Here is a 112,750-nt window from a genome sequence, read left to right as displayed (position 1 = left end):
CACCGCTTCTGCCGCCGTGGAACGCAAAGAGGTGGGTTACGCCTTCGGCTAACCCACCCTACGGCTTCATCCGCAAGGACGGCGAACGCCAGCCCTATTTCTTCGCGTAGATATCCTTGTACGCATCCCGCAAGATGTTCTTCTGCACCTTGCCCATGGTGTTGCGCGGCAGCTCGTCGACGACGAAGACGCGCTTGGGCATCTTGAACTTTGCGATCCGTCCGTCGAGCGCGTTCAGCACGGTGGCTTCGGTGACATCGGCACCCTTGTTGCAGACCAGAACCGCCGTGACGCCCTCGCCGAAATCGGCATGCGGCACGCCGATCACGGCGGATTCGATCACGCCGGGCATGGCGTCGATCTCGCTCTCGATCTCTTTGGGATAGACGTTGAAGCCGCCGGAGATCACGAGATCCTTGCCGCGGCCGAGGATGTGAACGTAGCCCTTGCCGTCGATCTTGCCGAGGTCGCCGGTGATGAAGAAGCCGTCGGGCCGGAATTCCGACTTGGTCTTTTCCGGCATGCGCCAATAGCCCTTGAACACGTTCGGTCCCTTGACCTCGATCATGCCGATTTCTTCGCGCGGCAGCTCTTTGCCCGTCTCGGGCTCGGTCACGCGCACGGAGACGCCGGGCAAGGGAAAGCCGACTGCGCCGGGCACGCGCTCGCCGTCATAGGGGTTCGACGTGTTCATGTTGGTCTCGGTCATGCCGTAGCGCTCGAGCACCGCGTGCCCCGTGCGCGCCGACCATTCGCGATGGGTCTCCGCCAGCAGCGGCGCCGAGCCCGAGATGAACAGCCGCATATGCTTGGTCGTCTCCTTCGACAGCGCAGGGTTCTGGAGCAAGCGCGTGTAGAAGGTCGGCACGCCCATCAGCACCGTGGCGCGCGCCATCAGCTTGATCATCAAATCCGGATCGAGCTTCGGCAGGAAGATCATCGAGGCACGTGCGAACAGCGTCACGTTGGTCGCCACGAACAAGCCGTGGGTGTGATAGATCGGCAGCGCGTGGATCAGCACGTCCTTGTCGGTGAAGCGCCAGTAGCCGACGAGCGAGAGCGAGTTCGATGCCAGATTATCATGCGTCAGCATCGCGCCCTTGGAGCGGCCTGTGGTGCCCGAGGTGTAGAGGATGGCCGCGAGATCGTCGTTCGCCCGCGCGACAGTCGTGAATTCTGGGCTGGCCTTGTCGGCGGCTTCCGTCAGCGAGCCCTTGCCGTCAGCTCCGAGCGTCTCGACCTTGGCTTTCACCTTGGCGCCGATCGGGGCGAGGCCTTCGGCCTTGGAGGGATCGCAGACCACCAGCGACGGCTCGGCATCGCCGATGAAGTAGTCGAGTTCGTTGAGCGTATAGGCGGTGTTGAGCGGCAGATAGACCGCGCCGGCCCTGACAGTGCCGAGATACAGCACGATATTGGCGACGGATTTCTCGACCTGCACCGCGACGCGGTCGCCCGGCTTCACGCCTCGCGCGACCAGCACATTCGCCATCTGTCCGGCCCGCGCGATCAGCTCGCCATAGCTGATATGGCCACCGTCATGCGTCTCGATCGCGAGGCGCTTCGGATCGTCCAGGCCGTCGAACAGGCGGGAGAACAGGTTGGCGTTGGCAGCTGGGTTCATGCAACATTCCTCGCCGGTGAAGGCCGGTCAAACCGAGGGCTGGATTAGCAAAAACCGCCCCGATGAAGCAACGGAGACAGTTTGCATGACAAAAGCTGGGAAACGCGTGGCCTGGGTCACGGGCGGCGGCAGCGGGATCGGAGAGGCCGGCGCCGAGGCGCTGGCGGCCGACGGCTGGACGGTGGTGGTCTCGGGCCGACGCAAGGACGCCCTGGATACCGTGGTTGCCAAGATCACCAAGGCGGGCGGGGCGGCCGAGGCCATCGCGCTGGACGTCTCCAGCGCTGCGGAAGCCCAGAAAGCCGCCGATCAGATCGTCGCCAGGCACGGCCGCATCGACCTCCTGGTCAACAATGCCGGCATCAATGTTCCCAAGCGCAGCTGGAAGGACATGGAACTGGAGGGCTGGGACACACTGGTCCAGGTCAATCTCAACGGCGTGCTCTATTGCATGCGCGCGGTGCTGCCGACGATGCGCAAGCAGCAGGACGGCGCGATCATCAACGTCTCGTCCTGGGCTGGCCGCCACGTCTCGAAGATGCCGGGCCCGGCCTACACCACGACCAAGCATGCGGTGCTGGCGCTGACCCATTCCTTCAATATGGACGAATGCGTCAACGGCCTGCGCGCCTGCTGCCTGATGCCGGGCGAGGTGGCGACGCCGATCTTGAAATTGCGCCCGGTGGTGCCGAGCGAGGACGAGCAGGCCAGGATGCTGCAATCGGAAGATCTCGGCCGCACCATCGCCTTCATCGCGAGCATGCCGGCCAGGGTCTGCATCAACGAGGTGCTGATCAGCCCGACGCATAATCGCGGATTCATCCAGACGCCGAACAACAGGGATTGAGGTGGATAGCGCGCGCCGCACACTCGGTGTCGTCCCCGCGAACGCGGGGATCCATAACCACAGACAGAAATTGTGGGGCGCGACAGGTCACTCCGAGTCTTCGTCAAACCACTCCCTGTGGCTATGGGTCCCGGATCTGCGCTTCGCTTGTCCGGGACGACGGCGGGGTGTGCCGTGTGCGCGCCCACCACACGAACATCCCGCCGCATAGTTTCACGCATCACAAAGAATTTTTCTCCGAAACCGCAACCCGAATCCTCCCGTAGTTCGGTCCAACGACGGCGCTGCTGCTTCACGCCAACAGGTCGCAGCCGCCGTTGTTGCCCCAACTCAAGACCGGCCATCGCCGGTTACAATTCAATCGGGAGACTTTCCATGTCGAAGCGCATTGCCTATCTCGCCGCCGCCGCCTTCAGCGCCCTGGCCATCACCGCGACTGTGGTCGCGCCTGTCCGCGCCGAGGAGAAGACTGTCATGGTCGGCGGCGCCGCGATGTTCCCGTCCAAGAACATCGTCCAGAATGCCGTCAACTCGAAGGACCACACCACGCTGGTCGCGGCGGTGAAGGCGGCCGGCCTGGTGCCGACGCTGGAAGGCAAGGGCCCATTCACGGTGTTCGCGCCGACCAACGCCGCCTTCGGCAAGCTGCCGGCCGGCACCGTCGACAATCTGGTCAAGCCCGAGAACAAGGCGACGCTGACCAAGATTCTCACCTACCATGTCGTGCCCGGCAAGCTCGAGGCCTCCGACCTCACCGAGGGCAAGAAGCTGAAGACCGCCGAAGGCGAGGAACTGACGGTCAAGAAGATGGACGGCAAGACCTGGATCGTCGATGCCAAGGGCGGCACCTCGATGGTCACGATCTCCAACGTCAACCAGTCCAACGGCGTGATCCATGTGGTCGACACCGTGCTGATGCCGGCGACGTAACACCGCGCGATCCTGTTTCATCCCCGAACAGGATGCGACGAAACGGCGAGCCGAGGGCACCCGGCTCGCTTTATTGTGACCGCCATAGCGCGACGCTATCGATTCGATGGCGGACAGGGCGTAACGAAAGCGGGCACATCGGCGTATAATCGGTGTCACACGACATTCAGGACGGAACCACCATGTCGAGCCTCACAGTCACCGACGAGCAGGTCAGCGCCGCCCCGGCCAAAGTGATCCAGCCCGCCTGGGTCCGCGTCATGCACTGGGTCAATGCGCTGGCCATGATCCTGATGATCCTGTCCGGCTGGCAGATCTACAACGCCTCGCCGCTGTTCGGCTTCAGTTTTCCGCGCGAGTACACGCTCGGCGGATGGCTCGGCGGCGGCCTGCTCTGGCACTTTGCTGCGATGTGGCTGTTGATGATCAACGGCCTCGCCTATCTCGTCACGGGCTTCGCCACTGGCCGTTTCCGCAAGAAACTGTTTCCAATCACCCCGTCAGGCGTGCTCCACGACGTCAGGGCAGCGCTGACCTTCAAGCTCGGGCATGACGACCTCACCGTCTACAATTACGTGCAGCGCCTGCTCTATGCCGGCATCATCGTGGTCGGCGTGCTGATCGTGCTCACGGGCTTAGGGATGTGGAAGCCCGTGCAACTCTATTATCTCGTCGCGCTGTTCGGCGACTACCCGACCGCGCGCTACATCCATTTCTTCTGCATGGCCGCGATCTGCGCGTTCCTCGTCGTTCACGTCCTGCTCGCGCTGCTCGTGCCGAAGAGCCTGCGCGCCATGATCATCGGCCGCTGAGGAGGAGAGCATGGCGAAACGTTCATTCTTGATCCCCGGCGTCGACAAGCGGCTCTTGATCAAGGACTCCATCAAGACCATGCCCGACGTCACCCGCCGCCGCTTCATCGCGGGCGGCGCGAGCCTGGGCGCGCTGACGCTGCTCACCGGCTGCGATGTGATCGACTCGTCCTCGGCCGAGGAGATGCTGAAGCAGGTGTCGAAATTCAACGACGCGGTGCAGGCCTTCATCTTCAATCCCGACGCGCTGGCGCCGACCTTCCCCGAAAGCGCGATCACAAAGCCGTTCCCGTTCAATGCCTATTACGATCTCGACGACGCGCCCGACGTCGCTGGCGCCGACTGGAAGCTCGAGGTCCGCGGCCTCGTCGACAACAAGAAGTCGTGGACGCTGGACGAGCTCTACAAACTGCCGCAGGTGACGCAAATCACCCGCCATATCTGCGTCGAGGGTTGGAGCGCGATCGGCAGCTGGACCGGCACGCCCTTGCGCGATTTCCTCAAGCTGATCGGCGCCGACACGCGCGCGAAATACGTCTGGTTCCAGTGCGCCGACAAGGACGGCTACAATTCGCCGCTCGACATGCGCAGCGCGCTGCATCCACAGACCCAGATGACGTTCAAATACGCGAATGAAATCTTGCCGCGCGCCTATGGTTTTCCCATGAAGATCCGCGTGCCGACAAAGCTCGGCTTCAAGAACCCGAAATACGTGGTCTCGATGGAAGTCACCAACGACTACAAGGGCGGCTATTGGGAAGACCAGGGGTATAATTCGTTTAGCGGGAGCTGAGAGGGCGAATAGCGAATGGGGAATAGCGAATGGGAAGCGATGAAGCCTATCCGGTCTCAATTCGCTATTCGCTATTCACCATTCGCCCTTCTGGCCACCTTCCGCTGGCACAGCGCCGCCACCGCCCCCAGCGCCAGCAGCGCTGCCGACACATTCAGCGCGTAGCTCAAGCTCCCCAGCGCGTCCGTGATCGCGCCGACCACGATCGGCCCCAGCGTCTGGCCGACGCCGAACGAGATCGTCATCGCGGCGATCGCGGTCGGCCACATCGCCGGCGGATAATTGAAGCGCACGAAGGCGGTGGTCGAGCCGACCACGGCGAAGAAGGCGACGCCGAACACCACGGCCGAGACCGCGAGCCACGCCGGCGAATGCCCGAGCATCGGCAGGGCCGCGCCGAGCGCGTTGGTGCCGAGGATGATGGCGGTGGCCAATCCGCCGCGATCGAGCGCCAACACGCCGCGCCAGGCCCAGGGTGTGACGAAGGCGGACAGGCCGATCAGGCCCCAGAACGCGGCCTGCGCTGCGGCCCCGCCGCCGCCGTCGCGCACATAGGCGATCATGAAGGTCATGTAGGCGATGTAGCCCGCGCCGAACAGGAAGTAGCCGGCGAGGTAGATCAGCACAGGACGAATCGCGAAGGCGGCGTGGCTGCCTTCCGAGAAACGCGCGCCGCTTTCGATGCGGATCAGGAACAGCGGCACGGTCATCGCGGCCGAGAGCAGTGTCAGCGCCCACCACACCATCCACCACGAGCCCGGCCCGAAATATTGCAGCGTGAACGGAGCGATCAGCCCCGAGGACAGAATGCCGATGCCGGGCCCGGCATAGAACAGGCTGAGCAGGAAATTGGCCCGCTCCGGGCGCGACTGGGCGATGGTCGCAGCCAGCGCGCCGCCGGCGACGAAGCCGGCCGCGGCCCCGAGACCGAGTACGAGGCGCGCCAGGCTCAGCGCGACGAAATTCCCCGTCAGCGCGCAAGTGGCGAGCGCAGCGACGCAGGCCAGGGTTCCGCCGCGGATCGCGGCCGCCCAGCCGACGCGCTGGATCAGGCGCGACGCCACCAGCGCGCCCACGAGATAGCCGACGGCATTGATGGTGTTCATGAATCCGGCGGCCGAATAGGACCAGCCGAGGTCCTCCCGCATGTCGGGCAGCACCAGCGCATAGGCAAAGCGGCCGATGCCGAGCCCGACGGTGGCCGCCAGCGACAGGGTCAGGATCAGCCGCGCGGGGTGCGCGTCGGGCGGGGGGCGGCGGTCTTTAGTAAAGCAGTCTTGGGCGTGCAAGGGGTACTCCGGCCGCCGCACTGTGGCAGGCCCCGCCCGCCTTGCACAGCCGCGCCGCGGCAATGGTGTCTTGCCAAGCGCGCAACGCCGCTCTAGCACTCCGGCCGAATTCGATCTCAGAGGAAACGACCATGGCGACCCACAAACTGCTGCTGCTTCCCGGCGACGGTATCGGCCCCGAGGTGATGGGCGAGGTGAAGCGGCTGATCGACTGGCTCAATTCGGCCGGGATCGCCAAGTTCGAGACGGACACCGGCCTCGTCGGCGGCTCCGCCTATGACGCGCACAAGGTGTCGATCTCCGAAGGCGACATGGCCAAGGCGCTTGCGGCCGACGCCATCATCTTCGGCGCGGTCGGCGGTCCCAAATGGGATGCCGTTCCTTACGAGGTGCGCCCTGAAGCCGGCTTGCTGCGCCTGCGCAAGGATCTGGCTCTGTTCGCCAACCTGCGTCCCGCCGTGTGCTACCCGGCGCTGGCCGATGCCTCCAGCCTGAAGCGCGAGGCCGTCGAAGGCCTCGACATCATGATCGTGCGCGAGCTCACCGGCGGCGTCTATTTCGGCGAGCCCAAGACCATCACCGACCTCGGCAACGGCCAGAAGCGCGCCGTCGATACCCAGGTCTACGACACCTATGAGATCGAGCGCATCGGCCGCGTCGCCTTCGAGCTTGCCAGGAAGCGCAAGAACAAGGTGACGTCGATGGAGAAGCGCAACGTCATGAAGTCGGGCGTGCTCTGGAACGAGGTCATGACGGCGGTCCACAAGCGCGAATATCCTGATGTCACGCTCGAGCATCAGCTCGCCGATTCCGGTGGCATGATGCTGGTGAAGGCGCCGAAGCAGTTCGACGTCATCGTCACCGACAATCTGTTCGGCGACATGCTGTCCGACATAGCGGCGATGCTGACGGGCTCGCTCGGCATGCTGCCCTCGGCCTCGCTCGGCGAGGTCGACGTCAAGAGCAAGAAGCGCAAGGCGCTGTACGAGCCGGTGCACGGCTCGGCGCCTGATATCGCAGGCCAGGGCCTCGCCAATCCGATCGCGATGATCTCGTCGTTCGGCATGGCGCTGCGCTACTCCTTCGACATGGGCGCGCTCGCCGACAAGGTCGACGCCGCGATCGCCGCCGTGCTCGCCAGCGGCCTGCGCACCGCCGACATCAAGTCGGAGGGCACCACGGCCGCCTCGACCACGCAGATGGGCGAAGCGATCCTGAAGGAATTGCAGAAGCTGCACGCGTAAGCGGCAAGCACCGCCATCGTAATGGAATCGTAGGGTAGCCATGTGGACTGCGCGGAAGCGCAGACCGCTTGGCGTAACCCACCTCTTCTGTCTCCGCGGAAACCAAAGTGGTGGGTTACGCCGTGCTAACTGCGCTTCGCGCAGTCGCAGGGCTAACCCACCCTACGGCCCGCTCTCGGAGCACCTCATGGACACCTCGCCCCGCCCCAAGATCGCGGAAACCATCATCCATGACACGGTGCGCCAGCGCGAGGCGCAGATCGGGCGGCGCTGCGAGGTCCTTTCCAACACCCGCATCGAATATGCCTCGCTCGGCGACTACTCCTATCTCGGCGAGAATTGCGAGGTCGCCGACGCCGCCATCGGAAAGTTCACGGCCATCGCCAACTCGGTGCGGATCGGTGCGCCCAATCATCCGATGGGCCGGCCGTCGCAGCATCGCTTCACCTATTGCCCGGAATATTACGAGGCGGGCGTGACGCGCGACCGCGACTTTTTCGCGGACCGCCGCGGCGACCGGGTCATTGTCGGCAATGATGTCTGGATCGGGCACGCCGCCATCCTGCTGCCCGGCGTGAACGTCGGCGACGGCGCGGTGATTGCGGCAGGCGCGGTGGTCAGCCGCGATGTCGAGCCCTACACGATCGTCGGAGGCGTTCCAGCGCGCCCGATCCGCAAGCGCTTTCCTGATTCCGTCGCGGACAGCCTGCGCCGCATCGCCTGGTGGGATTGGCCGGACGAGCTCATCTTCGAGCGCCTCGCCGATTTCCGCTCCGAAGCGATCGAGGAGTTTTGCAGGCGCTATGATCCGGTGTTTGCGGAATCGTAGGGTGGGCAAAGCGAAGCGTGCCCACGCATCTTTTGCTATTGAGAGACAGCGTGGGCACGGCGCTTTCAGGGCCTTTGCCCACCCTACGGCACCTCGCAAAAACAAAAATGGCCGGGCGCGAGCCCGGCCATTTTGATTCGGTCGATAACTCCGCTCAGTACAGCGGGAAATTCTGCGGGTAGCCGCCGACGTCCTGCGGCGGCGACAGCGGCTGGCGGTCGATCGGGCGGTTGAGATTCTCGCGGGCGAAGGACGGATAGCCAACCGCCGGCGGGAAGGCGTAGTCGGAGAACTTGCGGTCGCCCGGATTGACCTCGGTGCCGCCGTCGAGCCAGGAGCGCTTGCTCACGTAGATGCGGGTGCGGCCCTGCTGGTAGACGGCGTTGGGGCCGCTCGGGCCGTAATAGTGCCGGCCACGCTCGTCATAGCGCTTGGTCTTGGTGTCGGCCGAGGCCGGCGTCGCCACAATGGCAGAGGACATGGCAATCACGGCGCCCGCTGCAAGCAAGGTCGCCAATTTGGCAGAGAATTTCGAGCTCATCACGTCCCCTTCAGGCGGCAGGCCGCCAGTCGATTTCACCCCATACTAGCCCGGCCGGGGGGAGTGCAACTAGGTCTATTGGGTCACACCGGCTCGGAATAATCGTGCCCGCTGGCAAAAGTTGCATCAATACCAGCCACTTGGGCTTGATGCCGGTCAAAGCGCCCCGCGCAATTGCGCGTTGGCGGCGCCCAGCAGCCAGTCCGGCGAGCCCACGAGGTCGCAAGCACGGCGCTTCAGCTCGGCACGGGCGAACAATTCCGCCAGCTTCGGCTCGTTGCCGGAAGTCAGCAGCGTCAGCCGGTTCAGCGTGCAGGCGATCGCCGCACGCCGGGCGGGCAGGGTATCACCCTGGCAGGAGAAGCCGGAGATCTGCAAGGCCGGCTCCTCATTGCGCTTGAGGTAGCCCAGACAAGCCGTCGCTCCCCTGTCCGTGCCGATCGGCCGGAACAGCGCGACGGGGCCGAATTTCGTCTCGATCAGGCCGGCTTGCTCGAGCGGGGTGGCCGCCCCGAGACCCATCTGGATGGCGAGGTCCATCGCTACAGGACGGGCCACGTCGAATTCGCCGCCTTCCCGATAGATTTCGAGCTCTGCCAGCGGCTGGTCCGCCGCGCCTGCCCACCGCATCACGTCTTTGCGGCCCCCTTCGGGATGCCGAAGGATGGTGTAAGAGGCTGTTTTTTCTGATGAATCGATCCGGCTCAGGGCGAAGGCCGGGTGCGATCGGTCAGCCGTGCTCCAGCCCGGCTTGTCTGCGGGATCATCGCCGCGCAGCTCGGGCAGCTGGCCCAGCGCAGCGAGGGCGAGGATGGCAAACAGCGCGAGCGCCCCCACATAGGCGACCAGATGCGCCAGCGTGCCGACGACCTCGTCGGCGATAGCCAAGAGCGTCAGCTGGATCTGGGTAGGGCTAACGGCCGTGCTGGCCTCAGGCGACTGCATCCACGGCCTTCAGGCATGGTCCAACGTTGTCTTGAGGCCGGTTCTCGCATAGAAGCGCTGCTCTTCCTGTTTAAGCGTCAGCTTCGGGAACGGGCTTTTTCATCGGAGAGTGAACGATGGGTTACAAAGTCGCAGTCGTCGGCGCGACCGGCAATGTCGGACGGGAAATGCTCAACATTCTCGACGAGCGCAAATTTCCCGCGGACGAGGTCGTGGCGCTGGCGTCACGCCGCAGCGTCGGCGTCGAGGTCTCCTATGGCGACCGCACCCTGAAGTGCAAGGCGCTCGAGCATTACGACTTCTCCGACGTCGACATCTGCCTGATGTCGGCCGGCGGTGAGGTGTCGAAGGAATGGTCGCCGAAGATCGGCGCCGCCGGCGCGGTCGTGATCGACAACTCGTCGGCCTGGCGCATGGACCCGGACGTGCCGCTGATCGTGCCGGAGGTGAACGCAGGCGCGACGGAAGGCTTCAAGAAGAAGAACATCATCGCCAACCCGAACTGCTCGACGGCGCAGCTCGTGGTCGCGCTCAAGCCCTTGCACGAGAAGGCGACCATCAAGCGCGTCGTGGTCTCGACCTATCAATCGGTGTCGGGCGCCGGCAAGGACGGGATGGACGAGCTGTTCTCGCAGACCAAGGCCGTCTACACCAATGACGAGCTGGTCGCGAAGAAATTCCCCAAGCGCATCGCCTTCAACGTCATCCCCCACATCGACGTCTTCATGGAGGACGGCTACACCAAGGAAGAGTGGAAGATGATGGCGGAGACCAAGAAGATTCTTGATCCCAAGATCAAGCTCTCCGCCACCTGCGTGCGCGTGCCCGTGTTCGTCGGCCACTCCGAGGCCGTCAACATCGAGTTCGAGAATCCGATCAGTGCGGATGAAGCGCGCGACATCCTGCGCAAGGCGCCCGGCTGCCTCGTCATCGACAAGCAGGAGCCCGGCGGATACGCGACGCCCTACGAAGCGGCCGGCGAGGACGCGACTTACATCAGCCGCATCCGCGAGGACGCGACGGTGGAGAACGGCCTCGTGCTGTGGTGCGTGTCCGACAATCTGCGCAAGGGCGCCGCGCTCAACGCGATCCAGATCGCGGAAGTGCTGATCAACCGCAAGCTGATCAGCGCGAAGAAGAAGGCGGCCTGAAAGCAGGCGAGTGGTGAGTAGCGAATGGCGAATAGAGATTTCTATGCGCAACTCGCCATTCGCTACTCACCATTCGCCCTCTTGAATTCCTTCGCAACCTTGTCGAGCACGAACAGCGATCCCTCCGCGACGCCGAAATAGGCACCGTGGGTCTGCATCTGGCCGCTGTCGACCGCCTTCTGCACGAACGGGAACGTCATCAGGTTTTCCAGGCTGCGGAACACCGCGGCCTTCTCGATGCGCTCGACGAATTGCGCCATGCTCTCATGGTCGCGTTGCTCGACCACTTCCCCCGGCTTGATGAACATCTGCATCCATTTGCCGATGAAGTCGCCGGGCGTGAGCGGCTCGATCTTGTCGACGAAGGCGCGGATGCCGCCGCATTGGGCGTGGCCGAGCACCACGATGTGCTTCACCTTCAGCACCGTCACCGCATATTCCAGCGCCGCCGAGACGCCATGTGCGTTGCCGTCGGGCTGATACACTGGCACCAGATTGGCGATGTTGCGGACCACGAACAATTCGCCCGGGCCGACGTCGAAGATCACCTCGGGCGAGACGCGGCTGTCGCAGCAGCCGATCACCATCACTTCCGGCGACTGCCCCTTCACCGACAGGTCGCGGTAGCGGGTCTGCTCGGTCGGCAGCCGCTGGGTGGCGAAGGCCCTGTAGCCTTCCAGCAAATGCTCTGGGAATGCGGTCATGGCCTATGCCTAAACATATACCGCCGGGGCGAACAAGCCTTTCGATTAGGCAGGCCAGATGTTATCGCCTGTGGCTGTTTGCTCGAGCATGATGCTGGCCGGAGGCCGCCGCACAGTTTTCCGGATCATGCTCTACCACCGCCTGAGGAAACCGAAGGGAACGCTTGCATGACCCGCCCGCGCCGCAGCCATCTGTTCATGCCCGGCTCCAACCCTCGCGCGCTGGAAAAGGCGCGCAATCTCGCCGCCGACGGCCTGATCCTCGATCTGGAAGATTCCGTCGCTCCCGACGCCAAGGCGGTGGCGCGCGATGGAATCGCGGCGGCCATCGCGGCAAAGGGGTTCGGCAAGCGCGAGATCCTGATCCGGACCAACGGTCTCGACACGCCCTGGTGGGCCGATGATCTCGCCATGGCCGCCAAGGCCTCGCCCGACGGCATCCTGGTTCCAAAAGTTTCAAGTGTCGAAGATCTCGATACGATCGGCCTCCGACTTACCGAGCTTGGCGCGGCGCCGACGGTGAAGGTCTGGGCCATGATCGAGACCGCGCGCGCCGTGCTGCACGCGGAGGAGCTGGCCGAGGCCGGGCGCGATCAATCGCGGCGTCTCTCCGGTTTCGTGTTCGGCCCGAACGACATCTCACGCGAAACGCGCATCAAGATGCTGCCTGGCCGCGCCGCGATGATCCCGATGATCACACACTGCATCCTGGCGACGCGCGCCCACGGCCTCGAGATCCTCGACGGCCCCTACAGCGACATCGCCAATTCCGACGGCTTTGCCACCGAATGCGCGCAGGGCCGCGATCTCGGCTTCGACGGCAAGACGCTGATCCACCCCTCGCAGATCGACGCCTGCAACGCGATCTTCACGCCGCCCGAGGAGGAGGTCGCGCGCGCGCGAAAAATCATCGCGGCGTTCGAGCTGCCGGAGAACGTCTCGCGCGGCGCGATCCGCCTCGACGGCGCAATGGTTGAGCGGCTGCACGCCGACATGGCCCGGCGCACGATCGCAATCGCGGATGCTATTGCCGCGATGAGCAAGGGCTGAAGCGTCAACTCGAAAAAGCGATATCCGCTTATCCGCGACAAACGGCCATCTTCTGTTCGCCAAGAGCAGAGGACGGTGCGGCCAATTCCTCGCAATACATCCGATCGATGTTGCGCTGCATGAGCGCATAACAGTCGCATGCGACCTTCTCGAGCCGCGCCCGATCGATCTCTACAAACCCGCGTCCGTCGGACGGGACCGCGCCGGCCTCGCGTAGCTTGCTCATCGTCAGAGTTACTGTTGTCCGTCGCACCCCAAGCAGTTGCGCAAGCGCCTCCTGCGTCACCGGAAGCCGGTCATCGGGCACGCGGTCGTGAAGCTGCAGGAGCCACCGCGCCATGCGGCCATCCACCCGGTGCAACGCGTTGCAAGCGGCTACGTGCTGGAGCTGCAATAACACCGCGCGGGCGTGGACCTGCACGACGTTCCTGATGGCTGCGCTTTGCGCAAAGGCGGCGCGAAATTTGGCGGCGGAAATCAGCGATGCTGTGCCGGCTATGCGAGTAACCGCGGTCACGGATGAAAGCGACGGGCCGAGCACGGAGAACGAAGCCAAAGCGCCTTCGCGCCCCATCAAGGTGGTTGCGACCGTTTGCCCGTCCGGCATATCGAGCATGAAGGCGATTGCGCCGCTATGGGGAAAATAAACCGGGTCGAGCTCATCGCCCGACCGCACAAGGACGGCATCGGGTTCGAACGAGACCTTCTGGAAGTAGGGCGTGAGCAAGCCGAGATCCGCCGGCGGCAACGCCGCCAGTAGCCGATTCCCGATGCCCGCGCGGTGGACGGTCGACGTGTCCTTGTGTGGACGAGCCCCCAATGGACGACGAGGTCCGTCTATTTCATTTGCCATGATTGTCCGAAATCCGAACTGGTCAATGGCAATGATCCAAACAGAGCCGATAGGCGAGATCAAGCACGGATAATTGCGGTGGCCTTTCCGGCATCCTCGCCGTGCAAACAAGATGTTGCATACATCATACTATTAACGCCCCATTGCCACTCGGCGAGTCGCCCACGAGGTGGGAGCTCTGCTGATCGTCACCATCAACGGTCCGGCAGATAGTCGAGGCTTTTCCCGTTGCGGTGGTGAACAGGGGTGCTACCCTCAAAGCTGTTATTAGATCATTAGGTCTGGGCAATCCATTGATGCGGTTTTTTGGGGCAGCCGTCCTTCTCGTCACGTCGCTTTTGTTCACTCAGCCGGCCCTTGCGCAGTCTCGGGTTGCTCTTGTCATCGGCAATGGGGTCTATGAGAAGGTGCCGGAGTTGCCGAACCCGACTCGCGATGCGGCCGACATCGGCCGCGCGTTGGAGCGACTGGATTTCAAAGTCACGCTGGTCAAGAACGCGACCGCGCAAGAGATGAGGAAGGCCGTCATCGACTTCGGCCGCTCTGCCGAAGCATCCGATATCGCCGTCGTATTCTACGCCGGGCACGGCATGGAGGTTGGCGGCGAGAATTGGCTGATTCCCATCAGCGCGGAACTGCGGAGCGACGCCGATATCGAGAGCGAGGCTGTGAGCCTGCGCTCGGTGAGCCTTCAGGTTTCGAGGGCACGGAAGCTGGGGCTCGTGATCCTGGACGCATGCCGCAACAATCCCTTTGCAGCGAAGATGAAACGCTCGATCAGCACTCGGGCCGTGCCGCGCGGGCTCGCGCCGACCGAACCTTCCGACAATGTCCTGATCGCGTATGCCGCCCGCGATGGCACCACGGCGAGCGATGGCGAGGGCCGCAACAGCCCCTTTACGGCGTCGCTTCTTCGCCACATCGAAACGCCGGGCCTGGAGATATCGTTTCTGTTTCGCCGCGTTCGCGATGACGTGATGGCGGCGACCAAGCGCGAACAGCAGCCTTTCGTGTATGGCTCCTTGTCGAAGGAAGAGATTTACCTGAGGGCTCCTGCCGCAAGCGCTCCGGCGCCAGTCGTGTCCGCCCCGGCGCCGGCCGCGTCGGCTCCGGCGCCCGCAAGTCCCGCAGAAGACGAGAAGTTTTGGCTGGCGATCGAGACGTCGACAGTGGCTGGTCTCTATGAGGATTTTCTGGCCAGATATCCCCGCAGCAGCCATGTCAACGAAGCGCGCCGCCGGATCAAGAATTTCAAGGCCAACGAAGTTGCGGCGCTCGCATCTCCGGCCGTCCCTCCAAAACCGGACGCCACCGGGCGCCAAGGGTCTGATGGAAAACAAGGGTCTGATGGAAAAGGGTCTGACGTAAAGACCGTCGTCCGAAATCTATTTGCGCCGGAGGATAGCCAGAAAGTCGCTGCCATCGCGGCAGCTCAGAAACTCGAATTGCCGAGCTTCACCATCTCGCCAGATCAGAACGATCCGCTGAACGCCAACTCCAGGTTTGTCGGTGTGTGGTCCAACAAGCGTGGGTGGACCAATGGCAAGGGACGCTATGCCATGCTGATCATCACGGGGGTCTCCGCGACGGGCTTGGCCAAGGGATACTACCTCTGGGGCCCGCCCACGAAACAATCCTGGGCGAAGGATGTGGCGGGATACAAATCGTTCGCCGAGTTTATCGAGAACGATAAATTCGCCATCAATGGAACGCCGGTCACGGTCAAGCTGGACAAGAACGTCTTGGCGCTGTCTTCCTTCAAAAAAGAGAATCCGTCAGAGACCGCGACTATCGAGCTTCGCCCGGTCTGGCAGCTTGTACCGGCGCCAGAGCAGGTCGAGCCTTCAACCAAACGCGAGAAAGTCTCGCAGCCTCGTGCCGCCAAAAAGGAAAGCGCGGCCGAACCGAGTCCGCCGAGCAATGTCACTGGGACGAGCATGGAAGAGCGCTATCGCGCGTGCAGAAAGCTCGTGCAGGGGTTTGCCCAGCGCGATGCTTGCGCGCGAAATGGCGCGATCTAGAACGCTTTCGGCCGAAGCGGGTACCGGTTCGCGTGAAGATAACGCGTCAAAAACAAGAATCTAGAGCTGGATGACTTCCTGCGGCTTACGCCGTCTCAATGCGGTGCGATCGAGCGATTCTAGTGTCGAGGCGTTGCGCAATAGCCGTGATAATTCTCCGCGGCGCCCTCAGTAAGATCGCGGTCGCATTGTCCCTTGTGATTGCACAGCGCTCCATGTCGGGAGCAATTGCGGCTGTGCGCGCTGACACCTCGTCGTGCGACGAGTCCTTCTTGCGTTCAACAACGTCATCTCGCGTCTCGACTCCTTCGTCCGACGGACTGTGACAATCACCCGCATCCGTCGCGCCGTGACCTCTGGATGCAAGCTTTGAGTTGATGTTGCGCGGAAGCGCCTCGTGCGAATGCGCGCGTGATTTTGATGTTTCGCGGCTCCCAGCGTTGGACGCCGTGAAATCAAAACATCAGCCGACAACGTCTCGTCTGCGTCTCGCGCCGAGATCTCGCTCAATACATTAGATGCCTTCTATTTGGCGATGCTCGTTTGGCTGTTTATTGCACTCTGGGTCTCGTCGGCGCGATGAGACGGGGCATCAATAAGAAAAGACTCCGGGGTACTATGATTCACGATTGGAATGGCGCGCGCGTATTTTGGCTCGTGTCGGTATCGATGCTGCTGACCACGACATCGTCATTCGCACAGCAATCCAACGTTCAACCGTCGGCGGGATCCGGACAGTCGCTTCCTCCGGTTGCGGTATCTGCGCCGGAGCGCCGCGCTGCGCCCGCCCGGAGGCTGCCTTCATCGAATGCAGTGCGCGCGAGGCGTCAGGCCGATCGGCCCGCGAACGCGCCGGCAGCAAGCGCACCTGCGACGATCGGCGCGCAGCGCGCCGCATTGCCGGTACCGTATGTCGGCGGACAAGTCGCGCGAGGCGGCCAGCTCGGCCTGCTCGGCAACAAAGACTACATGGATACGCCATACAGCCTCGCCAGCTATACGGAGAAGACCATCCGTGACCAGCAGGCCACCAGCGTCGCCGAAGTTCTGACCAATTCCGATCCGTCGGTCCGCGCGGCAATCGGCAGCAGCAACCGCTATGACGCACTGACCATTCGCGGCTTCCGTGTCGAGAACAGCGAGATCGCGCTGAACGGGCTGTACGGGCTGGTGCCGGCCTATCGTATCAACCCGGCGCCGATCGAGCGTATCGAATTGCTCAAGGGCCCGGGCGCGTTCCTCAACGGCATGGCCCCTCAGGGGAGCATCGGCGGTAGCGTCAATGTCGTGACCAAACGTGCTTACGAAGATCTGACGCGCCTGACCGTCGGCTACATGTCGAACGCCCGCTTTGGCACGGAGGTCGACGTGGCGCGCCGCTACGGGGATCAGAAGGAATGGGGCGTCCGGTTCAATGGCGGGTTCAATGGTGGAGACACCACGATCGACCGCCAATCGGTGCGTGACGGTGTCGGTTCGCTCGGTGTCGACTACCGCGGCGAGCGCTTCCGGTGGTCGGCCGATGTCATCTATCAGGACGACTGGATGAAAGCTGCGGCGCGCGGCTATACACCGGTCAAGGGCATTGCCGTGCCCAATGCGCCGGATCCTCGTATCAATCTCGCCCAGCCCTTCGACTATGCCCGCGCAAAGAGCCTCACGGGCCTGACGCGCGCTGAATACGACCTGTCCAACAACGTCACCATGTTTGGCGCCATCGGCGCCAATCAATTCGGTTATGACAAGCGCGAGGCGCCGGGAGCGACGATCCTCACGACTTCGGGCGACGCACTTTCAACGTCGCGCTTCCAGACCGGCAAGTCCGAGGCCGTGTCTGGCGAAGCCGGTGTTCGGGCGCGATTCGATACGGGGCCGGTCGGCCATGAAGTCGTGGTCAGCGGCAGTGTCCTGAACCGAACCGACTGGCTCGGTCAGACCAATTACGGGAATTATCTCACCAACATCTACACACCCACGCTGCTGGCGGGCCCCGGCACCCCGATGTCGTCCTTCGCCGAGGGCAAGTCCGACTTTCTCGGCCTGCGAAGCGTCGGCGTTGCCGATACGCTTTCGATGATGAACGGGATGCTTCAGGTGACCGTCGGCGCCAGACAGCAGCAGGTCATTGCGAACGGCTTTGATCCCGCGAGCGGTCTGGAGATCGCGCACTATGACCAGAGCGCGACGTCGCCCTCCGTGGCCCTGCTGGTGCGACCGATCAAAGAAGTGTCCTTTTACGCCAGCTACATCGAAGGTCTTTCGCCCGGACCCACGCCGCCGGCCAGCGCAGCCAACACCAACGCGGTGTTCGCTCCCTTCAAGACAAAGCAATACGAGGTCGGCACCAAGCTCGATCTCGGTCGCTTCGGCGCGAGCCTGGCGGTGTTCCAGATCAGCCTGCCGAGCGGCGTCGTCGATCCCGTCACCAAGATCTACAGCCTCGACGGCGAACAGAGAAACCGCGGCGTCGAGCTCAACACCTTCGGCAAAGTGGCGCCCGGGGTCCGGGTTCTGGGCGGTGTGACTTATCTCGATGCACGGCTCACCAAGACCGAAGGGCACCTCTATGACGGAAATCATGCGGTCGGTGCTCCGGGCTGGCAGAGCAATCTTGGTATCGAGTGGGATGCGCCCTTCCTGCCTGGGCTGACGGCGACGGCTCGCACGATCTACACCAGCCGGGCCTATGTCAGCACCGACAACATCCAGAGCGTCCCCGCGTGGATGACCTTCGACCTCGGGGCACGCTATGCCACTAGTCTCGCTGGACGGCCGACCACGTTCCGCGCGTCGCTCACCAATCTGTTCGACAATCGCTACTGGATCGGAAATCCGACCGGCTATGTGATCAGCGGCATGCCGCGGACGCTGTGGCTATCGATGTCGGTTGACTTCTGACGCGGAATGAGCCGGCGTTGCGCCGCTCACCGCGGCGCGACATCGGCGCGATCGAGCGATTCCAGCGTCGCGGCGTTGCCGCAGTAGCCGTGATAGTTCTCCGCGGCAGTGCCGTCGGCCAGATCGCGGTCGCATTGTCCCTTGTTGTTGCAGAGCGAGCAGACCCGCTCCATGTCGCGGAGCAGCAGCGGCTGCGCGCGGCCTAGCCCTTCGGCGCTGATGCCAAGCTGCTGCAGCATCATTGGCAGCTCGTCGGCAGAATGCTTGCCGTGGCGGACCAGTTCCTCGAGATCGTCAGGCGCGATCCTCAAGTCGCTCGCGATCCGGTCGAAATCGGCGCGATCGAGCTGCCGCATCTCGTTCAGCTCGCGGCGGTGCTTCAGCCAGCTCGCAAAGGAGTCGATGAGGTCCTGGACGATGGGATAAGGCCTGCTTGCGGTGCTCATGGAAAGCTCCCTTCGGACAGCGGAATTGGAGCGAATTAAGCACAATGATGCAGAGGCGCGTTGCGCTGGATCAAACTGGAGGGGCGAGGAAAATTGCTCTCGTGCCCCGGACGCGGCGCAGCACACAGTGGTGCGCCGCTGAGCCGGGGCCCACAGGTAGCTGGGTCCCGGCTCTGCGGAGCAGCGTTGCACGCTGCACCGCGTCCGGGACACGGAGAGGCGCTTACGGAAACCGCTCCGCCGCCCAGGCGTACAGGCTGCCCGGAATCGGCTTTTCGCCACCGCGGCCCTTGGGGGAGATGTGCAGGCCGATGATCTCGGGGTTGGTGACGAGGCCGAGATAGCTCGAGGGATCGAAGAACAATTTTGGCTCGGCATGCACCGCATAGAACGACTGCTTGGGCAACGCGTTCTGCAACTCGCCGGTGCGGCGCGCGAGCGCGGTGAGTGCAGCGGGCCCGAAGATCGCGACGCGGATATCCGAAAGACGGCTCGAGCCGCCGCGCAGGCGGCGCATCATGAAGGTGATGCGATGGCGGACCGACAGCCAGTTTGGCGACAGCTCCTCCTGCTCCATCAGTTCCTCGAAGGCGGCGACGATGCCGTGCCCGGGCGGCAGATAGATCACGGAATTGCCGAGCTGGCGCGGCCGCTCCCAGGCGAAGTAAGGCTTTGCCGGATTGATCTCGACCGGCTTCAACAGCAGCACATCGGCATCGAGCCAGAGGCCGAGATTCTTCGCCATCAGCTTCATGCGGAAGAAATCGCTGAACTGCAGCGTGGTCCAGTCGCGCCAGCTTCCATCCGGTTGCGGTGGCCGCAAGCGTTCCGAGAACGCGTGCGGCAGGATCGCTTCGGCATCTGCGTTTGCGACGCCTGAGGGCAGGCCGGGAATGGCGTCGAAGCTGTAGACCGTGACCTTATGGCCGGCCGCCAGCTGCGAGCGCAGACAGGTCTGGCGCAGGGCGTCCATCGGGCCATGCCAGAAGGTGACGATCTCAGGCAACATCAGCGAGCTATAGGGACAAGCAGGGCAAAGAAAAAGCCCCGGCGCTTGCGGCACCGGGGCTCGAACGAAAAACAGGTATCAGGCCCAGGCGCGTTCGCGCTTGAGCTTGTCCTCATAGGTGTCGATCGAGGACTTCTTCTCCATCGTCAGGCCGATGTCGTCGAGGCCGTTGATCAGGCAGTGCTTGCGGAACGGGTCGATCTCGAACTTGACCTTGCCGCCGTCGGGGCCGCGGATCTCCTGGTTCGGCAGGTCGATCGTCAGCGTCGCGTTGGCGCCGCGCTCGGCGTCGTCGAACAGCTTGTCGAGGTCTTCCTGCGAGACGCGGATCGGCAGAATGCCGTTCTTGAAGCAGTTGTTGTAGAAGATGTCGCCGAACGAGGTCGAGATCACGCAGCGGATGCCGAAATCGAGCAGCGCCCAGGGCGCGTGCTCGCGGCTCGAGCCGCAGCCGAAATTGTCGCCGGCGACCAGCACCTTGGCATTGCGATAGGCGGACTGATTGAGCACGAAGTCCGGATTCTCGCTGCCGTCGTCCTTGTAGCGCTGCTCGGAGAAGAGCCCCTTGCCAAGGCCGGTACGCTTGATGGTCTTGAGGTACTGCTTCGGAATGATCATGTCGGTGTCGACATTGATGATCTTCAGCGGCGCCGCGACGCCTTCCAGCGTGGTGAACTTGTCCATTGTTGCGCTTTCTGGTTCAGGGAAACCGGTATTTATCGCGATCGGGAGCCGAATCCTAGGCCGAATTCGGCAGGTCTACTCCGCCTTAGCCTCAATCGCCGCCATATCGTCGTCCGACAGGCCAAAATGGTGGCCGATCTCGTGGATCAGGACGTGGCGGACGATATGGCCGAGGCTCTCGTCGTGCTCGGCCCAGTAATCCAGGATCGGCCGGCGGTAGAGCCAGACCATGTTGGGCAGCCGCGCCACGTCGCCAAGGCTCTGCTGCGGCAGGCCGACGCCCTGGAACAGGCCGAGCAGGTCGAACTCGCTCTCGCATTCCATCTCGTCCAGGACCTCCTCGGTCGGGAAGTCGTCGACGCGGAGGATCACGCCCTCGCACAGCCTACGAAATTCCGCCGGCAGGCGCTCGAAGATGTCGTGTGCCGTCGCTTCCATCTCGGCCAGCGAAGGGGCTTTCAATTCCGTCCACATGGGGTTGTTCTAAAGCGTTTTCGAGCGAAGTGGATACCGGTTCGCGTGAAGAAAACGCGTCAAAGCAAGAATCTGGAGCCGGTTTCAATTCCATTGTAACGGGCTCCAGCGCGGGTTTCCCGCTGATGCATCCCGCTTTATAAAGCGCAGCGAGGTTGACGGGCGCCGCCAAAACGGGGAGCGTGGGCCTCGAACAGGACGTTTCAGGTGGGCGGAAAAATGCGAGCGAAAACAGCGCTGACGCTACTGTGCATGGGGTTGTTTTCGCCATTTTGCGTTGACGCCGAGGCCCAGACCGCCGGCCCCGAGATTCGCCTCGCCCAGGCCGGCCCGCCGGATGCCCCGCCACCGCGCAAGCGACCGCCGCGCTTGCGCGTCACGCCCTATTACAGCCCTGACGGCGTCTATCCGCGCTACAATCCGGGTCCCAATGCGGTCCGCGAATGCAACGCGACCTATGTGCAGGAATTCCGGCCCAGCGGCACGGTGATCGTGCCGCGGATGAGCTGCTACTGGCGCCCCGGCTAATGCCCCAAGGGATCGTCATGGCGAGATGGATTGCATGGGCCGTTGCCGTCGCGCTTGCCGCCGGCCTGCCCTGCGCGTCCGCGGCGCCGAGGGTGACGATTCCGGAGGCCTCGGCCGGGATCGCGGTTTTCGATGTGCGGCGACCCGCGCGGACCCAACATATTGCGCGGCCTGTCGTGCGCCATGATCCCCGCTACTATGCGCGGCCGGTCCACTATCGTCCCTATCCCTACGGCGTGCCCGCGCCCTTCGTGTTCGGCTACGGGCCGTTCTGGTGACGTCCTAGCCGGCGGGCGCAAATCCCTTGACCAGTAGCACGGTCGCCTGCGCGCCCGCCTTGCGGTCGCGCGAAATCTCCTCGTAGTCGGGTGAGTTCGAGAAGGCGAGGAAGGCGGCCTCGTCCGGAAACGACATCATGACCAGCTTGTCGTGCGGCCACGCCCCTTCGAGCACGCGCGGTCGCTCATCGGCAGCGAGCAGCCGCCCATGGTACTTCCTGAACACATCGAAGAACCGCGCCTGAAAGCGATCGTAGGCCGCGCGGTCGGTCATCTTCAATTGTGCAATCGCGTAGACGGTCATCTCAAGACTTCCTTCCCGTAGCGGCACAGCGCCGCGGCGCCCGCCTCGTTCATTCATGGCGCGTTCACATCGCTGTCCGCAATTTAACCCCGGGAGCGACTGCAATTGAACAGGGATGACGCGGGCCGGGAACGAGCATCGCCACTCCGCTGTTCAAAATCAGGGAGAAGTCCATGCTGAGGAGTTTGGGTCTCCGGGCAGGCCCGGTGCGCCTGCTAGGGATTGCGGCTGCGGCGACGCTGATGCTGTCGGCCGGGAGCGCGCATCGCGCTGAAGCGCTGAGCTTGATCAATCCGGCGACGTCACCTGCGACGAAAGCTGCGGCCGACGACCTCGTCACGCAGGTCCGGCACGGCGGCGGTGGGCATGGTGGTGGCGGACATTTTCACGGCGGCGGTGGCTTCCGCGGTGGCGGCGGACATTTCGGCGGCTTCCGCGGCGGCGGCTTTCATGGCGGCGGCTTCCGCGCCGGGCCGGCCTTCCACGGCGGCGGCATTCGCTACGGCGGATTCCGTCATTATGGCGGCTATCACCGCCACTGGGGCTATCGTCCCCATTTCGGCCATCGCCACTTCCACCGGCGCTATTATGTCGGCGGCTATTATCCCTACTACCATCATCCGCGCCGCTGCCGGGTCATCTGGACCTATTACGGCCCGCGCCGCATCTGCCGCTGGCATCGCTGGCACCATCCGTATCGGTATTGGTAAGCACGACCAAAGTGAAAAGGGCGCCTCAGCGGCGCCCTTTGCTCGTCCGGCGGCTAAAGCCAATCCTTCAGCTTCCACGACGCGGACTTCCATCGCATCAGGGTCTCGACCTTCCACTGCTTGAACATCGCCGGCGGCCAGCGGCTGAGCTTCGAGGTCTCCTCGACCTCGGGCTTGGCGACGATGTGCAAGCGTGGCGCGCGCCGGCGGTGCTGGCGCGTGGCTTCGCTGATCAGGTCGACATATTCCGGCTTGTTGGCCATGGCGCGCGTCCTCGCGAAAACCTCGCGAGGACGAGAGTGTCAGGCGATCGTTTAACGGCGGTTTGCCGCGATCGCTACAATTGCAGGCAGTGGCTTAGCGCCAGTCCCTGACGTCGACGAAGTGACCCGCGATCGCCGCCGCTGCCGCCATCGCCGGCGACACCAGATGGGTGCGGCCCTTGAAGCCCTGGCGTCCTTCGAAGTTGCGGTTCGAGGTCGAGGCGCAGCGCTCTTCCGGCGCCAGCTTGTCCGGGTTCATCGCAAGGCACATCGAGCAGCCCGGCTCGCGCCATTCGAAGCCGGCCTTGATGAAGATCTTGTCCAGACCCTCGGCTTCCGCCTGCTCCTTCACGATGCCGGAGCCCGGCACGACCATGGCGTTGACATGCGCCGAAACGGTCTTTCCTTCGGCGATCTTCGCAGCAGCGCGCAGATCTTCGATGCGGCCGTTGGTGCAGGAGCCGATGAAGATGCGATCGACCTTGATGTCGGTGATCTTCGTACCCGCGGTGAGGCCCATATACTTCAGCGCGCGATGCTTGGAGAGACGCTTGGCCTCGTCCGCGATCTTATCCGGGTCGGGCACGATGCCGGTCACCGAGATGACGTCCTCAGGGCTGGTGCCCCAGGTCACGATCGGCGGCAGCTTAGCGGCATCGAGGCGCAGCTCGTTGTCGAAATGCGCGCCCTCGTCGGAGCGCAGTTTTTCCCAGTAGCGCATCGCCGCATCCCAGTCCGCGCCCTTCGGCGCCTTGGGGCGGCCGCGCAGGAAGTCGAACGCTTTCTGGTCGGGCGCAACGAGGCCGGCGCGCGCGCCGCCTTCGATCGACATGTTGCAGACCGTCATGCGGCCTTCCATGCTGAGCGCGCTGATGGCGTCGCCGGCGTATTCCAGCACGTAGCCGGTGCCGCCCGCGGTGCCGATCTCGCCGATGATGGCCAGGATGATGTCCTTGCCCGTCACGCCATCGGGCAGTTTGCCATCGACGGTGACGCGCATGTTCTTGGCCTTCTTCTGGATCAGCGTCTGCGTCGCCAGAACATGCTCGACTTCCGACGTGCCGATGCCGTGCGCGAGCGCGCCGAACGCGCCATGCGTCGAGGTGTGGCTGTCACCGCAGACGATGGTGGTGCCGGGCAGGGTGAAGCCTTGCTCGGGACCGATGACGTGGACGACGCCCTGGCGCTTGTCGAACTCGTTGTAATATTCGATGCCGAATTCCTTGGCGTTCTCGGCCAGCGCCTTGATCTGCTCGATGCTTTCAGGATCGGGATTCGGCTTGGTGCGATCGGTCGTCGGCACGTTGTGGTCGACGACGGCGAGCGTCTTTTCCGGCGCGTGCACCTTGCGCCCCGTCGCGCGCAGGCCTTCGAACGCCTGCGGCGAGGTCACCTCGTGCACCAGATGGCGGTCGATGTAGAGCAGGCAGGTGCCGTCCTCGGCTTCGTGCACCAGATGGTCGTTCCAGATCTTGTCGTACAATGTGGTCGGCTTGGACATGAGCTTGAGCTCCGAAAGAATGTTGTGTCAGCGGATAGGCGCGCGGGGCGCACGGGCAACAAAATCGTCAGCGCAGCTTTTGGGCTGCGCGGCTAAGCTCTGACGTTGCCGAGGTCGCGAAGCGTCCGAAGAACCGGCCAGGCAGCCGCGAGCGATCGTCGATGACGATGCGCTTGACGGGGGCAAGGCTGGTCGGATCTGGAAACATTCTAGAAGCTATATAGCATGCAGCGGTAAAAGCGCGAGGGCTTCAAGTTCGTCATTGAGAGCCACCGGGTCCGCGCGTAGCGCGGCCCGATGACAGGCTCCGCGAGGCAATCCAGGAATGCGCCCGCGCAGACAGTCTGGATTGCTTCGTCGCCAGAGCTCCTCGCAATGACGGTGGGCAAAACAAAAAAGCGCGGAGCCGAGCCCCGCGCTTTCGAAAACGTGCCTGATGGCGAAGCCTACTCGTTGACGGCCTTGGCGTGCTCAGTCTTCTCGACGATGCGGGCCGACTTGCCGCGAAGGCTGCGGAGGTAATAGAGCTTGGCGCGACGCACCTTGCCGCGGCGCACCACCTTGATCGAATCGATCATCGGCGACATCACCGGGAACACGCGCTCCACGCCCTCGCCGTAGGAGATCTTGCGAACGGTGAAGCTCTCGTTGAGGCCACCGCCGGAACGACCGATGCAGACGCCTTCATAGGCCTGCACGCGGGTGCGGTCGCCTTCGACGACCTTCACGTTGACGATCACGGTGTCGCCGGGACCGAATTCCGGAATCTCCTTGGTGGCGGAGAGCTTGTCGAACTGCTCTTTTTCGAGCTGTTGGATCAGGTTCATGGGGTAATCTCCATCGGCGCGCCCAGCCGTGAGAAACGGGGGCTGCGCGAAATTCGTCGATCCAGCTATTGCGGATGTGGCCGCTCCTATAAGGCAAGCCGGAGGGTTTGTCACCCGTCTGTCTTGTTTTTTGGCGTTTTTTGGCGACGGGCCCGATTCGGGGGCTTGGGTGGGATTTGGGCCCATAAATCGGGTCGCCGCGCCGCCGTCAGGGCCTCGGATTGTGCCCGCCGCCAGGCCGCGACCTTGGCGTGATCCCCGGAGGTCAGGATATCCGGGATTGGAGCCCCCTCGAACAGCTGCGGGCGGGTGTATTGGGGGTACTCCAGCAGGCCGTCGGAGAAGCTCTCCTCGGTTCCCGAGGCCTCCTTGCCCATCACGCCCGGCAGCAGCCGCACGCAGGCGTCGATCAGGGCCAAAGCGGCGATTTCGCCCCCGGACAGCACGTAATCGCCGATCGAGACCTCTTCCAGGCCCCGTCCATCGATCACCCGCTGGTCGATCCCCTCGAAGCGCCCGCAGACGATCAGGGGGCCGGGGCCCTGGGCGAGTTCTGTGACGCGAGCCTGGGTCAATGGCCGCCCCCGCGGGCTCATCAGCAGCCGCGGCCGCTCGGGGGCGATCTCGGCGGCATCGATGGCCGCCGCCAGAACATCCGCCCGAAGCACCATTCCCGGCCCTCCGCCGGCCGGGGTGTCGTCAACGCTGCGGTGGCGGTCGGTGGCGGACGCCCTTATGTCCCGCGCCTCGATCTCCCAGAGCCCGGATGCCAGCGCCCGGCCGGCCAGGCTCACGCCCAGCGGTCCCGGAAACATCTCCGGAAACAGCGTCAGCACCGTCGCGCGCCAGGGTGAGGGGTTTGCCATCGCAATCAGCTTAGCCAAAAACCACGGCCCGTGGTTATGGGTCCCCGCGTTCGCGGGGACCCGCCGAGGGAGCGTCGTCGCCCTCGATCTCCTGCGGCAGCGCGATCACGACGCGGCCGCCTTCGAGATCGACCTCCGGCACCACTGCGTTCGTGAACGGCAGCAGCATCGTCGTGCCTTTCGGCGGAGCGATCTCGATGATGTCGCCTGCGCCGAAATTGTGGATCGCGAGCACGCGGCCGAGCGCATCGCCGTCCGTGGTGACGGCGGCGAGCCCGATCAGATCGGTGTGGTAATATTCGTCCGCGTCGGTCGCAGGCAGCTTGTCGCGCGCGACGTAGAGCTCGGTGCCGTTGAGGCGCTCGGCCTCATCGCGGGTCGTGACGCCCTTGAACGTCGCGACCAGATGATCTTTGGCCTCGCGCGCCGTTGCGACCTCGAACTGGCGCTTGCCGTCCTTGGACAGCAGCGGACCATAGCGCCTGACGGCAAAGGGATCCTCGGTGAAGGTCCACAGTTTGACCGCACCGCGCACACCATGCGCGGCGCCGATCCGCGCGACGCAGACCAGCGCCGACATGTTCTAGCCTTAGCCCTTCGCGGCGGCTTCGGCCTGCGCCTTGCGCTCCTTGCGCGGCACGGCCTTCTCGGGATTGTTGCGCGCTTCGCGCTTCTTGACGCCGGCAGCGTCGAGGAAACGCGCCACGCGGTCGGACGGCTGCGCGCCCTTGGCGAGCCAGGCCTTCACCTTGTCCATGTCGAGCTTCAGGCGAGTCTCGTTGTCCTTCGGCAGCAGCGGGTTGAAATAGCCGAGACGCTCGATGAAGCGGCCATCGCGCGGAAAGCGCGAGTCGGCGACGACGACGTGATAGACGGGACGCTTCTTGGTGCCTGCGCGGGCGAGGCGGATAACGACGGACATTTAGTTCTCCTTCAAAGTACAGGTTGTTCGTTGATTGGTATTCCGCGTTGCGCGGGACGCTTATCGGTCCCGTGCGACGAATTCCTCATTTCTTCTTGCCGGGAAAACCGCCGAGGCCCGGCAGCATCGGCTTGCCGCTGAGGCCCGTGAGCCCCGGCACATTCGGCAGGCCCTGACGCAAGCCGGCCGGCAAATCCTTCGGCAAATTGGGCAGACCCTGCCCGCCGCCGCTCTGCATCTTCTCCTGCAGGGCCTTCATCTCTTCCGGCGAGGGCGGCTTCATGCCGCCGCCAAAGCCCATGGCCTGCGCGATGCCGGCGAGCGGGCCGCGCTTGCCCGAGCCCATCGCCTTCATCACGTCGGCCATGTTCCGGTGCATCTTGAGCAGCTTGTTGACCTGCTCGACGCTCTGGCCGGACCCTGCAGCGATACGCTTCTTGCGACTGGCCTTGAGCAAATCGGGATGACGGCGCTCGTCGCGCGTCATGGAATCGATCACCGCGACCTGGCGCTTCAAAATCTTGTCGTCGATCCCCGCGGCCGCGATCTGGTTCTTCATCTTGGCGATGCCGGGCATCATGCCCATCAGCCCGCTGATGCCGCCCATATTGGCCATCTGCAGCAGCTGCTCGCGCATGTCGTTGAGGTCGAACTGACCCTTGCGCATGCGCTCGGCGGTGCGTGCGGCCTTTTCGGCGTCGATATTGGCGGCGGCACGTTCGACCAGCGACACCACGTCGCCCATGCCGAGGATGCGGCCGGCAATACGATCGGGGTGGAAGTCTTCCAGCGCATCGGTCTTTTCACCGGTGCCGATCAGCTTGATCGGCTTGCCGGTGACCGCGCGCATCGACAGCGCCGCACCGCCGCGGCCGTCGCCGTCAACGCGTGTCAGCACGATGCCGGTGAGGCCGACGCGCTGATCGAACGCGCGCGCGAGATTCACGGCGTCCTGACCGGTGAGGCTGTCGGCGACCAGCAGCACTTCGTGCGGATTGGCCGCGGCTTTGATCGCGGCGGCTTCCGCCATCATGTCTTCGTCGAGCGTGGTGCGGCCGGCGGTGTCCAGCAGCACGATGTCGTAGCCGCCGAGCTTGCCGGCTTCCAGCGCGCGCTTGGCAATCTGCGGCGGCTGCTGTCCCGCCACGATCGGCAGGGTCGGAATGTCGAGGTCGCGGCCGAGCACGGCCAGCTGCTCCATGGCCGCCGGGCGATAGACGTCGAGCGAGGCCATCAGCACCTTGCGCTTGTCGCGCTGGACCAGGCGGCGGGCGAGCTTTGCGGTGGTGGTCGTCTTGCCCGAGCCCTGCAGACCGACCATCATGATCGGCACCGGCGGCACGGAATTAACGTCGATGGTCTGGCTTTCGGCCCCGAGCGTGTTGATCAGCTCGTCATGGACGATCTTGACGACCATCTGGCCGGGCGTGACCGACTTGACAACGGTGGCGCCGATCGCCTGCTCGCGCACGCGCTCGGTGAAGCTGCGCACCACTTCAAGCGCGACGTCGGCCTCCAGCAGCGCGCGGCGCACCTCGCGCATCGCGGCATCGACGTCCTTTTCGGTCAGCGCACCGCGCCCCGTCAGACGATCGAGAATTCCGCCAAGCCGTTCCGACAGATTGTCGAACAATGCCGTTGTCCTGTTTTACCACTCCCCGCAAGCGCGGGGCGGGGGAGAAGAAAGTCCAAACACCTTTGCGCCCGAGGGCGCACAGCGCTGTCGGGCGTTGACCTCTGGCCTCGAGGACCAGTCGGCGGGTCGAAAAGAAAGCCTTTCCGAGAAAGTGGCGGCGTTAAACGACGCTCACGCCCAAAAGTCAAGGAAAGTTAGGGCGCCGGAATGTCTCTGCCAAGGTAACGTCCTGAAAATACGTCGCTTTCGACTGCCGGTTCCTTTTTTTCGGCGCCGCCCATATAGAAGGTGATGACTTACCTCCGCCACCAGTCCTGAAGCCCGCCGTGCCGATCACCCGCCGCCGCCTGTTCGGACTGCTTGCCGGGGCCGGCGCCCTGGTCGGTGTCCCGTCCCTTTGGATGTCCCGCATGAAAACCTACGACGGTCCCGCCTCCGACCATTTCGACGGTCTGAACTTCTTCGATCCGGACGGCGCGCCGCCGAAATCGCTGCGGGAGGTGCTGCGTTGGCAGCTCGGCGGCAAGCGGCAGCGCGCCACCTGGCCCGACTGGGCCCCCAGCCCCCATGCCGACACGCCGCCGGCGCGGGTCGATGGCGACAAGGTGCGGCTCTCCTTCGTCGGGCATGCCAGCTGGCTGATCCAGACCGGGGGCCTCAACATCCTGGTCGACCCCGTCTGGTCGACGCGGGTCTCGCCGGTCGCCTGGGCCGGGCCGAAGCGGCACAACGATCCCGGCATCGCCTTCGAGAAGCTGCCGAAGATCGATGTCGTGCTGGTCTCGCACGGCCATTACGATCATCTCGACATCGCAACGCTGTCGCGGCTCACCAAGAATTTTGCTCCGCGCGTGGTCACCCCGCTCGGCAACGACGTGACGATGCGCAGCTGGGATTCCACGATCAAGGTGGAGGCCTTCGACTGGCACGATCGCGTCGAACTCGGCGGCGGCATCGCGGTGCACCTGGTGCCGACCCGGCATTGGACGGCGCGCGGCATGTTCGATCGCAACAAGGCGCTGTGGGCGAGTTTTGTATTGGAGACGCCGGCTGGGAAAATCTACGTCGTCTGCGATTCCGGCTATGGCGATGGCCGGCATTTTCGCCGCGTCGCCGAGAAGCATGGGAAGCTGCGGCTGGCGATTCTCCCCATCGGCGCCTACGAGCCGCGCTGGTTCATGCGCGATCAGCACATGAATCCGGAGGACGCGGTGAAGGCGCTACGCGATTGCGGCGCCGAGGCCGCGCTCGGGCATCACCACGGCACGTTCCAGCTCACGGATGAGGCGATCGACGCGCCGGCCAAGGCGCTGCTCGAGGCGCTGGATGCTTCGAAGATTCCGCAGGAGCGCTTCGTGGCGATGCAGCCGGGGCAGGTGGTGGAGATTTAGCCCTTTCCACGCATACAGCTCGTGCCCCGGACGCAGCGCAGCGCTACTTCAGCGGTGCGCTGCAGAGCCGGGGCCCATGCCGCCGCGATGTGCCGAGTAGCTTGCTGGGTCCCGGCTCTGCGCAGCAGCGTTTCACGCTGCAGCGCGTCCGGGACACAAGACCTATTGCTCTTTCGCCTTGATCGCCCAGCTCACATTCACCGTCACCGACAGCGTTTCCTCGCCGGGCGCAACCGCGGCTTGCGGCGCTGCCATCGGCGCTGTTGCCATCCGCCCCTTGAATAGCGGCACCGGGCCGCCGCCCTCGGTGACGCTGAGCGGAGCGCCCAACGTCACGCCGGTGGCCTTGGCGTAGATCTCCGCCTTGCGGCGGGCGTCCACGACCGCCTGCTCGCGCGCGTCGTCGAGCAGTTTTGACGCCTGCGTCACCTCGAAGGAGATGTTGCCGACGTCGTTGGCGCCGGCACTGACCAGCGTGTCGATAATGCCGGCGACCTTGGTCACGTCGCGAATTTTCACGGTGACACGGTTGCTGGCGCGAAAGCCGACCACCGGGGATGCGCCGGTGGATTTGTTCTGGCCGTATTGCGGTTGCAGCGACAGCCGCGAGGTCTGGTAATCCTTCTCGGCAATGCCGGCGCCCTTCAACGCCAGCAGCACCTTGCCCATCGCGGCGTTGTTGGCATCGGACGCTTCCTTCGCCGTCTTGGCGTCGTTGGCGACGCCGGCGTCGATCTGCGCGAGATCGGGCGCCGCGGAAATGTTGGCTTCGCCGCTCACCGTGATGGCGGATGGAAAATCATCGGCAAGCGCGGGCGTTGTCAGCAGCGTGGCGGCGAAAACGGCGGCAAGGGACGTAGCAAGTACGGCAGTCTTTTTCATTGGTCTCACTTCAGCGGCACGAAAACGTTGATCACGAGCTTGTCCTCTGCCGTCTTCAGGGGATCGGTGAGGTATTCCTCGATGAAGGTGTCCTTGGCTTCCAGTCTCTTGTCGTCGAGGTGATTGGTGATCGCCTCGTAGGTGTTGTCCATGTTGTCGTAGGAACCGCGATGGACGAATTTCAGCACCTTGCCCTCCGGCGACTTGCCGATGCTCATGTCCTTAACCAGATTCTTGGGATCCTGCTCGACCGGGATCTCGGCAAGGAAGGTGAAGCCGGTGTCGTCGGTCGAGGTGTAGACGATCATCGCATTGCCTGATGGCTTGATGCCCTGCTTGTCCAGGAGCGTGTTCAGCGCCTTGAAGGCGTCGATCAGCGTGTCGAAGGCCGAGTCCCAATTGGCAGTGCCCTTGACCATCACGACCTTCTTGGCCTCGAGCGTGGTTTCCAGGCCGAACGGATCGGCGGTCTGCACCGGAGCGGGTGTCGCGGCGGCCGCCGGTGGTGGGGCCGTTGGGCTGGGTGAGGCACTGGCTGCGGGCGAGGGACTTGCCGAGGCCGGCGACGCGCTGGCGGCAGGCGACGGCGCGGGCGAGGCCGTCGCCGCTGGGGCAGGTGAGGCGCTCGCGGCCGGGGCGGGAGAAGCCGATGGGGCCGGCGAGGGACTTGCCGAGGCCGCCGGTGCCGGGCTGGGGGTTTGCGCCAGAACCTCAGGCAGGCCAAGCGACAAGGCCGCTGCCGGGATCAGCGCGGCCAGAGCAAGACGACGAAACCTGATCATTTTTATTCTCCCCAAGGCCTTAACCAGGGCCCTTCATCAGCAAGACCTTGCCCACCAAGGCCTAATCCGGCTTGAGCCCGGCCACGCATCCCGGTTCGCGGCGAGCTTTCGCCGTTCTAACACGCGGGTATCAAATTCGTCCCATGACAGATGCGTCATGGCAGTTCTCCTGGCAGTTCTCCTGGCAGTCCTCCCGGCGCCCGGCGGCAAATCACTGGCCAAGCCGCCAAGGATCGCCATATAAGACAGGCGAAATTCGGGAATTTTCATGAGCGCGCTGGCCAACCACGCATTTGCCAAGATGAACGGCATCGGCAACGAGATCGTCGTTGTCGACATGCGCGATTCCGCAGCAAAGGTGACGCCGGACGACGCCCGCGCGGTGGCGTCCGCCAACGGTGGCGTGGCCTACGACCAGCTCATGGTGCTGCAGAAGCCGCAGCTCGAGGGCACCGAAGCCTTCATCCGCATCTACAACAATGACGGCTCGGAGGCCGGCGCCTGCGGCAACGGCATGCGCTGTGTGGTGCGGCGCATCTTCGAGAAGAACGGGCAGACCACCGCGACGTTCGAGACGGCGGCCGGCTTGCTCAATGCCTGGCAGGGCCCGGCGTCCGATCTCTACACCGTCGATATGGGCGCGCCGAGGTTCGGCTGGCAGGACATTCCGCTGGCGGAAGAGTTCCGCGATACCCGCTACATCGAATTGCAGATCGGGCCGATCGACAATCCCATCCTGCATTCGCCTTCCGTCGTGAGCATGGGCAATCCGCACGCGATCTTCTGGGTCGACGACGTCAACGCCTATGATCTCGAACGTTTCGGTCCGCTGCTCGAAAACCATCCGATCTTCCCGGAGCGCGCCAACATCACGCTTGCTCATATCGTCGATGACAAGCACATCACCATCCGCACCTGGGAACGCGGTGCCGGCCTGACCAGGGCCTGCGGCTCGGCGGCCTGCGCCACGGCAGTGGCCGCAGCCCGCCTGAAGCGTGTCGAGCGCAATGTCGAGATCACGCTGCCCGGCGGCAAGCTCGGCATCGAATGGCGCGAACGTGACGATCACGTGCTGATGACGGGCACGGCGACCTTCGAATATGAGGGCAAATTCGATCCGGCGCTGTTTGCGCCGACCGCCTGATGGCCGTCGACGTCGTCACCTTCGGCTGCCGCCTCAATGCCTTCGAGGCCGAAGTGATCCGCCGCGAGGCCGAGGGCGCTGGCCTTTCAGACGCCATCGTCATCAACAGTTGCGCGGTCACCAATGAGGCGGTGGCGCAGGCGCGGCAATCAATCCGCAAACTGAAGCGCGAACGGCCCGAGGCGCGCATCGTCGTCACCGGTTGCGCAGCGCAGACGCAAGCTGCGATGTTCGCCGACATGACCGAGGTCGATCGCGTCGTCGGCAACGACGACAAGATGCGGTCATCCGCCTGGCGCGAAGCGCGCGATGCCTTCGATCTCGGCACCGGCGAGAAGATCGCCGTCAGCGACATCATGGCCGTGAGGGAGATGGCGCCACATCTCATCGACGGCTACACGCGCGGCCTGCCGCGCGTGTTCGTGCAGGTGCAGAACGGCTGCGACCATCGCTGCACCTTCTGCATCATCCCCTATGGCCGCGGCAATTCGCGCTCGGTGCCGATGGGCGCGGTGGTCGAGCAGGTGCGGACGCTGGCCGAACGCGGCCATGCCGAGATCGTGCTGACCGGTGTCGATCTCACCAGCTACGGCACTGACCTTCCGGGCACGCCGAAGCTCGGCATGCTGACGAAGCAGATCTTGCGGCACGTGCCGGAATTGAAGCGCCTGCGCATTTCCTCGATCGATTCGATCGAGGCGGATGACGATCTGCTCGATGCCATCGCGGATGATGCGCGGTTTATGCCGCATCTGCATCTGTCGTTGCAGTCCGGCGACGACATGATCCTGAAGCGGATGAAGCGGCGCCATTCGCGGCAGAATGCGATCGCATTCTGCGACCAGGTGCGCCGCCTGCGCCCCGATGTCCTGTTCGGTGCCGACATCATCGCGGGTTTCCCGACCGAGACGGAGGAGATGTTCTCGCGCTCGCTCGATCTGGTCGAGGAATGCGGCCTGACATTCCTTCACGTCTTCCCCTATTCGCCCCGCCCCGGCACGCCGGCCGCGCGGATGCCGCAGGTGGCGGGCGGCGTGATCAAGGAGCGCGCGAAGCGGCTGCGTGCGGCGGGCGAGATGGCATTGCGGCGGAGGCTGCAGGCCGAGATCGGTGCCACGCGCGACGTGCTGATCGAGAGTGAGGGCCAGGGGCGTACGGAGCATTATCTGCCGGTGGCGATTGCGGGCGAGCGCGTGGGAAGCGTGATGTCGCTGCGGATCGTTGGCAGCGATGGTGAGCGGCTCACCACGTAACAGGCTGGGATAAGTGCGCGGCGCTCTATCCTCCGCGTCGTCCCTGCGCACGCAGGGACCCATACCGCGTGATATATCGACTGCGGATGGTGCTCGTCCCAACGAAGCAGAGCAACTGACAGCCGTTGCCAAACGTCTCCCTGTGGTTATGGGTCCCTGCTTTCGCAGGGACGACACCGAGGGTGCCGATACGCCTTGCCCTAGAACGCGCCCCCTACGACGCCCTGACCTGCCAGAACCGCAGCGTCCGCTTTGCATTCTCCGGCGTCATCCGCGCGTAGTGCCCTTGCGCTCTTGCAAGATCGGCCGGCTTCATTGCGCCTGTGGCAAAACGGCTTTCGAGCACGGCGGTGGTGGTCTCCCAGCTGAGCTGCGCCGCCTTGCACGGCACCAGCAAGCCGTCGTCGCGCAGGCTCTGCATCAGCGGGCGGATCACCTCGACGGTCGATCCGGACAGGGCCGCCAGCGCCGCGGCGGTCTCTTCATAGCGCCGCTGCGTGGCGAAACCGAGCAGCGTTGCTTCGCTGAGCTGGCCGGTTGCCTTGAGCATTGCAATCGCCCGCTTGGCACCTTCGAAATCACGGACGCCCGACATCTCGCGATCGACGCCGACGGTGACGGCGGCGATCGCGCTCTGGATTTCCTCGAACAGATGCGGCGGCGCGCGCGACAGCAGGCGGGCGCGCACGGCATCGCTCGCCGAGCGCAGCAATCGGCGACGCAGCTCCGACGGCAGGTCGAGGCGGACGCCGACGCTGACGGCAAGTTCGGGATCGGCCTCGGCCTGCCCGATCATGACGGCGAATCCATTTCCGGAGACGCGCGCGCCGGGATTGGCGGCGAGCCGCCGGCTGACGCTGGGATAGCGGCGCGCCAGCAAGGTGTCGGTGACGATCTCTTTCAGCCACCAGCGTCCGGCGATCGCGAGCAGATGCGGCTCGCCCTTGGATGATGCGATCTTCACCAGCTCGCCGTCGTCGAGGCGGGCGGATTCCTGCAGCACGGGACCGGCGATGCGGATCTCGTTATTGCTGGCGAGGCGGCGGATCACGGAGGGCGGCGCCTGCGCGATCGGCGCCAGCTGCGCGCTGATCTCGGCGAGCGCGATGCGTGCGCCCATGTCCGCAAGCGCGCGAAGCTCGATGGTGCCGATCAGGCGCTCGAGCACCTCGTCGAACAGCGCGATCTGCTCGTCGTCGAAACTGCCGGCAGAGGAGAGGAACAGGTCGGTGACGCGCCGGGCCGTTTCCAGGCCCTTTTCCGCCGAGCCTGCGCGAATCGCGGATTCGACCTCTTCGATGATCGATAGCTCGGCCTTGGACATCACGCCCTGCTCATCCTGAGCGGTTACAGAAGCTTGTTCTAAGCAACCGTCATCATTAGCGGCGAGCGCTGAACGTTTCGTAAACCATGGGCCGGTAGCCGGGCACTGCTAAGCTCCTCACTATGAGGATCTGAAAGGCTATTCCCCGTTCCAGCCGCAGGCGCGGAGCTTTTCGTGCATGTGGGGTGGGGCCGGCGCCACGACGCGGACGGGCTCCTTGTTCCGGGAGATCGGCACCACGATCTCGCGGGAATGCAGGTGCAGCTTCGGCTCGCCGAAACGCGGGCCGTTGCCGTAAATGTTATCGCCGAAGATCGGCCAGCCGGTCGCGGCCGAATGCACCCGCAATTGATGGGTCCGCCCGGTCACCGGTTCCATGGACAGCCACGTGAAGCCGTCGCCCCGGCCCATCACTTTCCAGTTGGTGATCGCCTTCTGTCCTTCCGGATCAGGCTTCTGCCACCAGCCCCGCTCGGCGTTGAGCCGGCCGAGCGGCATGTCGATGGTACCCGCGTCCCCGGCGGGGCTGCCCTCGACCACGGTCCAATAGGTCTTGCTGATCTTGCCGTGCTTGAAGAGGAGGCCGAGCGAGGCGGTTGCCTTGCGGTGGCGGCCGAGCACGAGGCAGCCGGAGGTGTCCTTGTCCAGCCGGTGGGCCAGCACCGGCGGTCGCGGCAGGCCGAAGCACAGCGCGTGGAAGGAATCCTCCAGATTGGCGCCGCCCTTGGGACCGCGATGCACGGGAAGGCCGGCCGGCTTGTCGATGACCAGCATCAGCCCGTCGCGATGGAGCACGCGGGCCAGAATTTCATCGGCCGTCAATTGGGGAACATCGAGCAATTGCAAGACTTTCGGTCAAGACTTTCGTTTGGGAGCCGGAACGGCTAACACACCCCCGCCATGAACGATACCACGTCAGATCCCCCCAAGCTGAGCTGGTGGCGCCGCCTGTCCAACGGGCTGAAGCGCACCTCGTCCTCGCTCGGGACCGCGGTCGCCGACCTCGTCACCAAGCGCAAGCTCGACCGCGCCATGCTCGACGACATCGAGGACGTGCTGCTGCGCGCCGACCTCGGCACGTCAGTCGCGGTGCGGATCGCGGACGCCGTCGGCACCGGGCGCTACGACAAGGCGATCTCGGCGGACGAGGTCAAGGACGTCGTCGCCACCGAGGTCGAGAAGGTGCTGGCGCCGGTGGCAAAGCCGCTCGAGATCGATACGGCGAAGAAGCCGTTCGTGATCCTCGTGGTCGGGGTCAACGGCTCCGGCAAGACCACTACCATCGGAAAACTCTCGCAGAAATTCGCCTCCGAAGGCCGCAAGGTGATGCTGGCCGCCGGCGACACGTTTCGCGCAGCAGCCATCGAGCAGCTCAAAGTCTGGGGCGAGCGGACGAAGACGCCCGTGATCGCGGGCGCGCAAGGCTCGGATTCGGCGAGCCTTGCCTTCAACGCGCTGACGGCGGCGAAGGAGCAGAATATCGACGTGCTCCTGATCGACACCGCCGGCCGGCTGCAAAACAAGGCCGAGCTGATGAACGAGCTCGAAAAGGTCGTGCGCGTGATCCGCAAGGTGGATGACACTGCGCCGCATGCCGTGCTGCTTGTGCTCGACGCGACCGTCGGCCAGAACGCGCTGTCGCAGGTCGAGGCCTTCCATCGCACCGCCGGGGTCACCGGCCTCGTGATGACCAAGCTCGACGGCACCGCGCGCGGCGGCATTCTGGTGGCGCTCGCGGAAAAGTTCAAACTGCCGGTGCATTTCATCGGCGTCGGCGAAGGCGTCGACGATCTCGCGCCGTTCACCGCGCGCGATTTCGCCCGCGCCATCGCCGGAATCGAAAGCTGAAGAATGGACAAGACCCAGCCGCATCCGCTGTTCAAGCTGGCGACCGAGCTCGGGCCGCTGCTGGTGTTCTTCTTCGTGAATGCGAAGTTCAATCTGTTCGCGGCGACCGGCGCTTTCATGGTCGCGATCGTCGCGGCGATGGTCGCGTCCTACGTGGTGACGCGCCACATTCCGATCATGGCGATCGTCACGGGCGTGATCGTGCTGGTGTTCGGCACGCTGACGCTGGTGCTGCACGACGAGACCTTCATCAAGGTCAAGCCGACCATCATCTACGGCCTGTTCGCCGCGATCCTCGGCGGCGGGCTGCTGTTCGGCCGCTCCTTCATCGCCGTCATGTTCGACCAGATGTTCAATCTGACGCCGCAGGGCTGGCGCATCCTCACCCTGCGCTGGGCGCTGTTCTTTGCCGGCATGGCGGTGCTGAACGAGATCGTCTGGCGCACCCAGAGCACGGACTTCTGGGTGAACTTCAAGGTGTTCGGCGTCACCCCGATCACGATGATCTTCGCCATCGCCCAGATGCCGCTGACCAAGCGCTACGGTGTTGAGCCGGCGTCGCTGGAGACCAGCGAGGCGGACGCGGGGGACGTGAGGAAGGGCTGACGGTCTCGTGTCCCGGACGCGCGAAGCGCGAGCCGGGACCCAGTCTCTCTCTTCAGAACTGACGTCGTGGTGACATGGGCCCCGGCTCTGCAGCGCATCGATGAAGGATCGCTGCGCTGCGTCCGGGGCACGGAAGCGCCAGGCTAAGATCCCGCTGCCTTCAGCGCCTTCTCCATCTGCGGCAACAGCACCGTCCGCAGATTGTCCGGCGTGATCGGGCCGACCAGCTTGTAGACGATGGTGCCCTCGCGTCCCACGACGAAGGTTTCGGGTACGCCGTAGACGCCCCATTCGATCGAGGCGCGGCCGTTGGCATCCACGCCGACACGGCCGAACGGGTTGCCGTAGCGCCCGAGGAAACGCCGCGCGTTGTCGGACGCGTCCTTGTAATTGATGCCGACGAGCTGGAAGCGCTTGTCCTTGGCGAACTCGGTCAAAAGCGGCGCCTCGTCATGGCACGGCACGCACCAGGACGCCCAGACATTGACCAGGCTGACCTTGCCCTTGAACGCGGCGGGGTCGAGGCCGGGCACCTGCGCGTTGTCGATCTGCAATCCCTCGAGCGGCGGCAGTGTCGTCTGCGGCGCGGGACGACCGATCAGCGCGGAGGGAATCCGCGAGGGATCGCCGCTGCCGAGCCGGAACCAGAACAGCAGTGCCAGTGCGATGAACGCAATCAGCGGCAGCACCATCAGGAAAGTGCGGCGCTGCGGCCCTGCGGAGGTCGACTGACCGCTCATGACGCGTCCATGGCGCTACGGCCGGAGCGGCGGGTGATGCCGCGCTCCTCCAGCTCGCGCAGGCGCTGCGTCTGGTTGCGATAGTCGAGCACGATCCAGCCGATCAGGATCACGACCACGAGGGCCGCTGCGGCATAGGACGTCACGATGAAGGATGCATAAGGACCGAGCGACATCATCCTGCGGCCCCAATTTCTTTCGACGCGCTTTGTCCGCGCGAACCGGTGCCCATTTCGTTCGAGAACGCGACACGGCTCGCCTGCATCATTTGCAGGGAGCGGACCCGGCGGCGCAGGATCTCGTTGCGCATCGCAGCCAGATGCAGCGTGACGAACAGCAGCGTGAAGGCGATCGCCATCACCAGCAGCGGAATCAAGAACGATTTGTCGAGGGCCGAGCCGCCCATGCGCATCACCGAGGCCGGCTGGTGCAGCGTGTTCCACCAGTCGACCGAGAACTTGATGATGGGCAGGTTGAGCGCGCCGACAAGGGTCAGCACCGCGGCGGCGCGTGCGGCACGCGAGGGATCGTCGACCGCGCGCCACAGCGCCATCAGGCCGAGATACATCAGGAACAGGATCAGCACCGAGGTCAGCCGCGCATCCCATTCCCAATAGGTGCCCCACATCGGACGGCCCCACAGCGAGCCCGTCAGCAGCGCGAGGAAGGTGAAGGCGGCGCCGATCGGAGCTGCGGCCTTGGCGGCGACGTCGGCGAGCGGATGCCGCCACACCAGCGTGCCCAGCGAGGCGATGCTCATCACGCCCCAGACGAACATCGACAGCCAGGCGTTGGGCACGTGGATGAACATGATCTTCACGGTCGCGCCCTGCTGATAGTCATCGGGCGCAAGCGCGGCTTGATAGAGACCGATTGCAAGCAGCAGAACGGTCGCGGCCGCGAGCCACGGCAGGACCCGCGCTGTCAGCGCAAGGAACCGCGTGGGGTTGGCGAGGTCGATCAGCGTCATGGTACCCTGATAATCATCGGTGGCCGCTCAGGCAATCAGCACGAAAGCGAGGGATGAAAGTTGATCGGGGTCAAGGTCAATCGCGCGCATCTCAATCGAGCCCGTGCCGCAGGCTCGCTGCGGCTGCGAAGGGGCCGATCACGAGGCTGACCAGGGATAGCGCGCACAGGATCGAGAACGGCGCGCCGAACGTCATCGGGCCGACGATCACGGCCTGCGAGGCCGCTACCCCGAAAATCAGCACGGGAATCGACAGCGGCAGCACCAGCACCGCCATCAGCAGCCCGCCGCGATGCAGCGTCACCGCCAGCGCCGCGCCGATCATGCCGGTGAAGGTCAGGGCCGGGGTGCCCGCCAGCAGCGTCAGCGCCACCGCGCCGGTCGCGACCATGTCGAGGTTGAGCAAGAGACCGAGCACGGGGGTTGCGACAATCAGCGGCAGGCCGGCGGCCAGCCAATGCGCCAGCGCCTTGGCGGCGCAGGCGAGTTCCAGCGGCGTCCGGCTCATCGTGATCAGGTCGAGCGAGCCGTCCTCGTGGTCGGCCATGAACAGCCGGTCGAGGGTGAGCAGGCTCGCCAGCAGCGCGCCGAGCCAGAGGATGGCCGGCCCCAGCCGCGACAGCAGCGCCAGGTCCGGCCCCACCGCGAACGGCATCAGCACCACCACGGTCAGGAAGAACAGCACGCCAATCAGCGCCCCGCCGCCAACACGGAGCGCGATCCTGATGTCCCGGCGGACGAGGGCGGAGAGGGCGGTCATGGGGTGCCTCCCGCGGCGGAGTCGCTTGGTTTGATGGCATCGAGCCGCAGGCGCAGTGCGCTCCCTCCCCCCTTGTGGGGGAGGGCGGGGGAGAGGGGTAGCCCCGGGAGAGATGCTCGTTGGAAAGGGATCGCCAGCAACAGAGCGCCCGCCTTTTGAAGGCTAGAACCGAGACGTCTTGCCGTGTGGCACCCCCCTCCCTGCCCTCGAGAGCGAGCATCGCTCGCCTCGGACCCCACAAGGGGGGAGGGAACGGAGAGAGCGGGGCCCCGCCGCTCGGAAAGCTGAGGGTCGTGTCGCCTCACGCCACACCCCCGATCCGCAGCTCCCGCGAATCGATCCCCAGCGGCGCATGGGTCGCCGCGATGATCAGGCCGCCGCGCGACAGGTGCTCGCGCATCAGGCCGCCGAACATGTCCTGTCCGGTCACGTCCAGCGCGTTGGTCGGCTCATCTAGCAGCCAGACCGGGCGGCGTACGGTCAAAAGCCGCGCCAGCGATAGCCGGCGGCGCTGGCCGGCGGACAGGAAGCCGGCGGGCAGGTGGGTGGCATGCTCGAGCCCCACCGTGGCGAGGCTCTCGGCGAAGTCAAAACGCTCCCCTCCAAGGAAATCGGCCCAGAAAGTCAGGTTTTCCGCCACGCTGAGCGCCGGCTTCAGGGCATCGCGGTGGCCGAGATAGTGGCACTGCTCCGGCAGCGTCATTTCAGCGTCGCCCCCGTCCAGTACGATCGTCCCGCCCGCCGGTACGAGCAGGCCCGCGATCAGCCGCAGCAGCGAGGTCTTGCCCGACCCGTTGCGGCCGACGACCGCCACCGCTTCGCCGGCGACGGCCTCGAAATCGAGCCCGGCAAACACCTCGCGGCCGCCGCGCACGCAAACCACCCCGCGCCCGGACAGCTGCATCTTGCCTCGTGCCACCCCGCTCAAAGCCGGGCCTCAGGAAAACTTGGGGTAGCGCATGGGAATTTTTGGCTCGCGAATGCTGCGGTACGATTGTGGCTGTGGCGGCGCGGTTAGAAAGCTTCTATAAGCCCGGAACTACTTGATGCAGCAACTCAACCTGCCCCTGCAAGCGGCCCAGCCTGATACGCTAACGGTGTTAAAATACCCTGCCGGGTATAACTAACAATTGGGATTCCTACATGACCTCGCTCGACAGCTTCAAATGCAAAAAGACCCTCAAGGTCGGCGCCAAGACCTATGTCTATTACAGCCTGCCCACGGCCGAGAAGAATGGTCTGAAGGGAATCTCGAAACTTCCCTATTCGATGAAGGTCCTGCTCGAGAACCTCCTGCGCAACGAGGACGGCCGCTCGGTCAAGAAAGAGGACATCGTCGCGGTCTCGAAATGGCTGCGCAAGAAGTCGCTGGAGCATGAGATCGCCTTCCGCCCGGCGCGCGTGCTGATGCAGGACTTCACCGGCGTGCCCGCGGTGGTCGACCTCGCCGCGATGCGCAACGCGATGCAGAAGCTCGGCGGCGATGCCGAGAAGATCAATCCGCTGGTGCCGGTCGATCTCGTCATCGACCATTCCGTGATCGTGAACTTCTTCGGCGACAACAAGGCCTTCGGCAAGAACGTCACCGAAGAGTACAAGCAGAACCAGGAGCGCTACGAGTTCCTGAAGTGGGGCCAGAAGGCGTTCTCGAACTTCTCCGTCGTGCCGCCCGGCACTGGCATCTGCCACCAGGTCAATCTCGAATATCTCTCCCAGACGGTCTGGACCAAGAAGGAGAAGATGACGGTCGGCAAGAAGACCGGCACCTTCGAGGTCGCCTATCCCGACTCGCTGGTCGGCACCGACTCCCACACCACCATGGTCAATGGTCTGGCCGTGCTCGGCTGGGGCGTCGGCGGCATCGAGGCGGAAGCCTGCATGCTCGGCCAGCCGCTGTCGATGCTGCTGCCCAACGTCGTCGGCTTCAAGCTGAAGGGCGCGATGAAAGAAGGCGTCACCGCGACCGACCTCGTGCTCACCGTGACGCAGATGCTGCGCAAGCTCGGCGTGGTCGGCAAGTTCGTCGAGTTCTTCGGCCCCGGCCTCGACAATCTCTCGGTCGCCGACAAGGCGACCATCGCCAACATGGCGCCCGAATACGGCGCGACCTGCGGCTTCTTCCCGGTCGACGCCGCCGCGATCGACTATCTCAAGACCTCCGGCCGTGCGGCGCCGCGCGTCGCGCTGGTGCAGGCCTATGCCAAGGCGCAAGGGCTGTTCCGCACCGCCAAGTCGGCCGATCCGGTGTTCACGGAAACGCTGACGCTCGATCTCGCCGACGTCGTGCCGTCGATGGCCGGTCCGAAGCGTCCCGAAGGCCGCATCGCGCTGCCGTCGGTCGCCGAAGGCTTCTCGCTTGCGCTCGGCACCGAGTACAAGAAGGCCGAGGAGCCCAGCAAGCGCTTCGCCGTCGAAGGCAAGGATTTCGAGATCGGCCACGGCGACGTCGTGATCGCCGCCATCACCTCCTGCACCAACACCTCGAACCCGAGCGTGCTGATCGGCGCCGGCCTGCTGGCCCGTAACGCCGCCGCGAAGGGCCTGAAAGCAAAACCGTGGGTGAAGACCTCGCTCGCCCCGGGCAGCCAGGTCGTCGCCGGCTATCTCGCCGATTCCGGTCTGCAAAAGGATCTCGACAAGGTCGGCTTCAACCTGGTCGGCTTCGGCTGCACCACCTGCATCGGCAATTCAGGTCCGCTGCCTGAGGAGATCTCGAAGTCGATCAACGACAACGGCATCGTCGCCGCCGCCGTGCTCTCGGGCAACCGCAACTTCGAAGGCCGCGTCTCGCCTGACGTGCAGGCGAACTACCTGGCCTCGCCGCCGCTGGTGGTCGCGCACGCGCTCGCGGGCAGCGTCACCAAGAACCTCGCGGTCGAGCCGCTCGGCGAGGGCAAGGACGGCAAGCCGGTGTACCTCAAGGACATCTGGCCGACGACCAAGGAGATCAACGCCTTCATGAAGAAGTTCGTGACCGCGTCGATCTTCAAGAAGAAGTACGCCGACGTGTTCAAGGGCGACACAAATTGGCGCAAGATCAAGACGGTCGAGAGCGAGACCTATCGCTGGAACATGTCGTCGACCTACGTGCAGAACCCGCCTTATTTCGACGGCATGAAGAAGGAGCCGGAGCCGGTCACCGACATCATCGAGGCGCGCATCCTCGCCATGTTCGGCGACAAGATCACCACCGACCACATCTCGCCGGCCGGTTCGATCAAGCTCACCTCGCCCGCTGGCAAGTATCTCAGCGAGCACCAGGTGCGCCCCGCCGACTTCAACCAGTACGGCACGCGCCGCGGCAACCATGAGGTGATGATGCGCGGCACCTTCGCCAACATCCGCATCAAGAACTTCATGCTGAAGGGCGCGGATGGAAATATTCCGGAAGGCGGCCTGACAAAGCACTGGCCCGACGGCGAGCAGATGTCGATCTACGACGCCGCGATGAAGTACCAGCAGGAGCAGGTGCCGCTGGTGGTGTTCGCCGGTGCCGAATACGGCAACGGCTCATCGCGCGACTGGGCCGCCAAGGGCACCCGCCTGCTCGGCGTGCGCGCCGTGATCTGCCAGAGCTTCGAGCGCATCCATCGCTCCAACCTGGTCGGCATGGGCGTGCTGCCGCTGACCTTCGAGGAGGGCACCTCCTGGTCGTCGCTCGGCCTCAAGGGCGACGAGAAGGTCACGCTGCGTGGCCTGGTCGGCGATCTCAAGCCGCGCCAGAAGCTGACCGCGGAGATCGTCTCGGGCGACGGTTCGTTGCAGCGCGTTTCGCTGCTCTGCCGCATCGATACGCTGGACGAGCTCGACTACTACCGGAACGGCGGTATCCTGCACTACGTGCTGCGCAAGCTCGCGGCCTAAGCGCGAATTTGTGAACGGTGGCTCACCGCGACGTGAGTAGAAGGTTAAACGAAGGCGGCCTATCACAAGGCCGCCTTCGTGCGTTTGCGGCATGCTCCAGATGGGCCCGTCCGGCGGAAAACCTTCTTTCGGATGGTTGGCCTGGACCGTCGGGTGTGTCGCGCCCCGTAAGACTACGGTGACCATCCGGCGATAAGATCTCCCTTTCCACGAGCAATGGTGTGCGGCGTTCGACATGACAACAATGACGGCTTCTCATCTGGTTTCACGTTGGTCCGGTGCGCTCTGGTCGGGAGCTCTCGGCATCTGTGCGATCGTCGCCGTCATCCGTCCTGCCGAGGCCGATCCCCGCGCCGTTGTCGAATTGTTTACCTCGCAGGGCTGCTCCTCCTGCCCGCCCGCCGACCAGATCATCGGCGATCTCTCCAAAGACCCGTCGATCATCGCGCTGAGCATGCCGATCGACTATTGGGACTATCTGGGTTGGAAGGACACGCTGGCGGATTCGCGCTTCTCTGCACGGCAGCGTGCTTATTCGCGCATGCGCGGCGACCGCGAGGTCTACACGCCGCAGGTCGTGGTCAACGGCTCCACCCATGTCATCGGCAGCGATCGTGTCGGCATCGAGAGCGCGATCGGCAAGACCGACAAGGGCACGGGTGTGATGAGCGTGCCGGTGACGATGTCGCTCGCGGGCAAGCAGATCAACGTGTCGGTGGCGGCGAGCAACGAGCCGGCCGCCTCGCATGGCGAGGTCTGGATCTGTTCGATCGCCAAGTCGGTCCCGATCGCGATCACCCGCGGCGAGAATCGCGGACAGCAGGTCACCTATCACAACGTGGTGCGCAACCTGCTCAAGGTCGGTGACTGGACCGGGCGTTCGGAAAGCTGGACGGTGCCGATCGAGAACCTCACACGCGACGGCGTCGACGGCGCGGTGGTCTATGTCCAGGACGGCAGCCGCGACAAGCCCGGCACGATGCTGGGTGCGGCGTACACGTCGCTGCACTGATTTCAATTCTCTAGCGTCGTACTGACTGGCACCCATCATGGTGAGGAGCGCGCCCTTGCGCGCGTCTACCGGGCGATGCTTCGCATCGCCGTGAGAACCATGCAGGCCCCGCTCACGCAGCTCGGCCTCGATCCTTCGAGACGCCGCGCGAAGGACGCGCGGCTTCTCAGGATGAGAGACTGTTGGCGCTGATGAGAGAAGAATTTCGCCGAAGCAGAAACATCCCGGCACAAACAAAAAAGGACCAACTTGCGTTGGCCCTCCTTGTTGCGCGTACAGACCCGATCCTGTTCGACCCCGGGGGGCTGGGGGCTGAGGAATCCGGAACCGAAAGGACCGGGTCAACGCACACGAGTCTTTTCGCAATGCAGGGCGGCAGTCGCTAGGCGGAAAAGCGGCGAGAGTATGATTCCTGCTAACGATCCCGTGACGGTTTGCCGCGAGGGAGTTCCACCATAGCGTGTGCCCCGAATCGTAACCGATTCGACCGGTTGAATCAGGAGCCCCTTGCGGCGGTGGCCGGTTGGCGCAATCATGCAGCTGTCATGATCCAGGTTCCGGGGACGGTCTTCGCGGATTCGGGTCATGCCGTGCGATGAGGAAGCGCTCCATGAGTCTGTCGGAGGATGCCGATCCGAGCGAGCAGCGCGCGGCGGCGCGCCCCGCCGCGGCGACGACGCAACTGAGCCGGGTGACGTTCAACCGGCTCGAGCTGCACCGTATTCTCAATCTCTACGGCCGCATGGTCGCCGACGGCGAATGGCGCGACTATGCCATCGACTTCCTGAGGGATCGCGCCGTGTTCTCGGTCTATCGCCGTGCCTCGGAAGTGCCGATCTACCGCATCGAGAAGGATCCGCGGCTGGCGCGGAAGCAGGGCATGTACAGCGTGATCTCGGCGACGGGACTGATCCTGCGCCGCGGCCACGAGCTGGAGCGCGTGCTGCTGGTGATCGATCGGAAGCTGGCGGTGGTGTAGCCGCATAGACCGTGCCGTTGGGTGGGCAAAGGCGCGCAGCGCCGTGCCCACGAGCTTTCTCAATCGCCGGGATTGGTGGGCACGCTATCGCTTTGCCCACCCTACGAGACCTACTTTGTCGGCACCGTCTTCGCGCCCTCGCCGAGGTCGCGCTGCATCATCACCGTATCAAGCCAGCGGCCGAATTTCAGCCCGACATTGGGATGCGTGCCGATCATCTTGAAGCCGCCCCTGGTGTGCACGCCGATCGAGCCGGCATTCGCGGAATCGCCGATCACCGCGATCATCTGGCGGAAGCCGCGCGCCTCGCATTCGGCGACCAGTCGCTCCAGCAGCTTTGATCCGACACCGCGGCGGTGGAAGGAGGGATCGAGATAGATCGAGTTCTCGACCGTGAAGCGGTAGGCCGGGCGCGGGCGGTAGGCGCCGGCATAGGCATAACCGGCCACGCGGCCGTCGAGGATGGCGACGAAATAGGGATAGCCGCCGTCGACCAGCGCGCGATAACGGCGCGTCATCTCCACGAGGTCAGGCGGCTCCAGCTCGAACGTCGCGGTGCCCTCGCGGACGGCCTGCTGGTAGATGGCGGTGATGGCGGGAAGGTCGGCCTCGGTTGTAGGCCTGATTTCAGGTGCGGACATGGGACAAGATTAGAGCCTTCCCGCTTCTGCTGAAAGGGGCAACGGTGTTGCCACACCCGTCATTGCGAGCGCAGCGAAGCAATCCAGAAATGCATCCGCGGAGGGACTCTGGATTGCTTCGCTGCGCTCCATCCGGGCTACGGGGCGCCCCCCGCGCCCAAACAAAAACCCCGGCCTTTCGGCCGGGGTTCCTATCCGTTCTCTCGTCGTTGCGCTTAGTCGCGCTGACCGAGGAGCTGCAGCAGCAGCGTGAACAGGTTGATGAAGTTCAGGTACAGCGACAGCGCGCCGGTGATGGCCGCACGCTCTGCGATGTCACCGCCGGCCGAGGCGTAGCCGTAGATGTAGTCGTTCTTCAGCCGCTGGGTATCCCAGGCGGTGAGGCCCGCGAACACCAGCACGCCGACCACCGACACGATGAACTGCAGCATCGAGCTCGCCAGGAACAGGTTCACCAGGCTCGCGATGATGATGCCGATCAGGCCCATGAACAGGAACGAGCCCATGCCGGTCAGGTCACGCTTGGTGGTGTAGCCGTAGAGGCTCAGCGCACCGAAGGTGGCCGCGGTGATGAAGAACACCCGCACGATCGAGGTGTGCGTGAACACCAGGAAGATCGACGACAGCGAGATACCCATCAGCGCCGCGAACACCCAGAACAGGATCTGGGCGGTCGAGGGGGCGAGACGGTTGATGCCCGCCGAGATCACGAACACCATGGCGAGCGGCGCGAGCATGAACAGCCATTTCAGCGGGCTGACGAACATCGCGTAGCCGAACGGCGTCAGGAACAGCTTGCCGACGCGGACGGATTCCGCCGTCGGAACGTCGGTCACGGCAGCCATGTAGACGCCGAGCGCAGCAAGGCCCGTGATGGCGAGGCCAATGCTCATGTAGTTGTAGATGCGCAGCATATAGGCGCGCAGGCCGGCATCGACCGTCGCGGCGTCAACACGCCCGGCGGCCCTGCCGAAAGGAGAAGCGTAGTTACGGTCTAGGTCCGACATGGTCGAATTCCCGTTGGTTGGTCCGGTCCGGCACGAGGGTCGCCATGCCGCCGGTTCGTCAAACTCTATCTCGGATACCGACGCCAACCGACTAAATTTTGGCTAACAATCGGGGCTCCGAACCCATTCGATATGTGGGAAACTAACACATTCGCTGCAACCTTCCACGCGCGGCTGAATGTCGCCCTTGGCGGCAATCCTGACGCGAACCTGACGAGCAGTCGTGGTTAATCGCAGAAATCGTGCGATTTCGCTCTCGTGCGGCCCTCCGCTACATTTTGTCACAAATTCCGCAACACCGTGGCGGGCTTTTTGTTCAACGCCAGCAGCGTGCCCGCGAGCCCGAGCCCGACCGTGACGACAAGCGCGGCCGCGACCACGCCCGCCGCGCTGCCGGCCTGCCAGACGAAGCTCAGCGTCATCAGCCGCGTCACGATCATCCAGGCCGCGATGCTGCCGGAGATCATGCCGAACACCGCGGTCGCGAGCCCGATCAGGAGGTATTCGAGCGCATAGGCACCGAGCAGCCGCAGCCGCGTCGCGCCCAGCGTCTTCAGGATCACCGCATCGTAGACCCGGTGGCGATGGCCGGCGGCGAGCGCGCCGCCGAGCACCAGGATCGCCGAGATCAGGGTCACGGCGCTGGCACCGCGGATCGCTAGCGCCAGATTGGTCACCACAGAGCCGACCGTCTCCATCACCTCGCGCACGCGCACGCTCGTCACCATCGGATAGGCGTCGGCGACCTGCTTGATGATCTTGCCGTCGCCTGCCGCAGTTCCGCCCGTTTCCGTCAGCGTCGCGATGTGGGTGTGAGGGGCGCCCTTGAAGGCGTTCGGCGAGAACACCAGAACGAAGTTGATGCCCATCCCCTGCCAGTCGATGGTGCGCAGATTGCCGATTTTGGCCGGGATGTCGCGGCCGAGCACATTGACCACGACCTCGTCGCCGAGCTTGAGGCCGAGCCCGTCGGCGATCTTCTTCTCCATCGAGACGAGCGGCGGGCCGGAATATTCGGCGCTCCACCATTCGCCCTCGACCACCTTGGAGCCTTTCGGCAGCTCGCCGGTATAGGTCAGGCCGCGGTCGCTCTGCAGCACCCACTCCGAATCGGTGGTCGGCTTGAGCTCCTCGGCGCGTACGCCGCGCGCGGCGACGATGCGCCCGCGCAGCATCGGCACGTCCTCGACCGTCGCGCCCGGCGCGATCCGGCGCAGATAACCGTCGAACTGCTCGGCCTGCGTGCTCGGGATGTCGATGAAGAAGAAGGACGGCGCGCGGTCCGGCAGGGCTGCGAGGAACTGCCGGCGCAGATTGCCGTCGATCTGGGTGATGGTGACGAGCACGGCGAGCCCAAGCCCCAGCGACAGCACCACCGAGGGCGTCAGCGCGCCCGGCCGGTGGATGTTGGCGATCGCCAGCCGCAGCATCGGCAGCCGCGTCCGCGGCAGCCGCCGCGCGATCGCCATCAGCAGGGCGGCGATGCCGCGCAGCAAGGCGAACACGACGACCGAGGAGGCCACGAACACCGCGGCGATGCGCTTGTCGAACGACAATCCGATCACGACTGCGATCAGCGCCGCGATCACGACGGCCATGAACACGAGATAGCTCGCGCGCGGCCGATGCCATTCCGAGCTGATGGTATCGCGGAACAGCGCGGCCACCGGCACGTCATGGACGCGCCCGAGCGGCCACAGGCCGAAGGCGAGCGCGGTCAGGAGGCCGTAGACGAAGGACAGCGCCAGCTCGTCGGCATGCACGGCCGGCACCACCGGCAGCGGCAGCAGCTTGCCGAACAGGCCGACGATCGCGAACGGCATCGCGGCGCCGAGCGCAAGGCCGATGATCGAGCCGATGCCCGCGAGCAGGAGAACTTGCGCGAGATAGATGCCGAACACGTCGCGGCCGGTGGCGCCGACGGCCTTGAGGGCCGCGATCACTTCGAGGCGGCGGTCGATATGGCTCTTCACGGCATTGGCGACGCCGACACCGCCGACCAGCAGCGCGGCAAGGCCGACCAGGGTCAGGAACTGGGTGAAGCGGTTAATGTTGCGTTCGAGCTGCGGCGAGGCGTTGGAGCGGCTGCGGATCTCCCAGCCCGCCTGCGGCGCGGCGCTCCGCGCGTCCGCGATGAAGGCTTCGGTGGCACGCTCGTTGTTCGCCGTATCAGGCAGCTTCACCCGGTAGACCCAGCGCACCAGGCTGCCGGGCTGGATCAGGCCGGTGGCGCGCAGGCCCACCTCGCTGATCAGGAAGCGCGGGCCGAAGCCGATGCCGCCGGCGAGCTTGTCGGGCTCGGCTTCGACGGTAGAGCGGATCTGGAAGGTCGCAGCGCCAATGGTGACGCGGTCGCCGGTCTTGAGGGAGAGTCGCGCCAGCAGCGTCGGATCGGCGGCGGCGCCGAACGAGCCATCGCGCTCTGCAAGCAGGTCGGACATCGGCAGCTGTGGCGCCAGCGTCAGCTGGCCCAGCATCGGATAGGTGTCGTCGACCGCCTTCATCTCGACCAGTGCGAGCTGGCCATCGGCCGCGCGCGCCATGCCGCGCAAGGTCGCCGCGGTCGAGACCGTGCCGCGTGAGCGCAGGAAGGCGACCTCTTCAGGTTTCGCTTCGCGCTGGAACAGCACGAAGGAGACGTCGCCGCCGAGCAGCGTGCGGCCCTCGCGGGCCAAGCCGTCGGAGAGGCTCGCCGACACCGAGCCGACGCCGGCGATCGCCATCACGCCGAGCGCGATGCAGGCGATGAAGACATAGAAACCGCGCAGGCCGCCGCGCAATTCGCGCAGCGCGTAACGCAGCGACAGCGCGATGCCGTTTGGCTTCGCGAACGGTTCGGCCGAGGCGCTCATGCCGGCGCAGACTGGGTGTCGATGCGGCCCGAACGCAGGCGGATCACGCGGTCGCAGCGATGCGCGAGCGAGGAATCGTGCGTGACCAGCACCAGCGTCATGCCGCGCTCGGCATGCTTGCTGAACAGGAGGTCGACGATCTGCTTTCCGGTGGCCTCATCCAGATTGCCGGTCGGCTCGTCCGCGACCAGGATGGCGGGATCGGGCGCCAGCGCGCGGGCGAGTGCGACGCGCTGCTGCTCGCCGCCGGACAATTGCGTCGGATAGTGATGCAGGCGGTCGCCGAGCCCGACCGATTGCAGCTCCTGCGCCGCGCGCGTTGCGGCGTCGGGATTGCCGGCAAGCTCCAGCGGCACCGCGACGTTCTCCAGCGCCGTCATGGTCGGGATCAGATGAAAGGACTGAAAGACGATGCCGACCTGGCGGCCACGGAATCGGGCCAGCGCGTCCTCGTCGAGGGCATTGAAAGGCGTGCCCGACACCACCACCTCTCCGCTATCAGGACGCTCCAGCCCCGCCATCACCATCAGCAGCGTGGATTTGCCCGAGCCTGACGGGCCGATCAGGCCGACCGTCTCGCCCGAGGCGACCCGCAAGCTGATATCCTTGAGGATGTGAACGCGTGCCGCGCCCGTGCCCAATGAGAGATTGACGTTGGAGATGGCGATGGTGTCCGCGGCAGCGGTGAGCGACGAGGGTTCGATGCGAGTGTCCATGGTCCGGTCATATGGCAACTCCGATAGCGCGGTCGAGAGGCGTTACGGATTGTTCATGCACATAGCCGTGTTGATGCTCGGTTTGATGACGATCGCGACGACGCCGTCGTTGCAGGCCCAGCCGGCGGCCAAGCCGATCAAGCTCGTGGTCCTCGGCGATTCCCTGAGTGCGGGGCTTGGCCTCCCGGCCCAGGATGCATTCCCGGCCAAGCTCAAAAAATCCTTGCAAGACAAAGGTATAGCCGTCGACATGACCAACGCCGGGGTGTCCGGCGACACCTCCTCGGGCGGCCGCGACCGGCTCGACTGGTCGGTCCCCGACGGAACCGACGGCGTCATCGTCGAGCTCGGCGCCAACGATGCGCTGCGCGGCGTCGATCCCGATTTGACGCGCGCCGCATTGACCGACATCGTCCAGCGGCTGAAGGCGCGCAAGATCGCGGTGATGCTGTGCGGCATGCTGGCGCCGCCGAATTACGGCGCCGATTATGCCGCGCGCTTCAATTCGATTTATCCGGATCTGGCGAAGAAATTCGACGTGCCGCTCTATCCGTTCTTTCTCGAGGGCGTTGCGGCCGACGCCAAGCTCAACCAGGCCGACGGCATTCATCCGACTGCGGCCGGCGTCGACATCATCGTCGGCAACATCATGCCCACCGCGGAGGCATTCCTTGGCACCATCGCTGAGCAACGACGTTGAAAAGCGGGCAGCGCCAACCCTCATACCCAGGGTTTTACCGGGGTGAGGCGCGCGATGCTTCGCAGAGTCACACAACTGCGATAGGAATCAGGGTACCGGTGATTCGTCACCGGCTCTAAAATTTGGATATGGTCTGTCCCACGGATCATGCCCAAGCATCGGGAGTGCGAAACGATGCCGCGTTTGTTCACTGGTCTGGAAATCCCGGCCGAAGTCAGCCAGACGCTTTCCAATTTGCGGGGTGGCCTTCCCGGCGCCCGCTGGATCGATCCCGAAAATTATCACGTCACCTTGCGCTTCATCGGCGATATCGACGGCCTGTCCGCCAACGAGATCGCATCGATGCTGTTTCGCGTCGACCGCAAACCGTTCGAGGTGAAGGTGCAGGGGCTGACGAGTTTTGGCGGTCGCAAACCGAGAGCGGTCGTTGCGACGATCGCGCCGAGCAAGCCGCTGATGGAATTGCAGGCCGAGCTCGAGCGCATGATGCAGCGGATCGGCCTCAACCCTGAAGGCCGCAAGTTCATCCCGCATGTCACGCTGGCCCGGCTGCACGATGCCTCCGACCGCGACGTCGCCGACTATCTCTCGCTGCGTGGCTACTTCCCGAGCAAGGCGTTCATGGCGGAGCGGTTCGTGCTGTTCTCGTCGCGCGCCTCCACTGGCGGCGGGCCGTATGTCGTCGAGGACGCCTACGAGCTGTGTGCGTAGCTCGCGCTCGTGCCCCGGCCGCAGAGCCGGGGCCCAGTTCTCCGCGATGAACGAAATAGTGGGTCCCGGCTCTGCGCAGCAGCGCATAGCGCGTCAAAGACGCGCGTGAACGCGCTGGTGGCGCTGCAGCGCGTCCGGGACACGAAAGCGCATACCTCTGACCTCGATTCACGGCTTGCAATTTCCGTCCGTCTCTGGCGGTAAAGGCCATGCTCTCGACCCCCAGTTCCCCCTTCAGCGCAGCCTATCAGGCCCAGATCGCCTCCGGCGCGATCGAGCCCGATGCTGCGCAAGCCGAAGTCGCCGAAGCCTATGCGGCGCTCGATCTGCGGCTCGCGGACTACAAACCGCAGCGCAAGCAGGGCCTGCTTGCCCGCCTGTTCAGCAGCGACAAGGATGACGCGCCGCGCGGGCTCTACATCCATGGCGAGGTCGGCCGCGGCAAGACCATGCTGATGGATCTGTTCTTCCAGCACGCCTCGGTCGAGCACAAGCGGCGGGCGCATTTCCACGAATTCATGGCGGACGTGCATGAACGCATCTACGACTATCGCCAGAGCATCGCGCGCGGCGAGATCGCCGACAGCGATGTCATCGCGCTGACCGCCAACGCGATCTTCGAGGAAAGCTGGCTGCTCTGCTTCGACGAATTCCACGTCACCGACATCGCGGATGCGATGATCCTGGGGCGACTGTTCGCTAAATTGTTCGAGCTCGGCACCGTCGTGGTCGCGACCTCCAACGTCGCGCCTGACGATCTCTACAAGGGCGGCCTGAACCGGTCGCTGTTCCTGCCCTTCATCAAGCAGATCACCGACCACATGGACGTCGCGCGGCTCAATGCGCGCACCGATTTCCGGTTGGAAAAACTTCAGGGCGTGCCGATGTGGCTGACGCCGGCCGACGGCGATGCGGATGCAGCCCTCGATCGCGCCTGGGCCAAGATGACCGGCAACGCCAAATGCAAGTCGCGAGACATCACGATCAAGGGCCGCATCCTGCACGTGCCGTGCTCGGCCCATGGCGTGGCGCGGTTCTCGTTCGCCGATCTCTGCGAGAAGCCGCTCGGGGCATCGGACTACCTCCGGCTGGCGCACGACTATCACACCATCCTGGTCGACCATATTCCAGTGATGGACCAGTCCCAGCGCAACGCCGCCAAGCGCTTCATCACGCTGATCGACGCGCTCTATGACAATGCCGTGAAGCTGATGGCCTCGGCCGATGCCAACCCGATCTCGCTCTACCTGGCCCATGAGGGCACCGAGGCCATGGAGTTCAAGCGGACGGCGTCGCGCCTGATCGAGATGAGCTCGGAATCCTATCTGGCGCTGGCTCACGGCCGCAAGGATTCCACCGCAAGCGGCTCCACCAAGGGGTTGGTAGAGACTTAAGTCCTATTCGCTAGCGCTGTCATTCCGGGCTCGCGCTTCGCGCGCCCCGGAATCACGGACCTGTATGGCTGCTATCGCGCCAAGCCCGACAATTGGGCATCCGGCGACTTGAACGGGGGAGGCGAAAGGGATAACCACCCTCTCAGTTTTTCCCCACCTTACGTGTCTAAAGGACAGGCTCACATGGCGCGCGACAAGATTGCTTTGATTGGCTCCGGTCAGATCGGCGGAACGCTGGCTCATCTCATCGGCCTGAAAGAGCTGGGCGACGTGGTGATGTTCGACATCGCCGAAGGCGTGCCGCAGGGCAAGGCGCTCGACATCGCGCAGTCCTCGCCGGTCGACGGTTTTGACGCCCACTACACCGGCGCGAACTCCTACGAGGCGCTCGACAACGCCAAGGTCTGCATCGTCACCGCCGGCGTGCCGCGCAAGCCCGGCATGAGCCGCGACGATCTTCTCTCCATCAACCTCAAGGTCATGGAGCAGGTCGGCGCCGGCATCAAGAAGTACGCCCCGGACGCCTTCGTCATCTGCATCACCAACCCGCTCGACGCGATGGTCTGGGCGCTGCAGAAGGCTTCGGGCCTGCCGCACAAGAAGGTCGTCGGCATGGCCGGCGTGCTGGATTCGGCCCGCTTCCGCTACTTCCTGGCCGACGAGTTCAACGTCTCGGTCGAAGACGTCACCGCCTTCGTGCTCGGCGGCCATGGCGACACCATGGTGCCGCTGGTGAAGTACTCCACCGTCGCCGGCATTCCGCTGCCCGACCTCGTCAAGATGGGCTGGACCTCGCAGGCGCGCCTCGACGAGATCGTCGACCGCACCCGCAACGGCGGCGCCGAGATCGTCAACCTGCTCAAGACCGGCTCGGCCTTCTACGCGCCGGCCGCCTCGGCAATCGCGATGGCCGAGAGCTATCTGCGTGACAAGAAGCGCGTGCTGCCCTCGGCCGCGTACCTCAACGGCGAATACGGCGTGAAGGACATGTATGTCGGCGTGCCCGTCGTGATCGGCTCCAAGGGCGTCGAGCGCGTCGTCGAGATCGAGCTCGCCGGCAAGGACCGCGAAGCCTTCGACAAGTCGGTCGGCGCGGTGCAGGGCCTGGTCGACGCCTGCAAGAAGATCGCCCCCGATCTTCTCGGCCGCTAAGCGCCAAGCAAGTCCCGCCGAAGCCCGAAAACCGGTCTTCGGCGGTTTCACTTCCGGGGACCGGTTGTCGGGACGGGTCCGGTTTCAGCAGTCCAGAGATCTCGAAGTCAAAGAATCCGGGTTGCAGTTCCTGTGGTATATGGTATGCCAGCCACAAGACTGAGGTGGGCCCTTGAGGTCACCGCCCGCGGGTTCAGGGAGCGACCATATGAATATCCATGAATATCAGGCCAAAGCGCTGCTCAGCGAGTTCGGCGTAGCGATCTCCAAGGGCGTGCCCGTCCTGAAGCCCTCGGATGCGGAAGCCGCCGCCAAGGCGCTGCCGGGTCCGGTCTATGTGGTGAAGAGCCAGATCCACGCCGGCGGCCGCGGCAAGGGCAAGTTCAAGGAAGCTTCCGCCGGCGACAAGGGCGGCGTCCGCATCGCCAAGTCGGCCGCAGAGGTCACCGAGTTCGCCAAGCAGATGCTCGGCGCCACGCTGGTGACGATCCAGACCGGCCCCGCCGGCAAGCAGGTCAACCGCCTCTACATCGAGGACGGCTCCGACATCGACAAGGAATTCTACCTCTCGCTCCTGGTCGACCGCGAGACCTCGCGCGTCTCGTTCGTCGTCTCGACCGAGGGTGGCGTCAACATCGAGGACGTCGCGCACAACAATCCTGAGAAGATCGTGACCTTCTCGGTCGATCCCGCCACCGGCATCATGGGCCATCACGGCCGCACGGTTGCGAATGCGCTGAAGCTCTCCGGCGATCTCGCCAAGCAGGCCGAGAAGCTCACCGCACAGCTCTACGCGGCCTTCGTCGGCAAGGATATGGCCATGCTGGAGATCAACCCGCTGGTCGTGACCAAGCAGGGCCAGCTCCGCGTGCTCGACGCCAAGGTGTCGTTCGACGACAACGCGCTGTTCCGTCACCCCGAAGTGCTCGCCCTGCGCGACGAGACCGAGGAAGACGCCAAGGAAATCGAGGCGTCCAAGTACGACCTCAACTACGTCACGCTCGACGGCAACATCGGCTGCATGGTCAACGGCGCCGGACTTGCCATGGCGACGATGGACATCATCAAGCTCTACGGCATGTCGCCGGCGAACTTCCTCGACGTCGGCGGCAGCGCCAGCAAGGAGAAGGTCGCGGCCGCGTTCAAGATCATCACCGCCGATCCCAACGTGAAGGGCATCCTCGTCAACATCTTCGGCGGCATCATGAAGTGCGACGTGATCGCCGAGGGCGTCACCGCTGCGGTTCGTGAAGTCGGTCTCAGCGTGCCGCTGGTGGTCCGCCTCGAGGGCACCAATGTCGAGCTCGGCAAGAAGATCATCCGTGAATCCGGCCTGAACGTGGTGCCGGCCGACAATCTCGACGACGCCGCGCAGAAGATCGTGAAGGCCGTCAAGGGAGGCTAAGGCCATGGCCCAGGACCATCTCGCCGCATCATCTCCGCTTCCCGAGCACGCGCGTCTTGCCGCGTTCGCCGGCGAATGGGATGGCGAAGAGGTGGTCTTCCCGTCGCGCTGGACGGCGGGCGGGCCGGCAAGTTCGCACGTCGTCGCGCGCATGGACCTGAATGGATTTTATCTGATCCAGGACGCGGTGCAGCTGCGCGACGGCAAGCAGATCTTCGCCACCCACGGCATCTTCACCTTCGACAGCGACGACCGGACCTACAAATTGTTCTGGTACGACTCGCTCGGCTACACGCCGCCTTCGCCCGCCTCCGGCGGGTGGGTCGGCAAGACCCTGACGCTGGTGCGCGGCTCGCTTCGCGGCAATGCGCGCCACGTCTACGAAATCATCGACGACAATTCCTACTCGTTGAAGATCCAGTTCTCGCCGGACGCGGAAGGCTGGGCCGACGTGCTCACCGGCGTCTACCGCCGCATCCACTGATCCTCTCACTCTGTTAGTTTCGCGAAAGCAGACCTCATGTCCATCCTGATCGACAAGAACACCAAGGTCATCTGCCAGGGCTTCACCGGCAAGAACGGCACCTTCCATTCGGAGGCCGCGATCGCCTACGGCACCAAGATGGTCGGCGGCACCTCGCCGGGCAAAGGCGGCGCGACGCATCTGGGCCTGCCGGTGTTCGACACCGTGCGCGATGCGCGTGAGAAGACCGGCGCCGATGCATCGGTGATCTACGTGCCGCCGCCGGGCGCGGCCGACGCGATCTGCGAAGCGATCGACGCCGAGATCCCCCTGATCGTCTGCATCACCGAGGGCATTCCCGTCATCGACATGGTGCGCGTGAAGCGCTCGCTGGCCGGTTCCAAGTCGCGCCTGATCGGGCCGAACTGCCCGGGCGTCATGACCGCCGGCGAGTGCAAGATCGGCATCATGCCCGCCAACATCTTCAAGACCGGCTCGGTCGGCATCGTCTCCCGCTCGGGCACGCTGACCTATGAAGCCGTGTTCCAGACCTCCCAGGAAGGCCTCGGCCAGACCACCGCGGTCGGCATCGGCGGCGACCCGGTCAAGGGAACCGAGTTCATCGACGTCCTCGAAATGCTCCTGGCCGACCCCAAGACCGAGTCGATCATTATGATCGGCGAGATCGGCGGTTCCGCCGAGGAGGACGCTGCCCAGTTCCTCAAGGACGAGGCCAAGCGCGGCCGCAAGAAGCCGATGGTCGGCTTCATCGCCGGCGTCACCGCCCCTCCCGGCCGCCGCATGGGCCATGCCGGCGCGATCATCTCGGGCGGGAAGGGCGACGCCGGTTCCAAGACCGAGGCGATGAAATCGGCAGGGATTACAGTGTCCCCGTCACCCGCCCGCCTCGGCCATACGCTTGCCGAAAAGTTGAAAGGCTGATTCACTTCTTCGCACTTTTCCGGGCGAAGTTTCGCAGCAAATAGGGTAAAGGGTGCCTGTCGCGCCGAGCCTCTGCCGGGGAGCTCGGTGCCAGCGCCGTTTGTTATGCGCGAACCGAAATCGCCAGGAACTCCAGTATGTCTCGCCAGGACGCGAACGCAGCCTTTGCCCTGTCATCCTTTTTGCAGGGCACCAACGCCACCTACATCGACGAAATCTACGCCCGCTACGAGAAGGACCCGTCCTCGGTCGACGCCGAGTGGCGGGAGTTCTTCAAGAGCCTCAACGACCACCCCGGTGACATCAGCAAGAACGCCGAGGGGCCGTCCTGGGAGCGCACCAACTGGCCGCTGACCCCACAGGACGACCTGACCTCTGCCCTCGACGGCAACTGGGCCGAGGTCGAGAAGGCGGTCGGTGCCAAGATCGCGGCCAAAGCGCAGGCCAAGGGGGGTGACAAGGGCGCCGGTCTCTCCTCCGCCGATCTGCTCCAGGCGACGCGCGACTCCGTCCGCGCCCTGATGCTGATCCGCTCCTACCGCATGCGCGGTCACTTCCATGCCAAGCTCGATCCGCTCGGCATCGAAGCCCAGCGCAACCGCGAAGAGCTCGATCCGCGTACCTACGGCTTCAGCGAAGCCGATTTCGACCGCAAGATCTTCCTCGATCACGTGCTCGGCCTCGAATACGGCACGCTGCGCGAGATCACCGCGATCTGCGAGCGCACCTACTGCCAGACGCTCGGCGTCGAGTTCATGCATATCAGCAATGCCGCGCAGAAGGCCTGGATCCAGGAGCGCATCGAGGGTCCGGACAAGGAGATCTCGTTCACCCGCGAAGGTCGCCGCGCCATCCTGATGAAGCTGGTCGAGGCCGAGGGCTTCGAGAAATTCTGCGACACCAAGTTCACCGGCACCAAGCGCTTCGGTCTCGACGGCGCCGAATCGCTGATCCCGGCGCTCGAGCAGATCATCAAGCGCGGCGGCAATCTCGGCGTGAAGGAGATCGTGCTGGGCATGCCGCACCGCGGCCGCCTCAACGTGCTGACGCAGGTGATGGGCAAGGCGCACCGCGCCCTGTTCCACGAATTCAAGGGCGGCTCCGCCAACCCCGACGCGGTCGAAGGCTCGGGCGACGTCAAATATCACCTCGGCGCGTCCTCGGACCGCGAGTTCGACGGCAACCGCATCCATCTGTCGCTGACCGCCAACCCCTCGCATCTCGAGATCGTCGATCCCGTGGTGCTCGGCAAGGTCCGCGCCAAGCAGGACCAGCATGGCGATCCGCCCGACATGCGCATTTCGGTGCTGCCGCTCCTGATGCACGGCGACGCGGCGTTCGCCGGCCAGGGCGTGGTCGCGGAATGCTTCGGCCTGTCCGACCTGAAGGGCTACCGCACCGGCGGCTCCGTGCATTTCATCGTCAACAACCAGATCGGCTTCACCACCTATCCGCGCTACTCGCGCTCCTCGCCCTATCCGTCGGACGTGGCGAAGATGATCGACGCGCCGATCTTCCATGTGAACGGCGACGATCCGGAGGCCGTGGTGTTCGCGGCCAAGGTCGCGATCGAATTCCGGCAGAAATTCCACAAGCCCGTCGTCATCGACATGTGGTGCTATCGCCGCTACGGCCACAATGAGGGCGATGAGCCGGCATTCACTCAGCCGGTGATGTACAAGCGGATCGCGGCCCATGCCTCGACCCTCACCCTCTACTCCAAGCGATTGATCGCCGAAGGCGTGGTCACCGAGGGTGAAGTCGACAAGCTGAAGGCCGACTGGCGCGCGCGGCTCGACGCCGAGTTCGAGGCCGGCACCTCCTACAAGCCGAACAAGGCCGACTGGCTTGACGGCAAGTGGTCCGGCTTCAAGATCGCCGATCAGGAAGAGGATGCGCGGCGCGGCGTCACCGGCGTTGATCTTCCTGTTCTCAAGGATATCGGCCGCAAGATCACCAAGGTGCCGGATGGTTTCCGCGTTCACCGCACCATCCAGCGCTTCCTCGACAACCGCGCCAAGGCGATCGACGGCAACGCGGGCGTCGACTGGGCGACCGGCGAGGCGTTGGCGTTCTGCACGCTGCTCAACGAAAACCATCACGTCCGCCTGTCCGGACAGGATTCGGAGCGCGGCACCTTCTCGCAGCGCCACTCGGTCCTGATCGACCAGGAAGACGAGAGCCGCTACACGCCGTTCAACCATCTCGGTCACGAGCAGGGCCATTACGAGGTCATCAACTCGCTGCTGTCGGAAGAAGCCGTGCTCGGCTTCGAATATGGCTACTCGCTCGCCGAGCCGAACACGCTGACCCTCTGGGAAGCCCAGTTCGGCGACTTCGCCAACGGTGCGCAGGTCGTGTTCGACCAGTTTATCTCCTCGGGCGAGCGCAAATGGCTGCGCATGTCCGGCCTCGTCTGCCTGCTGCCGCACGGCTATGAGGGGCAGGGACCGGAGCACTCCTCGGCGCGCCTCGAGCGTTACCTGCAGATGTGCGCCGAAGACAACATGCAGGTGGTCTACCCGACCACGCCGGCGAACTACTTCCACGTGCTGCGTCGGCAGCTTCATCGCGAAATCCGCAAGCCGCTGATCGTGATGACGCCCAAGTCGCTGCTGCGTCACAAGCGTGCGGTGTCGCGCATCGAGGAACTTGCGAAGGACACGTCCTTCCACCGCATCCTCTATGATGACGCCCAAATGCTGCCGAACGAGGCGATCAAGCTCGTCCCGGACGAGAAGGTCCGCCGCATCGTGCTGTGCTCCGGCAAGGTCTATTACGACCTCTACGAGGAGCGCGAGAAGCGCGGCATCGACGACATCTATCTGATGCGCGTCGAGCAGCTCTATCCGGTGCCGCTGAAGGCGCTGGTGGCCGAGCTGTCGCGCTTCAAGAAGGCCGAGATGGTGTGGTGCCAGGAAGAGCCCCGCAACATGGGCGCCTGGCACTTCATCGAGCCCTATCTGGAATGGGTGCTGAACCAGGTGAACGGCGTGAGCCGGCGTCCGCGTTATGTCGGCCGCGCCGCTTCCGCCGCGACCGCGACTGGTCTGATGTCCAAGCATCAGGCGCAGCTGAAGGCATTCCTGGACGAAGCACTGAGCTGAACTTTTTTAACTGCGTCATGCCCCGCTCGGAAGAGCGGGGCATCCAGTAGGTCGCGACTGCGAACGTCCCGGCTCGCTGGATGGCTTGCTTTTCGCTGGCCGTGACATCCGGAATTCATGACCGCACCGGCGATCCCTTAAGGAAAAGACCATGACTGAAATTCGTGTGCCGACGCTCGGCGAATCCGTCACCGAGGCCACCATCGGCCGCTGGTTCAAGAAGGCCGGCGACCCCGTCGCCGTCGACGAGCCCTTGGTGGAGCTCGAGACCGACAAGGTCACCATCGAGGTCCCGGCGCCCTCCGCCGGCACGCTGAGCGAGATCATCGCCGCCGATGGCGCGACCGTCGCGGTCGGCGCGCTGCTCGGCCAGATCACGGAAGGCGCCGCAGGCGCTGCCAAGCCCGCCGCCGCGCCCGCCAAGCCCGCCGCTGCCGCTCCTGCCGCCGCTGCTGCTTCCGCGCCGGCTCCGGCCGCGAAGGCGCCGCCGGCCGACGCGCCGCTCGCCCCGTCCGTGCGCAAGCTCTCGGCTGAGACCGGCGTCGATGCCTCGACTGTTCCGGGCTCCGGCAAGGACGGCCGCGTCACCAAGGGCGACATGCTTGCCGCGATCGAGCGGGCGGCCTCTGCGCCGACCCCGGTCAACCAGCCCGCCGCCGCCGTGCAGGTGCGCGCGCCCTCGCCGGCCGATGACGCCGCCCGCGAAGAGCGCGTCAAGATGACCCGCCTGCGCCAGACCATCGCGCGCCGCCTCAAGGACGTCCAGAACACCGCGGCCATGCTGACGACCTTCAACGAGGTCGACATGACCAACGTGATGGCGCTGCGAGCGCACTACAAGGACGCGTTCGAGAAGAAGCACGGCTCCAAGCTCGGCTTCATGGGCTTCTTCACCAAGGCCGTCGTGCAGGCGCTGAAGGACATCCCGGCCGTCAACGCCGAGATCGACGGCACCGACCTGATCTACAAGAACTACTACCACATCGGCGTCGCCGTCGGCACCGACAAGGGCCTCGTCGTGCCCGTGGTGCGCGACTGCGACCACAAGTCGATCGCCGACATCGAGAAGGGCATCGCCGATTTCGGTCGCCGCGCCCGTGACGGCCAGCTCAAGATCGACGAGATGCAGGGCGGCACCTTCACCATCACCAATGGCGGCATCTACGGCTCGTTGATGTCGACCCCGATCCTGAACGCGCCGCAATCCGGCATCCTCGGCATGCACAAGATCCAGGAGCGGCCGATGGTCGTCGGCGGCAAGATCGAGGTCCGCCCGATGATGTATCTGGCGCTGTCCTATGATCACCGCGTCATCGACGGCAAGGAAGCCGTCACCTTCCTGGTTCGCGTCAAGGAGAGTCTGGAAGATCCGGCGCGCCTGGTGCTCGATCTCTGAGGGAGGCGACGATGGGGGAGCCGTCGCTTGCGCATGCGCTCATCTCCATGGTGCCGTTCCTGCTGACCACCCTTATCTTTTTCTTCTTCGCGATTCCGATCAGTCGAAGAAAAGGTAAGGGGGTCGGCTTTGCCGCTTGGTGCCTGATTCCGTTTCTCACGCCCTTCATTCTGTTCCATCTGGTGAGCCTCACGGACAAGTCCGTGCTGGATCGATTGGCCGCTCTTGAGGGCAAGACGTCGTAGTGCGCTCGAACTCGTGGGGATTGATGTGACCGATAAAGTCGTTGTCATCACCGGCGGCAGCCGTGGCATTGGCCGCGCGACCGCGATTGCGGCGGCTGCGCGCGGCTATCGCGTCGTGGTCGGCTATGCCAGCAACAAGAAGGCCGCCGATGAGGTTGTCGCCCAGATCGAGGCCGGCAATGGCAAGGCGATCGCGGTGAAATGCGATGTCGCCGAGGAAGGCGACATCCTCGATCTGTTCAAGCAGGCCGACAAGTTCGGCACGTTGGCCGCGCTCGTCAACAATGGCGGTATCGTCGGCACCAGCGGCGTGCGGGTCGACGAGATGTCGGCCGAGCGCATCCAGCGCGTGCTCGCGGTCAACGTCACCGGCTCCATTCTCTGCGCGCGCGAGGCCGTGAAGCGGATGTCCACCAAGCACGGCGGCAAGGGTGGCGTCATCGTCAACCTGTCTTCGGTCGCGGCGCGTCTCGGCGCGCCCAACACCTATGTCGACTATGCCGCGTCCAAGGGCGCGATCGATTCCTTCACCACCGGCCTCGGCTATGAGGTCGCGGGCGAAGGCATTCGTGTCGCGGGCATCCGGCCGGGCCTGATCGATACGGAAATTCACGCCGCCGGCGGCGAGCCCGACCGCGCCCATCGTCTGGCCCAAATGGTGCCGATGAAGCGCGTCGGCACCGCCGATGAAATCGCCAATGCCATCGTCTGGCTGATGTCGGACGAGGCTTCCTACATCACCGCAGCAACTCTCGATGTGTCCGGCGGACGCTGACGCGCCGCGCGGACGCTGACACATCCCCATCACGCTAAACCTACGGGACTTTCTCTCATGGCTACCTACGATCTCGTCGTCATCGGCACCGGACCGGGCGGTTATGTCTGCGCGGTGCGCGCAGCCCAGCTCGGCATGAAAGTCGCCGTGGTCGAAAAGAACGCAACCCTCGGCGGCACCTGCCTCAATGTCGGCTGCATGCCGTCGAAGGCGCTGCTGCACGCGTCCGAGATGTTCGAGGAAGCCGGGCACTCCTTCGCCAAGATGGGCGTGTCGGTGTCCTCGCCGAAGCTCGATCTTCCCGCGATGATGAACTTCAAGCAGCAGGGCATCGACGGCAACGTCAAGGGCGTCGAGTTCCTGATGAAGAAGAACAAGATCGACGTGCTCAAGGGCACCGGCAAGATCCTGGGCACCGGCAAGGTCGCGGTCTCCGCCGATGGCAAGTCGCAGACGATCGAAACGAAGAACATCGTGATCGCGACCGGTTCGGACATCGCGCGCCTCAAGGGTATCGAGATCGACGAGAAGCGCATCGTGTCCTCGACCGGCGCGTTGTCGCTCGACAAGGTGCCCGGCAAGCTCTTGATCGTCGGCGCCGGCGTGATCGGCCTCGAGCTCGGCTCGGTCTGGCATCGTCTCGGTGCCGAGGTCGTCGTCGTCGAATTCCTCGATCGCATCCTGCCCGGCATGGACGGCGAGATCGCCAAGCAATTCCAGCGCATCCTGGAAAAGCAGGGCTTTGCGTTCAAGCTTGGCGCCAAGGTCACCGCCGTCGACAGCTCAGGCAAGACGCTGAAGGCGACCATCGAGCCCGCCGCCGGCGGCGCCGCCGAGACGCTGGAAGCCGACGTCGTTCTGGTCTGCATCGGCCGCGTCCCCTACACCGACGCGCTCGGCCTGAAGGAGGCCGGCGTCGCGCTGGACAATCGTGGCCGCGTCCAGATCGATCCGCACTTCGCCACCAGCCTGAAGGGCGTCTATGCCATCGGCGACGTCGTCGCTGGGCCCATGCTCGCGCACAAGGCCGAGGACGAAGGCGTGGCGGTGGCCGAGATCATCGCCGGCCAGTCCGGCCACGTGAACTACGACGTGATCCCAGGCGTCGTGTATACCACCCCGGAAGTGTCCTGCGTCGGCAAGACCGAGGAGGAGCTGAAGCAGGCGGGCGTGGCTTATACCGTCGGGAAGTTTCCCTTTACCGCCAACGGCCGCTCCAAGGTCAACCAGACCACTGACGGCTTTGTGAAGATTCTCGCAGATGCGAAGACCGATCGCGTGCTCGGCGTGCACATTATCGGCCGCGAAGCCGGCGAAATGATCCATGAAGCGTGCGTTCTCATGGAGTTTGGCGGCAGTGCGGAAGATCTCGCGCGCACCTGCCACGCGCATCCGACCCGCTCGGAGGCCATCAAGGAAGCCGCGCTTGCAGTCGGCAAGCGGGCCATCCATATGTAGTCACGCGCCCAGCGCCTAATCGGGCGGGAAACACATGCTGCGCCGCCTTCTTCAACCGGTCTGGGTCCTGCTTGCGATCGTCTTCCTGATCGAAGCCTGGCTGTGGGACCATCTCGAGCCGATCGTTGCAAAGGTCGTCGCGGCGATCCCGCTGGCGCGCTTCAAGCAATGGCTGACGGAGCGCGTCGATGCGCTGTCGCCGGCCATGACGTTGATCGTGTTCGCGGTCCCGATCGTCCCGCTGTTTCCGCTCAAGCTGGTCGGCCTGTGGCTGCTCACGCATGAATACTGGACCAGCGCGGTCTTCACGATCGTTTTCGCGAAGCTGCTCGGCGTCGGCGTCACTGCCTTCGTGTTCGACGTGACGCGCGACAAGCTTTTGGAGATGCACTGGTTCGAGCGGATCTATGATCTGGTGATGAAGGTCCGCGCCAAGGCGCACCTGCTGGTCGACCCGATCAAGCGCCGTATCCGCGAGCTGATCGCCGGCAACGGCGAAGGCTGGTCGTCACGTACGCTGCGTCTGATCCAGCGCTTCAGGAAGAGCGTGCACCAGGCGCGGTAGCTGCCTGCTGCTTACACACTGTCATCGCCACATATTCGGTGTCATTGCCCGTCAAGCCGGGGCATGACACTGTCTGTGTGGCTTGTGGCGAGCGCGTCAGCGCACCAATCAATGCAAATGCACCAGATGCGGCCACCACAGGCCGAGGCCGGTCATGAGCAGGCCGGCGAGCGTCAGGATGCCGGCGACATAGGCCAGCGCGAACATGCCGGTGATGATGGTGGCCGAGGCCAGCACGATGCCGATCTGGAAGGCGGCCGACGCCAGCTCGAAGTGGTGGTATTTCGCGGTCGCCTCGTCGCGCTGGTGCTCGGCATGCTTGGCCTTCTCGGCGAGCTGCTCGGTGCCTTCGCCGGTCTCCGGCTCGGAGCGGTAGCGCTGCGCGGTCTTGGTCCAGTCGTCGACCTGCTTCTGCACCGCGGGCTTCTGCGCCTCGTCCGCGCCGGCGAGCGCGAGCTTGCCCTGCTCGGCGGCGGTGATCACCATGGTGCGGCGGATGCTCTTGGCCTGGAAGAACGCCCAGAGATTGGCGGCCTCGACGTTCTTGCTGATGGATTCGGTCTGGGCGCCCTTGCCGAGCGTCTCCGAGATCGCCAGGAACAGCGCCAGCACGGCAATCAGGAGCGCGATCTTCTTGTTCGAGCCGGACGCGTGTTCGGCGTGCTCGGCGTGCTCCATGCTTTCATGTGCGCTCATCAGTCTCTCCTGCCTCGGTTCCGCAACGATTGACCGAACCGCGCGGCCTGCGCAAGAGGCAAGGCAGTTATGACGTCAGTGTGTCAGCGCCAATTCGTCAGCGTCTTGGATGCGCGCTGGCATAGACTTCCAGCAGGCGCTCGGAATCGATGCCGGTGTAGATCTGCGTGGTCGAGAGCGAGGAATGGCCGAGCAATTCCTGGATGGCGCGCAAGTCCCCGCCGCGCGACAGCAGATGCGTGGCGAAGGAATGCCGGAGCGCGTGCGGCGTGGCGCTGTCGGGCAGGCCGAGCGCGCCGCGCAGCCGCTCCATCGCGAGCTGGATGATGCGCGGGCTCAAGGGACCGCCGCGCGCGCCGACGAAGATCGGGCCCTCGGCGGGCAGCGGATAAGGGCACATCGCGACATATTCCTGAACGAGCTCGAGCACGTTCTGCAGCACCGGCACCATGCGGGTCTTGTTGCCTTTGCCGGTCACGATCAGCACGTCGCCCTCGCCGGGACGCGGCACTTCGCGGCGCTTCAGGCCGAGCGCCTCCGAGATGCGGAGCCCCGAGCCGTACAAGAGCGCCATCACCGCGGCATCGCGCGCCAGGATCCAGGTGTCGCGATCCTCGCCGGCACGCTCGTCGGCATCGGCAAGGCGCTTGGCTGATGCCATCGGCAGCGGCTTCGGCAAGGTCTTGGCCACCTTCGGCGCACGGATCGCCGAGAGTGCGCCGACCTTGCCCTTGCCTTCGCGCTCGAGGAAGCGGCCGAAGGAGCGCAGGCCGGCCAGCGCACGCATCAAGCTGCGGCCGGCGATGTCGTCGGCGCGTCGCATCGCCATGAAGGCGCGGACGTCGGTGGCCTCCAGCGCCGCGAAGCGCTTCAGCGTCACGCGCTCGCCCCAATGGCTGCAAAGGAAATCCAGGCACTGCCGCAAGTCGCGGCCATAGGCTTCCAGCGTCTTCGGCGACAATCGCCGCTCGGCGCCGAGATGCGACAGCCAGCGCGTCATCTCCTGCGCGATCGAGGGATCGGCGCTGGCGAGCTCGAGAGGTGGGGCGACGGCTTTGCTCATGCGCACTGGACGTGGTGATTCCACTCAGTATATCGCATCACACCCGTTTATCGTTCGCTAAGGCCGCCCCAGGGCGCTAGCCTTGAGGCCCCCGGTTCCGATTCTTCGTTCATGGATCACACCTCGCGCAGCACCACCGCCCCCACCAACGCGACCGGCATGGTCGACGTGCTGGTGCCGGTCGCGCTCGACCAGACCTATTCCTACAAGGTGCCGCGCGGAATGGAGCTGAAGGCGGGCGATCTCGTCGCCGTGCCGCTCGGGCCGCGCGAGGTGCTGGCCGTGGTCTGGGGCGAGAACGCCAATCCCGATCCGCGCCTGCACAACCGTCTCAAGGAGGTCAACGAGAAGCTCGACATCCCGCCGCTCAAGCCCGAGCTGCGGTCCGTGGTCGACTGGGTCGCCAATTACACACTGAGCCCGCGCGGCATGGTGCTCCGCATGTGCCTGCGGATGGGCGAGACTCTCGGCCCCGAGCGGGTGCGCCCGGGCGTGCGCCTGGTCGGCGACCCGCCGAAAAGGCTGACGCCGGCACGGCAGCGCGTGATCGAGGTGCTGTCGGACCGGCTCCTGCACGGCAAGTCTGAAGCCGCCAAGGAAGCCGGCGTCTCCTCAGGCGTGATCGACGGGCTCGTCGACGAAGGCACGCTCACGGTCGAGCCGATGCCGCCGCCTCCGCCGTCGCCGGTGCCCGATCCGGATTTCGGCCGGCCGGATTTTACCCCGCTGCAGCGCGCGGCCGTCGACACGATGCGCGCGCTCGCCGCCAACGGCACCTTCCACGTCGCATTGCTCGATGGTGTCACCGGCTCGGGCAAGACCGAGGTCTATTTCGAGGCGATCGCGGAAGCCATCCGCCGCGGCAGGCAATCGCTGATCCTGATGCCGGAGATCGCGCTCACCGGCCAGTTCCTCGATCGCTTCGCGCAACGCTTTGGCGTGCGGCCGATCGAATGGCATTCCGAGCTGACGCCGCGCACCCGCGCGCGGAACTGGGCGGCGATCTCGGGAGGGAGCGCGCCGGTCGTGGTCGGCGCGCGCTCCGCGCTGTTTCTCCCCTACGCCAATCTCGGCCTGATCGTCGTCGATGAGGAGCACGACCAGGCCTACAAGCAGGACGAGGGCGTGCATTATCACGCCCGCGACATGGCGGTGGTGCGCGCGCATATCGCAAAAATCCCGGTCGTGCTGGCGTCGGCGACGCCGTCGGTCGAATCCGAGGTCAATGCGCGCAAGAACCGCTATCAGCGCATCGCGCTGCCCTCGCGCTTCGGCGGCCAGCACATGCCGCATATCGAGGCGATCGACATGCGCCGCGAGCCGCCGGCGCGCGGGCGCTTCATCTCGCCGCGGCTTGCTGGTGAAATCAGAAAAGCGATCGAGAAGCGCGAGCAGGCGCTGCTATTCCTCAATCGCCGCGGCTATGCGCCGCTGACGCTGTGCCGCGGCTGCGGCCACCGCTTCGCCTGCACCATCTGCGATGCCTGGTTGGTCGATCACCGCTTCCGCCAGCGCCTGGTCTGTCATCATTGCGGCTTCTCGATGCCGCGGCCGCATCTCTGTCCGAACTGTTCGGCCGAGGAATCGCTGGTCGCGGTCGGCCCCGGCGTCGAACGCCTGCAGGAGGAGGCGGCGGCGCTGTTCCCGCAAGCCCGCACCATGGTGCTGTCGAGCGATCTCATCACCTCGATCGAGACGATGCGCTCCGAGCTTGCCGAGATCGCGGAGGGCCGCGTCGACATCATCATCGGCACGCAGCTCGTCGCCAAGGGCCACAATTTCCCGCGGCTCAATCTGGTCGGCGTGGTCGATGCGGATCTTGGTCTGTCCAATGGCGATCCGCGCGCGGCGGAACGCACCTGGCAATTGCTCAACCAGGTGATCGGCCGCGCCGGGCGCGAGCAGGGCCGCGGCATCGGCTATCTCCAGACCCACCAGCCCGATCATCCCGTGATGAAGGCGCTGATCGCCTGCGACCGCGAGGCTTTTTACGACAGCGAGATCGATCTGCGCGAACGCACGCTGTATCCGCCGTTCGGCCGGCTCGCCAGCCTGATCATCTCCGCCGGCGACCGCCCGAGCGCCGAAGGGCTTGGCCGCCGCCTCGTCGCGCTCGCCCCGCGCGACGAGCGCGTCGTGGTGCTCGGCCCGGCGGAGGCGCCGCTCGCCGTGATCAAGGGCCGCTACCGCTTCCGCATCCTGGTGAAATCGGCGCGCGGTTTCGACCTCTCGGACTATTTGCGCAACTGGCTCGCCGTCTGCCCGAAGCCGACGGGCAATCAGAAGCTCGAAGTCGACGTCGATCCGCAGAGCTTTTTGTAGGGGGCTGAGCTCTCTCCTCTCGTGCCCCGGACGCAGCGCAGCGTCTCTTTGACGGTGCGCTGCAGAGCCGGGGCCCATCTCACAGAGGAGCGCTCGGCTTCTGGATCCCGGCTCTGCGCCGCAACGCCAAGCGGCGTTGCAGCTCGTCCGGGACACCAGCGGCGATGACGGCCAATAAAAAAAGCCCGCGGTCCCCCAAGACCGCGGGCTTGTTTCATGCGCGCATCAAACTGATGAAAACTGCGCGCGATCGATGGACGCTTTATCGCGCCTTAGGAGACGACTTCCGCGGTGACGCGGCCGACGCCGCGACCCGTGAGGCCGATGGCGCGGGCAGCGCCCGTGGAGAGGTCGAGAACCCGGCCGCGAATGAACGGGCCACGGTCATTGATGGTGACGACGACGCTCGAGCCGCCGTGGGTGACGCGCAGCTTGGTGCCGAACGGCAGCGAACGGTGCGCCGCGGTCATAGCATTCTGGTTGAAGCGCTGGCCCGAGGCCGTGCGGCTGCCGGACTCGTTGCCGTAAAAGGAGGCCATGCCGGAGAAGCTGTGGCCCGTGCCCGAGGTCGGCGTCATCGACGCATTGGCGTTGCGCCAATCGGAGGTCGCGTTGGTATCGGTCTGAGCGTGGTGGCGGTGATGATGATGCCGGTGATGCCGGGATTTGGCGGAAGCTTCGGTGGCAGTTCCACCGATGAGAAGAGTTGCGGCAATGAAAGCGATCGCCGTGCGCGGCCGGGTCACAAAGCCCAGCGTCTTCAAAGACAGCATTTAGTGGTCCCTAAGCTAGTATTGCCACACATGTGGCTAGTGGAGCCCCCATCAGTTTGTGAGCGGGTTGGCGTTTCGATTCCTAATGAGGCGTGAATTGGGCAGTAAATCCATTCTGTGTCGTCATGAAATATCTTGTTACCGCGATCAGATATTCAGCCGATGTTCCGTAATCTTCGCTTTTAACGATTTGTTAACCTATGTAATACTGCTAAATACTGTAAAAGCGAAGTCATCATCTTGAGCATTTTGAATTGGGTAAGTATTCGGCGAGTGGAGCTGGCGAGGCCGGAATCACGCCTCAGCGATCCGTGTTCATGGCCGCTATGCGCTGAGAGCAGGAACCAACAAGGCGAGACACGGCAGAGCCCCGCGACAATTCCGCGGCGCGGCGCCACGTCACCATGTCCTTGCTCAAGTCCCTGATACGGTCGTCGGATCGGTGGGTGACCGACGTATCCAGCGTGCGACGAACTGGCGACAGAACCTCGTGCCTTTAATTTGGCGTCATGTTGCACCTGCGCGCCTGCTATGTTAGCAAAGCCGCGATTTTCACGGATCCGGCACGTCCCGTGTCGGCCGGAAATCGAAGTCCCGCTTGAATTCCAAGGGCTTGGATCGCTTGGCGCCGCTTTGTGGCGACGGTTTTTCCCTTGCGAGTTTGACAGCAAAAAGAGCGCGTCTGTGGCTGCAGAAGATACGTCCGTTTCAGGTGTGTCCGGCCGTTATGCAACGGCCTTGTTTGAACTGGCCCGCGACCAGAAAGTGGTCGACGAGGTCAAAGCCGATCTCGAGAAATTCGAGGCCATGCTGAACGAGAGCGCCGATCTGAAGCGCCTCGTCCGCAGTCCGGTTTTCGCGGCCGATGCCCAGTCCAAGGCCCTTTCGGCCGTGCTGGCCAAGGCCGGTATCGCCGGCATCTCCGCCAATTTCCTGAAAGTCCTGACCGCCAATCGCCGCCTGTTCGCGGTGGTCGACGTCATTCGCGCCTACCGGGCCCTGGTCGCCAGGTTCAAGGGCGAGGTGACGGCCGACGTCACCGTGGCGGAAACGCTTTCGGACAAGAATCTCGACGCCCTCAAGGTTGCCCTGAAGTCGGTGACCGGCAAGGACGTCGCGCTCAACGTGAATGTCGATCCCTCGATCATCGGTGGCCTCGTCGTCAAGCTCGGCAGCCGCATGATCGATAGTTCGCTTCGCACCAAACTCAATTCGATCAAGCACGCGATGAAAGAGGCAGGCTGATGGACATCCGCGCCGCGGAAATTTCCGCGATCCTCAAGGACCAGATCAAGAATTTCGGCCAGGAAGCTGAAGTCTCCGAAGTCGGACAGGTGCTGTCCGTCGGCGACGGTATTGCCCGCGTCTATGGTCTGGACAACGTCCAGGCCGGCGAGATGGTCGAGTTCGAGAACGGCACCCGCGGCATGGCGCTGAACCTCGAAACCGACAACGTCGGCGTCGTGATCTTCGGCGGCGACCGTGAGATCAAGGAAGGCCAGACCGTCAAGCGCACCCGTGCCATCGTGGACGCGCCGGTCGGCAAGGGCCTGCTCGGCCGCGTCGTCGACGCGCTCGGCAATCCGATCGACGGCAAGGGTCCGATCCAGGCCGACAAGCGCATGCGCGTCGACGTCAAGGCGCCCGGCATCATTCCGCGCAAGTCGGTGAGCGAGCCGATGGCGACCGGCCTCAAGGCGATCGACGCCCTGATCCCGATCGGCCGCGGCCAGCGCGAGCTGATCATCGGCGACCGTCAGACCGGCAAGACCGCGATCGCGCTCGACACCATCCTGAACCAGAAGCCGCTCAACGCGCAGCCCGACGAGAACATCAAGCTGTACTGCGTCTACGTCGCGGTCGGCCAGAAGCGTTCGACCGTCGCCCAGTTCGTGAAGGTGCTGGAAGAGCAGGGCGCGCTCGAGTATTCGATCGTCGTCGCCGCCACCGCTTCGGATCCGGCGCCGATGCAGTACATCGCGCCGTTCACCGCCTGCACCATGGGCGAGTTCTTCCGCGACAACGGCATGCACGCGGTCATCATCTATGACGATCTGTCCAAGCAGGCCGTCGCCTACCGCCAGATGTCGCTGCTGCTGCGCCGCCCGCCGGGCCGCGAGGCTTATCCGGGCGACGTGTTCTACCTGCATTCCCGTCTGCTCGAGCGCGCGGCCAAGCTCAGCAAGGATCACGGCTCGGGCTCGCTGACCGCACTGCCGGTCATCGAAACCCAGGCCAACGACGTGTCGGCCTACATTCCGACCAACGTCATCTCGATCACCGACGGTCAGATCTTCCTGGAAACCGACCTGTTCTTCCAGGGCATCCGTCCCGCGGTGAACGTCGGTCTGTCGGTGTCGCGCGTCGGCTCGTCGGCGCAGACCAAGGCCACCAAGAAGGTCGCGGGCAAGATCAAGGGCGAGCTGGCGCAGTACCGCGAAATGGCGGCGTTCGCGCAGTTCGGTTCCGACTTGGACGCCTCGACCCAGCGCCTGCTGAACCGCGGCTCCCGCCTGACCGAGCTCCTGAAGCAGCCGCAGTTCGCGCCGCTGAAGATGGAAGAGCAGGTCTGCGTGATCTGGGCCGGCACCAACGGCTATCTCGATCCGCTTCCGGTCAACAAGGTGCGCGCGTTCGAGGACGGTCTGCTCTCGCTGCTGCGCGGCAAGAACGTCGAGATCCTCAATTCGATCCGCGACACCCGCGACCTCTCCGACGACGTGGCTGCCAAGCTGAAGTCGGTGGTCGAAGGTTTTGCGAAGAGCTTCGCTTAAGCGTCGTCATGGCCGGGTCTTCCGGCCATGATCGCTTCGCGAGAGGCAAGACAATAAGAAGCGTGCCCGGCGCCCGGCCGGGCATTGCGATCGGGACAGGCTAGCGGTCCGACGTATCAGTCGAACCGCCGGGGTGAACGAAGAATGGCGTCACTTAAAGACATGCGCGTGCGCATCGCCTCCACCAAGGCGACGCAAAAGATCACCAAGGCCATGCAGATGGTCGCGGCGTCCAGGTTGCGCCGCGCCCAGCAGGCGGCCGAAGCTGCGCGCCCCTATGCCGACAAGATGAGCGCGGTGATCTCCAACATCGCCAGCGCTGCAGCCGGTTCGCCCGGCGCGCCGGCGCTGCTTGCCGGCACCGGCAGGGACCAGGTCCACCTGCTGCTGGTCTGCACCGGCGAGCGCGGCCTGTCCGGCGCCTTCAACTCCTCGATCGTGCGTCTCGCGCGCGATCGTGCCCAGGCGCTGATGGCGCAGGGCAAGGAAGTCAAATTCTTCTGCGTCGGCCGCAAGGGCTATGAGCAGCTCCGCCGCCAGTTCGACAAGCAGATCGTCGAACATCTCGATTTGCGCAGCGTTCGTCAGCTCGGTTTCGTCAACGCCGAGGACATCGCCAGGAAGGTGCTGGCCCGTTTCGAGAACGGCGAGTTCGACGTTTGCACGCTGTTCTACGCGCAGTTCAAGTCGGTGATCGCGCAGATCCCGACCGCGCAGCAGATCATTCCGCTGGTCGTGGAAGAGAAGGCGGCGAACGCGCCGTCGACGTCCTACGAATATGAGCCGGAGGAGGACGAACTCCTTTCGGGCCTGCTGCCGCGCAACATCGCGGTGCAGATCTTCCGCGCGCTGCTGGAGAACACCGCTTCGTTCTACGGCGCGCAGATGAGCTCGATGGACAACGCCACCCGCAACGCCGGCGAAATGATCCGCAAGCAAACCCAGATCTACAACCGAACCCGTCAAGCCCAGATCACCAAGGAGCTGATCGAGATCATCTCCGGCGCCGAGGCGGTCTGACGCACGAACTCAACGACGGTCGTTCAAGTAAAGAATTTCGAAGGAGAGCTTCATGGCTACAGCAGCTAACCCGGTCGGTCGCGTCACCCAGGTCATGGGCGCCGTCGTCGACGTTCAGTTCGAGGGCCACCTCCCGGCCATTCTCAATTCGCTGGAAACCAAGAACGGCAACATCCGCCTCGTGCTGGAAGTTGCGCAGCATCTCGGTGAGTCCACCGTGCGCACGATCGCCATGGACGTGACCGAAGGTCTGGTGCGCGGCCAGGAAGTGACCGACACCGGCCTGCCGATCCGCGTTCCCGTCGGCGAAGGCACGCTCGGCCGCATCATCAACGTCATCGGCGAGCCGATCGACGAAGCCGGCCCGGTCAACGCCGAAAGCCTGCGCCCCATCCATCAGGACGCGCCGAGCTACACCGACCAGTCGACCGAAGCTGAAATTCTGGTCACCGGCATCAAGGTCGTCGATCTCCTGGCTCCGTATGCGAAGGGCGGCAAGATCGGCCTGTTCGGCGGCGCCGGCGTCGGCAAGACCGTGCTGATTCAGGAGCTGATCAACAACGTCGCGAAGGCGCACGGCGGTTACTCCGTGTTCGCCGGCGTCGGCGAGCGCACCCGCGAGGGCAACGACCTCTATCACGAGTTCATCGAGTCCAAGGTCAACGCCGATCCGAAGAATCCGGATCCGAGCGTCAAGTCGAAGTGCGCGCTGGTGTTCGGCCAGATGAACGAGCCGCCCGGCGCCCGCGCCCGCGTCGCGCTCACGGGTCTGACCATCGCGGAAGACTTCCGCGACAAGGGCCAGGACGTGCTGTTCTTCGTCGACAACATCTTCCGCTTCACTCAGGCCGGCTCGGAAGTGTCGGCGCTGCTCGGCCGCATTCCTTCGGCGGTGGGTTATCAGCCGACGCTCGCCACCGACATGGGCGCACTGCAGGAGCGCATCACCACCACGCAGAAGGGTTCGATCACCTCGGTGCAGGCCATCTACGTTCCGGCCGACGACTTGACCGACCCGGCGCCCGCGACCTCGTTCGCGCATCTTGACGCGACCACCACGCTGTCGCGCTCGATCGCCGAAAAGGGCATCTATCCCGCGGTGGATCCGCTCGACTCGACCTCGCGCATGCTCTCCCCGCTGGTCGTCGGCGAGGAGCACTACGCGGTTGCCCGTCAGGTCCAGCAGGTGCTGCAGCGCTACAAGGCGCTCCAGGACATCATCGCCATTCTCGGCATGGACGAGCTTTCGGAAGAGGACAAGCTGACCGTGGCGCGCGCCCGCAAGGTCGAGCGCTTCATGTCGCAGCCGTTCCACGTCGCCGAAATCTTCACGGGCTCGCCGGGCAAGTTCGTCGAGCTCGCCGACACCATCAAGGGCTTCAAGGGCCTGGTGGAAGGCAAGTACGACCATCTGCCCGAAGCCGCCTTCTACATGGTCGGCACGATCGAAGAAGCCGTCGAGAAGGGCAAGAAGCTCGCGGCGGAAGCGGCCTAAGCTTTCTCATCTCGTCATCGCCGGGCTTGACCCGGCGATCCATCGAGAGAGAATTTTCGTTGATTGATGGACCCGCGGGTCGAGCCCGCGGGTGACAAGCGAAGCAAGCGGAAACACCATGGCTACCTTCCACTTCGATCTCGTCTCTCCGGAAAAGCTCGCCTTCTCGGGCGAGGTCGATCAGGTCGACATCCCCGGCGTCGAGGGTGATTTCGGCGTGCTGGCAGGGCATGCGCCGGTCGTGGCTGCGATCCGTCCGGGCATTCTCACCATCACCACCGGCGGCCGTCATGAGAAGGTCATCGTGCTCGGCGGTCTCGCCGAAGTCTCCGAAAAGGGCCTGACCGTGCTCGCCGATGTCGCGACGTCGCTGGCCGAGCTCGACCGCGCCCAGTTCGCGGCGACCATCTCGGAGATGGAAGAGGGGCTGAAGGAGCATGAAGGCGGCGAGCTCGATCAGGCGATCGAGCGGCTCGACCACTTCAAGAGCATCCAGCAGCAGCTCAACTCCACGGCTATGCACTAAGCCCCGGGGCACCGCTCCGGGGCTCGAACGAGAACCTTGCACGACAATCCCTGACCAAGTGCAGCGCTCGTCACACCCGTGGCGGGCGCTGAAACTTTGTTGCACCCCGCCGCCGATAACGGCATTCTGCCCTGCGAATTTGTTCCCGGGGCGGGTCGCAGATGAAACGCAAGATCGCAGCGATTTTCGCAGCCGATATTGCCGGTTACTCGAGACTGGTTGCCGAAGACGAGGAGGAGACGCTGCGGCGGCTCGCCTCCTATCGCGAGGTCGTCGACGATTTCATCGCGAGGGCCGGCGGGCGCATCTTCAATACGGCGGGCGATGCGGTGCTCGCGGAATTTCCGAGCGCGGTCGATGCGGTGCGTTGCGCGATCGACATCCAGGAATCCTTGCGGACCCGCAACATGGCTTATCCGCCGAGCCGGCAGATGTCGTTCCGCATCGGCATCACCATCGGCGACGTGGTCGAGCGCAACGGCGATCTGCTCGGCGACGGCGTCAACATCGCGGCGCGGCTGGAGGGTCTCGCCGAGGTCGGCGGCATCTGCGTCTCGCGCGCGGTGCATGAGCAGGTCGCCAACAAGCTCTCGGTGCAGTTCGCCGATATCGGCGCGCAGGAGGTCAAGAACATCCCGACGCCGGTGCATGCCTACATGGTGGCGATGCGGCGCGAGGACGGCAGCTATAGCAAGCCGCAGCTGAAGAAAGCGGGCTCAAAGCTCGCCACGGCACCGGTGTGGATGTGGCCGCTGGTGGTCGCAATCGTCTCGATCGTCGCCATCGGCGTCACCGGCTTCCTCTACAACACCAAGCTCAAGCAGACGGCGAATGTCGCAGCGACGCCGGCCGCAGCACCAAGCGCGGCGCCGAGCCTTGCGCCGACACAAATGGCGAAGGCGCCGATGATGCCGATGACCGCGCCGAATGCCGGCGCTGCGATGGCGCCGATGCCTGCGCCGTCACCATCGGCCGCGCCGATGGCCGGCAAGTTTGCGGCCGACAGCGTGCCGTTCATCAACGAGCGTGTCCGCAACTTCCTCGCCGGCGACTATTCCACGGCCGGCGACTACAAGGCTTTCGCGCTCAATGTCGGCGGCTTCACCGGCTCGGCCCTCAACCAGCCGAACGAGGAGGCCGCGCGCAACACCGCGATCGAGCAGTGCCAGAAGCGCGCCGATGCCGCGCAATCGCCGCGGCGCTGCGAGCTCTATGCGGTTGGCAACAACGTCGTCTACACGCACGGCAAGCCGCCGATGCCGCCGTCTCCCTATTTCAGGCACGACGTCATGACCGAGCGCACCTTCGCATCGAAGGATTTTCCGATGGTGCGCGATCCGCAAAAGGTCCGGCTGGAGAACATGTTCGTGCCGGCGGCGAAATCCCGCTCGGTCGCGCTCGGCCCGGGCGGACAATATTTCATGGTGCTCGGCGCATTGTCGCCGGAGGACGCAGCGCGGCGCTCGCTGGAATCGTGCGGCGCGATCGCTGGCGTCCCGTGCCTCGTGGTCGCGATCGACGACAATTTCGTCGTGCCGATCCCGACGCTGTTCAGGATCACCGGCTTCTTCAATGCCGCCTCCAACGCCTCGATCGTGGCGGATGCGCGCGGCGAGGTCGTGCGCAAGCTCGGTGACGCCATGGGCTGGAATGCGGTCGCGGTCGGCACCGCGGGCCGGCCAGGCCTCGGCCTCAAGGCCGCCGACGAGCAGGCCGCCGTCACTTCCGCACTATCCGATTGCGCCAAGCGCGACAGCGATTGCCACGTCATCGCTCTCGGCCCGTTCACGGTGGGCCCGATTAATTAGGCGTGCTGAGACTGGGCCCGATCGCTGCCGGGCGCGAGATGCGCTCCCTCTCCCGCTTGCGGGGGAGGGCTGGGGTGGGGGTGTCTCCGCAACGGGACACTCCCTGGGTGGAGAGAGCCCCCACCCGGCGCTTCGCGCCGACCTCCCCCGCAAGCGGGAGAGGTTGGACACCCGTGACGGATTGTGCAGCGCTGTGAACTTCTTCCGCTTTAGTTTGCGAAGGCCGCGAACTGCTGCGCGACGGCCTGATAAACCTCACGTCGGAACGGCACCACCACGTCGGCAACACGATCCAGGCGCTCCCAGCGCCAGGCGTCGAACTCGGCGGGCTGGCCGTTGCGCGGCGTCAGCGGGTCGATCTCGTCGTCCTTGCCGGTGAAGCGCAGCGCGAACCATTTTTGCCGCTGGCCGCGAAATTTCGCGAGGCGGTGCGTCTGCGGTCCGTCATAGGGCGGGAATTCGTAGCTGAGCCAGTCGGTCTCGCCGAGATAGTCCGCGCTGACGACGCTGGTCTCCTCCCAGAGCTCGCGCATCGCGGCATCGCGCAAATTCTCGCCGTCGTCGACGCCGCCCTGCGGCATCTGCCAGTCGAGCCCGGGCAGGACGATCTCGGGCCCGTCGCCCTTGAAGCGGTGACCGATCAGCACGCGGCCTTCGGCGTTGAAGAGGGCGATCCCCACGTTGGGGCGGTAGGGTTTTTGATCGGGCATGTGCTTTCGCTCTCCGTCGTCGTTCCGGGGCGATGCGCAGCATCGAACCCGGAACCTCGAGATTCTCAGGTGCGCACTGCGCACCGGAGTTCACGCTTCGCGTGCCCCAGAATGACGGTGGAGGTCAATCCTCCGCCAGCGCGGAAAATTCCTGCACCACGCGCTCATAGACCGGGCGCTTGAAGGGAATGATCAGCCCGGTCAGATTCTTCATCTGCTCCCAGCGCCAACTCACGAATTCGGCCTTGTGGCCGCCACCGCCGGGATTGGCGACATTGATCTCGCTGTCCTTGCCGGTGAAGCGCACTGCGAACCATTTCTGGCGCTGGCCGCGATAGCGGCCCTTCCAGGCGCGCCCGGCGACCGTGCGCGGAATGTCGTAAGTGAGCCAGTCTGGGACCTCGCCAAGCCGCTCGACCGAGCGCACGCTGGTCTCCTCGTAGAGCTCGCGCCTCGCGGCGTCCCAGGTGTCCTCGCCGGGATCGACGCCGCCTTGCGGCATCTGCCAGACATGGGTGTCGTCGACATGCTCGATGCCGCCGGCGCGGCGGCCGATGAACACCCGTCCCTCTGTGTTGATCAGCATCACACCGACGCAGGTCCGGTAGGGCAGATCCTCGTAACGCGCCATTCCGCCAGACCTCTCGTACGCTGTCGGTAAGGCTTGACCGGTCCCGCGGGACCCGTGCCGTACCAATCCGTTGATTTAGCTGGATTTTGATTTCAGCATCGCGGTTGTCAATGGCACCAAAAGGATACCCCGGTCGCCCAATGTCTTGGTCCAGGCGCCGATGCGCTCGATCGAGACGGGAAGGGCGCTAGCCGTGCCGACAGCCGCGCCGCGCTCGCGTGCCGCCGATTCGAGCTTGTTCAGGGCGCGGTCGATCTCGGTCGGGGTCGGCACCACGTCGATCGCGATGTCGCCCTTGCCGAACGGCATGGCCTGGTTCGCCGCGGCCTGGGCTGCGATGCTGCGGGGCGAGGAGCCGTCGTCGAAGAAGCCGAGGCCGCGCTTGGCCGCCTCGCGGATGATCGGCTGCATCGCCGGCTCCGTCGCGATGAAGCGGGCGCCCATGAAATTGGTGATGCCGGCATAGCCCTGCATCCGGCTGAAATGCCAGAACAGGCGGTCCATGTTCTGGTCGGCGCTGAGCGAGGTCAGCAGCGTCTGCGGTCCCGGATCATTGTCGGGGAAGTCGTAGGGCTCCATGGGGATCTGGAGGAAGATCTCGTGGCGCTGCGCGCGGGCCCGTTCGGCGAGCTTGCCGGGATCGGTACCGTAGGGCGTGAAGGCCAGCGTCACCGCCGACGGCAGCCTCATGATGGCATCGGTGGTCTTGGCGGCGCCGACGCCGAGGCCGCCGATCACGATAGCGACCACCGGCATCTTGGCGGCCTTGGCGCGATCGGCGTCCGCCGCATAGACGTTGAACGGCTTCAGCCCGTCGGCGACCACCGGGATCATGCCGTAGCGTGACTTCTCCAGCAGTTTTGGATTGATCCCGGCCATGACCGGCGGCGGGGCCGAAGCCGCCCCCGCCTTGTCGCCTGCGTCCTCGCCGATCACCACGTCGTGGCGGGCACCGGTGGAGCCGTCGATCATGGTGACGGTCTTCTGCTCGCCGGGAGCGGCCTGCTTCGGCGCCTCCTGGCTGTCGTGCTTGCCGTCTTGCTTGCTATCTTGCTTGCTGTCCTGGCCGTGGCCGGCGGCGCGCTTCTCGTCGGCAGTCTTGTCGGCGCCCTTCTCGCCGATGGCGATCCGCGTCATCGGCTCGCCGCCGAGCGGATCCTTGTTGAAGATGGCGAAGCCGGCAAAGGTGAGGAGGAACAGGCCGAGCAGCACGGCAAGCGCCTGCATGGCCGTGAACGGCAGCCGCAGCCGGCGTTTCCGGCGCGGCTTGTCCTGTCCGAGCGGGGCGCTCAGATCATCGGCCGTTTCAGTCATGCGCGATCCCGAATCACTGCCAATGACGATACCACGCCGGGGTCAAGCGGCGGCAGGCCGGGATAGGCCGGGGATGCCAGGAGTTACCTGCAACAGGAGTTCCAAGCAAAAAGGGCGGCTCCGAGGAGCCGCCCTTTCGTGGGATCGCGTGGATACGCCGACTTAGTTCGCCGCTTTGGGCTTGTCGGTCGTGGCCTTGTTGTCGCCGCCCGGGGTGGGCGCGGCGGAGGCGCTGTTCTTGATGCCGTGGAGCAGATCGTCGGCGAGCTTGAGCGCCTTGTCGTCCTTGGCGTCCGGCGGGACGTAGGACTGCGAGCCGGTCTTCTCGTCGCCGTCGTTCTTCAGATGACCGCGCAGCGAAGCTTCGCCCTTGGTGTCGGTGCGCGACTTCAGCTCGTCCGGCACGTCCTGCAGCACTTCGATGTCGGGCACGATGCCCTTGGCCTGGATCGACTTGCCCGACGGCGTGTAGTAGCGCGCCGTGGTCAGCCGCAGCGCGCCATTGCCGCTTCCGAGCGGAATGATGGTCTGCACCGAGCCCTTGCCGAACGAGCGCGTGCCGACGATGGTCGCGCGCTTGTGGTCCTGCAGCGCGCCGGCGACGATCTCCGACGCCGAGGCCGAGCCGCCATTGACCAGCACGATGACAGGCTTGCCCTTGGTCAGATCGCCCGAATGCGCGGTGCGACGCTGGGTCTCCTCGGCATTGCGGCCGCGCGTCGACACGATCTCGCCCTTCTCCAGGAACGAGTCGGAGACGGTGACCGCTTCCTCGAGCAGGCCGCCCGGATTGTTGCGGAGGTCGATGATGTAGCCCTTCAGCTTGTCGCCGATCTGGTTCGAGAGGTTGGCAACCTCGCGCTTCAGGCCTTCGGTGGTCTGCTCGTTGAAGGTGGTGATGCGGATATAGGCGATGTCGTCGGCCTCGACGCGCGCGCGCACCGAGCGGACGCGGATGTTGTCGCGCACCAGGGTGACGTCGATCGGATTGTCCTGGCCCTTGCGGATGATCTTGAGCTTGATCTTGGTATTGACGGGGCCGCGCATCTTCTCGACCGCCTGGTTCAGGGTCAGGCCCTGCACCGCCTCGTCGTCGAGATTGGTGATGATGTCGTTGGCCATGACGCCGGCGCGCGAAGCCGGGGTGTCGTCGATCGGCGAGACCACCTTGATCAGGCCGTCTTCCATCGTGACCTCGATGCCGAGGCCGCCGAACTCACCGCGGGTCTGCACCTGCATGTCGCGGAAGCTCTTGGCATCCATGTAGCTGGAATGCGGATCGAGGCCGGTGAGCATGCCGCTGATGGCGGATTCGATCAGCTTGGTGTCGTCGGGCTTCTCGACATAGTCGGAGCGCACGCGCTCGAAGACGTCGCCGAACAGATTGAGCTGGCGATAGGTGTCTGCGGTGGCGGCTCGCGCGCTGGAGCCCATGAACACCGCGCGCGGCTGGGTCACGAACAACATCAGCGCCGCGCCGGTGGCCGCGCTGAGGAGGATTACTGAAGTCTTGCGCATCATCCGCGAACCTTCTCGCCTTCATTTGCGGCCCACCATGGGCCTGGATCGATTGGAGTGCCGTCCTTACGGAACTCGACATACAGCACAGGTTGACTCGCGTTCGTCGCGAGAATGGAGGCGACCTGAGAGGTCGATCCCATCGTCGCAACCGGCTCCCCCGTGAGCACAAACTGTCCGATGTTGACCGAAATGCGCTCCATCCCGGCGATCAGGACATGATACCCGCCCCCGGCGTTGAGGATCAAGAGTTGTCCATAGCTGCGGAACGGGCCTGAATAGACCACCCAGCCGTCACACGGCGTTGTGACCTGGGAGCCGGGCTTGGTCGCCAGCGAAATGCCCTTCTGGACCCCGCCGACCCCGTCGGAACCGCCGAAATCCCTGATCTTGTTACCGTTAACTGGAAGAGGCAGGAGACCCTTGGCGGAGGCAAAGACGATCGCGGGGGTGGTCCGGGACCGGTCCTTGAACGCGCCCGGGCCGGATTTGGCGCTGGCGCTGGCGGCCGCCGCCTTGGCCTCGGCCTGCCTTGCGGCCTCGGCTGCCTTCTCGGCCGCCTTGGCGGCGCTCTGCAGATCCTGTTCCATCTTGGTGATCAGGCCCTGGAGATCGCCGACCTGTCTCGAAAGCGCGATGGCGCGCGAATTCTCGGCATCGAGGTCCTTCTCGCGTGCCGCCTGCTGACGCTGCCGCTCGTCGACGAGAGCGGTGAGCCGGGTCTGGTCGCTCCTGACCTTGTCGCGATCGGAGGCGAGCTGGTCGCGCTCGGTGGCGATATTCTTGCGCAAGGCCACGAGCTCGCCGAGCTCGCTTGCGATCCTTTCGGCGCGGCCGCGCAACTCCGGCACCACGGCGCCGAGCAGCATCGCGGTGCGCAGTGATTGCAGCGCATCTTCGGGCCGCACCAGCAGCGCCGGCGGCGTGCGCCGTCCGGCCCGCTGCAACGCCGCCAGCACCTCGACGATGTCGGCACGGCGCGAATCGAGCGAGGAGCGCATCGCCTGCTCGCGTCCGTTGAGCGTGCGCAGCCGGGCTTCGGTCTCGTCGATCTTGGTCTCCAAGCTGCGCACATTGGCGGCGGTGTCGATCAGCTGCTGATTGAGCTGGGTACGGTCCTGGCCGAGTGAGGTGATCTCGGCCTTGAGCTTGGCCTGCGCCTCTTCCGCGCTCTTCTGCCTGGCACGCGCGGCTTCGAGCTCCTGCTCGCGCTGCTTGATGGCGTCAGGCGAGACGGCGGCGGTCTGTGGCGCCGGCGCTGCGGTCTGGGCTTGCGCGAGGCTTGCGCCGGCAACGCTTGTGATCAGCAACAGGTTGAGGAGCGGCGCTCGCATCGTGTCGGCAAAGGTGCTCGTTGTGGCGCGCATCACGCGCGGTGATAGGGGTGGCCGGCCAGAATGGTGGCGGCCCGATAAAGCTGTTCCAGAAGCATGACGCGGACCATTTGGTGCGGCCAGGTCGCAGAGCCGAACGCAATCGCGAGCTTGGCCTTACGGCGCAATTCGGGCGAAAGTCCGTCCGCCCCTCCGATCACGAAGACAGTATGTCCGGCACCTTCGTCCCGCCAGCGTCCGAGATGCCGTGCGAATACGGTGGAGTCGAGATTTTGCCCGCGCTCGTCCAGTGCCACCAGGATCGATTTGTCCGGAATATGCGCGGAGATCGCGGCGGCCTCTTCGGTCATCCGCGTTGCGGTGTCGCGCGCGCGGCTCTCGGGGATTTCGTGGACCAGGAGCTCGCGGAATCCGAGCTTGCGGCCGGCCTCGTCGAACCGCAAGAAATAGCGGTCGGCAAGCTCCCGTTCGGGGCCCTGCTTCAGCCGGCCCACCGCAATGACAGCAACGCGCATGATATCTTCAGGGGTCTGATATCTTCAGGGTCGTGTTTTCAAGACCGCGCGCAAATGGCGCGCGCACGACGCTAGCATGCGCGTCAGCCGATTCGAAATCGGCTCGATCAGCCTAGATCGCCTTCGCCGCCCCTGGGCCCTGCGTGTACAATCGCTCGAGATTGTAGAACTCACGGACCTCGGGTCTGAACACGTGCACGATCACGTCGCCGGAATCGATCAGCACCCAGTCGCAATTGGGCAAGCCCTCGACATGGATGTTCTTGATGCCGTTTTCCTTGAGGCCCTTGGCGACGTTTTCCGCGATCGCGCCAACGTGCCGGTTCACCCGGCCGGTGGTGACGATCATGTAGTCGGAGTACGCCGATTTGCCGCGAAGGTCGATGGTGACCGTCTCTTCCGCCTTCATGTCCTCGAGGCGGGAGAGGATCAGGCTCAGCGTCTTGTCGGCGTCGGGTTGCGCCTTCAAGGCTGCAGCTTTGGCTGATGTTTTACGCGCCGGCTTGGCAACCTTGGGTAAAACAGACTTCGTCGAAGCTGACTTGGACAATACAGATGTGGTCAGGGACCATTCCTTTCACTGTATCGCGAACGCCGAATCCGACGCTCACTGGTTACACTACATCATGTGGGGTTAAGGGTTTCAATATGCCAGAGAGGCGAAAGCCCACACCACATCCTCGCCCTCGTCCTCACATTGTACCTTTCCAGGTCCCGTCCGGGTTCCGTAAGCCTGTTGAGGACAGATTCAGCTTCAATCCGGTCAGGAACACCCAGGCCGGCGCCGGCCGGTCCGCAAGCAGCGCCGCCTTGTTCTCGGGCAGCCGGTAGCGCGCCAGCGCCTGGGCCGCGGGGGAGGCGAGGGCGCGAAAACTCTGCGGCGGGCGATCGATGACTGCCATCGGCACCTGGCCGGCGATGCGCCGCCAGTCCTGCCAACGATGGAATTGAGCGAGGTTGTCGGCGCCCATGATCCAGACAAAGCGCAGGCCCGAGAAGCGGCGGCGCAAGGTGTTGATCGTGTCGATAGTGTAGCGCGTACGGATGACGGATTCGAGACAGCTGACCTCGATCCTGGGATCATCGGCAACGTCGCGCGCGGCCTGCATGCGCTCGCCGAGCTCATGCAGATTGCCGTTCTCCTTCAGCGGATTGCCTGGGGTCACCAGCCACCAGACGCGATCGAGTTGCAATCGCTGGAGCGCGAACCGGCTGATTGCGCGATGCGCCTGATGCGGCGGATTGAACGAACCACCGAGCAGGCCGATGCGCATGCCCTCCGTGTGGGGCGGGACCGCTTGCGCCACGAAACGCGGCACGACGAAATTGTTGCTCAATGCCCGCCCCGAGACGTTGCTTACGGCCGCGTCTGTCCGGTGCCGTGAACGCGATATTTGAAGCTCGTCAGCTGCTCGGCGCCAACAGGGCCGCGGGCGTGGAAGCGGCCGGTCGCGATCCCGATCTCGGCGCCGAAGCCGAACTCGCCGCCATCGGCGAATTGCGTCGAGGCGTTGTGCAGCACGATCGCGGAATCGACCTCGCTGAGGAATTTCTTCGCAGCCGCCTCATCCGCGCTCACGATCGCATCGGTGTGATGCGAGCCATGGTTCTGGATGTGCGCGATTGCGCCATCGACGCCGTCGACGACCTTCGCCGCGATGATCGCGTCGAGATATTCGGTGTCCCAATCGTCTTCGCTCGCAGGTTTTACGCGCGCATCCGTCCCTTGCACCGTTTCGTCGCCGCGCACTTCGCAGCCCGCCTCGATCAGCATCTCGACCAGCGGCTTCAGATTTTTGCCGGCCGCGGCGCGATCGACCAGCAGCGTCTCGGCCGCGCCGCAGACCCCGGTGCGGCGCATTTTTGCGTTGAGCACGAGCGATTTCGCCATGGCGAGGTCGGCGCTGGCATCGACATAGACGTGGTTGACGCCTTCCAGATGCGCGAAGACAGGCACGCGCGCTTCCTGCTCGACACGCGCGACGAGGCTTTTCCCCCCGCGGGGCACGATCACGTCGACCGCGCCGTTCAGGCCCGAGAGCATCATGCCGACTGCCGTGCGGTCGCGCGTCGGCACCAGCGTGATCGCAGCCTCGGGCAGGCCCGCCTCGCGCAGGCCCTGCACCAGGCATTCATGGATCGCGCGGCAGGACCGAAAACTGTCCGAGCCGCCGCGCAGGATCACGGCATTGCCGGACTTCAGGCACAGCACGCCGGCGTCGGCCGCAACGTTCGGCCGGCTCTCGAAGATCACACCGACGACGCCGAGCGGCACGCGCACGCGCTCGATCCTCATGCCGTTTGGCCGCTGCCAGCTCTCGGTGACGATGCCGACGGGATCGGCGATGCCGCGCACGATGCCGATGCCCTCGGCCATGCCCTCGATGCGGGCCGGCGTCAGCGTCAGGCGGTCGATGAAGGAGGAGGTGGCGTTGTTGGAGGCGCGGGCTTCCGCGACGTCCTCGGCATTGGCGGCGAGGATCGTCGCAGAGCTCGCGCGGATCGCCCGCTCCATGGCTTCCAGCGCCCGGTTTTTCTGCTCCGGCGGCGCCAGCGCCAGCACGCGCGCGGCAGCGCGGGCGCGGGTTCCGAGATCGGACATCAGCGCCTGGAGATCGGCATTGCCGTCAACGGCTTTGAGGGGGGCGGCCATGGGAGGTTCAACCTTCTGCTAAGGCGGTGTCCTAGCACGGAAATCCCGCTTTTGCGAAGGGCAGGGAGGGTATGGCAGGGCTTCGACCGGTGGGGTGGGCTCGGCCACTGGCCCAGCCCCCGACGTCATGGCCGGGCTTGTCCCGGCCATCCACGACCTTCGCGCGGCACCAAGAACGTGGATGCCCGGGACAAGCCCGGGCATGACGGAAAAAGCCTCTACCCGCCCACCACCAGATCGTCGCGGTGGATCATCTCCGAGCGCCCGCTGATACCTAGGATGGTCATCACATCAGGGGAGGAGCGGCCCTTGATCCGCTCGGCGACCTCGGCGTCGTAGGCGATCAGGCCGCGGCCGACCTCGCTGGTGTCGGGGCCGCGCACGATCACGGCATCGCCGCGGGCGAACTGGCCCTCGACCTTGATCACGCCGGCCGGCAGCAGGCTGGCGCCGGCGCGCAGCGCCGTCACTGCGCCGGCGTCGATGGTCAGCGTGCCCTTCGGCTCCAGCGTGCCCGCGATCCAGCGCTTTCGCGAGGTGATCGGATTGGCCGGCGTCAGGAACCAGGTGCAGCGGCCGCCGTCGGCGATCGCCTGCAAGGGATGCTCGATCTTGCCGGAGGCGATCAGCATATGCGTGCCGCCGGTGGTCGCGATCTTGGCCGCCTCGACCTTGGTGCGCATGCCGCCGCGCGACAGCTCGGACTCGGCGTCTCCCGCCACGGCTTCGATCTCCGAGGAGATGCTCTCAACCACCGGAATGAGCTTGGCGTTCGGATTGTTCTTCGGCGGGGCGTCATAGAGTCCGTCGATGTCGGACAGCAGCACCAGCAGGTCGGCGCTTGCCATCGTGGCGACGCGCGCGGCGAGCCGGTCATTGTCGCCATAGCGGATCTCGTTGGTGGCGACCGTGTCGTTCTCGTTGATCACGGGGATGGCGCGCCACTCCAGCAGCTTGCCGATGGTGGAGCGTGCATTGAGATAGCGGCGGCGCTCCTCGGTGTCCTGGAGCGTCACCAGGATCTGGCCGGCGCCGATGTCGTGCGCCCCGAGCACCTCGGACCAGATCCGCGCCAGCGCGATCTGGCCGACGGCGGCGGCGGCCTGGCTCTCTTCCAGCTTGAGCGGGCCGCGCGGCAGCTTGAGGCGGCTGCGGCCGAGCGCGATCGAGCCGGAGGAGACGACGAGGACGTCGCGCCCCTCCCTGTGCAGCTTGGCCATGTCGTCGGCGAGCGCGGCGAGCCAGGACGCCCGCACCTCGCCCTTGTCGGAATCGACCAGCAGCGCGGAGCCGACCTTGACGACGATGCGGCGGAATTGACTGAGTTCGGGGCTGGCCATGGCGGTCGTCAAATTGCTCTGTCGTTGGTCCGGCGGAGCGAAAAAGGGCGGCGCCGATGCGGCTAGCTTTTGCAGCAGGACGGTGGCCGGCGCAAGGCAGCGGAGCCGGTAAATAGGCCTAACGGCGCCCTTGTGGGCCGAGGCCCGGGCAGTCTATGCCTCGAATAATCAATAACGAGGGAGGATGACGTGGACCGACGCAGCTTCATCGCCGGAGGCCTCTCGCTGCCCTTGCTGGCGCAGACCAGTGGCGCACATGCTCAATCCGGTCCGCTGACGCGCATCATCTTCCCGTTCGCGGCAGGCGGCAGCGGTGATGCCTTGTGTCGTCTCATCGCCGAGCAATTCGGCGCCCCGCTTGGGCGAACCATGATCGTCGAGAATCGTACCGGTGGTGACGGGTTGATCGGAATCAGGGCCGTGAAGGGCGCAAGCTCCGACGGCAATACAATCTTGGTGACGACCGGTCCGACCATGTACCTGCTGCCGATGGTGGAGAATCAACCGAGCTTCGACGCGGCCAGGGATTTCGTCCCCGTGTCGCAACTCGTTCGCTTCGAGTTTGCCGTCGTTGCAAGTCCTGCGATCGGGGTGGGTAGTTTTAGTGAACTCGTCACCTGGTTGAGGGCAAATGTCGCAAAGGCCGCCTATGGGACACCAGGCAGCGGCAACATCCCGCATTTCCTCGGATGGCGACTTGAACAGATCCTTGGTCTTTCAATGACCCGGGCGCCCTATCGCGGGAGCGCGCTTGTCATGAATGATCTCATCGCCGGCCATCTGCCGTTCGGCATCACCACGGTATCCGATGCGATCGCGCAGCATCGTGCCAAGGGCGTGAGGATCCTCGCGATTGCAAGCGCAGAGCGCTCGCCGTTCGTTCCCGATGTGCCGACGCTGAAGGAAGTCGGCATCGATCTCGTTGCCGACGGCTGGTACGGCATGTGGCTCCCCGCCGGCAGCTCGCCGGATTTTGCCGAAAAGCTCAGCGCAGCCGCGGTCGCGATGCTGGCCAAGCCGGAGGTGAAGGACAAGCTCGCCGCCATCGGCCTGATCCCGGTCGGCAGCACGGCGGAAGGCCTGTCAAAACAGCTCGCGGCGAATATCGCGTTCTGGCGGCCGATCGTGCAGGCGACGGGCTACAAGATCGAGAATTAGGACGAGCTCGCGCTCCACACTCGACCGTCATGGCCGGGCTTGACCCGGCCATCCACGTGCTACCGCGATTGACGTAAGACGTGGATGCCCGGGTCAAGCCCGGGCATGACGAGTTGAGAGAGCTGCGCTCCGCTCACTCACATCTTCGCGCGCTGCGCGATCCCGTCCTTGATCGATGCGAGCTCTTTCTCATCCCAGATGCCGATCAGGAAGCCGCCTTTCACCTGGAGCTGGTTCTCGGCATAGGCTGCGATCTTTTCGGGGGGCGTGGTGATGTGACCGCTCGGATGCAGCGCCCAGTCGAACAGCTCGGCCTGCAACCGCGCGATGATGCCGGCGCATTCGGGGTCGTCGCCGCGATCCACAAACTCTTCCGGATCGGTCTCGAGGTCATACAGCATCGGGCGGAAGCCGGAGGCGTGGATGTATTTCCAGCGGCCGTCGAACACCATGAACAGGCGGCAGCGCTCGATCGGCTGGTTCAGCTTCAGCCGCACGTCCTGCATGGCGTAGTCGTATTCGGAGAAGGCGACCTTGCGCCAGTCCGGCGGCGTCGATCCGCGCAGCAGCGGCAGCAGCGAGCGTCCTTCGAGGATGTGGCCCGGCACCTTGCCGCCGAAATAATCGACGAAGGTCGGCGCGAGATCGATTCCCTCCACCAGCGCATCGTTGCGCGTGCCGCGCGTGGCGTCGGCTTCCTTCGAGGGGTCGATGACGATCAGCGGGATCTTCGCCGACTGCTCGTGGAACAGGTCCTTCTCGCCCATCCAGTGATCGCCGAGATAATCGCCGTGATCGGAGGTGAACACGATCATGGTGGTTTCCAGCAGATCGCGTTCACCTAAGAACTTCATCAGCACGCCCATCTGGTCGTCGATCTGGGTGATCAGGCCCATATAGGTCGGGATCACCTTCTCGCGGGCATCGTCGCGCGCCATGTTGCGGGAGTAGCGCATGTCCATATAGGCGCCAAACACCGGATGCGGATTTTGCCGCTCGCGCTCGGAGCGGATCACCGGGATCATGTCATCGGTCGAATACATGCTGGCGTAGGGCTCTGGCGCGATATAGGGCCAGTGCGGCTTGATGTAAGACAGATGCAGGCACCACGGCCGGCCGTCGGTCTCGGCCTCGCCGATGAAGTCCATCGCGCGCCGCGTCATGTAGGGCGTTTCGGAATGCTCATCCGGCACGCGCGCGGCCTTGTCGGCATGCACCAGCAGCCAGCCGTTCTGCAACGAGCCGTCCTCGGCCGCGCCCGAATTGGCCCAATGCTCCCAGGGATTGCTGGCTTCAAAACCCTGCTGGCGCAGATATTCGTCGTATTTCGGGCGCGGGCGGCCGGTCGGATGCAGACCGTCGTCGCGCTCATAGGGTTCAAAACCGCATTCGGCGACATGCACGCCGATCATCGATTCCGGGGGAATGCCGAGCGCCTTCATGCCTTCGAGGTCGGGTGCCATGTGGGTCTTGCCGACCAGCACGTTGCGCACGCCGATCTTCTTGAGGTGATCGCCCAGCGTCGGCTCGCCGACGCGCAGCGGCCAGCCGTTCCAGTGCGAGCCGTGCGAGCGCATGTAGCGGCCGGTGTAGAACGACATCCGCGACGGGCCGCAGATCGGCGATTGCACATAGGCCTTGCTGAACAGCACGCCGCGCTTGGCCATCGCGTCGATGTTCGGCGTCTTCAGCGTGGGATGGCCGGTGCAGCCGAGATAATCATAGCGAAGCTGGTCGCACATGATCCAGAGAACATTCTTCGCGCGCGCCATGCGTCATCCCTGCATTTTCTTGATTGCTCGATGCTGCGCTATCGGAGGGGCGAAGACAAGCCAGTGATGCGCGTACGCGTAGCCCCATCCTCCACTGTCGTCCCTGCGAAAGCAGAGACCCATAACCACAGGGAGGAGTTTGGCGAAGATTAGAAGTTCAGTACTACGACCATCCGCATCGAGAGATCACGCGGTATGGGTCCCTGCGCCACGTGCGCAATTGCGCACTAGGCAGGGACGACGAAAAGGTTTAAGCCGACCACGGCTCGGCTTCGGCCGCGCTCTTGGCCTTGGCCGAGACCGGGGCCTCGCCGATCACCTCGACCAGCGCACGCAGTGCTTCCTTCACGCCATCGCCGGTGACGCCGGAGAGCAGCAGCGGCGTCTTCTTGACGGCGCGCTTCAGCCGGTCCTTCTGCTTCTTGAGTTCGTCCGGCTCGACCGCGTCGATCTTGTTCAGCGCGACGATCTCGATCTTGTCGGTCAAGAGCCCGCCATAGGCGTCGAGCTCCCTGCGCACCGTCTTGTAGGCCTTGCCGGCATGCTCGCAGGTCGCGTCGATCAGATGCAGCAGCACACGGCAGCGCTCGACATGGCCGAGGAAGCGATCGCCGAGGCCGGTGCCTTCATGCGCGCCCTCGATCAGGCCGGGAATGTCGGCGAGCACGAATTCGCGGCCGTCAGCATTCACGACACCGAGCTGCGGATGCAGCGTGGTGAAGGGATAATCGGCGATCTTGGGCCGCGCCGCGCTGACCTTGGACAGGAAGGTCGACTTGCCGGCATTGGGCATGCCGACGAGGCCGGCGTCCGCGATGAGCTTCAGCCGCAGCCAGATCCAGCGCTCTTCGCCGGTCTGGCCGGGATTGGCGTTGCGCGGCGCGCGGTTGGTCGAGGTCTTGAAATGCGCGTTTCCGAAGCCGCCATTGCCGCCCTCGGCCAGCACGAACTTTTCGCCGACCTTGGTGAAGTCGTGGATCAGCGTCTCGCGGTCCTCGTCGAAGATCTGCGTGCCCATCGGCACCTTCAGCACGATGTTCTTGCCGTTGGCGCCGTGGCGGTCCGAACCTGAGCCGTTCTCGCCCTTCTGGGCCTTGAAGTGCTGCTGGTAGCGGTAGTCGATCAGCGTGTTGAGGCCGTCGGCGACCTCGATGATGACGTTGCCGCCGCGGCCGCCATTGCCGCCGGAGGGGCCGCCGAATTCGATGAACTTCTCGCGGCGGAACGCCACGCAGCCGTTCCCGCCGTCACCGGAGCGGATATAGACCTTTGCTTCGTCGAGGAATTTCATGGGCCATAGGTAGGCCAGCCGGCCCCCTCCGGCAACCCGGATAGACCCGCAAATCGGCCGAATTTCTCGCGATTTCGCCCCTTGCTTAACCAGTCGGCCGGCGCCGGATCAGGAATTTTTGCATCCCCTCCAGCACCAGCTCCTTGCGCTGGTTGAACACGGTGCTGCGGAGCGTCACTACGCCGGTGGTGCGGCCCGGCACCAGCTCGGTGACCTCGAGCGCGGGATAGATGGTGTCATCGGCAAACACGGGTTTGAGGAACCGGCTCGATTGCTCGAGGAAGCCGACCAGGGAGTCCTCGACCATGAACGGAAACAGGCCGGCGCCCGGCGCGGTGTGGATCAGCGTCTGGAAACCGTGGGCGAGCAGATGCGGCATGCCGCGGCTGCGGCAATATTCCACGTCATAGTGGACGGGATGAGTGTCGCCGCTCGCGGTCTGGAACGCGGCGAATATCGCCGAGGTCTGGGTCCGGCTCGGCAGCACGAAGCGTTCGCCGATCACGAAATCCTCAAACCAGCGTTGCGTGGGGATCATGCGATGCTGGGTCGGATCGAAGTCGGGCATGTCCCTGCTCTCTGTTCGTGGTCGGCCTATCGCTACCGCGACGCGAGGAGTGCGACAATCCGTTCAATTCGGCGATACGGGCTTGTCCGGCGCGGCCACGTCATTAAAACGACCGCAAGCGATACTACCAGCCGATTCCTGACGCTCTGTCCCCGTCATTGCTTCGCTGCGCACGCAACGACGAATCCCTCACCCAGACTCGCTGCAATGCCCCTGTTCAAGAACCTCTCCGCCTATGACGATCGCTCCGCGCGCCTCGCCGGCATCGGGCTGATGGTGCTGTCGATCTTCATGTTCTCGTTCGGCGACGCCATGGGCAAGTTCCTGGTCGGGACTTATTCGGTGGGGCAGCTCTTGTTCCTGCGCGCCTGCGCGGCGCTGCTGCTGCTTCTGCCGCTGATCTGGCGGCAGCGTCATGATTTCGTCAGCCTCGAGCGGCCGTGGCTGCAGCTGTTTCGCGTCGTGCTGTCGACGCTCGAGGTCGCCGCCTTCTTCCTCGCCACCGTCTACCTGCCGCTCGCCGACGTCATCACCTATTATCTCGCCGGTCCCATCTTCGTCACCGCGATGTCCGCGATCTTCTTGGGCGAGAAGGTCGGCTGGCGGCGCTGGACCGCGATTATGATCGGCTTCTGCGGCGTCCTGATCGCGCTGCGGCCGTCGGCGCAGACCGTCAGCCTTCCGGCGCTGATCGCGCTCGGCGGCAGCCTGTCGTTTGCGACCTTGATGCTGATCACGCGCAGCCTGCGCAAGACGCCCGACATCGTGATGGCATCCTCGCAATTCGTCGGCACGTTTTCGCTGGGCGCGGTGCTTTCGGCGTTCCACTGGGTGCCGCCGACGCCGGGCAGCCTCGTCATCTTCGCGCTGGCGGGATGCGTCTCGGTCACCGCGCTGTTCTGCGTCAACCGCTCGCTCAAGCTGGCGCCGGCCAGCGTCGTGGTGCCCTACCAATATTCGATGATCGTCTGGGCCGTGATCTTCGGCTTCGTCGTGTTCGGCGACGTGCCGTCAATGGCCACGCTCATCGGCGCCGCGATCATCATCGGGGCGGGGTTCTACATCTACTTGCGCGAACGGGATTTGGGTCGCGAGAGCGTGGAAGTGAACCCGCCGGCGTAGCCCCATGCACGCCGTCGTCCCTGCGAAAGCAGGGACCCATACCCACAGGGAGATGTTTTGCGAAGACTCGGAGTGGGCGCTTTGCCTCACACTCCTCCCTGTGGTTATGGGCCCCCGCTTTCGCGGGGGCGACACTGGTGATTGAGGACGCAGTGCGGCCCCTACCTCATCCGCCGCGCACTGCTCCAGCTCTTCAGCGACGCCCACACGCCGCGCGAGAGGCGGAAGCAGTCGACCGGCGTCGACGATCCCAGCGCGAGGAAGCGATGCAGCTGCACGCCGCTCCACTGGAAGCCGCACTTCTCCAGCACCTTGCGCGAGGCCGGGTTGGTGACGCGCGCGCCGGCATAGAGGTGCTCGTCCTCGAACTCCTCGAAGAAGAAGTCGATCGCGCCGCGCGCGGCCTCGGTGGCAAAGCCCTGGCCCCAGTGCTCGACGCCGAGCCAATAGCCGAGCTCGGCATTGCCAGGCGTGGAGCAGTCGATGCCGACCATGCCGACCGGCCCGGTATCGTGCTCGATCAGGAACACGGTCTCGCTGCCGAGCGCGGCGGTGGCGCGGACGAAGGCGACGGCGTCGTCCTGCGAATAGGGGTGCGGGAGGCGGCGGGTGTTTTCGGCGACGCGGCGGTCGTTGGCGAGCCGGGCGATGGTCCTGACGTCGGCGAGGGTCGGCCGCCGCAAGGTCAGCCGTTCGGTGGCGACGACGCCAGGTCTCGCCTCAGCCAAGGTCGCGCTCGAGAAATCCTGCAACATGTCCGGCTCCGTGAAAGTCACTAAGTCAAAGCGAGCAAGTCAAAAGAAAAGGGGAGGCCGGTTTCCCGCCTCCCCCTTGGAGCCTTCGATCTCTTGCGATCTCTGGACTCCGCCGGTTTGGTAGGACCGGCGGACTCCAATTTGATCCACCGTCTATTCAGCCGCCTCTGCGAGCGGGAGCACCGATACGAAGGTGCGGCCGTTGGCTTTGGCCTGGAACGTGACGCGACCCTCGATCTTGGCGAACAGAGTGTGGTCCGTGCCCATGCCGACATTAAGGCCCGGGTGCCAAGTGGTGCCGCGCTGACGCGCAATGATGTTGCCGGGAATCACAACTTCCCCGCCGAACGCCTTGATGCCGAGGCGCTTACCCTTGGAATCGCGACCGTTGCGCGATGAACCGCCTGCTTTTTTGTGAGCCATGGCTCGTCTCCGAAATCCTGCGTATTTCTAGATCAATTCCTTGACGGAATCATTTCAAAATTTTTCACGCATCAATTCGTGAATTGGCGTGATCGATTTTGCGTTACTCGGCGGCTTCCGCTGCCGGCTCCTTCGCCACCTTCTCCCGCTTCGGACGCGGGCCCTTGGTGGGCTTGGCGCCGTCAGCCAGGATCTCGGAGATGCGGAGCACCGTGATCTCGTCGCGATAGCCGCGCTTGCGGCGCGAATTCTTGCGGCGGCGCTTCTTGAACGCGATGACCTTGGGGCCGCGCTTGTGGTCGAGCACCTCGACCGCAACGGACGCACCTGCGACCGTCGGAATACCCAGCACCGGCGTGTCGCCGCCGAGCACCAGAACTTCATTCAGCTGAATGATCGAGCCGACTTCGCCTTCGATCTTGCCTACTTCGAGAACATCATCCGGCACGACGCGGTATTGCTTGCCGCCGGTTTTGATGACTGCGAACATCGTTTTTTTCTCCGTGTTCAATCCCGGCCTCGCGACTGTAATCGTCGGGGTCGGCTTTTTGTCAGTCGCTATGGGTTTATCGAGTTTTGTGCGGGCGGGAGTTATCCCTTTGAAAACCCACGCAAAAACAAGCGGCGCGAGAAACGCCCCGCGCCGGTTGTGGGACTTATAGCCGCCGGCAGGGAAGAGTCAAGGAAAACCGCGGAAAACGCCCGGATTTGAAGGATTTGGACCCCTTCCGGCGCCTCGTCGAATCTGCGGGATAGCATTGCAACCAACGGGTTCCCTTGCCGTTGTCTCGCAAATCGACATGCGGGCAAGGGCTTACCATGGCAACGGACGAACTGGTCAAGGCGACGGGCATCGCCCATCACGGCGCGGAGCGGCTGCCGTCGGTGGAGATCGACAGTTTCAACATCGAGATGAAGGACGAGGACGGCTTTCTCGGCGATCGCGCCAGCAAGGGCGCGTTCCGCGACATCCTCGACCGCTGGCGCAAGCCGCTGCGCAAGACCGGGGAGGACCCGTTCGGCAAGGAGCCCTCGGAGGAGATCAGCAAGAAGACGCTGGATGCCATCCTGGTCGGCGACGACACCGAGGCCTCCGCGGTGGTGCACAGCGCGATCGAGGATTTCGCCCAGGAGCTCGCCTATGTCACAAGGCGTTTCCTCAAGACCAAGGCCTGGGCCAAGACCGAGCGCATCGTGGTCGGCGGCGGCTTCCGCGATTCCCGGCTGGGCGAGCTCGCGATCGCGCGCACTGAAATCATCCTCAAATCCGAGGACTTCAAGATCGACATGATGCCGATCCGCCATCACCCGGATGAAGCCGGCCTGATCGGCGCGCTGCATCTGGCGCCATCCTGGATCTTCGAGGCCTATGACAGCATTTTGGCGGTCGACATCGGCGGCACCAACATCCGCTGCGGCCTGGTCGAGACCAACTGGAAGAAGGCCAAGGATCTGTCGAAGGCCAAGGTCGTGAAATCCGAGCTGTGGCGCCATGCCGACGACGAGCCGACGCGCGAAGGCGCGGTCAAGCGGCTCACCAAGATGCTGAAGGGGCTGATCACGGAAGCCGAGAACGAAGGCTTCAAGCTCGCGCCGTTCATCGGCATCGCCTGTCCCGGCGTGATCAATGCCGACGGCTCAATCGAGAAGGGTGCGCAGAACCTGCCGGGCAATTGGGAGAGCAGCAAGTTCAACCTGCCGGCGAGCCTGATCGAGGGCATCCCCGAGATCGGCGAGCACGACACCGCGATCCTGATGCACAATGACGGCGTGGTTCAGGGCCTCTCCGAGGTGCCGTTCATGCAGGACGTCGAGCGCTGGGGCGTGCTCACCATCGGCACGGGCCTTGGCAATGCGCGCTTCACCAACCGCCGCAAGGACCGGGACAGTGCGGAGAACGGCAAGAAAAAGGCCAAGGAAAACAACAAGGACAGCGCCAAAAGCAACTAGCTGCGCGTTTTCAAGCGAAGTGGACACCGGTTCGCGTCGAGAAAACGCGCAAAACAGGGAATCTGGAGCCCCGTTCCGATGTCATCGGAATGGAAGCGGGCTCCAGAGTAACCTTGACTGGTTAGGTTAAGGACCGGATTGCGTTGCGGCGCCGAGGCCGCACGCTAGGGTCGAATTGTCGCCTCACCTGGCCGGCGAAGCCGCCCTTCCCAGCCAGTATTGCAATGAGCGGCAAGGGACCGCCAGTGTTTACCGCGTCTGGCGGTCCCACCCCGTTTTTCGATCGGTGATTCGGACCGCTCCAGCCCCCTTCAGTCCTTGCGCACGCCAGCTTCGGGGGAGCGGCATCTCTCGCAAATCCTTCAAACCGCCCCTGAAATCCGCCGCGAGCGGCATCTTCGCCGTCACAGGGTCTCGCCAGTTCTGAAAACCGGTCTGATTTTCGCCCCGCGCGCCTTGTCTGGCCCGCCATCCTCGCCTATTAACGCCCCCAACCACAGGGGCCGCTGCTCCTACCATGGCGCCTTCAGGAGAGGTGGCAGAGTGGTTGAATGCACCGCACTCGAAATGCGGCATAGGTGCAAGCCTATCGGGGGTTCGAATCCCTCCCTCTCCGCCATAACGCTGCCAGCGGCCGGACGAATTTGCAGGCCATTTCCTTGCTTTATCCGATCGGATAGTTCTCCGCGGAGAAGTCGGTGCAAAGGTGGGGCTTCAATACCCTATCAAGCTAGTAGTTTCGGACGACCGCAGCTGCGGTCGTCGTGGTTCAAAAGCAGATCAGCTAACTACGAAACGGGATCAATTTGCCTTGCCACTTCCCGCCATCTTCGAAGAAGAAACCGATGAAGTCCTTGCGCGCAAACTGCCGGTGTCTACTGGTGCCGTGATTCGTTCCTAAGCCCCCATCTTTTTCCACCCACACTCGCCAGACAACCTTGAGACCGTGGTTCTTGGCAAACTCGTCAATGAGGTCCTGCCGGATAGACTGGCACTATGCGACGGCGAACGTCGGGGCAAACAAAAATCCACACCAACGTTGACTGCGCAACTCGCTCGCCTTCGAGAGGGTTGGCCAGAGCCTGGCCAATCGTCGAGCAGGATCGCTTCGAGATAAGGCGAGCGTGCGCATGATGGTGACGCGCTGGTGCATGGCGCCAGAGAGCGCCGCGGGCTTAGCGTGCCCAAAGCGAAGGGGCCTTAAGTCCGGATCAGCTCCAGCGCGATCTCGCGCGCACGCGCCTTGGGAGTCTTTCGGATCTCCAGCCCGAGCATGAGTAGTGTCGAGCACGTTACGTTACGGCCGCTCCTTCGCGTGCGCGCCACCCCCGGCGATCCCCCCGCTACTGCGCACCGATCCCCGCGCTCTCAATCACCCGCTTGTAGCGTGCGGTCTCATCGACGATGAACGGCACCATCTCGGCCTGCCCTTTGTCCGCGATCGAGACCTGGCCGTTGGTGGTGAGGTCGGCGGCGATGCCGGGGTCGGCGAGCACGGAGGCCAGCGCCTCGGAGAGCTTGCTTACGATTTTCGGGTCGGTCCCGGCCGGGACCGAGACCCAGGTCGCGCCGGCATTGACGGCGTCGGGGTAGCCGGCCTCGAGCACCGTCGGCGCATCGGGCAGCGCGGCCATCCGCGCCGCGCCGGTGGTGCCGAGCACCTTGACCTTGCCGGTGTCGATCAGCGGCCTCAGCACGGTGAGATAGTCGAAGGAGACGTCGAGGACGCCCGACATCATGTCGGTCATCTGGTTCGCGCCCGACTTGTAGGGCACATGGGTCAGCTTGATGCCGGCGGCCGCCTGGAACATCTCGCCGGCGAGATGCTGGGCGGTGCCGGGGCCGGGGGAGCCGAAATTGACTTTGCCCGGATTGGCCTTCGCGTAGGCGACGAATTCGGCCAGCGTGTTGTAGGGCGCCGCCGCGGTCGCGACGAGGATCTGGTTCGACGAGCTCACGCCGCGAATGTGGACGTAGCTCAGAAGCGGGTCGTAGTTGAGCTTCGTCAGTCCGAGGTTCGGCTGGATCGTCATCGGCCCGCCGGAGGCGTAGAGCACGGTGTAGCCGTCGGGCTGGGCCCGCGCCACGAACTCCGTCCCGATGGTGCCGCCGGCGCCGGGCCGGTTCTCCACCACCACGGGCTGCCCAAGCCGCGTCCGCAGCAGCTCTGCGATCTTGCGCGAGACGAGGTCGGTGACGCCGCCAGCCCCGAACGGCACCACCCAGGTGATCGCGCGGCTTGGCCACGAGTCGGCCGCCGTCTGCGCCCCGGCGGCGCTCGCCTGCAGCGCCAGTGTCGTCGCGACGACGAGACACAGGAGCGATCTTGCGAGCGCTCTCGTCATCGTCCCTTCGGGGCGCCTGCTCAGGCTGCCCGCGCCAGATCCCGCGGCGGTGTCTTGCGAACCGCCGGCATGATCCGCTCCCTCCAGGAGTCGCGCAGGTGCAAACGCCATGGATGCAGTCCTCCCACGTTACAGTGTGGCCGTTGATGGCCATCTTGACCGAAGCCTACAGTCTCGAGTCTCGTCCAACCATTGGCGCAGTCTGAGCATCACTTTTGCAGAATATGAAAAGATCGATGGATCGCCGTCGGGCCATAAGCTGCGATCCCTTGGCTCGCTTGCTCTTGAAAAATTGCCGGACGCGTCACCTATTTCGGCTCGCGCAAGTCATTGATGTTGCTGCTGCCGGCTACTGTGCATGGGGTTGTTCTCGACTTTTTTGTTGTCGGGGGGCGAAGACCCCGCGCAGAACGGTGCCAGTTTGAACCCACCATCCCCACGATCCGACCTAGCAATGCCCCGCTCTCCGGCGGGCCCAAGGTAACCTCACCACAATGTTCGAAAAGTCCTACCGCGACCGCCTCGACGCTGATCTTGCGCAATGGGAAGCCGATGGCGTGATTGCGCCGGCGGCGGCGGCCTCGATCCGCAATGCGCTGCCGCAGCTAGCCCCGGGCATCAACATCGCCGTGGTCGTCGGCATCGTCGGCGGTCTGCTGATCGCGGCCGCGTTCCTCGCCTTCGTGGCGGCGCACTGGACCGAGATCGCGCGGCTGTTGCGGTTCGCGATCCTGCTCGCCGGCATGGTCGCTACCTCTGGCCTCGGGGCCTGGTTCGCTGCGACGGGCCGCAACGTTCTCGCCGATCTCTGCGCCAGCGTCGGCGCGATCATCTTCGGTGCAGGCATCGCGCTGGTCGGCCAGATGTATCATCTCGGCGACGACTTTGCCGGCGGCATGCTGCTGTGGTCGATCGGCGCCTTCGCCGCGGCGCTGCTGACCGGCTCGCGCGGTGCGCTCGCGGTCGGTCTCGTCGCCGCCGGCATCTGGACCTGCATGCGGACTTACGCCCGACGTCCTGCATCTTCCGTTCGTGGCGGTCTGGCTGATTGCAGCAGGTCTTGCCTTCGCCTGGAATTCGCGCGCCGCCGCTCATCTCGTCGCGCTCGCGGTGTTGCCGTGGTGGATCGCGACGTCGCTCCGCTTCGAGTTCGACGGCGCCCAGCCGTCCTTCGTGCTGGCCAACGGTGCCGCCCTGCTGTTCGGCGCCGGGCTTGCGCTCGCAGCTATGCCCTCGCCGAGGGCGCTCCGTCTCGGGACCGTGCTGTCGATCTACGGGGCGTTTTCGCTGGCCGGCGTCGCCGTCCTGGAGGTGGCGACGGTCGACGACATCATCCGCTTCCGGACCAGCACTGTATCCGCCCAGCCGGTTTGGGCGATCCTGTGCGGGGCCGCGGGGGTGATCCTCGCCTTCGTCTCCGCCATGCTCACGAAGCGCGCGGGTGAAATCCTCGCATCATGCGCGATCGGGCTCGTGCTGCTCGCCGCGCCGATTTGGCCGGTCTCCACGGCCGGCGAGCCCTGGTTCGCTTACGCCGCGCTGCTTTGCGCCATGCTGTGCCTCGTCGTCTCCGGTGTGCTCGATGACGTGCGACCGCGGATCGCCGCCGGCTGGCTCGGAATTGCCGGCGTCATCGCCGGCATCACCTGGGCGGTGCACGGCTCGTTGCTGCGCCGCTCGGCCTTCCTTGCGGGGGCCGGAATCATCGCCGTGGTCTTTGCCACCGCGCTCAATCGCATGCTGCCGAGGGCTGAGCGATGATCGGTACCATCACTGGACTCTGGCAGCGCATCCCGAAAGCCGTGCTGTTCGGCGTCGCTGTGCTGCTGCAATGCTTGCTGCTGGTCCTGATGGTCGCCGACCGCATGCAGATCCTGCGCGAAGGCGTTGAGGTGACCTTGCAGACGCAGCCGGTCGATCCCCGCGATCTCCTGCGCGGCGACTATGCTCCGCTACGACATTTCGCAACTGCCGGCCGGCGCGCTCGCCGGCAAGCCGGCCGACGCGCGCCATCCTGTCGTGTTCGTCAAGCTCGCGCCCAATGCCAACGGTCTTTACGCGGCGGTCTCGGTGCACGCCGAGCCGGTGCCGGTCAAGGCGCCCGAAGTGCTGATCCGCGGCCGCGTCGCCAATTACGGTGGCGCCTGCGGCTCGGGCCGGCACACCTTCTGCGACAATTTGCCGATCAAATACGGTCTCGAGAGCTACTTCGTCCCCGAAGGCGAGGGCAAGAAGCTCGAGCAGGCCCGCAACCAGCAAAAAATCCGGGTCGTCGCCGCCGTGCTCCCCTCAGGCCGCGCCGCCATCAAGCGGCTGCTGCTCGACGGCGAGCCGGTGTATGAGGAGCCGCTGTATTAGTGCGGTGGCTCCGGCGCCGCCTTCAACGCCCGCCGCAGTACGTCCCAGACCTTCGGATCGCTCATCTGCGCCACGTTGAAGCGCATGAAGTGCGAGGCTGTCTGCGATACGCTGAACACGTTGCCTGGCGCCAGCACGACATCCTCCTCCAGCGCCGCGCGCGCGACCTGCGCGGCGTCCTGTCCGCCGGTGAGCTGGCACCAGAGGAAGAATCCGCCGCGCGGCATCAGGCAGGGCTCCAGCCCCAGCGCCTGAAGTTTTCGCGCCACGTCGCGGCGCGTGCGCGTGAGCTTTTGCCGGAGCTCGTCCATGTGCTTGCGATAGCTACCGCCGGCCAACACCTTTGTGATGATCTCGGTCGCGGCCGGGCTCGGGCCGCCAAAGCTGGTTGCGACCTGGAGGTCGACGAGATGCTCGATCCAGTCGGCCCGCGCGGCGATATAGCCGCAACGCACTGAGGCCGACAGCGTCTTGGAGAAGCTGCCGATGCGGATCACGCGGGTGAGCCCGTCGAGTGCGGCAAGGCGCGGCGAGCGCTCCGGCTCGAAATCGCCGAAAATGTCGTCCTCGATGATGGTGAGGTCGTGCGCGGCGGCCGCGGTCAGCAGCCGGTGCGCGGTCGCTAGCGACATCGTCGCGCCGGTCGGATTGTGCAGCGCTGAATTGGTGATGTAGAGCCTGGGACGCTCGCTGCCGAGGATCTGCTCGAAGCGGGTGACATCAGGGCCCGACGGTGTGTAGGGCACGCCGACGATCCTGGCCTGATGCGCCCGCAGCAGCGCGCGGAAATTGAAGTAGCAGGGATCGTCGACCAGCACGGTGTCGCCGGGACGCAGCAGGAAGCGGCAGACGAGGTCGGCGCCTTGCGTGCCCGAGCCCGTCAGCATGAGCTGATCGACCGACGCGGGAATCGAGTCCTCGGCAAGGCGCGCGAGCAGCAGCCGGCGCAGCGAAAGGCCGCCGCGCGTGCTGCCATAGTCCGTCAAGAGATCCGCATCGGTCCGCGCAAGGGCACGGACGGCGCGGCGCAAGGCCGCTTCCGGCATCCACTCCGCCGGCAGCCAGCCGCAGCCGGGCTTCGGCACCGCGGCGACGGCATCGAGCGATTGCCTGGAGACCCAGAACGGATCGACCTCCCGGTCGCGCCGCGGCTCGGCCTCAGTCAGCGCAAGCGGCGGCATGATCGTCGGCGAGACATAGAAGCCGGAGCCGCGACGGGCGCGGATCAGGCCTTCGGCCGCCAGGCGATCATAGGCTTCGACGACGGTCGACGGCGACACGCCCATCGTGGCGGCCAGGCTGCGGACCGATGGCAGGCGGTCGCCGGCACTGAGCGCGCGGCCGGCGATCTTGGCGCGGATCGCGCTCATCACGTCAATGGTACGCGTGCCGCCGCGTCCCTTCGATGGCGCTCCGATGTCCAAGGTGTATCACCTTCCATACCCATACAGATTTGCCGGATTGTACTGGACTGTGACTGGCCGTGCCACCGCCGACAGCCGAGTATCGCGATACTCGAAAGGCGGAACGGACATGCAATCTGCGGGGAGCGGCTGGGGCAACGGCCTGCTCGGCGTCATCATCTTCAGCGGCTCGCTGCCGGCGACGCGCGTCGCGGTCGGCGGCTTCTCCGCGTTGTTCCTGACATCGGCCCGTGCGGTCATCGCGGCGCTGATCGGTGTGGCCGTGCTCGCCGTGCTGCGGCAGGCCCGGCCGCAGCGGGGGGACTTCGCCTCCCTCACCATCGTCGCCATCGGCGTCGTGGTCGGCTTCCCGCTGCTGACGGCGCTCGCGCTCCAGCACATCACCTCGGCCCGTTCGATCGTCTTCATCGGCTTGTTGCCGCTCTCCACCGCGGTCTTCGCCGTGCTGCGCGGCGGCGAGCGGCCGCAGCCCTTGTTCTGGCTGTTCGCGATCCTCGGCAGCGTCACGGTAGCCGGCTTTGCCTTGTCGAACGGCGGCTCGGCCTCGCTCACCGGCGATCTCCTGATGGTGGCCGCGATCGTGCTGTGCGGCCTCGGCTATGCCGAAGGCGCCGCATTGTCGCGTCGGCTCGGCGGCTGGCAGGTGATCTCCTGGGCGCTCCTGCTGGCGCTGCCGCTGATGGTGCCGGTCGCGATACTGACCTGGCCGGCGAGCTGGAACGGCGTCAGCGTGCCCGCCTGGATCGGGCTCGCTTACGTCTCGATTTTCAGCATGTTCGTCGGCTTCATCTTCTGGTACCGCGGCCTTGCGATCGGCGGCATCGCGCGTGTCGGCCAGTTGCAGCAGCTCCAGCCGTTCTTCGGTCTCGCGCTCGCCGGCCTGCTGCTGCACGAGCCCGTCGCCTGGAGCATGATCGTCGCGACCGCGCTCGTTGTCGCCTGCGTCTTCTTCGCGCGGCGGTTTGCGTGAGGCTTGTGCCTCACGCCTGCCCCATCACCGTCTTCGTCAGCGCACCCTTTGCAAACTTCTTCAGCGGCATCGGCTTGCCGAACAGGAAGCCCTGCACGAGATCGAAGCCGAGCTCGTTGGCGGCGACGAGGTCGGCGCGGCTTTCGACCCCCTGGGCCACGCTGCGCGCGCCAAAGCCCTGCGCGAGCTCGACGATGTGACGGCACACCGTGCGCTTCAACCGGTCACTGCCGCTGCCGGTGACGAATTGCCGGTCGGCCTTCAGCTTGACGAAGGGAACTTTGTCCCGCTCCATCAGCGCCGGCCAGTTGGCGCCGAGATTGTCGATCGACAGGCCGATATTGTGTAGCCCGACCTCGCGCGCGACCTCGGTCAGGTGATCGAGATCGCGGATCGCCTCCTCGCTGTCGATCTCGACCGTCAGCCCGCCGAAGGCCGGATGCGTCGGCACGCGACGGCAGAGATCGCGCACCGCCTGCGGCTCCTTCAGATAAGACGCGGGCAGGTTGATCGAGAGATCGACCGGGGTCTGCTGCTCCAGCAGATAATGCCAGTCCCGTATCGCGCGCTCGATCACGAATTCGGAGAGGTCACGCAGATGCGGATCGCGCTCTTCGGGAATGAAGTAAGCCGGCGGCACCACGCCCCAGGTCGGATGCCGCATCCGCACCAGCGCCTCGGCACCGCAGCGGATCAACGTGCGCGCGTCGATCTTGGGCTGGTACCAGAGCTCGAGCCAGCCGGCATGCAGGGCTTCGCCGACATGCACGGCGGGACTGGGCGCGGGCTCTTCCGGCAGCAGCATGGCGATGCGCTCGCGCAGCGTTTCCGCCGCAAAGGGCGTGGTCAGCGGCGGCAGCATGGCAAGGCCATATTCCTCGCCGACCTGCCGCACGGCCTTGACGATGATCGACTCGCGGGCGCCGACGGCGAGAACCTTGCCGGCAAATGCCTCGCGCACCAGTATTTCGAGGAATCTCCCCGGCTCGATGCCGTCGGCGGCGACGCCGAGCAGGATCAGGTCCGGCAATTCGGTGGCGAGCACGGTTTGCAGCTCGTCCGAACTGGCGCATTCGCTGGTGACGAAGCCGAGATCCTCCAGCACCTCGCTGAGGAAGGCGCGCAGATGCCGCTTGCTATCGGCCACGCAGGCGCGCGGCGTTACCTTTCGTCGTCCGAAGGTCACAGGCCTTCGTCCGACGAGTTCAACCATCCCATCGTTCATCAACACCACTCCCGTTCCGTGACGGTTTCTTAAACGCCGAGCGTGGGTTCAAATAAGGAGAGCTTCACATCGTTGTTGAATTATTTGAGTAACGTTAAACCCTGCAATTCGAGCTAATTTGTCGACAGAATCTTCGCAAAGAATTCGCATACCCGAGCACCACGCGCGCAACCCCTGCCAGCGCAAGCGAAATGTCTCTCGCGCGATGAAAGCTGCGTTCTGCTCGCCGGTGGATGAAGGTGAGCGATGAAGATGTGTGTCCTTTCGAAGCAACGACGCGACCAGCGCAGATTAATTTCCGGCGTTGCTTCGGGGTGAGCGCCCGCTCGTACGCGACGAAGACGGTGAACAGGACCGCATCGTCCGCGGTGGGCGGGCTGCGTTGCGGCGGTCGCTCTCCCGATGGTTTTGCGGTGGATCGGGAGCGAGCGACGGCGACGTTCGAAGGATTCGCCTTCGCGCGATGCGCGCAAGTATCGCCTTCGCTCGTGACGGTTCTGCGACACCGCGTCCGGGCCCGCGCCTGCAAATGTGAAGTGCATCACACGCGCATTGCTGCACCTGCGCTATTGCTCGGCACAGCCGGTGGTGGGCTGTCGAGGATTACGACAATGACGATGCGGCGAATGATATATTGGTGGTTCAGGGTCGTGATGTCAGGGCGATTTCTCGATCGCTTCCTGTGCCTGCCGCGTGCGCATTAGAGCATGAACCGGAAAAGTGTGCAGCGCCTCGCGCGATATCAGGCCTGCCCGATCAATTTGCGAAACGCCGCCGCGCCGTCCTGCACCACGTCGCGGCCCTTCCAGGCCAGATAGGTCAGCTTGCCGCCGAGCGTGTCGTGGCTGCGCAGCCGGCGCGAGCCGAGGATGTGGCCGACATTGGACGGGAAGCGGCTCACCTCGGCGGACACCAGCGCCGCGATCGCATCCATCAATTGCTGGAGCCGGATTCCCCATTCGCAACCCTCGATGCCGTCGATGCGCACCTTGAGTGCATATTCGGTGTCGTAGATCTCGGCGAGCAGGTCGCGGGCGACCAGCACCCGGTTGTGCCGGAGCGCGATACGAAGCGCGAGGCGCTTGTCGTCGAGCCGGTCGAGTACCATGGGAATGACGCAGGCATAGGGCGTCGCGGCGACATCGGTGACGCTCTTGCTCGCAGCGGCCTTGGTGGCGAGACGCGCCAATTGCCAAGGCATCGTCAGGCGCCTCGCCACCAGCGCCAGCGCGAAGGGCAGCGCATCGGGATGAGCCTTCTTGAAGGCGTCGAGCTGCGCGGTGATCTGGGCAACCCGGCCGTCGTCGAATTTCGCGATCTTCTCAGGCAGCTTTTCGTTGAACTTCGGCAGCGCATCACCCGCACGCAGCACGTGCTGCATCTTCCTGACGTCGTCGAAGGCGGTGCGTGAGGCCGTGTATTGCGCGAGCTTGCCGCGCGCGAATTCAGTGCTCTCCACTGATGCGAAGGTGCTCTCGAGCACCTTGACGACCTTGGTCTGGAAGGTCGAGGCGACCTTCAGGACTTCCTTCGGGTTGTTGGCGGCGACCTGGTCGTTGATCGCCTTGATGTAGTCGCGTGCCATGGTCGGCAGCAGGTCGCGGCAGATCCACTCCCAGATCGGGGTGAGGGTGTTGCGCGAGATCCGCCCCATATTGGGGTGCTCGGGCGCGCCGTCGATCAGGAGCAGTTCGAGCGGCGCGAAGAAATAGCGCGACGGGCTGGTGGCGCGCGCCTGGGTCGATCCGTCCTTGCGAAACTCGGCGCGCAAGCGCGACTGGATGTCGGACGAGCCGGGCATGTCGATGCCGCACAGCTCGAGCCGTTCGAGTTCGCTGAGCAGACAGCTGCGCGACAGCGGCGTCAGCCTCTGCAGGAATTCCGACAGCCGATCGATCTCGTTCATGGCACGCAATCTTTCGCAGCGTTTCCCGCGGGGTGCGGGCCCAATGCGTGGAGGCATTTGCGCGCTCTCAACTTCCCCTCAGAGAAGCAAGTCGCCGTTAATTAATCCGTAAAAACCGGGGGGAGGCGTCGGAGCGAAGGCAGCGGTTAAGGACGATTTCGCCTGTCTGCCCAAGTTTTGGCGAAAAACTCAACCCTGGCGTGGGCCGGCGGCGCCAAACGCAAGCACAAATTGTGCCGACGACACCACTTTAACGCAAAACCGACAAAATCACCGTAGTCTTACGGAGCAAAAAGTTAACCACAGACCGCCCCCGGTTCCGCTAAACGAGTGACATGGGGTCACAGAATGATACGGCCACCGATTCGCGGCCGTCGGAATGGTACGAAAGCAGCGCTGCTCCAACTGAAGAGCTCGATTTCGTCCGCCTGAGCGCCGCCCGGGCCAAGGCCGCCGACGAAATGGCCGCTGCCATCGCCCGAGAGCTCAACGGCCCCCTGACTGCCCTGCTGCTCTACATGGGCGAGATCAAGCATCACAGCGATCAACTCGCGCCTGTGACCGGCGACCGCGCCTATTTGCAGCGGGTGGTCGAGAACGCGCTGGCACAAACAGAGCGCGTATGCGGCCTGGTCAAGCAGCTTGCCGGTCCTCACAAAGGTGGCTTGTCGATCCCCTCCAGCGCCGAGGACGCGGAATCGAAGGCCGTCCGCGCCCAGCAGGCCCAGCGCGTGCCGAGCGCCGAACTCCTCAGCCTGTCGGGTCAGAAGCGGCTGACCAAGCGCGAGCGCGAGGTGCTGAGCCTGATCAGCGAAGGATACTCGAACAAGCAGGGTGCGCTTCGGATGCAGATCAGTCCGCGCACGTTCGAGAGCCATCGCGCCGAGGCGATGCGCAAGCTCGGTGCGCGCAACACCGCGGATCTCGTCCGCGCGGCGCTGCTGCACTCGATCGACTGAGGCTGGTGTGTTGCAGCGCCGGCGGCGATGCGGACAAGGCCCGGAGAGATCCCCCGGGACGTCTTAAAAACCCGACGGCGCTCAGAAATAGTCTTCGGCAAAGGGACGCGCGCGAGAGATCGGACGCAGCGGCTTGATCTCTTCCTTCGGCCCGTTCGGGATGATCGTGATGGTCCAGCGGGGCGGCATGCTCGATTCATGCTCCAGCACCGAACGCACGAAGCCAGTCACCGTGGACTCGCCAGCCCTCACCGTCGCCATGCGGCCGTTGAACTGTGCAATACGGAAGCGGCGAACCTCTTTCTGGTCCGCAGTCTCGTAGGTGAACATGGAAACCCTCCTGGTTTCCGGCGACTATCGCCACCTATGATTAGCCATCTCTAAAAATCCCAAGCCGTAGAAGTACGGCGGGAATGCACGCGCGAGTGGTTACCCCTGCGGCTCCTGCACGCGCGCGGCGGCATAGGCGGCGTCCATCAGGTCCAGGAGATCGCGGAATTCGGCATCGCCGAGCCTCTCTGCGGACTTCTCCAGCCGCAGCGCCAGCGCCGCGAGCCTGACATAGCCGAACGTCCCGGCCGCGCTCTTCAGCGAATGCGCTTCGCGCGAGATCCTGACGTGATGCTGCGCAAGGGAGAGCGTGCGAAACAATTGCAGGCGCGCGCAGGTCTCGCTCCAGAATACATCGCGCACTTCGCAGGCACCGTCCTCGCCGATCTCGCGCACCAGCGCTTCGTAAGCACGCGGCTCGCGCGCGGGCTCGGCATCGAGCGCCTTCTGCGCGGGCGCGACGGTGACTTCAAACATGGGCCTGCTGCCTTGATCACGGGTCATTTGTCGCGCAGCGGCGCGAGGACTGCCCCATGTCTACGGCATTCGAATTTCAGTTCCGGTAGCAGGACACAAGGAGTTTGCAGGCCGACATTAGCCGGCAGTTTACCATGCGCGTGCGGCGGTCAGCGCGCGCCGAGCAGCCGGTCGTACTGGGCCTTCACGGTGGCGTAGCATTCGCACGCCGTCTGGCGAAGGCCGTCGAGGTTGGTGATCTGGATGTGCCCGCGGCTGTAATGGATGAAATTGGCCTGTTGCAGGGTGTTGGCGACCAGCGACACGCTGTTGCGCCGCGCCCCGATCATCTGCGCCATGGCCTCCTGGGTCAGCAGCAGCCGGTAGTCGCCCGAGAGGTCATGCGTGTGCAACAGGCAGCGCGACAGTCGCGACTCCACGGGATGGGCGGCATTGCAGCCTGCCGTCTGCTGGACCTGGGCGTAGACGGCGAGCCCGTGGCGCGTCAGTAACGTGCGCAGGGTGCTGCTCTGGTCGGCGGCGATCCGCAGCCGGTCGAGATCCATCACCGAGGCGACGCCCGGAACCAGCACGATGGCGGTGTTCAGCGCGGACGCGTCGCCCATGGTCGAGAGCGTCCCGAGCAGGCTGTCGCGGCCGATCATGGCGACTTGCACATGCTCGCCCTTGGCGAGCTTCACCACCAGCGAGATGACGCCGCGGTGGGGAAAATACGCGCGCGTCAGCGTCTCGCCGGTCTCGACCAGCACCGCCTCATGGGGCAGGTCGACTGTTCGCAGGTGCGGGCGGATCGATTCATAGTCGTCTGCCGACAGTGCGGACAGGAAGCCGTTGGTTGAGCGCACCATCGTTTCCAAAAGCTGCCTCCCGTTCCCGCGCCATCGAATCGCGATGGACGAAATCACGCCCAGCACGCGTAAGTTCCATCATGTTCACGTCGGGATATATTGGCAATTGGGACAAGTTGTCCGACCACGGCAGCGGTCCTGCCAAGCTGCGTGCACGCCGGCATACAGTCGATTGCGCCGAGCTGTCGTCACGGCACGGTTCCGACCAGACGGAGGTGGTGGGCTTTCACGGCCGAATAGCAGTCGCAGGACGTCGTCTCCAGCGCCCGTAGATCGAGGATTTCAATCTGGCCACGGCTGTAGTGAATGATGCCGGCCCGCTGCAGCGCATGCGCGACCAACGAGACGGCATTGCGCCGTACGCCCAACATCTGCGCCAGCGCCTCCTGGGTCAGCGGCAGGATTTCACTGTCCGAGAGATCGCGGGCGCGCAGCAGCCAGCGCGCGAGCCGCGCCTCGACCGGGTGCAGCGTATTGCAGAGCAGCGACTGCTGCGCATGCGCGAGCAAGGCCTGCTCATGGCGGACCATCAGCTGGCGAAACGGCGCGCTTGCGGCAGCGACCGTACGGAAAGCTGCGATTTCCAGCACGGAAGCAGTCCCTGGGAACAATACGACCGCGTCCGTCGCCGCGATGCCGCCGGCAAGCGCAGCGCCGCCACCGACGACACTGTCGCGGCCCAGCATCGCCACCTCGATCATCTGTCCTTCGGACAGGCCCACCGGGATCGAAACGGATCCGCCATGCGGGAAGTAGACATATCTCAGCGCAGCACCCGCCTCGCACAAGACAGATTTCCTGACCATTTCGACTGTCGCGAGATGCGGGCGCAGCAGATCGAGATCTGCCGCGTCGAGCATTTGCAGCAATTGGTTGGACGGGCGGTCGCTCGCAATCATCGAAGGTCAATCCGGCGTGTTCGATGTACGATCGGTGTAAAGCCCGCTCGTCATCCAGTTGCGCGGTGACAAAAACATATTGTAAAGGTTGTGGCGCTGTCCATATACCCGTTAGAGGGCAGACAGGCTGCGGCATTTGCGGCGGAAATAAGAATGGCGCGCTGATTCGCTCCTGAGCCTGAGCGCCGGTCCTGCAGGGGTTGCGCAGGAAAAGCTGCAAGGGGGCTTTCATGAGCCGGAAGCATTGCATCCGTGCTGCGATCAGACGCCGGTTGACCCGTGCAGTGTCGTCCGTTGGACCGGCATTTACAGCCATCCAATATTGCCATGAAACTTGGCGTCGCGTGGCCGCAGATTTCGCGTCCATCTTCCTCGCGCCGCCAATGACATTCGCGACCATCCATTTTTCGGCTGAAAGCAAAGGAGAACGGCGTGCCCCACGGTTCAATTATTGAATCGCCAAAACGGGAAACTCAAATGGGGACAGAAGGTCTGCGCCATATTCTCGTTGTCGACGACGACCCGATGGTCTGCATGGCCATCGAGGTCTATCTCCAGCGCAACAATTTTCAGGTCACGATCGCCGAAGGAGGTGAAGCCGGACTGCGCGCGCTCGAACACCAGCAATTCGATCTGATGATCATCGATATCTTCATGCCGCACATGCGCGGATTCGAATCGATCCGGCTCTTCCACGAGCGGGCGCCGGTCATTCCGCTGATCGCGATGTCCGGCTACGCCTTTGCAGATCTGAATTCGCCTGCACCCGATTTCCTCCGGATGGCGCTCGAGCTCGGTGCGGCACGCTGTCTGCGCAAGCCGTTCACGCCGCACGCGCTGCTCGCCGCCATCAACGATTGCCTGGCGGAGCATCGTCCCGACGGCGACATCGCCTCGGCCGCGCGATTGGGTTAGCGCGACGCGGGCGGCTATGGCCACGGGTAACGGTTCGTTTACCGCGTGTGCGGACCACGCAGATCGCGCCGCCAACGCGAACCGAGGGGCGCGACTGCGCCTCCGGTTGCCGGCGGGGCGGTTCGATGTCCCGCAGGCCGTCGCTATCGTCCTTCAAGAGCAGGATTTTCCGGCGCGCTTCGCCCGCTGTTATCGGCCCGTTTACCTCACGCGTCCCCGCAGTTGCGGCGCGGAGCCGGTTTTGCCGAAAAGCGCAGCCGCATGCGGGCGAACCGCAAACTTCTCTTCAATATCCGTATTAGGACGGAGGATGAAATTAACGGGACTGTGAAAAGGGATGTCTAACGATCGAGAGTAGGGCTTCCGTCCGTGCCAAAGGTGGCGCAGGCGCCGAAGTCCAGAGTCAGGTCAGTAAGGCGTAGCTCATGGATGATCTGTTGCGGGAGTTTTTGACGGAGACCAGCGAGAGCCTGGACACCGTCGACAACCAGTTGGTGAAG

At 64.7% G+C, this 112,750-nt stretch carries 106 protein-coding genes, 1 tRNA gene and 2 pseudogenes; 51 read left to right on the top strand and 58 right to left on the bottom strand.

The genetic code is table 11. From position 1 onward, the window contains the following. Positions 1-94: 94 nt before the first annotated feature. Complete coding sequence (locus tag RAD04_RS13305; protein ID WP_461624149.1) at positions 95-1,624, bottom strand: malonate--CoA ligase; 1,530 nt, start codon at positions 1,622-1,624, stop codon at positions 95-97. 85 nt (positions 1,625-1,709) lie between these two features. Between RAD04_RS13305 and RAD04_RS13300 the strand changes: the two genes are divergently transcribed. The 4 genes from RAD04_RS13300 (at position 1,710) to RAD04_RS13285 (ending at position 5,006) form a co-directional block, all read left to right on the top strand. Continuing rightward, positions 1,710-2,471 (top strand): SDR family oxidoreductase, encoded by a 762-nt coding sequence (locus RAD04_RS13300; RefSeq protein ID WP_104465792.1) that lies wholly within the window; start codon positions 1,710-1,712, stop codon positions 2,469-2,471. Between the two features lie 375 nt (positions 2,472-2,846). After that, positions 2,847-3,401: a fasciclin domain-containing protein gene (locus RAD04_RS13295; protein ID WP_028139268.1), complete on the top strand. Its 555-nt coding sequence runs from the start codon at positions 2,847-2,849 to the stop codon at positions 3,399-3,401. Between the two features lie 182 nt (positions 3,402-3,583). Then, on the top strand, positions 3,584-4,213 hold the full coding sequence (locus RAD04_RS13290; RefSeq protein WP_461624148.1) for a cytochrome b/b6 domain-containing protein: 630 nt from the start codon (positions 3,584-3,586) through the stop codon (positions 4,211-4,213). 10 nt (positions 4,214-4,223) lie between these two features. Continuing rightward, positions 4,224-5,006 (top strand): molybdopterin-binding protein, encoded by a 783-nt coding sequence (locus tag RAD04_RS13285; RefSeq protein WP_212252145.1) that lies wholly within the window; start codon positions 4,224-4,226, stop codon positions 5,004-5,006. 71 nt (positions 5,007-5,077) lie between these two features. Here RAD04_RS13285 and RAD04_RS13280 read toward each other — a convergent pair whose 3' ends face one another. Next, positions 5,078-6,295 (bottom strand): YbfB/YjiJ family MFS transporter, encoded by a 1,218-nt coding sequence (locus RAD04_RS13280; protein WP_461624147.1) that lies wholly within the window; start codon positions 6,293-6,295, stop codon positions 5,078-5,080. Positions 6,296-6,426: 131 nt separating this feature from the next. Between RAD04_RS13280 and leuB the strand changes: the two genes are divergently transcribed. After that, on the top strand, positions 6,427-7,539 hold the full coding sequence (gene leuB / locus RAD04_RS13275; protein ID WP_104465425.1) for a 3-isopropylmalate dehydrogenase: 1,113 nt from the start codon (positions 6,427-6,429) through the stop codon (positions 7,537-7,539). A 187-nt stretch (positions 7,540-7,726) separates the two neighbouring features. Then, complete coding sequence (locus tag RAD04_RS13270; protein ID WP_461624146.1) at positions 7,727-8,368, top strand: DapH/DapD/GlmU-related protein; 642 nt, start codon at positions 7,727-7,729, stop codon at positions 8,366-8,368. Between the two features lie 154 nt (positions 8,369-8,522). Here the strand turns inward: RAD04_RS13270 and RAD04_RS13265 are convergent, their stop codons facing one another. After that, positions 8,523-8,909: a hypothetical protein gene (locus RAD04_RS13265; protein ID WP_177237395.1), complete on the bottom strand. Its 387-nt coding sequence runs from the start codon at positions 8,907-8,909 to the stop codon at positions 8,523-8,525. 156 nt (positions 8,910-9,065) lie between these two features. Beyond that, entirely contained in the window at positions 9,066-9,854 is a 789-nt protein-coding gene (locus tag RAD04_RS13260) for a hypothetical protein (protein WP_461624145.1), read from the bottom strand. 116 nt (positions 9,855-9,970) lie between these two features. Here RAD04_RS13260 and RAD04_RS13255 point away from each other — a divergent pair, with 116 nt between their 5' ends. Beyond that, on the top strand, positions 9,971-11,005 hold the full coding sequence (locus RAD04_RS13255) for an aspartate-semialdehyde dehydrogenase (RefSeq protein WP_461624144.1): 1,035 nt from the start codon (positions 9,971-9,973) through the stop codon (positions 11,003-11,005). 62 nt (positions 11,006-11,067) lie between these two features. On the opposite strand, the gene RAD04_RS13250 is transcribed toward RAD04_RS13255, so the two are convergent. Then, positions 11,068-11,709: a carbonic anhydrase gene (locus RAD04_RS13250; protein ID WP_461624143.1), complete on the bottom strand. Its 642-nt coding sequence runs from the start codon at positions 11,707-11,709 to the stop codon at positions 11,068-11,070. A 168-nt stretch (positions 11,710-11,877) separates the two neighbouring features. Between RAD04_RS13250 and RAD04_RS13245 the strand changes: the two genes are divergently transcribed. Continuing rightward, entirely contained in the window at positions 11,878-12,759 is an 882-nt protein-coding gene (locus tag RAD04_RS13245; protein ID WP_461624142.1) for an HpcH/HpaI aldolase/citrate lyase family protein, read from the top strand. A 28-nt stretch (positions 12,760-12,787) separates the two neighbouring features. On the opposite strand, the gene RAD04_RS13240 is transcribed toward RAD04_RS13245, so the two are convergent. Next, the gene (locus tag RAD04_RS13240) at positions 12,788-13,675 is read right to left on the bottom strand and encodes a Crp/Fnr family transcriptional regulator (protein WP_461624141.1); all 888 of its coding nucleotides are present in this window, start codon (positions 13,673-13,675) and stop codon (positions 12,788-12,790) included. A 233-nt stretch (positions 13,676-13,908) separates the two neighbouring features. Here RAD04_RS13240 and RAD04_RS13235 point away from each other — a divergent pair, with 233 nt between their 5' ends. Both RAD04_RS13235 and RAD04_RS13230 read left to right on the top strand, forming a co-directional pair. After that, on the top strand, positions 13,909-15,633 hold the full coding sequence (locus RAD04_RS13235) for a caspase family protein (RefSeq protein WP_461624140.1): 1,725 nt from the start codon (positions 13,909-13,911) through the stop codon (positions 15,631-15,633). 813 nt (positions 15,634-16,446) lie between these two features. After that, on the top strand, positions 16,447-18,531 hold the full coding sequence (locus tag RAD04_RS13230; RefSeq protein WP_461624139.1) for a TonB-dependent receptor: 2,085 nt from the start codon (positions 16,447-16,449) through the stop codon (positions 18,529-18,531). A gap of 26 nt (positions 18,532-18,557) precedes the next feature. Here RAD04_RS13230 and RAD04_RS13225 read toward each other — a convergent pair whose 3' ends face one another. From RAD04_RS13225 to RAD04_RS13210, 4 genes are all read right to left on the bottom strand, one after another. Beyond that, positions 18,558-18,977 (bottom strand): hypothetical protein, encoded by a 420-nt coding sequence (locus tag RAD04_RS13225; protein ID WP_091965007.1) that lies wholly within the window; start codon positions 18,975-18,977, stop codon positions 18,558-18,560. Between the two features lie 223 nt (positions 18,978-19,200). Further along, the gene (locus tag RAD04_RS13220; RefSeq protein WP_461624138.1) at positions 19,201-19,986 is read right to left on the bottom strand and encodes a glycosyltransferase family 32 protein; all 786 of its coding nucleotides are present in this window, start codon (positions 19,984-19,986) and stop codon (positions 19,201-19,203) included. A gap of 78 nt (positions 19,987-20,064) precedes the next feature. Further along, positions 20,065-20,670 (bottom strand): 3-isopropylmalate dehydratase small subunit, encoded by a 606-nt coding sequence (leuD, locus tag RAD04_RS13215; protein ID WP_092261454.1) that lies wholly within the window; start codon positions 20,668-20,670, stop codon positions 20,065-20,067. A gap of 75 nt (positions 20,671-20,745) precedes the next feature. After that, positions 20,746-21,144, bottom strand: a complete 399-nt coding sequence (locus RAD04_RS13210) for a metallopeptidase family protein (protein ID WP_461624137.1) — start codon at positions 21,142-21,144, stop codon at positions 20,746-20,748. 252 nt (positions 21,145-21,396) lie between these two features. Here RAD04_RS13210 and RAD04_RS13205 point away from each other — a divergent pair, with 252 nt between their 5' ends. Both RAD04_RS13205 and RAD04_RS13200 read left to right on the top strand, forming a co-directional pair. Further along, positions 21,397-21,672: a hypothetical protein gene (locus RAD04_RS13205; RefSeq protein ID WP_461624395.1), complete on the top strand. Its 276-nt coding sequence runs from the start codon at positions 21,397-21,399 to the stop codon at positions 21,670-21,672. A 17-nt stretch (positions 21,673-21,689) separates the two neighbouring features. Beyond that, the gene (locus tag RAD04_RS13200; protein WP_461624136.1) at positions 21,690-21,950 is read left to right on the top strand and encodes a hypothetical protein; all 261 of its coding nucleotides are present in this window, start codon (positions 21,690-21,692) and stop codon (positions 21,948-21,950) included. A 4-nt stretch (positions 21,951-21,954) separates the two neighbouring features. Here the strand turns inward: RAD04_RS13200 and RAD04_RS13195 are convergent, their stop codons facing one another. Then, entirely contained in the window at positions 21,955-22,254 is a 300-nt protein-coding gene (locus tag RAD04_RS13195) for a DUF1330 domain-containing protein (RefSeq protein WP_461624135.1), read from the bottom strand. Between the two features lie 173 nt (positions 22,255-22,427). Here RAD04_RS13195 and RAD04_RS13190 point away from each other — a divergent pair, with 173 nt between their 5' ends. Further along, positions 22,428-22,964 (top strand): hypothetical protein, encoded by a 537-nt coding sequence (locus RAD04_RS13190; protein ID WP_461624134.1) that lies wholly within the window; start codon positions 22,428-22,430, stop codon positions 22,962-22,964. A 53-nt stretch (positions 22,965-23,017) separates the two neighbouring features. Here RAD04_RS13190 and RAD04_RS13185 read toward each other — a convergent pair whose 3' ends face one another. From RAD04_RS13185 to ffh, 7 genes are all read right to left on the bottom strand, one after another. Beyond that, positions 23,018-23,227 carry a hypothetical protein gene (locus tag RAD04_RS13185; RefSeq protein ID WP_461624133.1) on the bottom strand — a complete coding sequence of 70 codons (210 nt, stop codon included), beginning with the start codon at positions 23,225-23,227 and terminating at the stop codon, positions 23,018-23,020. 94 nt (positions 23,228-23,321) lie between these two features. Next, positions 23,322-24,728, bottom strand: coding sequence for a 3-isopropylmalate dehydratase large subunit (gene leuC, locus RAD04_RS13180; protein WP_461624132.1), 1,407 nt, complete (start codon positions 24,726-24,728; stop codon positions 23,322-23,324). Between the two features lie 446 nt (positions 24,729-25,174). Next, entirely contained in the window at positions 25,175-25,555 is a 381-nt protein-coding gene (rplS, locus tag RAD04_RS13175) for a 50S ribosomal protein L19 (RefSeq protein ID WP_091964989.1), read from the bottom strand. A gap of 110 nt (positions 25,556-25,665) precedes the next feature. Continuing rightward, positions 25,666-26,421, bottom strand: coding sequence for a tRNA (guanosine(37)-N1)-methyltransferase TrmD (trmD, locus tag RAD04_RS13170; RefSeq protein ID WP_461624394.1), 756 nt, complete (start codon positions 26,419-26,421; stop codon positions 25,666-25,668). A gap of 34 nt (positions 26,422-26,455) precedes the next feature. After that, positions 26,456-27,001, bottom strand: a complete 546-nt coding sequence (gene rimM / locus RAD04_RS13165; protein WP_461624131.1) for a ribosome maturation factor RimM — start codon at positions 26,999-27,001, stop codon at positions 26,456-26,458. Positions 27,002-27,010: 9 nt separating this feature from the next. Beyond that, the gene (rpsP, locus tag RAD04_RS13160) at positions 27,011-27,343 is read right to left on the bottom strand and encodes a 30S ribosomal protein S16 (protein WP_008133080.1); all 333 of its coding nucleotides are present in this window, start codon (positions 27,341-27,343) and stop codon (positions 27,011-27,013) included. Positions 27,344-27,428: 85 nt separating this feature from the next. Then, on the bottom strand, positions 27,429-28,976 hold the full coding sequence (gene ffh, locus RAD04_RS13155) for a signal recognition particle protein (RefSeq protein ID WP_152102107.1): 1,548 nt from the start codon (positions 28,974-28,976) through the stop codon (positions 27,429-27,431). A 329-nt stretch (positions 28,977-29,305) separates the two neighbouring features. Between ffh and RAD04_RS13150 the strand changes: the two genes are divergently transcribed. Continuing rightward, positions 29,306-30,370 (top strand): MBL fold metallo-hydrolase, encoded by a 1,065-nt coding sequence (locus RAD04_RS13150; protein WP_461624130.1) that lies wholly within the window; start codon positions 29,306-29,308, stop codon positions 30,368-30,370. Between the two features lie 162 nt (positions 30,371-30,532). Here RAD04_RS13150 and RAD04_RS13145 read toward each other — a convergent pair whose 3' ends face one another. Continuing rightward, complete coding sequence (locus tag RAD04_RS13145; protein ID WP_461624129.1) at positions 30,533-31,252, bottom strand: SIMPL domain-containing protein; 720 nt, start codon at positions 31,250-31,252, stop codon at positions 30,533-30,535. Between the two features lie 5 nt (positions 31,253-31,257). Continuing rightward, complete coding sequence (locus RAD04_RS13140; protein ID WP_461624128.1) at positions 31,258-32,034, bottom strand: GyrI-like domain-containing protein; 777 nt, start codon at positions 32,032-32,034, stop codon at positions 31,258-31,260. Between the two features lie 268 nt (positions 32,035-32,302). Here RAD04_RS13140 and dapF point away from each other — a divergent pair, with 268 nt between their 5' ends. Further along, positions 32,303-33,178, top strand: coding sequence for a diaminopimelate epimerase (dapF, locus tag RAD04_RS13135; RefSeq protein ID WP_461624127.1), 876 nt, complete (start codon positions 32,303-32,305; stop codon positions 33,176-33,178). Further along, complete coding sequence (gene mtaB, locus RAD04_RS13130) at positions 33,178-34,431, top strand: tRNA (N(6)-L-threonylcarbamoyladenosine(37)-C(2))-methylthiotransferase MtaB (RefSeq protein ID WP_461624126.1); 1,254 nt, start codon at positions 33,178-33,180, stop codon at positions 34,429-34,431. Before dapF ends, mtaB begins: the two co-directional genes overlap by 1 nt. A 214-nt stretch (positions 34,432-34,645) precedes the next feature. Here mtaB and RAD04_RS13125 read toward each other — a convergent pair whose 3' ends face one another. Together RAD04_RS13125 and RAD04_RS13120 are read right to left on the bottom strand one after the other, a co-directional pair. Further along, positions 34,646-35,755 (bottom strand): DUF2336 domain-containing protein, encoded by a 1,110-nt coding sequence (locus RAD04_RS13125; RefSeq protein ID WP_461624125.1) that lies wholly within the window; start codon positions 35,753-35,755, stop codon positions 34,646-34,648. A gap of 138 nt (positions 35,756-35,893) precedes the next feature. Then, entirely contained in the window at positions 35,894-36,595 is a 702-nt protein-coding gene (locus tag RAD04_RS13120) for an RluA family pseudouridine synthase (RefSeq protein WP_461624124.1), read from the bottom strand. Positions 36,596-36,655: 60 nt separating this feature from the next. Between RAD04_RS13120 and ftsY the strand changes: the two genes are divergently transcribed. Together ftsY and RAD04_RS13110 are read left to right on the top strand one after the other, a co-directional pair. Further along, on the top strand, positions 36,656-37,603 hold the full coding sequence (gene ftsY, locus RAD04_RS13115) for a signal recognition particle-docking protein FtsY (RefSeq protein ID WP_461624123.1): 948 nt from the start codon (positions 36,656-36,658) through the stop codon (positions 37,601-37,603). A 3-nt stretch (positions 37,604-37,606) separates the two neighbouring features. Continuing rightward, complete coding sequence (locus RAD04_RS13110; RefSeq protein WP_461624122.1) at positions 37,607-38,209, top strand: septation protein A; 603 nt, start codon at positions 37,607-37,609, stop codon at positions 38,207-38,209. Between the two features lie 143 nt (positions 38,210-38,352). Here RAD04_RS13110 and RAD04_RS13105 read toward each other — a convergent pair whose 3' ends face one another. The 5 genes from RAD04_RS13105 to ccmA form a co-directional block, all read right to left on the bottom strand. Next, positions 38,353-38,949, bottom strand: coding sequence for a DsbE family thiol:disulfide interchange protein (locus RAD04_RS13105; RefSeq protein WP_461624121.1), 597 nt, complete (start codon positions 38,947-38,949; stop codon positions 38,353-38,355). Continuing rightward, a complete protein-coding gene (ccmD, locus tag RAD04_RS13100) occupies positions 38,946-39,128 on the bottom strand; it encodes a heme exporter protein CcmD (protein WP_104466286.1) in 183 nt (60 codons plus the stop codon). The genes RAD04_RS13105 and ccmD overlap by 4 nt, the downstream gene beginning before the upstream one ends. Beyond that, the gene (locus tag RAD04_RS13095; protein ID WP_461624120.1) at positions 39,125-39,919 is read right to left on the bottom strand and encodes a heme ABC transporter permease; all 795 of its coding nucleotides are present in this window, start codon (positions 39,917-39,919) and stop codon (positions 39,125-39,127) included. The genes ccmD and RAD04_RS13095 overlap by 4 nt, the downstream gene beginning before the upstream one ends. 91 nt (positions 39,920-40,010) lie before the next feature. After that, positions 40,011-40,679 (bottom strand): heme exporter protein CcmB, encoded by a 669-nt coding sequence (gene ccmB / locus RAD04_RS13090; protein ID WP_018318886.1) that lies wholly within the window; start codon positions 40,677-40,679, stop codon positions 40,011-40,013. Positions 40,680-40,980: 301 nt separating this feature from the next. After that, positions 40,981-41,583: a heme ABC exporter ATP-binding protein CcmA gene (gene ccmA, locus RAD04_RS13085; protein WP_461624119.1), complete on the bottom strand. Its 603-nt coding sequence runs from the start codon at positions 41,581-41,583 to the stop codon at positions 40,981-40,983. A gap of 239 nt (positions 41,584-41,822) precedes the next feature. Here ccmA and acnA point away from each other — a divergent pair, with 239 nt between their 5' ends. The 3 genes from acnA to RAD04_RS13070 all read left to right on the top strand — a co-directional run bounded on the left by acnA (position 41,823) and on the right by RAD04_RS13070 (position 46,534). After that, positions 41,823-44,543, top strand: coding sequence for an aconitate hydratase AcnA (acnA, locus tag RAD04_RS13080; protein WP_461624118.1), 2,721 nt, complete (start codon positions 41,823-41,825; stop codon positions 44,541-44,543). A 235-nt stretch (positions 44,544-44,778) separates the two neighbouring features. After that, a complete protein-coding gene (locus RAD04_RS13075; protein WP_461624117.1) occupies positions 44,779-45,555 on the top strand; it encodes a DUF1223 domain-containing protein in 777 nt (258 codons plus the stop codon). A gap of 610 nt (positions 45,556-46,165) precedes the next feature. Continuing rightward, on the top strand, positions 46,166-46,534 hold the full coding sequence (locus RAD04_RS13070) for a DUF2794 domain-containing protein (RefSeq protein WP_091964958.1): 369 nt from the start codon (positions 46,166-46,168) through the stop codon (positions 46,532-46,534). Positions 46,535-46,644: 110 nt separating this feature from the next. Here the strand turns inward: RAD04_RS13070 and RAD04_RS13065 are convergent, their stop codons facing one another. From RAD04_RS13065 to RAD04_RS13050, 4 genes are all read right to left on the bottom strand, one after another. Further along, on the bottom strand, positions 46,645-47,175 hold the full coding sequence (locus tag RAD04_RS13065) for a GNAT family N-acetyltransferase (protein ID WP_461624116.1): 531 nt from the start codon (positions 47,173-47,175) through the stop codon (positions 46,645-46,647). 215 nt (positions 47,176-47,390) lie between these two features. After that, positions 47,391-48,182, bottom strand: coding sequence for a Bax inhibitor-1/YccA family protein (locus tag RAD04_RS13060; RefSeq protein ID WP_018318880.1), 792 nt, complete (start codon positions 48,180-48,182; stop codon positions 47,391-47,393). Positions 48,183-48,463: 281 nt separating this feature from the next. Further along, a complete protein-coding gene (locus RAD04_RS13055) occupies positions 48,464-51,034 on the bottom strand; it encodes an ABC transporter permease (protein ID WP_461624115.1) in 2,571 nt (856 codons plus the stop codon). Then, positions 51,031-51,750: an ABC transporter ATP-binding protein gene (locus RAD04_RS13050; RefSeq protein ID WP_461624114.1), complete on the bottom strand. Its 720-nt coding sequence runs from the start codon at positions 51,748-51,750 to the stop codon at positions 51,031-51,033. The genes RAD04_RS13055 and RAD04_RS13050 overlap by 4 nt, the downstream gene beginning before the upstream one ends. A gap of 55 nt (positions 51,751-51,805) precedes the next feature. Between RAD04_RS13050 and RAD04_RS13045 the strand changes: the two genes are divergently transcribed. The 13 genes from RAD04_RS13045 to RAD04_RS12985 all read left to right on the top strand — a co-directional run bounded on the left by RAD04_RS13045 (position 51,806) and on the right by RAD04_RS12985 (position 66,063). Next, positions 51,806-52,450, top strand: coding sequence for an arylesterase (locus RAD04_RS13045; RefSeq protein ID WP_461624393.1), 645 nt, complete (start codon positions 51,806-51,808; stop codon positions 52,448-52,450). 174 nt (positions 52,451-52,624) lie between these two features. Then, the gene (gene thpR, locus RAD04_RS13040) at positions 52,625-53,161 is read left to right on the top strand and encodes an RNA 2',3'-cyclic phosphodiesterase (RefSeq protein ID WP_091965126.1); all 537 of its coding nucleotides are present in this window, start codon (positions 52,625-52,627) and stop codon (positions 53,159-53,161) included. A 209-nt stretch (positions 53,162-53,370) separates the two neighbouring features. Further along, entirely contained in the window at positions 53,371-54,555 is a 1,185-nt protein-coding gene (zapE, locus tag RAD04_RS13035; protein WP_461624113.1) for a cell division protein ZapE, read from the top strand. Positions 54,556-54,738: 183 nt separating this feature from the next. After that, on the top strand, positions 54,739-55,707 hold the full coding sequence (mdh, locus tag RAD04_RS13030; protein ID WP_008145224.1) for a malate dehydrogenase: 969 nt from the start codon (positions 54,739-54,741) through the stop codon (positions 55,705-55,707). Between the two features lie 208 nt (positions 55,708-55,915). Then, positions 55,916-57,112 carry an ADP-forming succinate--CoA ligase subunit beta gene (sucC, locus tag RAD04_RS13025; RefSeq protein ID WP_461621076.1) on the top strand — a complete coding sequence of 399 codons (1,197 nt, stop codon included), beginning with the start codon at positions 55,916-55,918 and terminating at the stop codon, positions 57,110-57,112. Positions 57,113-57,116: 4 nt separating this feature from the next. After that, complete coding sequence (locus RAD04_RS13020) at positions 57,117-57,596, top strand: DUF1579 family protein (RefSeq protein ID WP_461624112.1); 480 nt, start codon at positions 57,117-57,119, stop codon at positions 57,594-57,596. A 36-nt stretch (positions 57,597-57,632) separates the two neighbouring features. Then, positions 57,633-58,517: a succinate--CoA ligase subunit alpha gene (sucD, locus tag RAD04_RS13015; RefSeq protein WP_091964944.1), complete on the top strand. Its 885-nt coding sequence runs from the start codon at positions 57,633-57,635 to the stop codon at positions 58,515-58,517. Between the two features lie 137 nt (positions 58,518-58,654). Further along, positions 58,655-61,624 (top strand): 2-oxoglutarate dehydrogenase E1 component, encoded by a 2,970-nt coding sequence (locus tag RAD04_RS13010; RefSeq protein WP_461624111.1) that lies wholly within the window; start codon positions 58,655-58,657, stop codon positions 61,622-61,624. A gap of 151 nt (positions 61,625-61,775) precedes the next feature. After that, positions 61,776-63,020 (top strand): 2-oxoglutarate dehydrogenase complex dihydrolipoyllysine-residue succinyltransferase, encoded by a 1,245-nt coding sequence (gene odhB / locus RAD04_RS13005; protein ID WP_338309512.1) that lies wholly within the window; start codon positions 61,776-61,778, stop codon positions 63,018-63,020. An 11-nt stretch (positions 63,021-63,031) separates the two neighbouring features. Further along, positions 63,032-63,265 carry a hypothetical protein gene (locus RAD04_RS13000; protein ID WP_018318867.1) on the top strand — a complete coding sequence of 78 codons (234 nt, stop codon included), beginning with the start codon at positions 63,032-63,034 and terminating at the stop codon, positions 63,263-63,265. 25 nt (positions 63,266-63,290) lie between these two features. Further along, positions 63,291-64,040, top strand: a complete 750-nt coding sequence (locus RAD04_RS12995; RefSeq protein WP_461624110.1) for an SDR family oxidoreductase — start codon at positions 63,291-63,293, stop codon at positions 64,038-64,040. Positions 64,041-64,097: 57 nt separating this feature from the next. After that, complete coding sequence (gene lpdA / locus RAD04_RS12990) at positions 64,098-65,498, top strand: dihydrolipoyl dehydrogenase (RefSeq protein ID WP_183261131.1); 1,401 nt, start codon at positions 64,098-64,100, stop codon at positions 65,496-65,498. A 34-nt stretch (positions 65,499-65,532) separates the two neighbouring features. Beyond that, positions 65,533-66,063 (top strand): hypothetical protein, encoded by a 531-nt coding sequence (locus RAD04_RS12985; protein WP_461624109.1) that lies wholly within the window; start codon positions 65,533-65,535, stop codon positions 66,061-66,063. Between the two features lie 108 nt (positions 66,064-66,171). Here the strand turns inward: RAD04_RS12985 and RAD04_RS12980 are convergent, their stop codons facing one another. Beyond that, entirely contained in the window at positions 66,172-66,759 is a 588-nt protein-coding gene (locus RAD04_RS12980) for a DUF4337 domain-containing protein (RefSeq protein WP_461624108.1), read from the bottom strand. A gap of 97 nt (positions 66,760-66,856) precedes the next feature. Then, complete coding sequence (locus RAD04_RS12975) at positions 66,857-67,822, bottom strand: tyrosine recombinase XerC (RefSeq protein WP_461624107.1); 966 nt, start codon at positions 67,820-67,822, stop codon at positions 66,857-66,859. 111 nt (positions 67,823-67,933) lie between these two features. Between RAD04_RS12975 and RAD04_RS12970 the strand changes: the two genes are divergently transcribed. Beyond that, positions 67,934-70,144: a primosomal protein N' gene (locus RAD04_RS12970; protein ID WP_461624106.1), complete on the top strand. Its 2,211-nt coding sequence runs from the start codon at positions 67,934-67,936 to the stop codon at positions 70,142-70,144. Between the two features lie 272 nt (positions 70,145-70,416). Here the strand turns inward: RAD04_RS12970 and RAD04_RS12965 are convergent, their stop codons facing one another. Beyond that, positions 70,417-70,917 (bottom strand): septal ring lytic transglycosylase RlpA family protein, encoded by a 501-nt coding sequence (locus tag RAD04_RS12965; protein WP_018318860.1) that lies wholly within the window; start codon positions 70,915-70,917, stop codon positions 70,417-70,419. A 684-nt stretch (positions 70,918-71,601) separates the two neighbouring features. On the opposite strand from RAD04_RS12965, the gene RAD04_RS12960 reads away from it, so the two are divergent. The 6 genes from RAD04_RS12960 to RAD04_RS12935 all read left to right on the top strand — a co-directional run bounded on the left by RAD04_RS12960 (position 71,602) and on the right by RAD04_RS12935 (position 78,540). Continuing rightward, positions 71,602-72,162 (top strand): F0F1 ATP synthase subunit delta, encoded by a 561-nt coding sequence (locus RAD04_RS12960; protein ID WP_018318859.1) that lies wholly within the window; start codon positions 71,602-71,604, stop codon positions 72,160-72,162. After that, on the top strand, positions 72,162-73,691 hold the full coding sequence (gene atpA / locus RAD04_RS12955) for a F0F1 ATP synthase subunit alpha (protein WP_028139207.1): 1,530 nt from the start codon (positions 72,162-72,164) through the stop codon (positions 73,689-73,691). The genes RAD04_RS12960 and atpA overlap by 1 nt, the downstream gene beginning before the upstream one ends. Positions 73,692-73,835: 144 nt before the next feature. Beyond that, on the top strand, positions 73,836-74,711 hold the full coding sequence (locus RAD04_RS12950; protein ID WP_461621087.1) for a F0F1 ATP synthase subunit gamma: 876 nt from the start codon (positions 73,836-73,838) through the stop codon (positions 74,709-74,711). A 52-nt stretch (positions 74,712-74,763) separates the two neighbouring features. Then, positions 74,764-76,206, top strand: a complete 1,443-nt coding sequence (gene atpD / locus RAD04_RS12945; RefSeq protein ID WP_028139206.1) for a F0F1 ATP synthase subunit beta — start codon at positions 74,764-74,766, stop codon at positions 76,204-76,206. 118 nt (positions 76,207-76,324) lie between these two features. Further along, positions 76,325-76,732, top strand: a complete 408-nt coding sequence (locus tag RAD04_RS12940) for a F0F1 ATP synthase subunit epsilon (RefSeq protein ID WP_091964925.1) — start codon at positions 76,325-76,327, stop codon at positions 76,730-76,732. 161 nt (positions 76,733-76,893) lie between these two features. Further along, positions 76,894-78,540 (top strand): adenylate/guanylate cyclase domain-containing protein, encoded by a 1,647-nt coding sequence (locus RAD04_RS12935; RefSeq protein ID WP_461624105.1) that lies wholly within the window; start codon positions 76,894-76,896, stop codon positions 78,538-78,540. Between the two features lie 209 nt (positions 78,541-78,749). Here the strand turns inward: RAD04_RS12935 and RAD04_RS12930 are convergent, their stop codons facing one another. The 10 genes from RAD04_RS12930 to proB all read right to left on the bottom strand — a co-directional run bounded on the left by RAD04_RS12930 (position 78,750) and on the right by proB (position 88,555). Continuing rightward, the gene (locus tag RAD04_RS12930; RefSeq protein ID WP_461624104.1) at positions 78,750-79,250 is read right to left on the bottom strand and encodes an RNA pyrophosphohydrolase; all 501 of its coding nucleotides are present in this window, start codon (positions 79,248-79,250) and stop codon (positions 78,750-78,752) included. 124 nt (positions 79,251-79,374) lie between these two features. Beyond that, positions 79,375-79,881 (bottom strand): RNA pyrophosphohydrolase, encoded by a 507-nt coding sequence (locus tag RAD04_RS12925; RefSeq protein ID WP_461624103.1) that lies wholly within the window; start codon positions 79,879-79,881, stop codon positions 79,375-79,377. Between the two features lie 75 nt (positions 79,882-79,956). After that, positions 79,957-81,195 (bottom strand): divergent polysaccharide deacetylase family protein, encoded by a 1,239-nt coding sequence (locus tag RAD04_RS12920; RefSeq protein WP_461624102.1) that lies wholly within the window; start codon positions 81,193-81,195, stop codon positions 79,957-79,959. A gap of 162 nt (positions 81,196-81,357) precedes the next feature. Next, a complete protein-coding gene (locus RAD04_RS12915) occupies positions 81,358-82,716 on the bottom strand; it encodes a S41 family peptidase (protein WP_018318850.1) in 1,359 nt (452 codons plus the stop codon). Then, positions 82,713-84,047, bottom strand: a complete 1,335-nt coding sequence (locus RAD04_RS12910) for a murein hydrolase activator EnvC family protein (RefSeq protein ID WP_461624101.1) — start codon at positions 84,045-84,047, stop codon at positions 82,713-82,715. The genes RAD04_RS12915 and RAD04_RS12910 overlap by 4 nt, the downstream gene beginning before the upstream one ends. Before the next feature lie 32 nt (positions 84,048-84,079). Then, positions 84,080-84,562: a 23S rRNA (pseudouridine(1915)-N(3))-methyltransferase RlmH gene (gene rlmH, locus RAD04_RS12905; protein WP_461624100.1), complete on the bottom strand. Its 483-nt coding sequence runs from the start codon at positions 84,560-84,562 to the stop codon at positions 84,080-84,082. Positions 84,563-84,674: 112 nt separating this feature from the next. Further along, positions 84,675-85,031: a ribosome silencing factor gene (gene rsfS, locus RAD04_RS12900; protein WP_018318847.1), complete on the bottom strand. Its 357-nt coding sequence runs from the start codon at positions 85,029-85,031 to the stop codon at positions 84,675-84,677. Between the two features lie 223 nt (positions 85,032-85,254). Then, positions 85,255-85,899, bottom strand: coding sequence for a nicotinate-nucleotide adenylyltransferase (locus RAD04_RS12895; RefSeq protein ID WP_461624099.1), 645 nt, complete (start codon positions 85,897-85,899; stop codon positions 85,255-85,257). 20 nt (positions 85,900-85,919) lie between these two features. After that, positions 85,920-87,215, bottom strand: a complete 1,296-nt coding sequence (locus tag RAD04_RS12890) for a glutamate-5-semialdehyde dehydrogenase (protein ID WP_461624098.1) — start codon at positions 87,213-87,215, stop codon at positions 85,920-85,922. Positions 87,216-87,433: 218 nt separating this feature from the next. Then, entirely contained in the window at positions 87,434-88,555 is a 1,122-nt protein-coding gene (gene proB, locus RAD04_RS12885) for a glutamate 5-kinase (protein ID WP_028139195.1), read from the bottom strand. 189 nt (positions 88,556-88,744) lie between these two features. Between proB and RAD04_RS12880 the strand changes: the two genes are divergently transcribed. Beyond that, positions 88,745-89,713, top strand: a complete 969-nt coding sequence (locus RAD04_RS12880; protein WP_461624097.1) for a Bug family tripartite tricarboxylate transporter substrate binding protein — start codon at positions 88,745-88,747, stop codon at positions 89,711-89,713. Positions 89,714-89,850: 137 nt separating this feature from the next. Here RAD04_RS12880 and RAD04_RS12875 read toward each other — a convergent pair whose 3' ends face one another. The 3 genes from RAD04_RS12875 to RAD04_RS12865 all read right to left on the bottom strand — a co-directional run bounded on the left by RAD04_RS12875 (position 89,851) and on the right by RAD04_RS12865 (position 93,344). Next, entirely contained in the window at positions 89,851-91,485 is a 1,635-nt protein-coding gene (locus tag RAD04_RS12875) for an alkaline phosphatase family protein (RefSeq protein ID WP_461624096.1), read from the bottom strand. Positions 91,486-91,735: 250 nt separating this feature from the next. Then, positions 91,736-92,776: a GTPase ObgE gene (gene obgE / locus RAD04_RS12870; protein ID WP_461624095.1), complete on the bottom strand. Its 1,041-nt coding sequence runs from the start codon at positions 92,774-92,776 to the stop codon at positions 91,736-91,738. An 85-nt stretch (positions 92,777-92,861) separates the two neighbouring features. After that, the gene (locus RAD04_RS12865; RefSeq protein WP_461624094.1) at positions 92,862-93,344 is read right to left on the bottom strand and encodes a MaoC family dehydratase; all 483 of its coding nucleotides are present in this window, start codon (positions 93,342-93,344) and stop codon (positions 92,862-92,864) included. A gap of 207 nt (positions 93,345-93,551) precedes the next feature. On the opposite strand from RAD04_RS12865, the gene RAD04_RS12860 reads away from it, so the two are divergent. Beyond that, on the top strand, positions 93,552-94,466 hold the full coding sequence (locus tag RAD04_RS12860; RefSeq protein WP_461624093.1) for a DMT family transporter: 915 nt from the start codon (positions 93,552-93,554) through the stop codon (positions 94,464-94,466). Between the two features lie 161 nt (positions 94,467-94,627). Here the strand turns inward: RAD04_RS12860 and RAD04_RS12855 are convergent, their stop codons facing one another. The 3 genes from RAD04_RS12855 to rplU form a co-directional block, all read right to left on the bottom strand. Beyond that, positions 94,628-95,221: a GNAT family N-acetyltransferase gene (locus tag RAD04_RS12855; protein WP_026202082.1), complete on the bottom strand. Its 594-nt coding sequence runs from the start codon at positions 95,219-95,221 to the stop codon at positions 94,628-94,630. 153 nt (positions 95,222-95,374) lie between these two features. Beyond that, positions 95,375-95,644 (bottom strand): 50S ribosomal protein L27, encoded by a 270-nt coding sequence (gene rpmA / locus RAD04_RS12850; RefSeq protein ID WP_008137923.1) that lies wholly within the window; start codon positions 95,642-95,644, stop codon positions 95,375-95,377. Between the two features lie 103 nt (positions 95,645-95,747). Continuing rightward, positions 95,748-96,134: a 50S ribosomal protein L21 gene (gene rplU / locus RAD04_RS12845; RefSeq protein WP_461624092.1), complete on the bottom strand. Its 387-nt coding sequence runs from the start codon at positions 96,132-96,134 to the stop codon at positions 95,748-95,750. A 329-nt stretch (positions 96,135-96,463) separates the two neighbouring features. On the opposite strand from rplU, the gene RAD04_RS12840 reads away from it, so the two are divergent. After that, a complete protein-coding gene (locus RAD04_RS12840; RefSeq protein ID WP_461624091.1) occupies positions 96,464-97,594 on the top strand; it encodes an ROK family protein in 1,131 nt (376 codons plus the stop codon). Between the two features lie 529 nt (positions 97,595-98,123). Continuing rightward, a tRNA-Ser gene (locus RAD04_RS12835) sits at positions 98,124-98,213 on the top strand. 724 nt (positions 98,214-98,937) lie between these two features. Here RAD04_RS12835 and RAD04_RS12830 read toward each other — a convergent pair. Continuing rightward, entirely contained in the window at positions 98,938-99,939 is a 1,002-nt protein-coding gene (locus tag RAD04_RS12830; protein WP_461624090.1) for a Bug family tripartite tricarboxylate transporter substrate binding protein, read from the bottom strand. A 494-nt stretch (positions 99,940-100,433) separates the two neighbouring features. Between RAD04_RS12830 and RAD04_RS12825 the strand changes: the two are divergent. The 3 genes and pseudogenes from RAD04_RS12825 to RAD04_RS12815 form a co-directional block, all read left to right on the top strand. Continuing rightward, positions 100,434-100,835: pseudogene (locus RAD04_RS12825) on the top strand (DUF2157 domain-containing protein); the annotation flags it as partial. A 136-nt stretch (positions 100,836-100,971) separates the two neighbouring features. Continuing rightward, the gene (locus tag RAD04_RS12820) at positions 100,972-101,700 is read left to right on the top strand and encodes a hypothetical protein (RefSeq protein ID WP_461624407.1); all 729 of its coding nucleotides are present in this window, start codon (positions 100,972-100,974) and stop codon (positions 101,698-101,700) included. Between the two features lie 89 nt (positions 101,701-101,789). After that, positions 101,790-102,297: pseudogene (locus RAD04_RS12815) on the top strand (GDYXXLXY domain-containing protein). Here RAD04_RS12815 and RAD04_RS12810 read toward each other — a convergent pair. Further along, positions 102,294-103,667, bottom strand: coding sequence for an aminotransferase-like domain-containing protein (locus RAD04_RS12810; RefSeq protein WP_461624392.1), 1,374 nt, complete (start codon positions 103,665-103,667; stop codon positions 102,294-102,296). The pseudogene RAD04_RS12815 and the gene RAD04_RS12810 sit on opposite strands and share 4 nt — an antisense overlap. 163 nt (positions 103,668-103,830) lie before the next feature. On the opposite strand from RAD04_RS12810, the gene RAD04_RS12805 reads away from it, so the two are divergent. Then, positions 103,831-104,691, top strand: coding sequence for a DMT family transporter (locus RAD04_RS12805; protein WP_461624089.1), 861 nt, complete (start codon positions 103,831-103,833; stop codon positions 104,689-104,691). A 10-nt stretch (positions 104,692-104,701) separates the two neighbouring features. Here RAD04_RS12805 and RAD04_RS12800 read toward each other — a convergent pair whose 3' ends face one another. Next, positions 104,702-105,916, bottom strand: a complete 1,215-nt coding sequence (locus tag RAD04_RS12800) for an EAL domain-containing response regulator (protein ID WP_091964894.1) — start codon at positions 105,914-105,916, stop codon at positions 104,702-104,704. A 742-nt stretch (positions 105,917-106,658) separates the two neighbouring features. Beyond that, the gene (locus RAD04_RS12795) at positions 106,659-107,822 is read right to left on the bottom strand and encodes a hypothetical protein (protein ID WP_461624088.1); all 1,164 of its coding nucleotides are present in this window, start codon (positions 107,820-107,822) and stop codon (positions 106,659-106,661) included. Between the two features lie 335 nt (positions 107,823-108,157). On the opposite strand from RAD04_RS12795, the gene RAD04_RS12790 reads away from it, so the two are divergent. Then, entirely contained in the window at positions 108,158-108,781 is a 624-nt protein-coding gene (locus RAD04_RS12790; RefSeq protein WP_091964890.1) for a helix-turn-helix domain-containing protein, read from the top strand. 81 nt (positions 108,782-108,862) lie between these two features. Here RAD04_RS12790 and RAD04_RS12785 read toward each other — a convergent pair whose 3' ends face one another. The 4 genes from RAD04_RS12785 to RAD04_RS12770 form a co-directional block, all read right to left on the bottom strand. Continuing rightward, entirely contained in the window at positions 108,863-109,111 is a 249-nt protein-coding gene (locus RAD04_RS12785; RefSeq protein ID WP_461624087.1) for a hypothetical protein, read from the bottom strand. Positions 109,112-109,210: 99 nt separating this feature from the next. Continuing rightward, entirely contained in the window at positions 109,211-109,588 is a 378-nt protein-coding gene (locus RAD04_RS12780; protein WP_461624086.1) for an Hpt domain-containing protein, read from the bottom strand. Between the two features lie 149 nt (positions 109,589-109,737). Further along, entirely contained in the window at positions 109,738-110,436 is a 699-nt protein-coding gene (locus RAD04_RS12775; RefSeq protein WP_201760042.1) for a Crp/Fnr family transcriptional regulator, read from the bottom strand. A 188-nt stretch (positions 110,437-110,624) separates the two neighbouring features. Next, complete coding sequence (locus RAD04_RS12770; RefSeq protein ID WP_461624085.1) at positions 110,625-111,335, bottom strand: Crp/Fnr family transcriptional regulator; 711 nt, start codon at positions 111,333-111,335, stop codon at positions 110,625-110,627. A 477-nt stretch (positions 111,336-111,812) separates the two neighbouring features. Between RAD04_RS12770 and RAD04_RS12765 the strand changes: the two genes are divergently transcribed. Continuing rightward, a complete protein-coding gene (locus tag RAD04_RS12765) occupies positions 111,813-112,250 on the top strand; it encodes a response regulator (protein WP_461624084.1) in 438 nt (145 codons plus the stop codon). The last annotated feature ends 500 nt before the right edge of the window (positions 112,251-112,750 follow it).

Source organism: Bradyrhizobium sp. 25ACV (genome assembly GCF_054863005.1).
This window is presented reverse-complemented; position numbering and strand designations above follow the sequence as displayed.

Coding starts and splice junctions, on each gene's coding strand:
- RAD04_RS13305 (WP_461624149.1), bottom strand. CDS start 1,624: ATGAACCCAGCTGCCAACGCCAACCTGTTCTCCCGCCTGTTCGACGGC.
- RAD04_RS13300 (WP_104465792.1), top strand. CDS start 1,710: ATGACAAAAGCTGGGAAACGCGTGGCCTGGGTCACGGGCGGCGGCAGC.
- RAD04_RS13295 (WP_028139268.1), top strand. CDS start 2,847: ATGTCGAAGCGCATTGCCTATCTCGCCGCCGCCGCCTTCAGCGCCCTG.
- RAD04_RS13290 (WP_461624148.1), top strand. CDS start 3,584: ATGTCGAGCCTCACAGTCACCGACGAGCAGGTCAGCGCCGCCCCGGCC.
- RAD04_RS13285 (WP_212252145.1), top strand. CDS start 4,224: ATGGCGAAACGTTCATTCTTGATCCCCGGCGTCGACAAGCGGCTCTTG.
- leuB (WP_104465425.1), top strand. CDS start 6,427: ATGGCGACCCACAAACTGCTGCTGCTTCCCGGCGACGGTATCGGCCCC.
- RAD04_RS13270 (WP_461624146.1), top strand. CDS start 7,727: ATGGACACCTCGCCCCGCCCCAAGATCGCGGAAACCATCATCCATGAC.
- RAD04_RS13265 (WP_177237395.1), bottom strand. CDS start 8,909: ATGAGCTCGAAATTCTCTGCCAAATTGGCGACCTTGCTTGCAGCGGGC.
- RAD04_RS13260 (WP_461624145.1), bottom strand. CDS start 9,854: ATGCAGTCGCCTGAGGCCAGCACGGCCGTTAGCCCTACCCAGATCCAG.
- RAD04_RS13255 (WP_461624144.1), top strand. CDS start 9,971: ATGGGTTACAAAGTCGCAGTCGTCGGCGCGACCGGCAATGTCGGACGG.
- RAD04_RS13250 (WP_461624143.1), bottom strand. CDS start 11,709: ATGACCGCATTCCCAGAGCATTTGCTGGAAGGCTACAGGGCCTTCGCC.
- RAD04_RS13245 (WP_461624142.1), top strand. CDS start 11,878: ATGACCCGCCCGCGCCGCAGCCATCTGTTCATGCCCGGCTCCAACCCT.
- RAD04_RS13235 (WP_461624140.1), top strand. CDS start 13,909: ATGCGGTTTTTTGGGGCAGCCGTCCTTCTCGTCACGTCGCTTTTGTTC.
- RAD04_RS13225 (WP_091965007.1), bottom strand. CDS start 18,977: ATGAGCACCGCAAGCAGGCCTTATCCCATCGTCCAGGACCTCATCGAC.
- RAD04_RS13220 (WP_461624138.1), bottom strand. CDS start 19,986: ATGTTGCCTGAGATCGTCACCTTCTGGCATGGCCCGATGGACGCCCTG.
- leuD (WP_092261454.1), bottom strand. CDS start 20,670: ATGGACAAGTTCACCACGCTGGAAGGCGTCGCGGCGCCGCTGAAGATC.
- RAD04_RS13210 (WP_461624137.1), bottom strand. CDS start 21,144: ATGTGGACGGAATTGAAAGCCCCTTCGCTGGCCGAGATGGAAGCGACG.
- RAD04_RS13205 (WP_461624395.1), top strand. CDS start 21,397: ATGGGGTTGTTTTCGCCATTTTGCGTTGACGCCGAGGCCCAGACCGCC.
- RAD04_RS13200 (WP_461624136.1), top strand. CDS start 21,690: ATGGCGAGATGGATTGCATGGGCCGTTGCCGTCGCGCTTGCCGCCGGC.
- RAD04_RS13195 (WP_461624135.1), bottom strand. CDS start 22,254: ATGACCGTCTACGCGATTGCACAATTGAAGATGACCGACCGCGCGGCC.
- RAD04_RS13190 (WP_461624134.1), top strand. CDS start 22,428: ATGCTGAGGAGTTTGGGTCTCCGGGCAGGCCCGGTGCGCCTGCTAGGG.
- RAD04_RS13185 (WP_461624133.1), bottom strand. CDS start 23,227: ATGGCCAACAAGCCGGAATATGTCGACCTGATCAGCGAAGCCACGCGC.
- leuC (WP_461624132.1), bottom strand. CDS start 24,728: ATGTCCAAGCCGACCACATTGTACGACAAGATCTGGAACGACCATCTG.
- rplS (WP_091964989.1), bottom strand. CDS start 25,555: ATGAACCTGATCCAACAGCTCGAAAAAGAGCAGTTCGACAAGCTCTCC.
- trmD (WP_461624394.1), bottom strand. CDS start 26,421: ATGGCAAACCCCTCACCCTGGCGCGCGACGGTGCTGACGCTGTTTCCG.
- rimM (WP_461624131.1), bottom strand. CDS start 27,001: ATGTCGGCGCTGGTCTGCGTCGCGCGGATCGGCGCCGCGCATGGTGTG.
- rpsP (WP_008133080.1), bottom strand. CDS start 27,343: ATGTCCGTCGTTATCCGCCTCGCCCGCGCAGGCACCAAGAAGCGTCCC.
- RAD04_RS13145 (WP_461624129.1), bottom strand. CDS start 31,252: ATGAAAAAGACTGCCGTACTTGCTACGTCCCTTGCCGCCGTTTTCGCC.
- RAD04_RS13140 (WP_461624128.1), bottom strand. CDS start 32,034: ATGATCAGGTTTCGTCGTCTTGCTCTGGCCGCGCTGATCCCGGCAGCG.
- dapF (WP_461624127.1), top strand. CDS start 32,303: ATGAGCGCGCTGGCCAACCACGCATTTGCCAAGATGAACGGCATCGGC.
- mtaB (WP_461624126.1), top strand. CDS start 33,178: ATGGCCGTCGACGTCGTCACCTTCGGCTGCCGCCTCAATGCCTTCGAG.
- RAD04_RS13125 (WP_461624125.1), bottom strand. CDS start 35,755: ATGTCCAAGGCCGAGCTATCGATCATCGAAGAGGTCGAATCCGCGATT.
- ftsY (WP_461624123.1), top strand. CDS start 36,656: ATGAACGATACCACGTCAGATCCCCCCAAGCTGAGCTGGTGGCGCCGC.
- RAD04_RS13110 (WP_461624122.1), top strand. CDS start 37,607: ATGGACAAGACCCAGCCGCATCCGCTGTTCAAGCTGGCGACCGAGCTC.
- RAD04_RS13105 (WP_461624121.1), bottom strand. CDS start 38,949: ATGAGCGGTCAGTCGACCTCCGCAGGGCCGCAGCGCCGCACTTTCCTG.
- ccmD (WP_104466286.1), bottom strand. CDS start 39,128: ATGATGTCGCTCGGTCCTTATGCATCCTTCATCGTGACGTCCTATGCC.
- RAD04_RS13095 (WP_461624120.1), bottom strand. CDS start 39,919: ATGACGCTGATCGACCTCGCCAACCCCACGCGGTTCCTTGCGCTGACA.
- ccmB (WP_018318886.1), bottom strand. CDS start 40,679: ATGACCGCCCTCTCCGCCCTCGTCCGCCGGGACATCAGGATCGCGCTC.
- ccmA (WP_461624119.1), bottom strand. CDS start 41,583: ATGCAGCTGTCCGGGCGCGGGGTGGTTTGCGTGCGCGGCGGCCGCGAG.
- acnA (WP_461624118.1), top strand. CDS start 41,823: ATGACCTCGCTCGACAGCTTCAAATGCAAAAAGACCCTCAAGGTCGGC.
- RAD04_RS13075 (WP_461624117.1), top strand. CDS start 44,779: ATGACAACAATGACGGCTTCTCATCTGGTTTCACGTTGGTCCGGTGCG.
- RAD04_RS13070 (WP_091964958.1), top strand. CDS start 46,166: ATGAGTCTGTCGGAGGATGCCGATCCGAGCGAGCAGCGCGCGGCGGCG.
- RAD04_RS13065 (WP_461624116.1), bottom strand. CDS start 47,175: ATGTCCGCACCTGAAATCAGGCCTACAACCGAGGCCGACCTTCCCGCC.
- RAD04_RS13060 (WP_018318880.1), bottom strand. CDS start 48,182: ATGTCGGACCTAGACCGTAACTACGCTTCTCCTTTCGGCAGGGCCGCC.
- RAD04_RS13055 (WP_461624115.1), bottom strand. CDS start 51,034: ATGAGCGCCTCGGCCGAACCGTTCGCGAAGCCAAACGGCATCGCGCTG.
- RAD04_RS13050 (WP_461624114.1), bottom strand. CDS start 51,750: ATGGACACTCGCATCGAACCCTCGTCGCTCACCGCTGCCGCGGACACC.
- RAD04_RS13045 (WP_461624393.1), top strand. CDS start 51,806: ATGCACATAGCCGTGTTGATGCTCGGTTTGATGACGATCGCGACGACG.
- thpR (WP_091965126.1), top strand. CDS start 52,625: ATGCCGCGTTTGTTCACTGGTCTGGAAATCCCGGCCGAAGTCAGCCAG.
- zapE (WP_461624113.1), top strand. CDS start 53,371: ATGCTCTCGACCCCCAGTTCCCCCTTCAGCGCAGCCTATCAGGCCCAG.
- mdh (WP_008145224.1), top strand. CDS start 54,739: ATGGCGCGCGACAAGATTGCTTTGATTGGCTCCGGTCAGATCGGCGGA.
- sucC (WP_461621076.1), top strand. CDS start 55,916: ATGAATATCCATGAATATCAGGCCAAAGCGCTGCTCAGCGAGTTCGGC.
- RAD04_RS13020 (WP_461624112.1), top strand. CDS start 57,117: ATGGCCCAGGACCATCTCGCCGCATCATCTCCGCTTCCCGAGCACGCG.
- sucD (WP_091964944.1), top strand. CDS start 57,633: ATGTCCATCCTGATCGACAAGAACACCAAGGTCATCTGCCAGGGCTTC.
- RAD04_RS13010 (WP_461624111.1), top strand. CDS start 58,655: ATGTCTCGCCAGGACGCGAACGCAGCCTTTGCCCTGTCATCCTTTTTG.
- odhB (WP_338309512.1), top strand. CDS start 61,776: ATGACTGAAATTCGTGTGCCGACGCTCGGCGAATCCGTCACCGAGGCC.
- RAD04_RS13000 (WP_018318867.1), top strand. CDS start 63,032: ATGGGGGAGCCGTCGCTTGCGCATGCGCTCATCTCCATGGTGCCGTTC.
- lpdA (WP_183261131.1), top strand. CDS start 64,098: ATGGCTACCTACGATCTCGTCGTCATCGGCACCGGACCGGGCGGTTAT.
- RAD04_RS12985 (WP_461624109.1), top strand. CDS start 65,533: ATGCTGCGCCGCCTTCTTCAACCGGTCTGGGTCCTGCTTGCGATCGTC.
- RAD04_RS12980 (WP_461624108.1), bottom strand. CDS start 66,759: ATGAGCGCACATGAAAGCATGGAGCACGCCGAGCACGCCGAACACGCG.
- RAD04_RS12975 (WP_461624107.1), bottom strand. CDS start 67,822: ATGAGCAAAGCCGTCGCCCCACCTCTCGAGCTCGCCAGCGCCGATCCC.
- RAD04_RS12970 (WP_461624106.1), top strand. CDS start 67,934: ATGGATCACACCTCGCGCAGCACCACCGCCCCCACCAACGCGACCGGC.
- RAD04_RS12965 (WP_018318860.1), bottom strand. CDS start 70,917: ATGCTGTCTTTGAAGACGCTGGGCTTTGTGACCCGGCCGCGCACGGCG.
- atpA (WP_028139207.1), top strand. CDS start 72,162: ATGGACATCCGCGCCGCGGAAATTTCCGCGATCCTCAAGGACCAGATC.
- RAD04_RS12950 (WP_461621087.1), top strand. CDS start 73,836: ATGGCGTCACTTAAAGACATGCGCGTGCGCATCGCCTCCACCAAGGCG.
- atpD (WP_028139206.1), top strand. CDS start 74,764: ATGGCTACAGCAGCTAACCCGGTCGGTCGCGTCACCCAGGTCATGGGC.
- RAD04_RS12940 (WP_091964925.1), top strand. CDS start 76,325: ATGGCTACCTTCCACTTCGATCTCGTCTCTCCGGAAAAGCTCGCCTTC.
- RAD04_RS12935 (WP_461624105.1), top strand. CDS start 76,894: ATGAAACGCAAGATCGCAGCGATTTTCGCAGCCGATATTGCCGGTTAC.
- RAD04_RS12930 (WP_461624104.1), bottom strand. CDS start 79,250: ATGCCCGATCAAAAACCCTACCGCCCCAACGTGGGGATCGCCCTCTTC.
- RAD04_RS12925 (WP_461624103.1), bottom strand. CDS start 79,881: ATGGCGCGTTACGAGGATCTGCCCTACCGGACCTGCGTCGGTGTGATG.
- RAD04_RS12920 (WP_461624102.1), bottom strand. CDS start 81,195: ATGACTGAAACGGCCGATGATCTGAGCGCCCCGCTCGGACAGGACAAG.
- RAD04_RS12915 (WP_018318850.1), bottom strand. CDS start 82,716: ATGATGCGCAAGACTTCAGTAATCCTCCTCAGCGCGGCCACCGGCGCG.
- RAD04_RS12910 (WP_461624101.1), bottom strand. CDS start 84,047: ATGCGAGCGCCGCTCCTCAACCTGTTGCTGATCACAAGCGTTGCCGGC.
- rlmH (WP_461624100.1), bottom strand. CDS start 84,562: ATGCGCGTTGCTGTCATTGCGGTGGGCCGGCTGAAGCAGGGCCCCGAA.
- RAD04_RS12890 (WP_461624098.1), bottom strand. CDS start 87,215: ATGGCCGCCCCCCTCAAAGCCGTTGACGGCAATGCCGATCTCCAGGCG.
- proB (WP_028139195.1), bottom strand. CDS start 88,555: ATGGCCAGCCCCGAACTCAGTCAATTCCGCCGCATCGTCGTCAAGGTC.
- RAD04_RS12875 (WP_461624096.1), bottom strand. CDS start 91,485: ATGGCGCGCGCGAAGAATGTTCTCTGGATCATGTGCGACCAGCTTCGC.
- obgE (WP_461624095.1), bottom strand. CDS start 92,776: ATGAAATTCCTCGACGAAGCAAAGGTCTATATCCGCTCCGGTGACGGC.
- RAD04_RS12865 (WP_461624094.1), bottom strand. CDS start 93,344: ATGCCCGACTTCGATCCGACCCAGCATCGCATGATCCCCACGCAACGC.
- RAD04_RS12860 (WP_461624093.1), top strand. CDS start 93,552: ATGCCCCTGTTCAAGAACCTCTCCGCCTATGACGATCGCTCCGCGCGC.
- RAD04_RS12855 (WP_026202082.1), bottom strand. CDS start 95,221: ATGTTGCAGGATTTCTCGAGCGCGACCTTGGCTGAGGCGAGACCTGGC.
- rpmA (WP_008137923.1), bottom strand. CDS start 95,644: ATGGCTCACAAAAAAGCAGGCGGTTCATCGCGCAACGGTCGCGATTCC.
- rplU (WP_461624092.1), bottom strand. CDS start 96,134: ATGTTCGCAGTCATCAAAACCGGCGGCAAGCAATACCGCGTCGTGCCG.
- RAD04_RS12840 (WP_461624091.1), top strand. CDS start 96,464: ATGGCAACGGACGAACTGGTCAAGGCGACGGGCATCGCCCATCACGGC.
- RAD04_RS12830 (WP_461624090.1), bottom strand. CDS start 99,939: ATGACGAGAGCGCTCGCAAGATCGCTCCTGTGTCTCGTCGTCGCGACG.
- RAD04_RS12810 (WP_461624392.1), bottom strand. CDS start 103,667: ATGAGCGCGATCCGCGCCAAGATCGCCGGCCGCGCGCTCAGTGCCGGC.
- RAD04_RS12805 (WP_461624089.1), top strand. CDS start 103,831: ATGCAATCTGCGGGGAGCGGCTGGGGCAACGGCCTGCTCGGCGTCATC.
- RAD04_RS12800 (WP_091964894.1), bottom strand. CDS start 105,916: ATGAACGATGGGATGGTTGAACTCGTCGGACGAAGGCCTGTGACCTTC.
- RAD04_RS12795 (WP_461624088.1), bottom strand. CDS start 107,822: ATGAACGAGATCGATCGGCTGTCGGAATTCCTGCAGAGGCTGACGCCG.
- RAD04_RS12790 (WP_091964890.1), top strand. CDS start 108,158: ATGGGGTCACAGAATGATACGGCCACCGATTCGCGGCCGTCGGAATGG.
- RAD04_RS12785 (WP_461624087.1), bottom strand. CDS start 109,111: ATGTTCACCTACGAGACTGCGGACCAGAAAGAGGTTCGCCGCTTCCGT.
- RAD04_RS12780 (WP_461624086.1), bottom strand. CDS start 109,588: ATGTTTGAAGTCACCGTCGCGCCCGCGCAGAAGGCGCTCGATGCCGAG.
- RAD04_RS12775 (WP_201760042.1), bottom strand. CDS start 110,436: ATGGTGCGCTCAACCAACGGCTTCCTGTCCGCACTGTCGGCAGACGAC.
- RAD04_RS12770 (WP_461624085.1), bottom strand. CDS start 111,335: ATGATTGCGAGCGACCGCCCGTCCAACCAATTGCTGCAAATGCTCGAC.
- RAD04_RS12765 (WP_461624084.1), top strand. CDS start 111,813: ATGGGGACAGAAGGTCTGCGCCATATTCTCGTTGTCGACGACGACCCG.